We start from the raw sequence: 111411 nt of genomic DNA on the forward strand, positions 1-111411 counted from the left end.
GGAGCGACGAGACCATCGGCGCCTTCACCGTCAAGTACTCCAGCACCGTCTCCAAGGACTACTTCGGCTTCGCCAGCAACCGCACCACCGGCTGGAAGGGCCGCGGCACCGGCTACCTGAACATCGCGTACAGCAAGGAAATCCTCCCCAAGGTGACGCTGAAGGCCTCGGTGGGCTACACCGCCCTGTCCAGCGACATCCGCCGCTTCACGCCCTACAAGAGCTACGTGGACTACAACGTGGGCGCCACCTACGACTTCGGCGGCGGCCTGAGCCTGACCGGCGCCATCGTCGGTGCCAACAAGAAGGACGCCTACCAGGCCACCACCGGCCAGCTCGTGCTGCCCGCCGGCACCTTCACGTACAGCGAGTCGCCCAACAAGGCACGCTTCATCGCCACGCTGACCAAGACCTTCTGAGGTCGGCCAGCCAGCCGAAAGGTGGGTTCGGCGGCGGCCGCCGCCCGGCCCGGTTCATCCAACAGGAGAGAAATCATGAAGCTGATCACAGCCATCATCAAACCCTTCAAGCTCGACGAAGTGCGCGAAGCCCTTTCCGCGATCGGCGTGCAGGGCATCACCGTAACCGAGGTGAAGGGCTTCGGCCGCCAGAAGGGCCACACCGAGCTCTACCGCGGTGCCGAGTACGTCGTCGACTTCCTGCCCAAGGTCAAGATCGAGGCAGCGGTCGCCGACGAGCTGGTCGACCGCGTCATCGAGGCCGTGGAAAGCGCCGCGCGCACCGGCAAGATCGGCGACGGCAAGATCTTCGTGTTCAACCTGGAGCAGGTCGTCCGCATCCGCACGGGTGAGACCGGCCGCGAGGCGCTCTAAACCGACGCAGCAGAAGAAGGCACAAGAAAGACCAAGATGAAGAAGTTCCTTGTATCCCTGGCGCTCGGCCTGAGCGTCCTCACGGCTGGCGTGTCCAGCTTCGCGCAGGCGCCCGCCGCCAGCACCGAGGCACCGGCGGCGTCCGCGCCGGCCGCCGCTGCCCCTGCAGCGGCCGCACCGGCCGCTCCCGCTGCCGCGGCGCCCGCCGCGGCCCCGGCCGACGCTGCTGCCGCCGCGCCCGCCCCCAAGATCGACAAGGGCGACGTGGCCTGGATGCTGGTGTCCACGCTGCTCGTGATCCTGATGACCGTCCCCGGCTTGGCCCTGTTCTACGGCGGCCTGGTGCGCAGCAAGAACATGCTCAGCGTGCTGATGCAGGTGTTCGTCACCTTCTCGCTGATCGTCGTGCTCTGGTGCATCTATGGCTACAGCCTGGCGTTCACCGAGGGCAATGCCTTCATCGGCGGCTTCGACCGGCTGTTCATGAAGGGCATCTTCGATCCGGCCACCGGCGCCTTCGCGCCCGGCGCGACCTTCAGCAAGGGCGTCTACATCCCCGAGCTGCTGTTCGCCGCGTTCCAGGCCACCTTCGCCGGCATCACCTGCTGCCTGATCGTGGGTGCCTTCGCCGAGCGTGCCAAGTTCTCCGGCGTGCTGGTGTTCATGGTGATCTGGTTCACCTTCAGCTACACCCCGCTGGCCCACATGGTCTGGTTCTGGATGGGTCCGGACGCCTACACCGCCGCCGACGTGGTGGATGCCACCAACGCCAAGGCCGGTCTGATCTGGCAATGGGGCGCGCTGGACTTCGCAGGCGGCACCGTGGTGCACATCAACGCCGCCGTCGCCGGCCTGGTGGGTGCCTATGTGATCGGCAAGCGCATCGGCTTCGGCAAGGAAGCCTTCACGCCGCACTCGCTGACGCTGACCATGGTCGGTGCCTCGCTGCTGTGGGTGGGCTGGTTCGGCTTCAACGCCGGCTCGGCCCTGGAAGCCGGCAACAGCGCCGTGCTCGCCTTCATCAACACCTTCTCCGCCACCGCCGCCGCCGTGCTGGCCTGGTCGCTGGGTGAGGCGCTGCACAAGGGCAAGGCCTCGATGCTGGGCGCCGCCTCCGGCGCCGTCGCCGGCCTGGTGGCCATCACCCCGGCCGCCGGCAACGTGGGCCTGATGGGCGCCATCGTCATGGGCTTCATCGCCGGCTTCGCCTGCCTGTGGGGCGTGTCGGGCCTCAAGCGGCTGCTCGGCGCCGACGACTCGCTGGACGTGTTCGGCGTCCACGGCGTGGGCGGCATCGTGGGTGCCCTGCTGACCGGTGTGTTCAACACCCAGGCGCTCGGCGGCCCCGGCCTCGTGACCGACTGGGTCACGGCCACCGTCGGCTCCAACGGCATCGGCGCCCAGGTCTGGATCCAGCTCAAGGGTGTGCTGCTGACCGTCGTGTGGTCGGCCGTGGTCTCCTTCATCGCCTACAAGATCGCCGACCTGACCGTGGGTCTGCGTGTGAGCGAAGAGGAAGAGCGCGAAGGCCTCGACATCACCGCCCACGGCGAGACGGCCTACAACCGCTGATCGACCGCCGCCGTCACGGTGCCCCACCGAGGGCGGCGTGACGGACCAAAGAATGTTTTAGCGAGAGTCTCCTTTGGATGTTCGGCCCGCAAGTGCTTCGGCATGAGCGGGCCATTTTTTTTGGGGCCGGCGCCTGCAGTGCCCCGTGCCTCGCCCCCCAATAATCCCGGGCATGCCTGACCTCATCCTCCCCACCGACACGCAGGGCTGGACGGCCCTGCCGGACAGCGACTGCGCCCTGGGCGAGTCGCCCTTCTGGCATCCGGACGAACGCGCGCTGTACTGGCTGGACATCCCGGGGCGCCAAGCGCTGCGCACGCGCGGCGACATCGCCAGCGGCGCGTCCGTGGTCGAGCGCTGGGCCTTGCCGCAGGAGCCGGGCTGCATGGCGCCCGCCCGCCGTGGCGGCTTGGTGATCGCACTGCGCGACGGCATCTACCGCGCCCGCGAATGGGGCGGCGCGCTGCAGTGCATCGCCGCCTTCGACCACGACACGGCCACCATGCGCTTCAACGACGGCAAGTGCGATCCGCAGGGGCGCCTGTGGGCCGGCACGCTGCAGGAGCCCAAGGACCGGCCGATCGCTGCGCTCTATTGCATCGATGCCCGCGGCGGCGGCGCGCCCCGCGTGCAGCGCATGGCCGGCGAGGCCATCACCGCCAACGGCCTGGTGCTGGTGCCCGAGCTGTCGCGGGTGTACTGGGCAGACACCAACGCTCATGCCGTGCGGCAGTACGACTGGGTGGCCGAGCCGCACGGGCTGGCGGGCGAGCGCCTGTTCCGCCAGTTCGATCCCAAGCCGGCCGGGTGGACACCCGGCTCGGATCAGCCCTACGACGGCCGTCCGGACGGCGCGACGATGGACGCCGATGGCCGCTACTGGGTGGCCATGTTCGAGGGCGGCCAGTTGCAGGCGCTGGACGCGCAGGGCCGCACCACCGACGTGCTGCCGGTGCCCGCGCGCTGCCCCACCATGCCCTGCTTCGGGGGCGACGACCTGTGCACGCTCTTCGTCACCACCGCCCGCAAGGGCCGCTCGGCCGACGAGCTGGCACGGCAGCCAATGGCCGGGCAGGTGCTCTGGCGGCGCATGGACGCACCCGGCCGGCCCGTCGCCTTTTTCGAGGACTGACAGGTCAGGAGACGGTGCGAATCAAGACGTCCAAGAGAGACCCTGACGTACCATCCCGCGGATGACCCCCGCCCAGTCCCAGATCGCCGAGCGCGTGCGCGCCGCGGCGGCCCAGAAGCGTCCTTTGCGCCTGCGCGGCGCGGGCACCAAGGATTTCCACGGCGGGCCGCTCGATGGCGAAGTGCTGGCGCTCGACGCGCTGACCGGCATCACCAGCTACGAGCCCAGTGAACTCGTGGTGACCGTGCAGGCCGGCACGCCGCTGGCCGAGCTGGAGGCGCTGCTGCAGGCCCACGGCCAGTGCCTGCCCTTCGAGCCGCCGCACTTCAGCGAAGGTGGCACCGTGGGCGGCATGGTGTCGGCCGGACTGGCCGGGCCGGCCCGCGCCAGCGTCGGCTCGGTGCGCGACTATGTGCTGGGGGCCAGCCTGGTCAACGGCCGGGGCGAACTGTTGACCTTCGGCGGCCAGGTGATGAAGAACGTGGCGGGCTATGACGTCTCGCGCGTGCTGGCCGGCGCCTGGGGCACGTTGGGTGTGATCTCCGAACTCAGCCTCAAGGTGCTGCCCGTGGCCCCTGCGGAGGTCACGCGCGTCTTCGATTGCAGCCAGGCCGAAGCCCTGCGCCTGCTCAATGCCTGGGGCGGACAACCGCTGCCGCTGAATGCCAGCGTCTGGCAGGCCGGGCCAGGCGCGACGGTCGGCCGGCTGCACCTGCGGCTGCGCGGTGCGGTCGCCGCCGTGCAGGCCGCGGGACGTCAGCTCGGTGGCGAGGTGCTGCCGCCCGATGCGGCCGACGCCCTCTGGGGCAGCCTGCGCGACCAGCGCAATGCCTTCTTTGCCGAGACCGCGGCGCAGGGCCTGGACCTCTGGCGCACCAGCGTGCCGCAGACCGCGCCCATGCTGACGGCCGCCGGCCTGGCCGCGCCGTTGATCGAATGGCATGGCGCACAGCGCTGGTACGCCGTGCCGCCGGGCGGTGCCGCGGAGCTGGCCGAGGCGGTGCGCGCCGCCGGTGGCTGGGCGGCCGCCTTCCGCCCCGCGGCGGGCCGACGGGCTGACCCCGCACCGCTGGCGCCCGCGCTGATGGACATCCACCGCGCGCTCAAGGCCGCCTTCGATCCCGTCGGCATCTTCAATCCGGGCCGGCTGGTGGCCGGGCTCTGAGCCCCGCCACTTCTTCATGCGCCGCCTGCGCCACCTGACCGGCCGCCACCGCGCCCCGTCGACCAACCGGGCGCTGGGCCTGCTGCTGGCCTTCAATGCCGGCGCCATCAACGCCGGGGGCTTCCTGGTGCTGCACCGCTACACCTCGCACATGACCGGCTTCACCTCGCAGGTGGCCGATTCGCTGGTGATGGGGGACATGACGCTGCTGCTGGGCGCGCTGGGCGCCATCCTGGCCTTCCTGGCCGGGGCGGCGACCGCGGCCATCCAGATCAACTGGGGCCGCCACTACCGGCTGGCCCATGTCTACGCGCTGCCGCTGCTGCTGGAGGCCGCGCTCATGCTGCCCTTCGGCCTCATGGGTGCGCTCACGCTGGGCTGGCACACGCCCTTCGCCGTGCCGCTGACGGTGCTGCTGCTGTCCTTCATCATGGGGCTGCAGAACGCGCTGGCGTCCAAGATCTCCGGCGGAAAGATCCGCACCACGCACATGACCGGCAACTTCACCGACCTGGGCATCGAGCTGGGCAAGGCGCTGTACTGGAACCGCCGGCGCACCGATGCCACGCGGGTGCGGCCCAACCTGGAGCGGGTGCGCATCTTCGGCGGCCTGATCCTGGCCTTCGTGACGGGTGGGCTGGCCGGGGCCACCGGCTTCAAGTACCTGGGCTTCATCTGCGTGCTGCCGCTGGCCGCGCTGCTGCTGTGGCTCTCGCTGCCGCCGTACCTGGACGACCTGCGCCACAACCAGGCCCTGCGGGCGTGGACCTTCGGCTGGCTGCACCGGCTGCGACTGCGCAGGCACCACGCCTCCGCCGCCGCAGAGCCACCGCAGCAGCAGCGGCCCCCTTCCTGAGCGCAGCGCCGCGCGGTCCCACGACAGACACCCACGACGAGACACGATGCAGACCGAACTCTCCCCCCAGTACCAGGGCACGCCCGAGGGCCGCGAGGCCGAGGCCATCCTGCGCAAGTGCGTGCACTGCGGCTTCTGCACCGCCACCTGCCCCACCTACCAGCTGCTGGGCGACGAGCTCGACGGACCGCGCGGGCGCATCTACCTCATCAAGCAGGTGCTCGAAGGCCGCACGCCCACGCGCGCCACGCAGCAGCACCTGGACCGCTGCCTCACCTGCCGCAACTGCGAAAGCACCTGCCCCAGTGGCGTGCAGTATGGCCATCTGGTGGACATCGGCCGCAAGATCGTGGACGAGCAGGTGGCGCGCCCGGCCGGCGAACGCGCGACGCGCTGGCTGCTCAAGGAGGGCCTGAACTCACCGCTGTTCGGGCCCGCCATGAAGCTCGGCCAGGCCGTGCGCGGCCTGCTGCCCCCGGCGCTCAAGGCCAAGGTACCCGCCCCCCGCCCCGCCGGCGCCTGGCCGCGCACCAGCCACGCGCGCAAGGTGCTGCTGCCCCTGGGTTGCGTGCAGCCGGCGATGGCCCCGTCCATCGATGCGGCCACCGCCCGCGTGCTCGACGCGGCCGGCATCGAGGCCGTGGTGCCGCAGGCGGGCGGCTGCTGCGGCGCCATCCGCTTCCACCTCGACGACCAGACCGGCGCGCTGGACCAGATGCGCGCCAACATCGATGCGTGGTGGCCGCTGCTGCAGACGGGCGGCGTGGAGGCCATCGTCAGCAATGCCTCGGGCTGCGGCGCCGCGCTGAAGGACTACGGCCATGCGCTGGCGCACGACGCGGCCTATGCCGACAAGGCACGCGAGGTCTCGCGCCTCACCCGCGACCTGAGCGAGCTTCTGCCGGCCCTCGTGCCGCTGCTGCGAGAGCGCGTGAAGGCGCCGCAGGGCGTCATCGCCTACCACCCGCCCTGCACGCTGCAACATGGCCAGAAGCTGCGCGGCGGCGTCGAATCGGGCCTGCGCGCGCTGGGCTTCGACGTGCGCGTGGCCCAGACCGAAAGCCACCTCTGCTGCGGCTCGGCCGGCACCTACTCAGTGCTGCAGCCCGAACTGTCGACGCAACTGCGCGAACGCAAGCTGGGCCACCTGGAGCGGCTGCAGCCCGAGGCCGTGGCCTCGGCCAATATCGGTTGCATCACCCATCTGCAGGCCGGCACCGAGCTGCCGGTGCGGCACTGGGTGGAGTGGCTGGACGAGGCGCTGCAGTCGCCGGACTGAGCGGGCCGAATTTTTTCCGGCGCCGCCGCACGCTGGCGGGCGCTGCGGTCCGACAGTCGGCCGGCCGGCTTCGACGCCAGCATCTCCTCCATTTTTTCAGGAGACCTTCATGCCTTCACGTCAATTCCTGATGTCCGCCGCCCTCGCTGCCGCCTGCACCGCGGGCCTGGCGCTTGCCCAGATGCCGCCGTGGACCGAGGCCGGCCAGGGCCGCTATGTCTGCGGCGGCATCGGTTCGGACGAATCCACCGCCATGCGTTCGGCGATGAAGTCGCATCCGCTGTCGCTGCTCTTCGCGCGGGCCGATGGGGCCTACCTCGCCTCAGTGGCGGTCGAGATCCGCGGGGCGCAGGGCGCATCCGGCCTCTCGCTGCGTGCCGATGGCCCCGTCTGCCTGGTCGACTTGCCCGCCGGCGCCTACGTGGTGGAAGCCACTTTCGAAGGCCGAACCCAGCGCCGTGAGCTGACCCTGGGCGGCGGACCGAAGACGGCCGACTTCCGCTTCTGAGTGGGGTCGGCGGCCGATCCCTGGCGACGGGCCGCCGATGCCGTGGCGCGCGTCGCCGGTCTGGAGCGTGTCGATCCGCTGACGAGTGGGGTTTCGGCGCGACGCACTCGCGCAGGCCGCTGCAAGGCGTCATGCGGCTCCACTACACTTCGCGCCTCGCTCGGGGACGCGCGCTGCGCGGCCGCCCCGGCGCAGATCGAAGCAACTCTAGGAATCCAATCTTGAACCGTCTCGAATTCATCGAAAAGATCGCCTCTGCCCATGACGTCTCCAAGGCCGAAGCCGGCCGCATCCTGGAGACCATCACCAGCAGCATCGTCACCGCCGTCAAGAAGGGCGACAGCGTGACCCTGGTGGGCTTCGGCACCTTCAAGCAGGTGGCCCGCGCCGCCCGCACCGGTTTCAACCCGCAAGCCGGCGAGAAGATCAAGATCGCCGCCCAGAAGGTGCCGAAGTTCGTGCCGGGCGCCGCCTTCAAGGCCGCCGTGGACCCCAAGGCCGCCAAGCGCAAGGCCGACAAGGCCGAGAAGGCTGCCGCCGCCAAGCCGGCCGCCAAGAAGCCCGCCGCCAAGAAGGCCAAGAAGGCCTGATGGCGCCCCGGCACCTTCGCGGTGCCGGCGAAATGAACAAGAGGCCCTTCGGGCCTCTTTGATTTTGGCGACGCGCCTCGTCCAAGGCCGCCTCCCTTTCTGATTTGCTCCCTCTCCCGCAAGGGGAGAGGGGAGATACGACCACGCTCAGTGCTGATGGCCGCCGCCGCCCGTCGCAGCAGCTGGCGCGGCGCGCACCGGCAGCTGCACCTCGCGCGTCGACTCGTTGCCCTGCGCGTCCTTGAAGCGCAGCGTCAGCGGCAGCGTGCTGCCCACGGGCAGCGGCTGCTTCAGGTCCATCAACATCACATGCAGGCCGCCAGGCTTGAGCTCCACGGTCTGCCGCGCGGGCAGCGTCAGCCCATCGACGGCGCGCATCTGCATGTGGTCGCCCTGCATCGACATTTCGTGCACCTCGGCGATGCCGGCGACCGGCGTGCTGGCGCCCACCAGGCGCGCGCCCGAGGGCGCCTGCAGCTTCATGAAGGCGCCGGTGCCGCTCTGGCCGGCCACGGCCATGCGGGCCCAGCCGTCACGCACGTCCACGGCGGCCACACCACGCGGGAGTACGTCGAGCTTCGCGGCGGGCAGGGGCAGCTTCTCGTCGGCCGCGCCCGTGGGCAGCTGGGCCCAGTCGCTGCTGCCCACGTCGCAGCCCTGCAGCACCTTGAAGTACAGCGGGCCCGGCTTGTCGGGCAGACGCCCGCGCAGGATGAATTCGGTCTTCTGGTCGGCGGGCACGGCGGTGGCCGCGCTGGTGGCGGTCCAGCGCACCACGGCTTCGCTGCCGCTGCGCGTCTGCTCGATGGTCCAGCCGGGGCGCGCGGGCACGTCCTTCAGCGCAAAGCCCTGCGGCAGGCGCACGGTGAGGGCGTTGGTGAGCTTGGCGTCCTGGCAGGCATGGCCGACGCGGAAGGCGGCCTCGTAGTCGGTGCCGACGGTGGCGCCGCCGGGCGGTAGCGTGACGTGGGCGAAGGCGCTGCTGCCGGTGCCGGCCAGCAGGGCGAGCGCGAGAAGAGGGCGATTGAAGCGGCTCATGGTTCGGGTCTTCGGAGGATGGGGTGGATCACAGGTCCCACTGCAGCGACGCGGTGTAGGTGCGCTGCGGGTAGGGGTGGAAGTTCCAGTACTGGGCGTTGTTGAGGTTGTCGATGCCGAAGGCGGCCGAGAAGTGCCGGTCGATCTGCCAGCGCACGCGGGTGTCGACGGTGAAGTACTTGCTGGCGCCGAAGTAGGCATCGGCGTTGACGTCGCTGTTGTCCAGGTTGGAGTACTGGCGCCCGCTGTAGCGCGCCGCCACGGTGAAGGACCATCGGTCGGTGGGACGGTAGGTGGCGTACACAGTGGAGCGCCAGCGCGGCACGCGCGGCTGCCACTTGCCCACGCTTGCCGGATTGGCCGCATTGGCCACGGTGCGCGAGTCGGCGAAGGTCAGGCTGCCGCCCAGGTCCAGCCCGCGCATCAGCACATCGGTGCCGGTGTAGGCCAGCTCCACGCCGGTGGTGCGCACCTTGTCGACGTTCTGCACGCGCGAGGTGGTGGTGCCGGGCACCAGCTGGCTGAAGAGCGCGTCGCGCGTGGTCTCGTGGAACAGGGTGGCACGCAGCAGGCCGTCGCCCAGGTCCTTCTCGGCGCTGAGCTCGCCGGTCCACGACTTCTCGGGCTTGAGCGTGGGATCGTTGACGAAGGACAGCGTGCCACTGGTGGCGCCGTACAGCTCGCCCACCGTCGGAAAGCGCACCGCGCGGCCCACGGATGCCTTGATCACCGTGTCGTCGGTCGCCTGGAAGGCGAGGGCGGCCTTGGGCGAGAGGTGCGACTCGCTGCGGCGGGCATAGCGCAGGGTGCTGGTGGCGCTGGCGCTCAGGCCGTCGTCGGCCTGCCAGTCCTCCCAGCGCAGGCCGAGCACGGCCTTCCAGCGCGGCGCGAAGCGCCAGGCGTCCTGCACCCAGGCGCTCACGGTCTGCGTGCGGCCGCCCACGTTGCTGACCAGCGAGAGCGGGTTGATGGGCCCGTCGATCCAGCTGCCGGCGACGTTGTTCTTGGCGATGGCCAGCTTGTAGGCATCGCGGCCGATGCCGAAGTCCACGATGTGCGCGCCCTGCAGGCCCTGGGGGTGCCAGGTGCCCTTGGCGGCCAGCGTGTTCCAGCCGGTGCCGTCCTGGTCCTGCAGCGTGCCGGCACCGCCATAGGCGGCCAGCGGCAGCGCGACGGTAGGCGCACGCTGCTGGTCCTTGCGGTAGTCGTACAGGCTGGCGGCGAGCTCCCAGTCGAACACGCCCTCGGTGCGGCTCTTGAGCGACAGACCGTGCATCAGGTGTGTCTGGTCGTCGTTCGTCAAGGGGAAGGCGGTGGGCGCGAGCGCGTAGCTGCGCCCGAGGATGTTGACCGTGCCGCTGTACACCGGCAGGCCGTTGGGTCCCGTCAGGTAACTGGCCGGACGGCCTTCCGAACTGTTCTGCCACCAGCCCAGCGTGTAGCTGGCGCGCAGCGTGGGCGTGATGTCGTAGGCCAGCTTCAGCTTGGCCTGGTCCTGCACCGTCTGGTAGGCCGTGCCCGTGCCCAGGATGTACCAGGGCGTGTTGGTGGTGTTGAGCCCGCCCACCCAGCCCGTGACCGGCGTGCCGGCACGACCGGGCGTGCCCGACGCGACGGTGGCCGTGGTGAAGGTCAGCGGCTGGCCTTCGCTGCGGGTGCGGTTGAGGTGGATCCACCACGACCAGTCGCCCGCGCGGCTGCCGATGGAGGCGCTGGTCTGCCAGCTGTTGAAGCTCTGGTCGGTGTTGTAGAGCTGGTTGGGCTGCGACGCGTAGCCCGCGCTCACATGCGCTTCGAGCGTCGTCGGCATGCGTGTCACGTAGTCGACCACTGCACCGGCCGAGTTGCCGGGATAGGCGGCGGAGAAGGGGCCGTACATCACGTCCACCCGCTCGATCTCCTCCGGCGACACCAGGCCCCAGCGCGGTGCGAAGTTGGTGCCGTTGGCGATGCCGTTGCCCAGGTAGTTGGACAGCAGGATGCCGTCCGCATACACCGCCGAGCGCGCGCTGTTGCCCGTGCCCGAGGCGCGGGTGGAGAGGATCGCGTGGTTGTAGTCGCCGATGTAGCGCTTGCGCACCAGCAGGCTGGGCAGGTACTTGAGCGCGTCCTCGCTGTCGGTGGCATTGATGCGCGTGGCGATCTCCTCGCGCGTGACGCCTTCGATGGTGGTGGGGATCTGCGTCGGCAGCGAGGTGGGCTGGCCGCCCGTGACGGTCACGACGCCGAGCGACTTGACGCGCTCTGGCGCGGCGGTGTCGGACTGCTGGGCCATCGCGGCAAGCGGCAGTGAAAGGCCGGCGTGCAGGGCCAGCCGCGAAATGCGGGCGCGCCGGGCGGCGCGCGGTGACGGGATGAGTTTCATGAAGGGCTTGGCAGCCGCGCCGCCGATGCCGGAATCGATCCGGAGCGAACGGCGCGGCGATCTGTCGATCGGGTTCGCGCCGGGCGTGCAGCGGTCGGACGGCCGGCCCGCAGGGCCAGGGCCGTCGCGCCGCCGGTCAACACCGCGGGCGAACGGGAAGGGGACAGGTCAGCGCAGTGCCGGAGGCCCGCGCGCCGGCAGGGGCGCGGCGGTGGCCGCCGCCAGGCGGGCGGCCTCGATGGGCTGCACGGCCACGCCCAGGGGCTGGGCCTGGGGCAGTTGCAGCAGGGGTGCCTGCGGCGGCGGGGCGCCGGTCGAGACGCACAGGGGACAGTCCATGTGCGTGGCGCCCATCTCCTTCACGCCGTCGTCAGTCTTCACGACCACCTTGACGGCGCCCATGGCCGAGCAGACCAGCTCCATCGCCTGCGGATGCACCAGCGGCGAGGCGATGGCCGCACCCATCGACAGCGCGAACCACAGCAACACCACGCGGCCGAGCAGGCCACGGGCGAGACGATGGAAGGTGCGCGCGAAAAAGGGCATGGGGGAGCCGTCGATTCTAGGATCCGGCCTTGCACGGGACGATGGACTTTTTGTCCGGGGGTAAGCGGACCTCACCTCATGCGCCCCGAAGTCTCAACTCATTCGCCCTGAGCCCTCGACCCGTCCGCCCCGAGCCCTCAACCCCGTTCGCCCCGAGCTCTCAACCCCGTTCGCCCTGAGCCTGTCGAAGGGCAGAACGGCGCGCGCGTCCAGCCTGCCAGCTCAGCCCGCAGCCAGCGCCGCCTCGATGTCCGCCGCGATGGACTCGGGCTTGTCCAGCGGCGCGTAGCGGCGGATCACCTGCCCGTCGCGCCCCACCAGGAACTTGGTGAAGTTCCACTTGATGGCCTGCGTGCCCAGCAGGCCCGGCTTCTCGCTGGTGAGCCACCGGTACAGCGGTGCGGCGTTCGCGCCGTTGACGTCGATCTTCTCCATCATCGGAAAGCTCACGCCATAGTTGCGCTGGCAGAAGCTGCCGATCTCCTCGGCCGAGCCCGGCTCCTGACCGCCGAACTGGTTGCAGGGAAAGCCCAGCACCGCGAAGCCGCGGTCCTTGAAGCGGGCCTGCAGTTGCTCCAGCCCGCCCAACTGCGGCGTGAAGCCGCATTGGCTGGCTGTGTTGACCACCAGCACCACCTGGCCGCTGAACTCGCCCAGCGAGACCGCCGTGCCGTCCAGGCGGCGAACCTCGAAATCATGAAGCGTCGTCATTCAGGTCTCCTCAATCGGTGCGTGTCGTCCGTCTGTTCAGTGGGCCGCGGAGCAGGCCATGCGCGTGCACCCGCGGAACCGGCTTCGCCGGGCCGCCGGGTGCGCCCCCTTGAGGGGGGAGGCGGCTACACGAAGTGAGCAAGCAACGGGGGTGGTCAATGATGTTTATCGCTGCGGGCGATCTCGAGCAGGCGCTGCACCTCTTCGCCATGCACCTTCAGGTTGCGCCGGTGCCAGCGGCGGATGAGCTCCATGAAGCCCGCCACCACGATGCCGAAGGCGGTGATCGCGCCGAAGGCCGACAGGCCCAGCCCGGTGCAGGCGCTGTAGAAGGCGCCCAGCAGCAGGATGCAGGCCTGTTCGTTGAAGTTCTGCACGGCGATGGAGCGGCCCGCGCCCATCAGGTTGTGGCCACGGTGCTGCAGCAGCGCGTTCATCGGCACCACCAGGAAGCCGCCCAACCCGCCCAGCAGGATCAGGAAGGGCACCGCCACCCACACGTTCGAGATGAAGTTCATCGCGATCACCAGGAGGCCCATGCCGATGCCCAGCGGGATCACGCGCGTCGCCATGTCGAGCCGCATGCGCACCGAGGCCACCACGGCGCCCACGGCCGTACCGACCGCCACCACGCCCGTCAGCGCGGAGGCCTGCGGCATGCTGTAGCCCAGCGCCAGCGAGGCCCAGGCCAGCACGATGTACTTGAGGTTGCCGCCCGCGCCCCAGAAGAGCGTGGTGGTGGCCAGGGAGATCTGGCCCAGCTTGTCGCGCCACAGCCGGGCGTTGCATTGCCAGAAGTCGGGCAGCAGCGCGACCAGGTTGCCCACGAAGCTGCGATGCGGATCGGCGCGCAGCGGACGCATCGCCACGCCCGTGTGCGGGATGCGCGTGTTGAACCAGGCCGCCAGTGCATACACCCCGATCAGCACGGCGATGGCCGCTTCGGGCGGCGTGTCGATGCCGGTATCGATGAGCGGCAGATCGATGGCCAGCAGCTTGCTGGAGACGGGTCCGCCCACCAGCAAGCCGCCCAGCACGATGCCCAGGATGATCGAGGCGATGGTCAGGCCTTCGATCCAGCCATTGGCCTTGACGAGCTGCGAGGCAGGCAGCAGTTCGGTCAGGATCCCATACTTGGCCGGCGAGTAGGCCGCCGCGCCGAGGCCCACGACCGCATAGGCCGCCAGCGGGTGGCTGCCGAACAGCATCATCAGGCAGCCCACCACCTTGATGGCATTGCTGATGAACATCACCTTGCCTTTGGGCAAGGCGTCGGCGAAGGCGCCCACCAACGGCGCCAGCGCCACATAGAAGATGGCGAAGATCGGCACCAGCGCCGCCCGTTGCCACTCCGGTGCGCCCGCGGTCCGCAGCAGTTCGACGGCAGCCACGAAGAGCGCTTGGTCGGCCAGCGACGAGAAGAACTGGGCCGACATGATGGTGTAGAAGCCGCGCTTCATCGATGGGGCTGGCTGGCCATGTGCAGGCTCTAGGCTGTATACAAAAAATCCCCGGGGTCGGGGGCCCGTGGTTATAGCACGCAGGTGCAATGCCAAAATGACCCAAGACCCTGCCGCAGGCGGCCCGTCCGCGTCCGACATGGGCGTCATCCCGCTTCGAATTCTGGCTGCTCCATGCCCCGCCCGATCCTCTGCACCATCCACCCCGCCGCACTGCGCCACAACCTCGAACGGGCCCGCCGCGGCGCGGCACCGGCGAGCGTTTGGGCCGTGGTCAAGGCCAATGCCTATGGCCATGGCATCGAGCGTGTGTTCGACGCCTTCCGGGCAGCGGACGGCTTCGCGCTGCTGGATCTGGCCGAGGCGGAGCGGGTCCGCGCCCTGGGCTGGCGTGGCCCGATCCTGCTGCTCGAAGGCGTGTTCGACGCGCGCGACCTGGAGCTGTGCTCGCGCCTGGGCCTGTGGCACACGGTGCACTGCGACGAGCAGATCGACTGGCTGGCCGCGCACAAGACGCAGGCGCCGCACCGCGTCTTTCTCAAGATGAACTCCGGCATGAACCGTCTGGGCTTCGCACCCGGCCGCATGCGCGCCGCCTGGACGCGCCTGACGGCACTGCCGCAGGTGGACGAGGTCTCGCTGATGATGCATTTCAGCGATGCCGACGGCCCGCGCGGCATCGACTCGGCCATGACCGCCTTCGATGACGCCACGGCCGATCTGCCCGGCGAGCGCTGCATCGCCAACAGCGCCGCGGTACTGCGCCATGCGACCCGTACCCGGGCCGACTGGGTGCGGCCGGGCATCGTGCTCTACGGCAGCGCGCCCGACTTTCCCGAGCACGACGCCGCCCACTGGCAACTGCAGCCCGGCATGACGCTGGCCACGCGGCTCATCGGCGTGCAGTCGCTGCAGCCGGGCGACACCGTGGGCTATGGCTCCAGCTTCGTGGCCGAGCAGCCCATGCGCATCGGCGTCGCGGCCGTGGGCTATGCCGACGGCTATCCGCGCCATGCGCCCACCGGCACGCCGGTGCTGGTCGACTGCGTGCGCACCCGGGTGGTGGGCCGGGTCAGCATGGACATGGTCACCGTCGACCTCACACCCGTGCCCGAAGCCGCCTTCGGCAGCGAGGTGGTGCTGTGGGGCCGCAGCGCCCGGCGCGGCACCCTGCTGCCCATTGACGACGTGGCCCGCGCCAGCGGCACCGTGGGCTACGAACTGATGTGCGCGGTGGCGCCGCGCGTGCCCGTGACCGTGGATGCGCTGGAATGAACCGACTCGCCCCCTGCATCGTTCCGAGCCCCTCTCGCGCCGCGGAAGAGGGGTTGGCGAGTAGGGGCGCGCTGGCATGCAGCGCCTTGACCCACTGAAATGAAGGTCCGCTCGACCTGGCGCTCCGTGCGCCTGGAGGAATCGGCGCTGGAGCAGGCGCTGCACCGCCGGCACAGCCTGCGCATGCACGGCTGGTTGATCGGCAGCCTGGTGTTGCTGACGATGTGGACCTGCTCGGCCCTTTTGCGGCACGGCGCCGAGATCGATTCGCTGGCCCTGCGCTATCTGCTCACCCTGGGAGTTGGCTATCTGGTGTACCTGGGGCTGCTTCGTCTGTGGGCGCGGCGTCTGCTGGGCGAGCGGCGCCACAGCGAAGGCGAGCACTGGAGCGATGGGCTCGATCTGCCGTGGCCCGACTCGCCTGCTTGTGGCGGCGGCGGTGGCAGTGGTGGCGGCGCTGCTGGTGGCAGTACTGGCGCATCGATGCCCGAGCCGGGCGGCGGCGATTTCTCCGGCGCGGGCGCCGGCGGCGATTTCGCGGTCCCGGCCTCCACCGATGGCAGCGCCCTGGGCGACCTCGCCTCCGGTGCGCTCGAGGCCGCAGGTTCTGCGGACGAGGGCGCCGTCGTGGTGGTGCCCGTCGTGGCCGTGTTTCTGATCGGCGTCGCACTGCTGCTTGGTGCCGGCTCGCTGCTCTGGCTGTACTTCGGCTCCGAGGCGCTGCTGACCGTGGCGGTCGAGTTGGCCTTCTCCTATGCGGCCGCACGCACCACGCGGCGCCTGGCCCGTGAGGGCTGGCTGATGGCGGCCGTGCGCCTGACGTGGAAGCCGCTGCTCGGCGCCCTGTTCTGCGCCGTGCTGCTGGGCGCCGCCGTCGACCGCTTCGTGCCGCAGGCCCCAACGCTGCCCGAGGCGCTGCGCATCATTGCGGGCCGGCGTTAGGCGCCGCACCCGGCGTTCGCAAGAAGGCGACGATGCCTTCCAACAAGCCCTTGGCGAGCGGCTGGTCGTCGCGGCCATAGCTCGCCAGGTTGGCCGCCGGATCGTCGGCGGGCACATCGCTCAGCACGTGGTTGGCACGGGGCAGGTCGAGCACACGCGCCCAGGGCGCCGCTTCATGAAGGCGCCTGGCCTCGTCGGGTGCCACCTGCAGGTCGTGTCCGCCCTGTGCGATCAGAAGCGGCAGCCGCACCCGCGCCGCCAGCCCAGCAGGGTCGTGTCTGAACAGGTCGATGAGAAAGGGCTGCACGGGCGCCGCGAAGAGCGGCTGCAGGGCAGGGTGAAGGAGCATGGGGTCCACCCTGCGACCGGCCTCCAGCGTGGCGATGGCCTGCATGGCCTGCGGCAGGAGCGGCGCGTTGGCCGGGTTGGCATGCAACTGGTCGCGCAGCACCTGTCCCACGGGCTGGCCGGGCGCGGCGAGCAGCAGCACGCCGCACAAGCCCTCCGGCTGCTGGGCCGCTGCCAGAGCCACCACGCCGCCTTCGCTGTGACCCAGCAGCCAGACGCAGGGCCTGTCCGTTTCCTCGCGCAAGCGGGACGCCCAGGCTCGCACGTCGTGCACGTAGTCGGCCACGGTCACCGCATTGGGATCCGGAACCGCGCCCGCACTGCCGAAGAGCCCCCGCTTGTCGATTCTGAGCGTGGCGATGTTCTGCGCGCCGAGGGCATGTGCCAGACGGCGATAGGGGCCCGCCTTGACGCCCAGGGGATTGTTGCCGTCCCGGTCGGTGGGGCCGGAGCCAGGCACGATCAGCACGGCGGCCTCTGGCCGTAGACCTTCACCGGGCCGCGTCAGCGTGCCTCGCAGCGGCCCCTGCGGACCGGAAACTTCCAGCGACTGTTCGGTCCAGTTGACGGTGGCCATGGCCAGGGTGGTGGCGCTGCCCATCATGGCGAGCGCCGCAGCGGTCCGACGAGCGCTTCGGCGGCCATCGGCCACGTGCCTCCGCCGCGCCGGTGGCGTCAATAAAGCCCCAGCTCGCGCGTCTTGACCCGCGCCAGACCCAGCAACGCATCGGTGAAGGGCGTGGCCAGCCCGACGCCCTCGGCCAGTTCGCGCACGGCGCTGACCAGCGCATCGAGTTCCACCGGCCGGCCGGCCTCCACGTCCTGCAGCATCGAGGTCTTGAAGGCGCCCAGCTTGCGGGTGACGGCATGGCGGTCCTCGGGCATCTCGGCGATGGGCACACCGATGCGTTCGCCGACGGTGCGGGCCTCCAGCATGACGGCCGAGATGAAGCCGCGCAGCAGGTCGTCGGCCAGGATGCGATCGGTGGTCGCGCCCGTCAGCGCGCTTATGGGGTTGACCGTCATGTTGCCCCAGAGCTTGTACCAGACGTCCTTCTGGATCTGCGGCGACACGCGGGCGTCGATGCCGCCGCGTTGTAGCAGGTCGGCCAGGCGCTGCACCCGCTCGGTCGGCTCGCCGGAGGGCTCGCCGATGATCAGGCCGTTGCCGAAGTGGTGGCGCACCACGCCGGGCCCGTCCAGCGCGCAGCTGGCATGCACGACGCCGCCGATCACGTGATGGCCGGGAATGGCCGCCGCGATGCGCCCGTCCGGATCGACGGCCGACAGGCGCCGGCCCGCCAGCGGGCCACCGAAGCCGCCATCGAGGAACCACCAGGGCACGCCGTTCATGGCGGTGAGCACGACGGTGTCCGGCCCCAGCAGCGGGCCGATGCGCTCGGCCACGGCCGCGAGCGCGGGCGCCTTGACGGCGACGATCACCACGTCCTGCGGGCCGAGGACGGCGGGATCCTCCACCGCATTCACCGGCACGCGTGTGGCGACGCCGCCCGGGCGCACCAGCTGCAGGCCGTTCGCCTGCAGCGCCTGAAGCGTGGCGCCGCGCGCCACCACGTTCAGCCGCTCGCCCGCCTGGGCCAGGGCCACGCCCAGCCAGCCGCCGATGGCGCCGGCACCGTAGATGCAGATCTTCATGGGATGGGTCCGAAAGTCGCAAAGCCGCGATGGGCGACGATGCTAGTCGCCCGGGCGGCTCCGTGCGCGTAACGCGGCGGGCGGTGGCCGCGGACGCTTAGGCGCGGTAGCCCGGATCGAGCCGGTCCACCTGTCGCACCAGCGCGTCGAAGACGTCCTGGCCGGCACCCTGCTTGGGGTGGAACTGCAGCGCGTCGCGCTTGCACTGCTCGGCGATGGCCTCGGCCACCGGGATCGGCGTGCCCATGCTCATCGTCGCCAGTTGCACCTCGCAGGCGCGCTGCAGCGTCCACAGCGTGACGAAGGCCTGCGGCAGCGTCTGCCCCCAGACCAGCAGACCGTGGTTGCGCAGAATGACGGCCGGCTTGTCGCCGATGCTGGCCAGCAGGCGCGGGCCCTCGTCGGCATGCACCGTCACGCCCTCGAAGTCGTGGTAGGCCACGCGCCCATGCAGCTGCGCGCTGTAGAAGTTGGACAGCGACAGCCCGCCCTGCACGCAGGCCACGGCCATGCCGGCGGTGGTGTGGGTGTGCATCACGCAATGCGCACCGGGCAGCCCGTCGTGGATGGCGGCATGCACGGTGAAGCCCGCGGGATTCACCGGGTGCGGCGAGCCATCGAGGACCCGGCCCGCCAGGTCGATCTTGACCAGGTTGCTGGCCGTGACCTCGCTGTAGTGCAGGCCGAAGGGGTTGATCAGGAACTGCTTGTCGCCGCCCGTGACGCTGCCGGGCAGGCGGACGGTGATGTGGTTGTAGACCATCTCCGTCCAGCCCAGCATCGCGAAGACGCGGTAGCAGGCGGCCAGCTCCACGCGGGCCGCCCGCTCGTCGGGATGCAGGTTGGGATGGATCAGCGACGAGGCCGGCAAGGTCATGGCGATCCGTCCCCCTGCGCGCTCAACCCTCGGCCGTGAAGCCGACTTCCTTGACGATGGGCGCCCACTTGGCCGTGTCCTTCTTGGTCAGCTCGGCCAGTTCGGCAGGGCTCGAGGACATGGCTTCCAGGCCGAAGGTGCCCAGGCCGTCGATCACGTCCTTCTGCGCCAGGGCATTCTTCATGCCGGTGTTCAGGCGGGCGACCAGGTCGGGGTTGGCCTTGGGCGGCAGGAAGAAGGCGAACCACTCGCTGTGCGCCATGTTGATGCCCTGCTCCATCAGCGTGGGCACGTCGGGCGCGAAGCGGCTGCGCTTGGTGCCCGACACCGACAGGATGCGCACCTTGCCCGTGGTCAGGTGCTGGGTGATGTCACCGATCGGGCCCGACACGGCCGAGATGTTGCCGCCAAGCAGGTCCAGCATGGCCGGCTGCGTGCCGCGGTAGGCGGCGTGCTTGAGCTCGACGCCCGCGCTCTTGCCGATGAGCGCACCCACGAAGTGCGGCGTGGAACCGGCGGCCGGCGAACCGAAGTTGGCGCCGGTCGGGTTGGCCTTGGCCCAGGCCAGGAAGTCGGCCACCGTCTTGACGTTGGCCGGCACGGCGGGGCCGACGGCGAAGCCGAAGTCGAACACGCAGCCCAGGCTTACCGGGGTGAGGTCGGTCTGCGGGTCGTACGACAGCTTCTTGTAGATGTGGGGATAGATCGTCAGCATCGACGTGGGCGTCTGCAGGATCGTCGTGCCGTCGGCCGGGCGGGCCTTGATGTAGTTGATGGCGATCTGGCCGCCGGCACCGGTGCGGTTGTCCACCACCACGGCCTTGGCGTAGTCGGGCTGCAGCTTCTGCGCCACGCGGCGGCAGATGGTGTCGGAGGTGCCCCCGGCCGCGAAGCCGGTGACGATGGTGGCGTTCTCCAGCGTGGCCTGGGCGAAGGCCTGCTGGCCGATGCCGGCGAGCAGCGCCGAGGCGCCGGTGGTCTGCAGCAGGTGGCGGCGGGTGATCTGCATGGGAGGTCTCCGGAACAGGAAGGAAAAAAACGGGCGCGACGCGCCCGATGGATGGCAGGCATTGTTCCAGCGCGTCCGGCTGTCGGGCCTTCTGGTTTACGCGAGCCCGGCGCCCTGTCCGGAGGCGTGCGGGCGGGTCCCTACACTCGGCCGATGGCCAAGGACAAGACCCAGTACGTGTGCAGCGAATGCGGAGGCACCAGCCCCAAATGGCTGGGCAAGTGCCCGTCGTGCGGCGCCTGGAACACGCTGGTCGAGCAGGCACCCGCGGCGGCTGGCGTACCGGCGCAGAACCGCTTCGGCAACACCTTCGCGGCGCTGGGAGGCGCCTCCGAACTGGCGGTGCTGGCCGAGATCGAGGCCACCGACGTGGCTCGCACGGCCACCGGCCTGGAAGAGCTGGACCGCGTGCTCGGTGGCGGGATCGTGCCGGGCGGCGTGACGCTGATCGGCGGCGACCCGGGCATCGGCAAGTCGACCCTGCTGCTGCAGGCGGCCGACGCGTTGCAGAACGCCGGCCAGATCGCGCTGTACGTGACCGGCGAGGAAAGCGGCGCCCAGGTCGCGCTGCGCGCCCACCGGCTGGGGCTGGAGCGCTCGCAGGTGCAGCTGATGGCCGAGATCCAGCTGGAGAAGATCCTGGCCACGCTGGACACGCACCGGCCGGCCATCGCCGTCATCGACTCGATCCAGACCGTGTATTCGGACCAGCTCACCTCGGCCCCGGGCTCGGTGGCGCAGGTGCGCGAATGTGCCGCGCACCTCACCCGCTTTGCCAAGGCCAGTGGCACGGCGGTGGTGCTGGTGGGCCACGTCACCAAGGAAGGCGCGCTAGCCGGCCCGCGCGTGCTGGAGCACATGGTCGACACGGTGCTGTACTTCGAGGGCGACACGCATTCCAGCTTCCGCCTGGTGCGCGCCATCAAGAACCGCTTCGGCGCCGTCAACGAGATCGGCGTCTTCGCCATGACCGAGCGCGGCCTGCGCGGCGTGGCCAACCCGAGCGCCATCTTCCTGAGCCAGCATGCGCAGCCGGTGCCCGGCAGCGTGGTGCTGGTGACGCTGGAAGGCACGCGGCCCATGCTGGTCGAGATCCAGGCGCTGGTGGACGACGGCGGCCCCAGCCCGCGCCGCCTGTCGGTGGGCCTGGAGCGCGACCGCCTGGCCATGCTGCTGGCGGTGCTGCACCGCCATGCGGGCGTGGCCAGCATGGACCAGGACGTGTTCGTCAACGCCGTGGGCGGCGTGCGCATAACCGAGCCGGCGGCCGATCTGGCGGTGATGCTGGCCATCAGCTCCAGCCTGCGCGGCAAGGCGCTGCCCAAGGGTTTCGTCGCCTTCGGCGAGGTGGGCCTGGCCGGCGAAGTGCGCCCGGCGCCGCGCGGGCAGGAGCGGCTGCGCGAGGCGGCCAAGCTGGGCTTCTCGGTGGCGCTGGTGCCCAAGGCCAATGCGCCCAAGAAGCCCATCGAGGGGCTAACCATCCATGCCATCGACCGCGTGGACGAGGCCATGGCGGTGGTGCGACAGCTGGACTGAGCTCCTGCGTTAGTTCCAGCACCGCGCGTCGGCGAGTGCCGAGGTGCTGCGCCACTGCGTCCCGCCTGCTCAGAGCGCGGCCTGTGCCTACAGACACACCCGGTGCCCGCCGCCTAGAATCCGCGCCTTCGTTTCGCCCTATCCGGCCATCCGCGCCGGTAGTCTGGTCCTCGGGGCGGCCCTGCAGCCGCCCGCCCCTCGTCCGTGGATAGGTTCGCGCATCGCCCGATGCGCGACGTCGTCCGCGGGTGTGTCATCCATCAGCGCCAAGGTCACGATGCAGCACGCGTGGTGACCGCATGGACGGCTCTTCCCATGGAAGGCGCTCGACCGTGCAGGCGCACCGATCGAGGAGGAGTGCGCCATGCAACTCATCGTTTCCGCGGCCATCATCGGGGCCGTGGTGCTCTGGGGCCTGATGTCGCCCCGCACGCTCGACAGCGTTTTCAGCACGCTGCTCGCCGACATCACCCGCACCTTCGGCTGGTTCTACCTGTGGGTGGTGCTGGGCCTGGTGCTGTTGGCCTTCTTCCTGGCCGTGAGCCGCTATGGCGACCTCAAGCTCGGCGACGAGGACGACGAGCCCGAGTTCTCCCTGGGCGCCTGGTTCTCGATGCTGTTCGCGGCCGGCATGGGCATCGGCCTGGTGTTCTGGGGCGTGGCCGAGCCGGTGTCGCACTACGTCACGCCGCCGCCGGGCATCGCGCCCAACACGGCGGACGCTGCGGGCGCGGCCATGCGCTATTCCTTCTTCCACTGGGGCTTCCATCCCTGGGCCATCTACGGCATCGTGGGCCTGGCCATCAGCTTCTTCACCTTCCGGCGCAAGGCCTTGCCGCTGGTGAGCTCCGCCACCGAGGCGCTGCCCTGGGCCTGGGTGCGTCGGCTGTCGCCGGTGGTCAACGTGCTGGCCGTGGTCGCCACGGCCTTCGGCGTCGCCGCGTCGCTGGGCATGGGCGCCACGCAGATCGGCGCCGGTCTGGAGCAGGCCTTCGGCCTGCCCGACAGCCGATGGACGGAGTCGGCCATCATCGTGGTGACCACCGTGCTGTTCATCACCTCGGCCGTGAGCGGCGTGGAGCGGGGCGTGAAGTGGCTGTCCATCGGCAACCTGATCGTGGCCGGCCTGCTGGCGCTGGTGGTGATGTGCCTGGGGCCGACCATCGCCATCATCGACACCTTTACCGCCACCCTGGGTTCCTACCTCAGCGACTTCGTGCGAATGAGCCTGCGCATGACGCCCTTCCGCCAGAGCTCGTGGATCGGCGACTGGACCATCTTCTACTGGGCCTGGTGGCTGGCCTGGTCGCCCTTCGTGGGCCTGTTCATCGCACGCGTGTCGCGCGGGCGCACGGTGCGCCAGTTCCTGGTGGGCACCGTGCTGGCGCCCAGCCTGGTGGGCTTCGCCTGGTTCGCGGTGTTCGGCGGCACGGCGCTCAACTACGAGATCTTCCGCGGCGTGCCGCTGGCCGAGGCCGTCGCGTCCAATGTGTCGAGCGCGATGTTCGTGATGTTCGACGCGATGCCCGGCGGCGCCATCCTGTCCGTCGTGGCCACCATCCTGGTGTTCGTCTTTTTCGTCACCTCGGGCGACTCGGCCACGCTGGTGCTTGGGACCATGAGCACGCAGGGCAACCCCAACCCGCCCAACCGCGTCAAGATCATGTGGGGCGTGCTCGTGGCGGCCATCGCGCTGAGCCTGCTGCTGGCGGGCGGCTTGAACGCGGTGCAGACGGCCACCATCGTGTTCGCACTGCCCTTCGCGCTGGTGCTGGTGCTGATGGCGATCTCCGTCACCTGGGCGATCCGCCACGACTGGGATGAGGAGCAGAAGCGTGATCGCGCCCTGCGCCGCCGGATGCGCGAGATGGTCAAGTGATCCGGGTTGACCCGCAGCGCGGCCTGCGGATGTCCGCAATGCGGGCCAGCGGCGCGAGCAGGGACAATCCGCCGCCATGACTCTCTCGAAAATCCTCGTCCCGGTCGCGGGACTGGCCCTGCTGGTGATCGGCTGGCGCAGCTATGGCCTGGCTGGCGTCGTCGGCGTGGCCGGCGGCATCATGATGTTCCTGCTGCTGCACTTCACCCGCACGATGACCGTGCTTCGCCGCGCCGGCAACCGGCCGATGGGCTATGTGGACAGCGCCGTGATGTTCAATGCCAAGCTCAAGCCGCGCATGACGCTGCTGCACGTGATCGCCATGACCCGCTCGATCGGTGCCGCGCAGACGCCCGAAGGCATCCAGCCCGAGGTGTTCCGCTGGACGGACAACGGCGACTCCTATGTGGACGCGACCTTCCTTGAAGGCAAGCTCCAGGAATGGAAGCTGACCCGGCCGGCGCAGGTGGAGGATGACGTGGCCGTGGCGCCCGTGCCTGCCGAGGCAACGGTTGCCGTGACGGGGGTAGCGCCCGACCCGCGTTGAGCGCGCTGTTCGTCAGCGAACCCGTTCGCCCTGAGCTTGTCGAAGGGCTTTGATCCGCACCTGACCGGTTTCGACAGGCTCAGCCCGAACGGCCCAGGTTCACTGACTGGCGTTGCGCGTGGAGGGGCTATTCCGCGGCCCGGAGGGGCGTGCCCCCACTATCAGGCGCGCCTTCCTTCGAAGCAGAGGTGCGAAATCCTCAGAACGGCGGCCCGTCGTCGTCGGCCGTGGCCGTCGTTGCCGTGATTCCAGCCGCAGCCTTCGCCGCAGTCATCGCGGCCTCCGTCCCCTTGGCCGCCCCCACCTGCGACTCGGTCCGGGGCGCTGGCGCGGCAGCCGCCGCCATCCCCGGCTCCATCTCCCCGCCCAGCGCCTCCAGCAGCGCGGGCAGCAACTGCCCCAGCTCGCCGGTCACGATGGCGGCATCGGTGTCGAAGCCCTCGTCCTTGGCCTGCGCATCGCTGCCGGCGCCGTCGAACACGCCTTCCAGGAACTGCAGCTTGCGCAGCTGCATGCCCTCGGTCAGCTCGAAGGAGACGCGGTCTTCCCAGGTCAGCGCCAGGCGCGTCGGCCGTTTGCCCTGGGCGATGTGTTCGCGCACCTCCTCGATGTCCAGCGGATGCTTGGCATAGCGCACCACGGCCTTGGAATCGTCCGTGGCCTTGAGCTCGCAGTCGCGGTCGATGGAGAAGCCCGCCGGCGGCTCCTGCGTGGCCAGCCAGCCGGCCATGGCGCTGCCGGGCTCCACTTGCGTGTGGAAGGCCGACACGCCGAAGCCGTCCAGCGCCTTCACCAGGGCCGTCACCACGCCGTCGGCGCGGGCTTGGTTGGAGGTGTCGAGCGTCAGCCGGCGGGCCGTGGGGTCGATCCACACGGCGATGCGCGCATGGCGGGTGAAGGCCATGGGCAGCAGCTCCTGGGTGATGTCTTCCTTGAGTTGCTTCTTCTCCTTCTTGCCGGGCTGGCGGCCGGTCTGCTGCTCGATCTGGGCGCAGCGCTCGTCCAGCTTGCGGCGCACCACCGAGGCGGGCAGCGTCTTGCTCTCGACCATGTATTCCAGCAGCCACTGGCCGCCGATGGATTCGAGCAAGGGCCCTTGCGCCTGGCCGCGGGGTTCGATCCAGCCGGCGGACGATTCCTGCGTCGCGCCGCAGGGCACGAAGCGCTCCTTCTCCAGCTGCTGCTGGGCGGCGTCGAAGTCGGGCGCCCAGGCGGGCTCGATGCGGAAGCTGATGACGTTCTTGAAACGGGGCACGGCGGGTCGGCGGGAAAAACGCGAAGCGGGCGATTGTGCGTGCGCCGTGTGCCCGGCACCGCCCGCGGCGCCTGTAAGTCCGAGTAAAAGCCGGGGCAGGCCGGCGCCTTAAAATCGCCGGCTCCCCGCATTTCTCCCTGCAAGGACAAGCAAGACATGAGCGCGATCCCCTCGCTGGCCGACCGTGACGGCAAGATCTGGATGGACGGTGAACTCGTCGACTGGCGCGACGCGAAGATCCATGTGCTGACCCACACGCTGCACTACGGCTGCGGCGCCTTCGAAGGGGTGCGGGCCTACAACACCGTGAATGGCACCGCCATCTTCCGCCTTGAAGAGCACACCGAGCGCCTCTACAACAGCGCCAAGATCCTGCGCATGAACATTCCGTTCAGCAAGGAGCAGCTCAACGAGGCGCAGAAGGAAGTGGTGCGGGCCAACCAGCTCGAAAGCTGCTACCTGCGCCCGCTGGTCTGGATCGGCTCCGAGAAGCTGGGCGTGAGCCCCAAGGGCAACACCATCCACGCCATGGTCGCGGCCTGGGCCTGGGGCGCCTACCTGGGCGAAGAAGGCCTCAAGCGCGGCATCCGCGTCAAGACCAGCAGCTACACCCGCCACCACGTCAACATCACCATGACGCAGGCCAAGGCGGTCTCCAACTACAGCAACTCCATCCTGGCCAACATGGAGGCCACGGAAGACGGCTACGACGAGGCCCTGCTGCTCGACGCCGCCGGCTTCGTCAGCGAAGGCGCGGGCGAGAACATCTTCGTGGTCAAGGGTGGCACGATCTACACGCCCGACCTGTCGGCCGGCGCGCTCAACGGCATCACGCGCAACACCATCCTGCACATCGCCAAGGACCTCGGAATCGAGGTGGTGCAGAAGCGCATTACGCGCGACGAGGTCTACATCGCCGACGAGGCCTTCTTCACCGGCACCGCCGCCGAGGTCACGCCCATCCGCGAGCTGGACCGGGTGGAGATCGGCATCGGCAGCCGCGGCCCCGTGACCGAGAAGGTGCAGAACGCCTTCTTCGACATCGTCAACGGCCGCAATCCCAAGTACGCCCACTGGCTCACCAAGGTCTGATCGCCATGTCCACTTCCGCCGTCGTCGAACTCGCCGCCAAGGACCTGAATCATCAGGGCGGCGTCTTCTGTCCCAGCCCCAAGGCCGACATGAAGCTGTGGAACACCCATCCCAAGGTGTACCTGGATGTCGCCCGCACGGGCGAGGCCAAGTGCCCGTATTGCGGCACGCTGTACCGCCTGAAGGCGGGCGAGGTGGTGGCCGGCGGCCACTGAGGCCGGCGCCACCCGGGGCCCTCGATTGGCGGGCCCTGCGCCAGAATGAAGCAAGGCCGCCGGGTCATCCCCGGCGGCCTTGTCGTTTCTGGCGGCAGTGCTAGACCGAGGCGCCTCGCCAGCGCCGTGGCAGCACCTCCAGCCATGCCCCCGCCGCTTCGCGTGACAGCCGCAAAAACACCATCCCCACCCACAGCAGCGACAGCCCGATCTGCGCGTCGCGCAGGGCCGAGTTGACGCAGCTGGCCAGCAGCATGATCAGCGTGGCGGCGAAGGCCACGCGCCCGGACAGGTCGGGCCGCTTCCAGGCCTGCCACACCGCGCAAAGCATCACCGCCAGCAGTGCAGCCACGCCCGGCAGGCCGGTCTGCGAGCCCATCCACAGGAAGTCGTTGTGCGGCATGTTGTAGTTGGCCAGCAGCGCCGGGCCGCGCTCGCGCCATATCTGGTTCCAGGCGCCGATGCCCCAGCCGGCCAGCGGCCGGTCGGCGATCATGCGCCCGGTGACCGTGTACATGTGGTAGCGCACCACCCAGCTGCCCTCGGAGACGGCGCCGGCGCGCGCAGCCTCGATCTCCGACACACCCTGGGCCAGCTTCTGCTCCACCACCGGCGGCGCCTCGCGCAGGGCGAAGCCCAGCACCACCACCACGGCCGCCAGCGCCACGGCCATGCCGCGCCAGTGGCTGCGCCACTGGTGCACGCACAGCAGGGGCAGCACGATCAGCATGGCCAGCAGCGAGGTGCGCGAAGGGAGGTTCCAGTTGACGATGAAGACCGTCACCGCCGTCAGCGCGAAGCCGGCCACGGCGCGGTAGGGCCGGTGCTCCATCAGCCGCTGCAGGGCCCAGGCGGCCGAGGCGGCGCCCAGCACCGTGTAGAGCAGCGCATCGTTGATCGACTTGTTGCCCACCAGCATGATCATCGGCTTGAACACGCTCATCGGCGGCATGACGCCGAACTTCAGCAGGATGAAATAGAACACCGCCGTGTAGGCGATGTTGAAGAAGGCGATGCCCAGGAAGCCCCGCATGGCCCACACCGCCTCTTCGCGGCTGAGCATCAGGGCCAGCAGGATGGTCAGCGGGATTCGGACGCCATGCCACAGGTTGACGCCGGTCTCGGCATAGTGCGGCCCGATGGCGAGCACGACCAGTTGCCACAGCACCAGCGCCGCGAGTGGCCAGCGCAGCGGATGGGCGGTCAGGCGCTGCACGCGCTGGCGCCAGTCGCCCGCCACCAGCATCGCCGCCAGCAGCAGCAGGAAGGCCATGTAGTTCAGGCCCACCGGCATGAACACCACCGCGCCCCACAGGCAGGCGGCGGCGCGGGGAAGAAGGGGAAGGCGCATCGGAATGATTGGTTGGTCGCGGCGTCGGCCCGCGCAGGCTGTCAGGCAGCGCCGGGACGCGGGGGCCGGAAAAAGGCTGCCGATTCTAGGAAGCGACGGTGGCAGGATCGTGCAGACCCTGCCGGCGGCCCGTCGGGCGGTTGTCAGGCCGGCCGTGGCAGCCGGAGGGTGAACCGGGCCCCGCCCTCGGGACTGCGGGTGCACTGCACGCCACCGCCATGCCGCTCGGCGATCGACTTGACCAGCGCCAACCCCAGGCCCACGCCCCCGTCGCGCTCGCTGGCGCCTGGGAGGCGGTAGAAGGGCTCGAAGATGCGCTCGCGCAGGGCCTCGGGCACGCCGGAGCCTTGGTCGTCCACATGCACCAGCGCCCAGCCTGGCTCGGCGCCCAGTTCCACGCTCACCGGCCCCGCGCCGCCGTGACGGCGCGCGTTCTCCAGCAGGTTGCGCAGCGCCCGCCGCAGCAGGCGCGACACGCCCTGCACGGTCACTGCATCCAGCGCCGTGCCTTCGGCCAGCCCCAGGTCGGCGTCGACGCGGGCGCATTCCTCGGCCGCCAGGCCCATCAGGTCCACCGTCTCGATGGTGCCGACGTCGGCCTCGCGGGCGTCGAGGCGGCTGGCGAGCAGGATCTCGTCGATCAGCTGGTCGAGCTCGCCGATGTTGCGCGAGATCTCGGTGCGGGCCGCGCTGTTGGCCTGCGGGCCCATCAGCTCCAGCCCCATGCGGATGCGCGCCAGCGGCGAGCGCAGCTCATGCGAGGCATTGGCCAGCAGCGACTTGTGCGAGCGCACCAGCTGCTCCACGCGGGTGGCGGCATGGTTGAAGCGGCGGGCCAGGTCGGCCACCTCGTCCTCGCCGCGGTCATCCACCCGCACCGAAAGATCGCCTTCGCCGAAGCGCTGCACGCTGCGCTGCAGACCCTCCAGCCGCTGCGTGAGCCGCCGCACGATGGGATAGAGGCCCAGGCCCGTGGCCAGGCCCACCATGCCCAGCAGCCAGAAGATGCCGGTGTGCGGGTTGAGCCACGGCGGCAGCGAGGGACGGCGTTCGATGCGCGGGCCCAGCTCCAGGGTGAACTGCTGGCCGTTGTCCAGTGAAATGGCGAACTCCAGCGGCTCGCCCGGCCGGCTGGTGCGCACCGACTTGCCATTGGCAAAGGCGTTGTTCTGCGTGTCGCGCAGGGTCACATCGCGCGGCAGCGGGGCGCTGCGCTGGTCGTCCGCCACCTTCCAGGCCCAGCCCGCCGCCATCACGACCACGGCCACGCCGACCAGCACGGCCAGCCAGATGCGCACGTAGAGATGGCGGGTGAACAGGCCGACCATGGAATCCCGGCTAGTCCTGTTGTTTCGCAAATACGTAGCCCACGCCGCGCACGGTCAGGATGCGCTTGGGGTTCTTCGCGTCGGTCTCGATGGCGGCGCGGATACGGCCCATGTGCACGTCGATGGAACGGTCGAAGGCTTCCAGTTCACGACCCCGCACGGCCTCCATGATCTGGTCGCGCGTGAGCACCCGGCCGGCGCGTTCGGCCATCGCCACCAGCAGGTCGAACTGGTAGGAGGTGAGTTCGGCCGTCTGGCCGGCGACGGTCACGGTGCGCGCATCGCGGTCGATTTCCAGTGAGCCGAAGCGCATGCCGCGCGCCGGCTCGGGTCCTGCCGCCAGACCGCCTTCGCCGCGGCGGCGCAGCACGGCGCGGATGCGCGCCAGCAACTCGCGCGGCTCGAAGGGCTTGGGCAGATAGTCGTCGGCGCCCAGCTCCAGGCCGATGATGCGGTCCATCGGGTCGCCCTTGGCCGTGAGCATCAGCACGGGCACCTTGCCGGCTGCGCCGGGCAGGGCGCGGATGCGGCGGCACAGGTCCAGGCCGTCGGCGTCCGGCAGCATCAGGTCGAGGATGACGAGGTCGGGCAGTTGCTGTTCAAGCGCTGCCATGCCGCGCGCGCCGTCGCCGGCATGGCTGACGGCGAAGCCGGACTGGGCCAGGTACTCGACGACCATCTGCGCCAGGCGCTGGTCGTCCTCGATCATGAGCAGCTGTGGGGTCGTCATGGTGAAGGCAATGCTCGCAGCCCGCCGGCAAGGGCGGTTGAAGTCTTCGTAAAGTTGGGTAAACCGCGATGGCCGCACGCCGGAGCCGGCGGCGCATGGACCGCCACACGCTTCGCGGCCGTGGCGACCGGCAGCGCCGTGCAGGCGCTCCCGGGTCAGGAAGTCGCGGGCACGCGGGTCAACTGCTCGAACAGCATCGGCGCTGCGTCGTGGTCGATGGGCGTGCGCGGCATCGGCTGGGCCAGCAGCGCCGCCAGCGCCGCATCGTCCAGGCGGGGATGCTGCGTGAGCGCCTGCGTGTGGATCTGGTGGGCCAGCGTGCGCAACTGCGCTACGCAGGCCCGCAGGCGGGTCTGGAAGGCGGCCGCATCGGGCAGGCAATCGCGCAGGCTGGCGTTGAGTTCGGCAAACCAGGGCAGGGCCGCCTGGTCGAGCATGCGGGCCGGATTGCGCCGCTCGCTCACCAACGACCAGGCGCGCAGAAAGCCCTGCATGGCGATGTTCAGCTGCTGGCAGTGCTGCAGTTCCTCGCGCAGGTTGCCCAGCGTGGCGACGTCGGTGAGCCGCTCGTGGAAAAACAGCTGCGACAGCACGCCCCAGTAGTAGGTGTAGTCCCAGACCACCTTCACCGGCAGCACCTCGGGGTCGCCGAACAGCCCGTATTGCCCCTGGTAGAGCGCGAGCGTGCTGTCGTAGAAGGAGTGGTAGATGTGGTCGTACAGCTGCGCGCGCGCCTGCACCGAACGTCCAGCCCGGTCGTGCGCGATGAGGTCGCAGATGAAGGTGTTGCTCATCGCGATGAAGTCGCTGCCCGGCGAGTAGAAGGGGTCGAGGAACAGCCCCGCCTCGCCGGTGAGCGCCCAGCGCTCGCCGCTGAAGACCTGCTTGCAGCCATAGGAGAACTTGCGCATGAAGGCGAAGTCCTGCAGCTTGTCCCGCTGGCTGTCGAGCACGTCGAAGAGCACTGGCTGGTGCTCGGCCAGCCAGTCCATGGCCTTGTCGAAGCTGTCCATGCGCTCCAGCGGATGGAATGCGGGGTCGGCCACGATGCCCACCGAGTGCGAGCCCGAGGCCAGCGGGATCAGCCACACCCAGTAGCCCGCGCCCACCAGGTGGTTGGTCGACAGCCAGCGCGCGGCCGGCGTGCAGCGGGCGCGCCACGCCGGGTCCTGCCCCCAGTCGTCGAGCGTGAGCCGGTTGCCGATGCGGAACCACACGGCATGGGCCTGGTGGTCGTTGGGCTGCACCAGCCCGAGCTGGCGCTTGAGCAGGCCGGCGCGGCCGCAGGCATCCACCACCCAGCGGCATTGCGCGGCATGCGGCTCGCCCGCTTCGGTCCATTCGATGTGGTGCTGGCCCTGCGGCGATGGATCCAGCGCCATGCGCCGGACCATGGCGTTGTCCACGAAGCGCACGCCCTGGGTCGCGGCCACTTCGGCCAGGTGGTTCTCGAAGATGCCGCGGTCGATCTGGTAGCTGGGAATGGCCAGCGGGCGGCTGGCGCCCACCTCGGTCACGGCATCGAGGTCGCGCCGGCCTTCGGAGAAGAAGAAGCGGAAGCCGAACTTGCGCAGCTGGGCCTCGTCCAGGTGCTGCTTGAGGCCCAGCACCGTGTCGAAGTAATGGGCGCCAATCTCCACCGACGACTCGCCCACCTTGTGCGTGGCATGCGGCACCGGGTGGCTGCGGCGTTCGAGCACCAGCACGTCGATGTCGCCGAAGCGCCGCTTGAGCTGCAGCGCCAGCGTGAGTCCTGCCAGGCCGCCCCCCATGATGATGACGTCGTGGGTGGCGGGCGTGGGGTGCATGGACTCTCCTAAAAGGGGCGCTCAGCCTAGCGTGATGTGCAGGGCCAGCGTGTCGGACAGCGCGAGGACCAGTGGCTGGCCGCCCGGGTCAGGACCGCGCGCCAGGGCCTCGAAGAAGGGGAGCGCGTCGGCCATGGCGTTGGGCGGCAGGGCGCGGGCCGCCTCGGACCGCAGTGCCGTCGGAGCGGCGGCGCCACTGTGCAGCGCGATAGACAGCGTGGCGACGGTGCGCTCGCTGGCCTCAGGCGCGAGCACCAGGGCGCCCGCGAGCAGGCCGTGCGTGTCGTGCACCTGCGCCAGCGGGCCGGCCGCCTCGGCGTCGAAGCCCACCAGCAGCACGGCCTGGTGGTCGGCGGCGCATTGCGTGGCGGCTTCCAGCAGGCCAGCGGCGAAGCTGTGCGACGACGCGCTGATCGCGTTGCTGGCCTGCTGGCAGCCGGTGCCGATGGTCCAGTAGCCCACGGCCGCGTTGTGCACCGAGTTGTGGAACTTGATCGGCGACAGCTGGGTCGGCGCCTGCGCGAGCGTGGCGCACATGTAGTCGCTGATGGCCAGGTCGCCCTGGGCCGAGGTGAAGACGCAGGGCAGGTCGACCGCCGCGCGGCCGGCGCCGGCCACGGCCGCGCTCGCCACTTCGAGCGCCAGGGCCACGGTGTCGGGCGCGCGGCGACGCTCGGCCGGTGCCAGGATCTGCGGGGCCGGCCGGCGGGCGGGCGCCTCCGCCAGACCTGCTTCACCGCGGAAGGCGGCGCGTGCGGCCTCCCAGCCGGGCAGCAGCGGATGCCAGAAGGCCGGGCCTTCGAGGTAGAGCGTGGGCAACCGGCTCATTGCACGGCCCTTCCGAAGATCAGCGCGCAGTTGTTGCCGCCGAAGCCGAAGGAGTTGGACAGCACATGCCGCACCTCGCCCTGCGCCGGTTCGCGCCGGACCTGCGGGCCGCAGACGGCATCGAGCGTGCGGGCGTTGATGTTGCCCGGCATCAGGCCCGTCTCCAGCGCCAGCAGGCTGACGGCCGCCTCGACGATGCCGGCGGCGCCCAGCGTGTGGCCGGTAAAGCCCTTGGTGCTGCTGGCATGGGTGCGGGCCGGAAAGCGGCGCGCCACCAGCGCGGCCTCGACCTCATCGTTCTTGCTGCTGGCCGTGCCGTGCAGGTTGATGTAGTCGATGTCGTCGGTGGCCAGGCCGGCGCGGGCCAGCGCGTCGTCCAGCGCGCGCTCGGCACCGGCGCCTTCGGGGTGGGGCGTGGACATGTGGTGCGCATCGCTGGCTTCGCCATGGCCCAGCAGGCGCGGGCCGGTGCCGCTGCGCTCCAGCAGCGCGAAGCCGGCCGCCTCGCCCAGGCTGATGCCACGGCGCTCGGCGTCGAAGGGGCGGCAGGGTTCGGGCGACACCAGCTCCAGCGAGTTGAAGCCGAAGAGCACGCTGCCGCACAGCGAATCGGCGCCGCCCACCACGGCGGCGTCGGCCAGGCCCAGGCGGATCAGCCGCTCGGCCGAGGCGAAGACCTTGGCGCTGGAGGAGCAGGCGGTGGAGATCGTCTCGCACGGCCCCGTCAGGCCCAGCGCCCGCTGCACGAACAGGCCGGGCGCATGCGGCGTGTGCACCTCGGCATTGCGCATGGCTTCGGGAAAGCGACCGTCGGCGTCGAGCCGGGTGTAGGCGAGCTCGGTCTCGCCGATGCTGGAGGTCGAGGTGCCGATGATCACGGCCACGCGATCCGCGCCGTGCCGCTCGCGCGCGGCCAGCGCTGCGGCGATGAAGCCGTCAGCATTCAGGCCCATCCAGGCCAGGCGGTTGTTGCGGCAGTCCCAGGGCGCGAGTTCGGGCGGCAGGGCGACGTCCTCGACGCCGGGCACGCGGCCGATCCAGGTGGGCAGGCGCTGTTCGGCCGGCTCGCCAAAATCGTTGGGGCGCAGGCCGCTGCGCGAGGCGGCCAGCGCGCTGCGCAGCGCCTCCAGGCCGGTGCCCAGGGCGGTGGTGGCCGTGTAGGCCGTGATGACGAGTGGCGGGATCTTCTGCGGCACGGTGCGGCGGGCAGGTTTCAGGAACGAGGCGGGAGCGTAACAGCCGCCGGACCCGCCGTGCTGAAGACCTCCTGCTACACGGGCCGGCGGGCGGCCCGCATCGCCAGCGCCACCAGCACCAGCACCGGCAGGCCCAGCAGCGCCGTTCCGGTGAAGAAGGTGGCGTAGCCGTAGGCCTCGACGAAGGCGCCCGAGAAGCCGGCCACGAACTTGGGCAGCAGCAGCATCAGCGAGCTGAACAGCGCGTACTGCGTGGCCGAATAGCTCACGTTGGTCAGGCTGGAGAGGTAGGCGATGAAGGCGGCGGACGCGATGCCCCCGGCCAGGTTGTCGGCCGACACCACGGCCACCAGGGCCGTCACGTCGTGGCCGCGGGTGGTCATCCAGGCGAACAGCAGGTTGCTTGCGGCGCTGAGCACCGCGCCCAGCATCAGCACCCGCATCACGCCCAGGCGCATCGCCAGCACGCCGCCGACGAAGGCGCCGACCAGCGTCATGATCACGCCGTAGACCTTGCTCACCGTGGCCACCTCGTCCTTGGTGAAGCCCATGTCCACATAGAAGGGGTTGGCCATGATGCCCATCACCACGTCGCTGATGCGGTAGATGGCGATCAGCGACAGGATCAGCACCGCCTGCCAGCGGTAGCGGCGCAGGAAGTCGGCAAAGGGTTCCACCAGCGTGTTGCGCAGCCATTCGCCGGCCGAACGCGCGGGCGGCAGCGGCACCCGCGCCGGCTCGGCCGAGAGCAGCACCGTCAGCACGCCCACCACCATCGAGCCTGCCATCACCAGGTAGGCCGTGCGCCAGCCGCCGTTCTGGTAGGCGCCGGTGGCGCTGCCCTCGGCCCAGGCGGCCACCCACAGCACGCCGGCACCGGCCCAGATCATGGCCAGGCGGTAGCCCGTCTGGTAGGCCGCGGCCAGGGCGGCCTGCTTGCGCGCCTCGGCCGATTCAATGCGGAAGGCGTCCAGCGCGATGTCCTGCGTGGCCGAGCCGAAGGCCACTAGCACGGCGCACAGCACCAGCGGCTCCAGCCCCGCGCGCGGATCGTTCAGCGCCATGCCCACCAGGCCGGCAATGACCATGGCCTGCGACAGCAGCAGCCAGCCGCGCCGCCGGCCCAGCAGCGTGGTCAGCGGCGGCAGTGGCAGCCGGTCGACCAGCGGCGCCCACACCCACTTGAAGCCATAGGCCAGGCCCACCCAGCTCAGGTAGCCGATGGTGGCCCGGTCGATGCCGGCCTCACGCAGCCGGAAGCTCAGCGTGCCCAGCACCAGCAGCAGCGGCAGGCCGGCCGCGAAGCCCAGGGCGAACATGCGCAGCGAGGCCGGTTCCAGGTAGACGCGCAGGGTCTCGCGCCAGGGCTGCCTGGGCAATTCGGGTGTGTCGGCGGGGGAATTGGGCATGAGAGGGAAGACGTGCCACCTTATTATTCCGCCCACCATGTGCCTGCTCTGCGACCTGCGTACCGCCGACGCTGCCCCTGCCGATGACCAAGGCACTGCCCGGCCCCGCTGGCAGCCTCGACGGGCGTTCCTGCTGGCCGGTGCGGCCGCCGCTGCTGGCGCCGCTTTGCCGGCATCCGGCCAGGTCGATGTGGGCCCACTGTCGGCCGCGCGCAACCTGGTGCCGGCCGACCAGATCGAGGGCGCGGCCGTCCAGCAGTACGGCGATCTGATCGCCAAGGCCCGCAGCCAGCGCGCGCTGGCCGGCCCCGAGCATCCGCAACTGGTGCGTCTGCGCGGCATTGCGCAGCGCCTCATCCCCTACACGCGCCAATGGAACGACCGGGCCGCCGGCTGGAAGTGGGAGGTCAACCTGATCGGCAGCAAGCAGGTCAACGCCTTCTGCATGCCGGGCGGCAAGATCGCCTTCTTCACCGGCATCCTGGACCAGCTCAAGCTCAGCGACGACGAGACGGCAATGGTGATGGGCCACGAGATGGCCCATGCCCTGCGCGAGCATGCGCGCGAGCGCATGGCCAAGACGGCCGGCACCGGCATGGCGCTGCAGCTGGGCGCCCAGTTGCTGGGGCTGGGCCAACTGGGCGACATGGGCGCACGCGCCGGCACGCAGTTGATCTCCCTCAAGTTCAGCCGCGACGACGAGACCGAGGCGGACCTCGTCGGCCTGGAACTCGCCGCCCGCGGCGGCTTCCAACCCCAGGCCGCCGTTAGCCTCTGGACCAAGATGGCCCAGGTCTCCAAGAGCCAGGGCGGCCTGAGCTTCCTGTCCACCCATCCGACCGGGCCCGACCGCATCCGCATCCTGGAGCAGAACGTGCCGAAGGTGGAGGGCCTCTACCGCGCCGCGCGCCGCAGCTGATGCCGTGGCGCGGCCCGGCCCTTGCTTGAACTGCCTCCATGTCCCTTCTCAGCGAACTGCGCGACCAGACCCTCGGCGAAGAGATCGCCAACGCCCTGAGCCATGGACTGGGCGCCCTGCTCGCCATGGCCTCGCTGCCGATCCTGGTGCACCACGCTGCCGCACGGGGCCACGTCGCCGAGGTGGTGGGCGCGAGCCTTTTCGCCGGCACGGCCATCGTGCTTTATCTGGTCTCCACGCTGTACCACGCGCTGCCCGCAGGGCGGGCCAAGCTGTGGTTCAACCGGCTGGATCATGCCTCCATCTACCTCTTCATCGCCGGCAGCTACATGCCCTTCGTGCTGGGGGTGTTGCGCGGCACCTGGGGCTGGACGCTGTTCGGCATCGTCTGGGCCGCAGCGGTGGTGGGCGTGGCGGCCAAGCTCTTCGACCGGCTGAAGCACCCGCTGTGGTCCACCGGGCTGTACGTGGCCATGGGCTGGGTGGCCATCGTGGCGGCGGTGCCGCTGGTCGAGCGCATGTCCGGCGCCGGCCTGGCCTGGCTGGTGGCGGGGGGCATTTCGTACACCGCGGGCGCAGTCGTGTTCCTCTTCGACTCGAAGCTGCGCTATGCGCACTTCGTCTGGCACCTGTTCGTGCTGGGCGGCAGTGTGTGCCATTTCTTTGCCGTGCTGTGGCACTCGGGCGCGCCGGCGGCGTTGCCGGCCTGAGCCAGGGGCAGCACCGGTCAGCGCGATGTCCGAGCGCCGCGGGCAGGCAGGGGTCACGGGATGACTGCGCCCCGTACCGCGGCGGCAGGCGCTGCGTGGCAGGTAGGATGCCGCCGCATCCATTGATGCTGAAAGGACGATCCGCCCATGCCCGCCGCTGCACGCCGACACCTCCTCCTGGCCCTGGCACTGCCGGCCGCCCTGTCGCTGGCGGCCTGCGGCAGCGGCGTCAGCCTGGACGAGCCGATCGAAGGCCCGACGTGGCGCCTGGTCCAGTTGCAGGGCGACATGATGGAGGACGCCGGCGATCCGCAGGGCGCGCCTTCGGTCCAGTTCGGCAGTGACGGCCGCGCCGTGGGCAGCGGTGGCTGCAACCGCTTCTCGGGCACCTACAGCCGCACGGCCAGCCAGCTGCGCATCGGCCAGCTGGCAGCGACGCGCATGGCCTGCGCGGCGCCGGAGCGCGGGCAGCGCGAGATGCAGTTCTTCCAGGCGCTGCAGTCCACGGCGAGTTACCGCCTGCAGGCGCCGGCGCGCCTCGTTCTGCTCGATGGCAATGGGCGCACGGTGGCGATGCTGCAGCGCTGAGGCTGCACCATCGCTCGGGCTCAGCCGGTCAGGCGCTCCAGCGCCTCGCGGTACTTCTCGGCGGTGCGCTCCGTCACCTCGTTGGGCAGGCGCGGCGCGGGCGGCGTCTTGTCCCAGGGCTTGCCGTTGATGCGCACCGACTCCAGCCAGTCGCGCACGAACTGCTTGTCGTAGCTCGGCGGGTTGGTGCCGGCGGCCAGCGCGGCCTCGTAGCCTTCCACCGGCCAGTAGCGCGAGCTGTCGGGCGTGAGCACCTCGTCCATCAGCACCAGCTGGCCGGTCTCGTCCAGGCCGAACTCGAACTTGGTGTCGGCAATGATCATGCCGCGTTGCAGCGCGATCTCGGCGGCGGTCTCATACAGCGCGAGGCTGGTCTCGCGGATCTGCTGGGCCAACTGCGGGCCGATCATCTCGACCACGCGTTCGTAGCTGATGTTCTCGTCGTGCTCGCCCACGGCGGCCTTGGCGGCGGGCGTGAAGATGGCGCGCGGCAGCTTGGCCGAATTGATCAGCCCTACGGGCAGCGGCACGCCGCAGACCTCCCGGTTCTCCTGGTATTCCTTCCAGCCGCTGCCGGCCAGGTAGCCGCGCACCACGGCCTCGACCGGAATGGGCTTGAGGCGCTTGACCAGCATCGAGCGGCCGGTGACCTGCGCCACTTCTTCCGGGCGCACCACGCTCTCGGGCGCCTCGCCCGTCAGGTGGTTGGGGCAGATGCCGCCCAGACGGTCGAACCACCACAGCGCCATCCTGGTCAGGATCTCGCCCTTGCCCGGAATCGGCTCGCCCATGATGACGTCGAAGGCCGACAGCCGGTCGCTGGCGATCATGAGGATGCGGTCCTCGCCGACGGCGTAGTTATCGCGCACCTTGCCGCGTGCAAGCAGGGGCAGGCTCTGGATGGAGGAGGTATGGACGGTCGTGGCCATGGAGTTGCCGGACGGCAGGGTGAAGGAGGAAAGCAGCGCGCGATTATCCGCGGGTGATGACAGGCCGGTGTCACCGCCTGTATGCGCGTCGCGCGCGAAAAAAAGCCACCGCGCCGGGCGGTGGCCTGTTCGAGGGCGCCGGGCGCCTGCCCGGTGCTTTACTGGACGACCTGCGCCAGCTCGCCCTGGGCGTACTTGGCGGCCATGACCTGCAGGCCAGCACCCTTGATCTTGCCGGCCTGGCCTTCGCAGCCGAACTCCAGGTAGCGCTGCTTGCACACGGCCTTGGCAGCCTCGCGGGCCGGCTTCATCCACTCGCGCATGTCGAACTTCTCGGGGTTCTCGGCCATGAACTTGCGCACGGCACCGGTCATCGCCATGCGGATGTCGGTGTCGATGTTGATCTTGCGCACGCCGTACTTGATGGCTTCCTGGATCTCGGCCACCGGCACACCGTAGGTTTCCTTCATCTGGCCGCCGTACTGGTTGATGATGGCGCGCAGATCCTGCGGCACCGACGACGAGCCGTGCATCACCAGGTGGGTGTTGGGGATGCGGGCGTGGATTTCCTTCACGCGGCTGATCGCCAGGATGTCACCCGTGGGCGGGCGGCTGAACTTGTAGGCGCCATGACTGGTGCCGATGGCGATGGCCAGGGCGTCCAGCTGGGTGGCCTTGACGAACTGGGCGGCCTCTTCGGGGTCGGTCAGCATCTGGCTGTGGTCCAGCTTGCCTTCGGCGCCGATGCCGTCTTCCTCGCCGGCGTCGCCGGTTTCCAGGTTGCCCAGGCAGCCCAGCTCGCCTTCGACGGTCACGCCGACCTTGTGGGCCATCTCGACGACCTTGCGCGTCACTTCCACGTTGTAGGCGAAGTCGGCCGGCGTCTTGCCGTCTTCACGCAGCGAGCCGTCCATCATGACCGAGCCGAAGCCCAGGTCGATGGCGCCGGCACAGATCTTGGGGCTGGTGCCGTGGTCCTGGTGCATCACCAGCGGGATGTGCGGATAGGCTTCGGTCGCCGCCTGGATCAGGTGCTTGATGAAGTGCTCGCCAGCGTACTTGCGGGCGCCGGCACTGGCCTGCAGGATCACCGGGGCGCCGACTTCGTCGGCAGCGGCCATCACGGCCTGCACTTGCTCCAGGTTGTTGACGTTGAAAGCCGGAATGCCGTAGCCGTTGGCGGCGGCGTGGTCCAGCAACTCGCGCATCGAGACAAGTGCCATGGTTGTGTCCTTTGAAGTAATCGTGGAAAAGTGCGAAAAAATTCCAACGATTCTAATGAGGACCCCTGTGGGACTCATCCGACGGCGGCAGTCCCAGAAAGCGCAGGAGGGGCGGCATCACCGGACCGCCGATCCATTGGATGCGCGTGGCAACGGCCCCGATCATGGTGATGTGACTGAGGTTGTCGAAGGTGTGGACCTCCACGGGCACGCCCGCCGCTTCCAGCTTGCGTGCCAACTGCGCGGTGTTGCGTTGCGGGTCGACCAGGTTGTCCCGGCTGGCCGCCATAAGCAGCGTGCGCGGTGCGGCGGCCGAAACATGGTTGATGGGCTGCGACTCGGGCATGGTGCGTGGCCAATTGAAGGCGCGCTTCACGTCCGGATCGCCGATCGGCAGGAAGTCGTACGGCCCTGCCAGTCCGATCCAGCCGGCCAGTTGCCGTGGGCTGGCGCCCAAGGCCCTGAGCCAGCGCGGGTCGAGCGCCACCATGGCGGCGTTGTAGGCGCCGGAGCTGTGGCCCATCACATACACCTGCGCCGGATCGGCCCCCAGCGCGGCCGCATGGTCCAGGCCCCACTTCACCGCGAGCGCACTGTCCTGCACGAAGGCCGGATAGCTCACCTCGTGCGACAGCCGGTAGTCGGCCACGGCCACGATGGCGCCGCGCGAGGCCAGCGCCTCGCCGACGAAGCGGTACTGGGCACGTTCGCCCGTGGTCCAGGTGCCGCCATAGAAGAAGACCACGAGAGGCCGCCGGCCGGCCGCAGGCGCCGTGCGTGCGAGCGGCTGGTAGACGTCCAGCCGCTGCCGAGGCTCCGCGCCATAGGCGATGTCGTTGTGGACGGTGTAGGTGTCGCTGGGCGTGAGCCGGTCGACCAGCTTGATGGGGGAGCAGGCGCCCAGCGAGAGCGCGCCGGCCACGACGGCAAGCACGGCCGCCATGGTGCGCAGCAGGGGGAGGTGGGAAGGCATGCCTTCCCATACGCAGGCGCGGACGCTTTGGTTTCAGACGCGCGCCGCTGTCCTACGCAGCGGGCGCATGGCGCGTTTGGCCTGCGCTCAGGACGCCGTGCAGATCCTCAGCATGTTGGTGCCGCCGGGCGCCCCCATCGGCTCGCCGCAGGTGATGGCGTAGACGTCGCCGCTCTGGACGATGCCGCGCTTCTTGAGATGTTCCTCGGCCTGGTGCAGGGCGGCATCGCGGTCGTTCTGCGTCTCCGTCAGCAGCGGGCGCACGTTGCGGTAGAGCGCCATGCGCCGCTGCGTCGTCAGCCGCGCGGTCAGGGCATAGACCGGGATGTGCGCCGCATGCCGGCTCATCCACAGGGCGGTGGAGCCCGACTCGGTCAGCGCCACGATGGCCTTGGCGCCCAGGTGGTGCGCGGTGAACAGGGCCCCCATCGCGATGGACTGGTCGATGCGGGTGTAGTGCTGGCCGCTGAAGTCCAGGTCGCGCGAGGTGTCCTCGGCCTGTTCGGCCGCTTCGCAGATGCGGCTCATCTCCTTGACCGTTTCCAGCGGGTAGCGGCCGGAGGCCGTCTCGGCCGAGAGCATCACGGCATCGGTGCCGTCCAGCACGGCGTTGGCCACGTCGCTCACCTCGGCGCGGGTGGGCACCGGGTTGGCGATCATCGATTCCATCATCTGCGTGGCGGTGATGACCACGCGGTCCATCTCGCGCGCCATGCGGATCATCTTCTTCTGCAGGGCAGGGACGGCCGCGTTGCCCACCTCGACCGCCAGATCGCCGCGGGCGACCATGATGCCGTCGCTGGCACGCAGGATCTCCTCCAGGCGCGGAATGGCCTCGGCGCGCTCGATCTTGGCGATCAGGCCCGGCTTGTGGCCCCATTCGGCGCCGGCCACGTTGCACAGCTGGCGGGCCATCTCCATGTCGGTCGCGTTCTTGGGAAAGCTCACCGCCACGTAGTCGGCCTGGAAGCTCATGGCGGTCTTGATGTCCTCCATGTCCTTGGCCGTGAGCGCGGGGGCCGTCAGGCCGCCACCTTCCTTGTTGATGCCCTTGTTGTTGGAGAGCTCGCCGCCCACCAGCACGGTGGTGTGCACCGCATCGCCGCGCACGCCGTCGACCAGCAGCACGATCAGGCCGTCGTTGAGCAGCAGCCGGTCGCCGGCCTTCACGTCGCGGGGCAGGTCCTTGTAGTCCAGGCCCACGGCCTGAACGTCGCCCGGCTCCAGCCGGGCGGCGTCCAGCACGAAGGAGGCGCCGGGCTCCAGCCAGACCTTGCCGTCGGCGAACTTCCCGACGCGGATCTTGGGACCCTGCAGGTCGGCCATGATGGCCACCTCGCGGCCGGCGCGGCGTGCGGCCTCGCGCACCATGGCGGCGCGGTCGATGTGGTCCTGGGCCTGGCCGTGGCTGAAGTTCAGGCGCACCACGCTGACCTTGTGGACGATCATCTGCTCGATGAGCGCTGGCGTGCTGGACGCCGGGCCGAGCGTGGCGACGATCTTGGTGGCGTGGCGGGGGATGCGGGGGGGCATGGGAGGTCTCCGAAAGTATGGCCGGCCCCGGCTGACGGGGCGGGAAGGGGGTAGCGGTGGGGCGCGGGAAATTCTCCCCCATGCCGTCGGCGCTTCCCGCCCGCGTCGTGATGCGGCCGAGGAATAGTGCATATCTTGCGCAGCATCTCGGGTCAATTTGACGGCCGTCATCGACGCGAAGGGCGCATCGGTTATCGTCGGCGGTTGTCCAGAACCTGAAAACCCGCCTATTTTTCAATGGCTTACAGACCCGAACTCTCGCTGCCCGAGCCGCTTGAGCCCAGCGCGCCGCTGCCGCACCGCAAGATCATCCGCAGCTGGCTGACGCCCCTGGCGCAGCGCAGCACCTGGCGCGCCTTCGCGCTTCTCACGCTCGACTACCTCCTCTTCTTCGGCCTGATGGCCGCGGTGGTGCTGGTCGATTCCGTCTGGCTCAAGCTGCTGGCCGCCCTGGCCGCCGGCTTCGTCATCGGCCGCCTGTTCATCATTGGGCATGACGGCTGCCACCAGAGCCTGACCGAGAACCGTCGCCTGAACAAGTGGCTGGGCCGCATCGCCTTCCTGCCCTCGCTCACCGCCTACAGCCTCTGGGACATGGGCCACAACGTGGTGCACCACGGCTTCACCAACCTCAAGGGCGTGGATTTCGTCTGGGCCCCCATGACTCAGGACGAGTACCGCGCCATGTCGCCGATGCGCCGCGTGGCCGAGCGCATCTACCGCAGCGGCTGGGGCCCGGGCCTGTACTACGCCGTCGAGATCTGGTGGGCCAAGATGATGTTCCCCAGCAAGAAGATCATGGGCAACACCTACCGCCCGGTCTTCACCCGCGACTGCCTGCTGGTCAGCGGCTTCGCGCTGGTGTGGATCGCCGCCCTGGTCGGGGCCGCCTTCGCCACCGGCCAGTCGGCCTGGCTGCTGGTGCTGCTGGGCTTCGTGGTGCCGATGGTGTTCTGGTTCAACATGATGGGCTTCGTCATCTACGGCCACCACACCCACGTCAAGGTGCAGTGGCACAACGAGAAGGCGGCGTGGCAGCGCGCCCAGCCCTTCGTCTCCACCACCGTGCACCTGACCTTCCCCTTCCGCATCGGCGCGCTAATGCACCACATCATGGAGCACACCGCCCACCACGTGGACATGAGCATCCCGCTCTACAAGCTCAAGGAAACGCAGAAGGTGCTGGAGCAGATGCTGCCCGGCCGCATCATCATCCAGCGCTTCTCCTGGACGTGGTACTTCGACACCGCGCGCGCCTGCAAGCTGTACGACTTCACGCGCCAGTGCTGGACCGACTTCAAGGGCCGCGCCACGAGCGAGCTGCGCGCGCTGGTGCCACCGCAGGCGGCCGACGCTGCCGCCCGTCCGGCCTGACGCCGCCCGAGCCCTCGCGGCGGCCTGGCGCCGCATGCGACGGGACAACAAAAAACCCGGCCCCGCAGCGATGCGGGCCGGGTTTTTTGTTGGGCGAGCCGGGCGTGGAAGGCGCCAGCCCTGCGTCGCGGCCGCGGCCGCAACGTGAGCAGCGCCCGGTCGGGCGCCGCGCAGGCCGCGGGCGCTCGACTCAGCCTGCCGCGCGCTTCTCCAGGATCTCGAAAGCCGGCAGCTTCTTGCCTTCCAGCACCTCCAGGAAGGCGCCACCGCCGGTGGAGATGTAGCCCACGTCCTTCTCGATGCCGTACTTGGCGATGGCCGCCAGCGTGTCGCCGCCACCGGCGATGGAGAAGGCGCTGCTGGCCGCGATGGCGCGGGCGATCGCTTCGGTGCCCTTGGCGAAGGCGTCGAACTCGAACACGCCGACCGGGCCGTTCCAGACGATGGTGCCGGCCTCGCGCAACTGGGCGGCGAGCTGCTCGGCGGTCTGCGGGCCGATGTCCAGGATCAGGTCGTCCTCGGCCACTTCGGTGGCGGGCTTGACGGTGGCGGGGGCATCCGCCGAGAAGCTCTTGGCCGTCACCACGTCCACCGGGATCGGCACCGCGGCGCCGCGGGCGCGCATGGCCTCGATCACGGCCTTGGCCTCGCCGACCAGGTCGGCCTCGGCCAGCGACTTGCCAATGGGCAGGCCGGCGGCCAGCATGAAGGTGTTGGCGATGCCCCCGCCCACGATCAGCTGGTCCACGTTGGCCGACAGGCTCTTGAGGATGGTCAGCTTGGTGCTCACCTTGGAGCCGGCCACGATGGCGACGAGCGGTCGCTTGGGCGCGGCCAGGGCCTTGGTGATGGCGTCGATCTCGGCCGCCAGTAGAGGACCGGCGCAGGCGACGGGCGCGAACTGGGCGATGCCGTAGGTGGTGGCCTCGGCGCGGTGGGCGGTGCCGAAGGCGTCGTTGACGTAGATGTCGGTCAGCGCGGCCATCTTGCGGGACAGCGCCTCGTCGTTCTTCTTCTCGCCCTTGTTCAGGCGGCAGTTCTCCAGCAGCACGACCTCGCCGGGCGCGACGTTCACGCCGTCGGTCCAGTCGGCGGCCAGGCGCACCTCGCGGCCCAGCAGCTCGCCCAGGCGCTGGGCGACGGGGGCCAGCGAATCCTCGGGCTTGAAGGCGCCCTCGGTTGGGCGGCCCAGGTGCGAGGTGACCATCACCGCCGCGCCGGCGTCCAGCGCCATCTGGATGCAGGGCACCGAGGCCCGGATGCGCGTGTCTTCGGTGATGCGGCCGGCGTCGTCCTGCGGGACGTTCAGGTCGGCACGGATGAAGACGCGGCGGCCCTGGGCCTTGCCTTGTTCACACAGGTCGGAGAAGCGGATGACGTTCATGGTTGCGGCTTGGGAGGAAGTTGTCTCGACGCCGTCCGGGGGCCGGACGGGCAACAGGGCATTGTAGGGAGCGGTAGTGGCGCTACCAGCCCAGTCCCAGGTGCAGCGGCAGGTACACCGCCATGCCGCCGGCCATCGTGATGATCGTGCTGCGCCGCCAGAAGTAGAGCGCCGCGCCCGCTGCGGCGGCGAACAGGCGCGCGTCCTGCCAGCTGGGGATGAGGTGCCCGCCGCTCATCACCACCTCGGGCGCCACCACGGCGGCCAGCGCCGCCACCGGCGCGTAGCGCAGCGCCCGGTGCACCCAGGCGGGCAGGGGCAGGGCGCGCTCGGTGATGAAGAAGAAGCAGCGCGTGACCACGGTCACCACGGCCATGCCCACGATGACGGCGACGGTCCAGGAATCGGTCTGCATCAGCCCGCCTCCCCTGTACGGCGCCGGGCGAAGCGGCCGAACTGCTGTTCGAGCCAGAAGCAGGCCAGCACCGCCAGACCGATGGACACCACGATGTTCAGCCGCAGCGGCAACGCATAGGCGGCCACCGCGGTGGCGCTGGCGATCAGCAGCGCCAGTACCTGCAGGCGGGTGGTGACCATCGAAGCCAGGATGCCCACCAGCGCCAGCACGCCGGCGAAGCCCAGGCCCCAGTGCTGGGGAATCAGCTCCGCCAGCGCGATTCCGGCCAGGCTCAGCAGTATCCAGCAGCTCCAGTTGACCGAATAGCCGCCCACGAGGTACGCCTCCTGCTCGTCACGCTCGGCCTGGGTGGCCGGTGGCTGTGGAAAGCGGGCGGTGAACACGGCGTAGCTCAGGTCGCCGGTCAGGTAGCCGTGCACCAGCCGACGCCAGCGTGGCATGTGCATCAGGTAGTGGCGCAGGTGCAGGCTGAAGACGACGAAGCGCAGGTTCACGCAGAAGGCCGTGGCCAGGATCACCCAGGCGGGTGCGCCGGCCACCAGAAGCGGCACGGCGGCCAGCTGGGCGCTGCCGGCATAGACCAGCAGTGTCATCAACACGGCTTCCAGCGGCGACAGGCCGGTCTTCACCATGGCCACGCCGGTCATCAGACCCCAGGCCCCAATGCCCAGTGCCACCGGTGTCATCAGCGCGGCACCTTCCCGGAAGGCCGGGCGCCGGTGGATGGCAGACGACCAGAACATCAGGCCAGCACGGTGCCGGCGGTCAGCGGCGCTCCGCGCAGGAAGTCTGCCGCAGCCAGGCGCTTGCCGCCTGCGCGCTGCAACTGGGTGGCCACCAGCGTGCCGCTGCCGGCTGCGATGGCCACCCCGTCGGCCTCGGCGCGCAGCACGGTGCCGGGAGCCGGGCTGGCGTCGCCAGCCTGGGGCAGCGCGTGCGCGGCCCAGATCTTGAGCGGCTGACCGTCCAGCTCGGCCACGGCACCGGGAAAGGGGTCGAAGGCGCGCACCCGGCGGGCCAAGGTGTCCGCGTCCAGCGCCCAGTCGATGCGGGCTTCGGCCTTCTCGATCTTGTGGGCGTAGGTCACGCCCTCGGCGGGTTGGGGCGTGCGTGGCAGTGGTCCGGCGTCGGCCTGCCGCAGGGCCTGCACGATCAGCCGCCCGCCCATTGCGGCCAGGCGGTCGTGCAACTGGCCGGTGCCTTCGTCGGAGCCGATGGGCAAGGATTCCCTCAGCAGCATTTCACCGGTGTCCAGACCGGCGTCCATCTGCATGATGGTCACGCCCGTCTCGGCGTCGCCCGCCTCGATGGCGCGGTGGATCGGCGCGGCGCCGCGCCAGCGCGGCAGCAGGCTGGCGTGGATGTTGAGGCAGCCCAGGGCCCGTGTATCGGCCGGGGCGCCCTCGCCCTGACCGGCCATGAGGTCCAGCACCCACTGGGGCAGGATCAGGCCGTAGGCGGCAACCACCATCGCGTCGGCGCGCGCCGCGACCAGCGCTTCGCGGGCCGTGGCGGCGTCCTCGGGGTACTTGCCGTCCAGCCGCAGGCTGCGTGGCTGGGCCACGGGCCAGTTGCGGGCCAGGGCATGGGCCTTGACCGGCGACGCCTGCAGCTTCATGCCGCGGCCTGCGGGCCGGTCGGGCTGGGTCAGCACCAGGGCGATCTCGATGCCGGCGGCATCCAGGGCTTCGAGCGCCACGCGGGCGAATTCGGGCGTGCCCGCGAAGACGATCCTCATCGGTGGGGAAATGCTTTCAAGAACGGGAGTCGGGCGGAACGAAACGCAGGTCGTCGCCCACGTGGTAACGGCGCACCACGCCCTGGGGATCGATGTAGATGTACAGCAGGCGCGGCGTGTTGAGTTGGCGATAGCGCCACTGCCACACCTCGCCCTGGAAGGACCAGACGCGGGACACCTCTTCCGGCCGTCCGAAGGTGCGCAGCACATCCGCGACGCGCCATTGGTCGATGCGAATCTGACCGAAACGGTTTTCGTCGAGCTCCTGCGTCACCGCGACCACACGGCCGCTGGCGTCCAGGTCGACGTTGTTGATCGCGAAGCCGGCAGGCTGGCGCGAGTACTGCAGGCGCTCGCCCGTCGGCAGCGGGTAGATGGCCGTCGGCGCGCCCAGCTGCTGGAGGGCCTCGGCGCGCGAGGCGCCGGCGGGCACCCGCTGCGGCTCGCTGGCGCAGCCCGCCAGCCATGCCGCCGCCGCCAGCGCGGATCCGAGGGCAAAGCGACGTCCGGCGTTCATGCGCTTCGGCCGCCTTCGCGCTGCACGTCGCGTTGTGCCTTGAGCAGCTTGGTCTTGATGCGATTGCGCTTGAGCGTGGACAGGTATTCGACAAACACCTTGCCCAGCAGGTGGTCCAGCTCGTGCTGGATGCAGATGGCCAGCAGGCCCTCGGCTTCGATGGCCTGCGGATTGCCGTCGGCATCGAGCGCCTGCACGCGCACGGCCGTCGAGCGCTCCACGCCGTCGTAGATGCCGGGCACCGACAGGCAGCCCTCTTCGTTCATCACCTTCTCATCGCTGGCCCAGACGATCTCGGGGTTGATCAGCACCAGCGGTTCATTGCGCTCTTCCGACACGTCGATCACCACCAGACGCTCGTGCACGTCGATCTGCGTGGCGGCCAGGCCGATGCCGCTGGCCTCGTACATGGTCTCGAGCATGTCGGCGATCAGGGTACGGATGCGCGCATCGACCGCCTGCACGGGCTTGGCCACGGTGTGCAGGCGCGGGTCGGGATAGCTCAGGATGGTTCGCAGGGCCATGTCTCTCACGGAAAGTTGTGGCTATTTTCGCCATTTCGACCCCTGCCCGGCGCCGCCGCAGCCGGATGACGTTGCTGCCGGCAGGGCTTGCGCGCAAAATCGTTGCAAATTGTGAGTATTCGCTACTCCCGCCCGCGCCGTGGCAGGATGGCGCGCCGACCATGTACCACCTTCGACTGCCAGTCCTTCCCCTCGCCGCCGCAGCCCTTTTGGGGCATTGCGCCGTTCACGCGCAGAACTATCCGGTGACGCCGGCCCAGCGGGCTGTCGCACAGCAGACGGCCCAACAGGGGGTGCCGCTGTCCGAGCTGGCGCCCAATGCGCCGGACGAATACACCGTCAAGCGTGGTGACACGCTCTGGGCCATCTCGCGGATGTATCTGCGCAAGCCCTGGCGCTGGCCCGAGCTGTGGGGCATGAACCTCAGCGAGATCGCCAATCCGCACCGCATCTATCCCGGTCAGGTGCTCTACCTCGACAAGACCGGTGGCCGCGCCCGCTTGAGTCTGCGCCGCGGGGCGGGTGGCAGTGGCGACACGGTCAAGCTGTCGCCGCGCACGCGCTACGACTCGGCGTCCAACCTCGCGCTGCCCACCCTCGACCCCAGCCGCATCGACGCCTTCCTCACCGAGCCCCTGGTGGTCGAGGAGGACACGCTGGCCGGCGCGCCCCGCATCGTGGCGGGCAATGACGAGCGCGTGCTGCTGTCGCGTGGCGATCGCGCCTATGTCCGCGGCCAGCCCGGCGCGCCGCTGGTCGAGCCGCCAGGGCCGCTGCCGCAGTTCCGCGTCTTCCGCAATGCCACGCCGCTCAAGGATCCGGGCACCGGCGAGATACTCGGCTACGAGGCCCAGTACGTGGGCCGGGTGCGGCTGGTGCGTGGTGAATCCCAGACGCCGGCCACCGACTCGGCGCCCGGCGTCGCCGTGCCGGCCACGGTCGACGTGATTGCCGCCCGCGAGGAGATGCGCGCCGGCGACCGGCTGCTGCCGGAGCCGCCCGAGCAGCTGATCAGCTACGTGCCGCGCGCCCCGGCCCAGCCGGTGGAAGGCGGTCGCATCATCTCCGTCTACGGCAACGGCGTGCAGTACGCCGGCCAGAACCAGGTCGTGGCCATCAACAAGGGACTGCGCGACGGCATCGTCAGCGGCAACGTCCTGGCCATCCTCAAGAACGGCCAGACCATCGTCGACCGCACCGGCGGCGACAAGGAGACGCTCAAGCTGCCCGACGAGCGCATCGGCCTGCTGATGGTGTTCCGCCCCTTCGAGCGGGTCTCGTACGCGCTGGTGCTCGACATCACCGACACGCCCCGCGCGGGCGACCGCCTCGCCAATCCCTGAACAACAAGGGCGCGGGGTGGAGAGGGAGGATCTGCCGGGCTGGCTGCGGCTGGCCCTGGCCCCCGGCGTTGGGGCCGGTACCGCAAGAAGGCTGCTGACGGCCTTCGGATGGCCGGACGCGGTGTTCGCGCAGCCGGCCGCCGCCCTGGAGGCGCTGTGCAGCCCGGCCCAGGCCCGGGCGCTCCTGGACGAGCAGGAGGGCTTCGCGGCCATGCTCGACCGCACCCGCGAATGGCTCGACGCCACCGGCCCGGACGGCGCCGTGCACCGCATCCTGGCTTTGGGCGACGCTGCCTACCCGGCGGGCCTGCTGGAGATCGCCGACCCGCCGCTGCTGTTGTATGGGCTCGGCCCCGCAGAACTGCTGGACGCGCCGCTGCCCTGCGACGGCCTGGCCATCGTGGGCAGCCGCAATCCGACGCCCCAGGGGGCCATCGACGCGCGCCTGTTCGCCCGCACGCTGGCCGAGTCCGGGCTGCCCATCGTCTCGGGCCTGGCGCTCGGCGTGGACGGGGCCGCGCACGAAGGGGCGCTGGAGGCGGCCAGCGCGAAGGATGGGCGGCTCGCCACCATCGCTGTCGTCGGCACGGGGCTGGACCGGGTCTATCCGGCCCGGCATCGCGCGCTGGCCCATCGCATCGCGGCCCGCGGCGTGATCCTGAGCGAGCAGCCGCTGGGCACGCCGCCGCTCACGGCCAACTTCCCCCGCCGCAACCGGCTGATCTCCGGACTGTCGCAAGGCACGCTGGTGGTGGAGGCGGCGCTGGCGTCCGGCTCCCTGATCACCGCCCGCTGTGCGGTCGAGCAGGGCAAGGAGGTCTTCGCCATCCCCGGCTCCATCCACTCGCCGCAGTCGCGGGGCTGCCATGCCTTGATCCGCCAGGGCGCCAAGCTGGTGGAAACCGCCGCAGATGTGCTGGAGGAACTGCGCCGGCCCGCCGCGGCATCCGCCCCAGGCACTGCCTCGCTCTTCGAGAACGACGGCGAGGGCGAGGTCGAAGATGCGGCCACGCCCGGACCGGAGGACGACGACGTGCTGCTGGAGCACCTCGGCCATGCGCCCGCCACCCTGGACGCGCTCTGCGCCCGCACCGGCCTGCCCACACCGCTACTGCAGGCCCGGCTTCTGGAGCTGGAACTGGACGGCCGCGTCGGCCGACTCCCCGGCGGCCTGTTCCAGCGCATCGAACTCGGCTGAACACGCCCGGTTGGCGGCGTTTTGGCGATTCTTCCGCACCCGTCGGAAGAGCATCGCCCACGCCGCGCAGAAACCCGGCTTCGGCCTAAAGCTCAAGCGCAGGCAAGGATCGGATGGCCGCGGAGCAGGCCATGCCAGAGCACCCGCGGAACTGGCTTCGCCAGGCCTCTGGGTGCGCCCCCCTCCGAGCCGAAGGCGACAGAGGGGGGAGCCGCGCAGCGGCATGGGGGGTGCCCCCTTTTTCTTAGCTCAGCAGCCGCTCCGGATTGGCATCGATCTTGGCCAGCGCCTCGCGGGTGGCGCGCACGGTCAGCGTCTCCTCTTCCGCCGGCACGAGCAGGCCGCCGTGCAGGTAGGCGGCCAGACGCTGCGCCTGGATCAGGAACTGCCGGCCATCGGGCGAGCCGAACAGGTGCAGCTGCCGGTGCTTGCTGCGCCACACGAACTGCACCTGGCTGGGTCGCCCGTTGTGGTCGAGCAGGAACCAGGCGCCCACCTGCAACGAATGGGCCCATGCCAGGGCTTCGGCCGGGGCCTCGGCCTCGTTGTTGGGCAGCACCTCCATCGACGACACATCGATGCCCAGCAGCAGCTCCAGGTTCGTCGAGTCCAGGGCCAGCGGTTCGGCGCTTTCGTCGGCGATGACCGCCTCCAGGTTCGCCAGCCGGCCCGCCAGGTTCTCGATCTGCGCCACGGGAATGCTCTCGGTCTTGGCCGTGAAGGCGTCCGAGAGCGTGCGGCCCAGCGTGCGGATGTGGTCTTCCTGGGGCTGCCCGGTCAGGCCCATCAGGTCCATGCCCTGGCGCAGGCGCTGCAGCAGCGAGGGCAGGGCCTGGATCATGCGGGCGCGTTCGCTGCGGCTGGGCTTGGCGCTCGCGGCCCAGACCAGTTCGGACGCCACCCGGCGCAGCTGCGCCGTCTGCTCGTCCTGCACGCCGTACTTGAGCGCGCCGATGGCCAGGACCTCTGCCCAGACCTTGAAGAGGAACTCGCGGATCTCCTCGCGCACCGGCATGTCGTTGAGCATCTTGCGAAGCTCGATGGTGTACTGGATGGCGAGCGTCTCCTTCTGCTCCACCTGCTGGGCGACGCTCATCACCTTCTGGGTCGCGTCGTTCTGGGTCAGGTACTTGGAGAGGAAAGCCACGAACTCGTCGTAGACCAGCTTGAACACCCGCTGGCCTGTCTCGGGGTACTGCTCGATCACCTGCACCACGCGGCGGATCTCGCCTTCGAGCGCACTGCCCGAGATGGCGGCTGCGTCGAAGCCCATCACCACCGAGCCCATGCGGTCGATCAGCATGCGCGCGGGATGCTGCAGCGTGGCAAAGAACTCCGCGTCGGCCACCGCCACCCGCAGCACCGGCATCTGCAGCCGGGCGAACCAGACGCGCACGGAAAAAGGAATGCGCTCCTCGGCCAGGATGGACTGGAACATCAGCGCCACGACTTCGACCGTCGCCTTGTCGGCCGACGTCGGCGCCCGCCGTTTGAGCTCGCCGCTCTGGCGCCGCAGGTCGCTCTGCGCGCGCTGCATGAGGGCGGGATCGGCCACGTTCACGTAAACCCCGACGTTGAAGGGATAGGCCGCCTCGACGTCGGCGATGGCGGCCGTGAACGCCTGCGCACCGGTGTTGGTGGCCCAGCCGCGCCGGTCGATGCCCATGCCGCCCGGCGCCAGTTGCCCGGCCGGTTGGTCATAGGCGCCTGCACCTGCGGGACCGCCGCCGCCCATGCCACCTGCCGGAGCCCTGCCGGGATACGAGCCCGGCCCACCCTGCGCCATCGATGAGCCGCCGCCGTCGGACATGAAACCGCTGGGGCTGCCCGCCGCCGGGTAATTCGCGCCGCCACCGATCGCGTTGCCGCCACCGGCGACCACGCCGCCAATGATGCGACGCAGCCGTCCCAGCACCGCGCCGGCCTGCTGACGGGCCGACGCCATGGCACCCGACGCCGGCGTCCCGACCAGGTTCGGGCCCGCCTGGGGCCGCGTGCGATCCCAAGGCCCGGTGGCGGAACCACGGTCCGTGGGCGCGCCGCCGGCCGGCGTCAATGCAGCCGGCGCGCTGTCGGGGCCGCGACGGACCAGGCTGCGTAACTCGATCTCCGGCATCACGCCGCGCGCAATCAAAAAGGCATTCAGGTCCTCGTAGCCCTTCATGGCGGCGTCGCCCAGATGGCCCGAGATGACGTCCTGCACCTGCGTCCAGAGCGTGCGGGGCAGTCCGGTCGAGGTCCATTCCTCGACCAGGATGGTCGCCAGGGTCTCGGGGCGCAGCACATCGCCACTGGGCCAGTCGCTGCCGCTGCTGCCTTCCAGGTGCTGGATGCGCAGCTTCAGCTCATTCAATGCGAAGGGCGAGCGGTCCTGCAGCGCCATCGCCAGCCGGGAGACGAGGATGCTGTTCTCCACCACGTCGTCACCCACCAGTTCCAGGCGCAGTGCGCCCGTATTCGACGTGCCGGGCGTGCGCGTCTGGGCCATGGCTTCGGACCAGCGCTGGCGCACGGCCTCCAGCCAGCGCGCGTGGTCGGCCTCCCAGGCCAGCAGGTGATCGCGGTGCTCCTGCATCTTTCTGGCCGTGCCCACTTCACCGGCCAGGGCGAGCAGACGGTCGCGCACGGCCTGCGCGGTGCGGTGCATGGCGCCGTCCATGGCGTGTACGAAGCGCTCGCGCGACTCTTGAGCGAGCAGCAGGGCGGGTTCGCGGGGGAGCGAGGGGCTCATTGCGAAAGAGGGCGCATCAGCGCTGGCGGCACACGGGGCGTTCACGCGTCAGGCAGGCGAGGCGGAACGAGAGATAGTGAATTGTTGTTAATTTCAGCACGTCAAATGTAAATGAGCCCGCGCGCCCGCCGTATGCGGGACACCCCATGCCCGGCAGACGCACTCAGAAAACGTGAACAGTCCGACAGAACGGTTGCGAATGCACGACGTCGGGCGCGGCCCACCCGCTCGAAAACGAAAAAAAACCCGGCCGGAGCCGGGTCGCATGAGCGCGTCGCAAGGGGGTCAGACCGTCGCGCCGGCGTTGGGATCGTTCGGGTCCTCGTCGCGCTTGGCCGGGCCGCCCTTGATCAGGTCCTCGCGCTTCACGCCCAGCCACATGGCGATGGACGCCGCCACGAAGCAGGACGAGTAGATGCCGAAGCAGATGCCGATGGTCAGCGCCAGCGCGAAGTAGTGCAGCGTCGGGCCGCCGAAGAAGAACATCGACAGAACCACCAGCTGGGTGGAGCCGTGGGTGATGATCGTGCGGCTGATGGTGCCCGTGATGGCGCTGTCGATGATCTCGACCGTGTCCATCTTGCGGTAGCGCCGGAAGTTCTCGCGGATGCGGTCGAAGATCACCACCGACTCGTTCACCGAATAGCCCAGCACCGCCAGCACCGCCGCCAGCACCGCCAGCGAGAACTCCCACTGGAAGAAGGCGAAGAAGCCCAGGATGATCACGACGTCGTGCAGGTTGGCCAGCACGGTGGACAGCGCGAACTTCCATTCGAAGCGGAAGGCCAGGTAGATCATGATGCCCACCACCACCATGCCCAGCGCCTTCAGGCCGTTGGTGGTGAGCTCGTCGCCCACCTGCGGACCGACGAACTCGTTGCGGCGCAGCTGCACCGACGGGTCGACCGTCTTGAGGGCGGTCAGCACGCGATTGCTCTGCTCCTGCGAGCTCACGCCCTTCTGGGCGGGCAGGCGGATCATCACGTCGCGCGAGCTGCCGAAGTTCTGCACCTGCACGTCCTGGTAGCCCAGGCCGCTGACGGCGCTGCGCACCTTGTCGAGCTCGGCCGCCTGCGGGTAGTTGACTTCCATCACCGTGCCGCCGGTGAATTCCACCGACAGGTGCAGCCCGCGGTGGAACAGGAAGAAGACCGCCAGGATGAAGGTGATGATCGAGATCGCGTTCAGCACCTTCGCGTAGCGCATGAACGGGATGGTGCGGTGGATGCGGAAGAATTCCATGGTCGTTGTGCTCCGTGCCGCGGTTTACTTGGCCTTGGCCAGGGCCGTCTCGTCGGCCTGGCCCGGACGCCAGACGGTGCCGATGGACACGGTCTTGAGCTTCTTCTTGCGGCCGTACCAGAGGTTGACCAGGCCGCGCGAGAAGAACACGGCCGAGAACATCGAAGTGACGATGCCGATGCAGTGCACCACCGCGAAGCCGCGCACGGGGCCCGAGCCGAAGGCCAGCAGGGCCAGGCCCGCGATCAGCGTGGTCACGTTGGAGTCGAGGATGGTGCCCCACGCCCGGTCATAGCCGGCGTGGATGGCGGCCTGCGGCGAAGCGCCGTTACGCAGCTCCTCCCGCACGCGCTCGTTGATCAGCACGTTGGAGTCGATCGCCACACCGATGGCCAGCGCCATGGCGGCGATGCCCGGCAGCGTGAGCGTGGCCTGCAGCATCGACAGGATGGCCACCAGCAGCAGCAGGTTCACGCCCAGCGCGATGGACGAGAACACGCCGAACAGCGCGTAGTACACGCACATGAACACCATGATCGCCAGGAAGCCGTAGGCCACGCTCTTGAAGCCCATGGCGATGTTGTCGGCGCCCAGGCTCGGGCCGATGGTGCGCTCCTCGATGATCTCCATCGGCGCGGCCAGCGAGCCGGCGCGCAGCAGCAGGGCCAAATCGTTGGCCTCGACCACGTTCATCGAGCCGGAGATCTGGAAGCGCGTGCCCAGCTCGCCGTTGATCGACGGCGCCGTCAGCACCTCGCCCTTGCCCTTCTCGAACAGCAGGATGGCCAGGCGCTTGCGGTAGTTGTCGCGGCTGACGTCGCGCATGATGCGGCCGCCCTTGGCGTCGACGGTGAGGTCGACCTTGGGCTGCTGCGTCTGCGAGTCGAAGCCGGGCTGCGCGTCGGTGAGGTTCTCGCCGGTGATGACCACCTGCTTCTTGACGATCACCGGACGGCCTTCGCGGTCCATGAAGCGCTCGGAGCCGAAGGGCACCGGGCCGGTGCCCAGCTCGGCGGCGCGGCCTTCGGCGCTTTCGTCCACCAGACGCAGTTCCAGCGTGGCGGTGCGGCCCAGGATGTCCTTGGCCTTGGCCGTGTCCTGCACGCCGGGCAGCTGCACGATGATGCGGTCCAGGCCCTGCTGCTGGATCACCGGCTCGGCCACGCCCAGCTCGTTGATCCGGTTGTGCAGCGTGGTGATGTTCTGCTTGAGCGCGTTGTCCTGCAGGCGGCGGGCCGCCTCGGGCTTGATGGTCACGGCCAGCTTGTAGTCGCTGCCGTCCTGGCTGGCGGTGGCCGCGAGGTCGGTGAACTGGTCCTGGATGATGTTCTGCGTGGCCTCCTGGGCGGCCGCGTCGCGCAGGCGGACCTCGATGGCCTGGCCGTTGCGCGTGACGGCGGCGCCGCGGATGTTCTTGTCGCGCAGCGCGGTGCGCAGGTCGCTGGCGAAGGTTTCGGCGCGCTTGTCCAGGGCGCCCTGCATGTCCACCTGCAGCATGAAGTGCACGCCGCCGCGCAGGTCCAGGCCCAGGTACATCGGGAAGGCATGCAGTGCCGACAGCCAGGTGGGCGAGCGCGACACCAGGTTCAGCGCCACCACGTAGGGCGGGTCGTTGGCATCGGGCACCAGCGCATGCTGCAGGACGTCGCGGGCCTTCAGTTGCTCGTCGGTGCTGCCGAAGCGGGCGCGGATGGAATTGGCATCCAGCGTCAGCATGTCGGGCGCGAGGTTGGCGGCCTTGAGCGCCGCCTCCACGCGCTGCTGCGTCGAGGCATCCACCTTGACGGTGGACTTGGCGGGCGAGACCTGCACGGCCGGCGCTTCGCCGAAGAGATTGGGCAGGGTGTAGATCAGCCCCACCAGCAGCACGATCACCATGATCGCGTACTTCCAGACCGGATAGCGGTTCATCGCTGGATACCTAAGGAATCGAGACGCCGGATGCGCTCAAAAAAGCAAGGCTGCCTCAGGGGCAGCCATTGCGCAGCTTACTTGTAGGAGCCTTTGGGCAGGACCTGGACCACGGCGCTACGCTGCACCTTGATCTCCACGCCGCTCGAGATTTCGATCGTCAGGAACTGGTCGCCGAGCGCGCTGATGCGGCCGACGATGCCACCGGCGGTGGCCACGTCGTCGCCCTTGGCCAGGGCGTCCAGCATGGCGCGCGTTTCCTTCTGGCGCTTCATCTGGGGCCGGATCATCACGAAGTACAGCACCACGAACATCAGCACCAGCGGCAGCATGCTGGTGAGCGAAGACATCATGTCGCCGCCACCGGCGGCAGGTGCGGTCTGGGCGAAAGCGGAGGAAATGAACAAGGGAGGTCTCCAGGAGAGCGGATGGGGTCTGACCGCAGGCGGTGCCCGCGGTTCCGGGGCGGCCGGATCGCTGGAAGCGGGGCCGCCGGTGCGCGAAGAGGCCCACGAGGGGCGGGCTTCGCACAACCGGCGGATTGTATGCGGGGGGTCTTGACGGGCCGGCGTCAAGCCGGCACGCGGCGCGGGATATTGCACGCCGCGTCAATGCCGTCGGACAGGGCGCTTCCGCCCTGCGTTCTGGAGATGCGACCTGCGCGGGCGGGCGACCGCGCGCGCCGATCAGGCCGCGGCGCGTGTGACCGGCTCGCCCGTGCGCCAGCGCGCCACCAGTGCCTGCCAGCGTGTGCGCACGGCCGCGAGGTTGCGCTCCTTCACGTGGCCGTAGCCGCGGATGCCGTCCGGCAGCGCCGCGATCTCCAGCGCCAGGGCGTGGCGCTCGACGTCCAGGCCCTGCAGCACCTCCTCGATGGCCGCGCGGTACTCGCCGATCAGCGCGCGCTCGGTGCGGCGCTCCTCGGTGCGGCCGAAGGGGTCGAAGGCCGTGCCGCGCAGGCCCTTGAGCCGCGCCAGCACGCCGAAGGCGCGATGCATCCACGGGCCGAAGCGTTGCTTGACCAGCTCGCCCTTGGCATTGCGCTTGGCAATGGCCGGCGGCGCCAGGTGGTAGTGCACGGTGTAGTCGCCCTCGAACATCTGGTCGATGCGCTCGCGGAAGCCCGTCTGCGTGTGCAGGCGCGCCACCTCGTACTCGTCCTTGTAGGCCATCAGCTTGAAGAGCTGGCGGGCGACCGTCTCGGCCAGCGCGGTCTTGCCCAGCGGCGCTTCGGCCTCACGCACGCGTTCGACGAAGGCGCGGTAGTCCTCGGCATAGGTGGCGTTCTGGTAGTCGGTGAGGAAGTCCACGCGCCGCGCCACCAGCGAGGCCAGCGTCTCGCGCTTCTTGAACTCGATCACCTGGCCCGGGTTCAGGCGCTGGGCCATCTCGGCCGGCCGGTGCGCGGCCTGGCGGCCCCATTCGAAGGCGGCCTTGTTGGCCTCGATGGCGACGTTGTTGAGCTCGATGGCGCGCATCAGCGACTCGTGCGCCAGCGGGATCCAGCCCTTCTGCCACGCATAGCCCAGCATCATCGGGTTGACGAAGAGCGTGTCGCCCATCAGCTGGGTGGCGGCCGCATCGGCGTCGAAGGCGCCCACGCCGGCCTCGCCCACGGCCTTGCCGATCTGCACGGCGCAGGCGTCCTGCGGGTTCTGCCACTGGGCGTTCTTGACGAAGCTGGCGGTGGGCGTGCTGTGGGTGTTCAGGGCCACGTGCGTGCGGCCCTCGCGCATGCGCGCCAGCGTCTCGCCGTTGACGGTGACGATGGGGTCGCAGGCCAGCACCAGGTCGGCGGCGGCGGTGCCGACGCGGGTGGTGCGGATGTCGTCCTGCCGCGCGCCGATCAGCACATGGCTCCAGGTGGCGCCGCCCTTCTGGGCCAGGCCGGCGGCGTCCTGCGTGACGATGCCCTTGCCCTCGATGTGCGCGGCGACGCCCAGCAGCTGGCCGATGGTGATCACGCCCGTGCCGCCCACGCCGGCGACGACGATGCCCCACACCTGGTTGGCCGCCAGCGTCGGCAGTGCGGGCTCGGGCAGGGCACCAAGCTCGGCCGGCGTACCGGCCTTGCCCTTTGCCTTCTTCTTGAGCTGGCCGCCTTCGACGGTGACGAAGCTCGGGCAGAAGCCCTTCAGGCAGCTCATGTCCTTGTTGCAGGTGCTCTGGTTGATGGTGCGTTTGCGGCCGAACTCGGTCTCCAGCGGCTCCACCGACAGGCAGTTGCTCTGCACGCTGCAGTCGCCGCAGCCTTCGCAGACCAGGTCGTTGATGACCACGCGCTTGGCCGGATCGACCATCGTGCCGCGCTTGCGGCGGCGGCGCTTCTCGGTGGCGCAGGTCTGGTCGTAGATGATGGCCGTGGTGCCGGCGATCTCGCGGAACTCGCGCTGCACCGCGTCCAGCTCGTCGCGGTGGCGCACCTTGACCGGCTCGCCAGCGTAGCTGCCGGGAATGGCCACGCCCTGATACTTGGCCGGCTCGTCCGTGACGATCACGACCTTCGTCGCGCCTTCGGCATGCAGGCTCTCGGCGATCTGCAACACCGAATGGCCCTCGGGCCGCTCGCCCACCTGCTGGCCGCCGGTCATGGCCACTGCGTCGTTGTAGAGGATCTTGTAGGTGATGTTGACGCCCGCCGCGATGCTCTGGCGGATGGCCAGCAGCCCGCTGTGGAAGTAGGTGCCGTCGCCCAGGTTGGCGAACAGGTGCTTCTCGTGCGTGAAGGGCGCCTGGCCCACCCAGGGGACGCCTTCGCCGCCCATCTGCGTGAAGCCGTAGGTGGACCGGTCCATCCAGTTCGCCATGTAGTGGCAGCCGATGCCGGCCATGGCGCGCGAGCCTTCGGGCACCACGGTGCTGGTGTTGTGCGGGCAGCCCGAGCAGAACCATGGCACGCGGTCCGCGCCCTGCACGCCGCCGGCATTGAGCACCTGCATCGAGCGCTCCTTGGCCTCCAGCAGCGCCATCTGCGCCTCCACGCGGGCCACCAGGTCGGCGCCGCCCGAGGCCAGGATGCCGGTCTTCTTCAGCCGCTTGACCAGCGCCCGCGCGATCAGCGCCGGGTTGAGGTCGGCATTGGCGCGCAGCAGCGTGTTCGCCGTCGGATTGGGCATGGCCCATTCGCCGCCGGAGAAGTCGCCTTCCAGCTCGTCGAACTTGCCCAGCACGTTGGGCCGCACATCGGGGCGCCAGTTGTAGAGCTCTTCCTTGAGCTGGTACTCGATGACCTGGCGCTTCTCCTCGACCACCAGGATTTCCTGAAGGCCGGTAGCGAAGTCGCGGGTGAGCTGCGCCTCCAGCGGCCAGACCACGCCCACCTTGTGCAGCCGGATGCCCAACTGGCGGCAGGCCGCGTCGTCCAGGCCCAGGTCGGCCAGCGCCTGCCGGGTGTCGTTGTAAGCCTTGCCGCTGGCCATGATGCCGTAGCGGTCGTGCGGCCCTTCGATGACGTTGTGGTTGAGCCGGTTGGCGCGGATGTAGGCCAGCGCGGCGTACCACTTGTAGTGCATGAGGCGCGCCTCCTGCTCCAGCGGCGCGTCGGGCCAGCGCATGTGCAGACCGCCGGGCGGCATGTCGAAGTCGGTGGGCAGCACGATCTCGACCCGGTCGGGGTCGATCATGGCGGTGGCGCTGGATTCGACGATCTCCTGGATCGTCTTCATGCCCGACCAGATGCCGGCGAAGCGGCTCATGGCGAAGGCATGCAGGCCCAGGTCCAGGATCTCCTGCACATTGGCCGGGAAGAACACCGGCGTGCCGCAGGCCTTGAAGATGTGGTCGCTCTGGTGCGCCGCCGTGCTGCTCTTGGAGATGTGGTCGTCGCCAGCGATGGCAATTACGCCGCCCAGCGGCGCGGTGCCGGCCATGTTGGCATGCTTGAACACGTCGGAGCAGCGGTCCACGCCCGGCCCCTTGCCGTACCAGATGCCGAAGACGCCATCGAACTTCTGCTGGTCCTTGGGCGAGAAGCCCAGCATCTGCGTGCCCCATAGCGCCGTGGCCGCCAGCTCTTCATTCACGCCGGGCTGGAAGACGATGTTCTGCGCCTTGAGGTATTTGTTGGCCTTCCACAGCGCCTGGTCATAGCCGCCGAGCGGGGAGCCGCGGTAGCCGCTGATGAAGCCGGCGGTGTTGTAGCCCTGCTGCGCATCGCGCAGGCGCTGCAGCATGGGCAGCTTGACCAGCGCCTGGACGCCGCTCATGAAGGCGCGTCCGTAGTCCAGGCTGTATTTGTCATCGAGCGTGACCGTCTCGAGGGCCTTGCGGATGTGTTCGGGCAAGGGAGCGTTCATCGTTGTCTCTCTCCGTCGGCTGGGGCCTTTTGGGCCGTGGCGGGTGGGTCTGGCTCCGGGTGGACGTCCCCCGAGGCATCATGTGCGCAAAGTGTATGCCCGGCCCTCGGATAGGTGTTTGCTTTCCATGCGCTGAAATTGGATGATCGGGAAAGGATCTTGCGCGGAGGCCGCCTCTTTGGAAAGCATTGACAAATATGACCTCGCGATCCTGCGTGAACTGCAGGACGACGCCCGACTGACCAACGCCGAGCTGGCGCAGCGCGTCGGCCTGTCGGCCGCGCCCTGCTGGCGCCGGGTGCGCGCCCTGGAGGCGCAGGGATACATCAAGGGCTACCACGCCGAACTCGACCGCAGAAAGATCGGCCTGGGCGTGCTGGCCTTCGTGCGGGTGGACACCGACCGCGCCACCAGCGACGCCACCCGCGTGCTGGAGGAGGCCATCCGCCGCCTACCGGAGGTGGTGGCCTGCCACTACATCAGCGGCAACGGCATGTTCGAGCTGCAGGTGGTGGCGCAGGACCTGGATGCCTTCTCCCGCTTCGCGCTCAACAGCCTGATGACGCTGCCCAACGTGAAGGACCTGCACACCAGTTTCTCGCTGGGCGAGGTGAAGGCGAATTCGGCGCTGCCGCTGGGGCACCTGGGCGGCTGAAGCGCCCTTTCAGCCCGCGCCGACCAGCGTGAAATGCTCCACCACCGGCGGCTGCGCAAAGAAGGGCCCGACGATGGCGCGCCATTCGGCGAAGGCGGGCGATTCGCGGAAGTCCACCGTGTGGTTCTCCAGCGTCTCCCATTCGATCTGCAGCAGGTAGCGCTCGGGCGATTCGATGCCTTTCACGACACGCCAGCCGCGGAAGCCCTTCGCCTTGGCGATGACGGTCTGCAGCCCGCGCACGATGGCGGCGTCGAAGTCGGCCTGGCGGCCGGGCTGGATGCGGATGTCTGCGGTTTCGAGGATCACGGGAAAGTCTCCTGAGGATGGGAAGAAGGGGTGTGGTGCATCGCCAGGCTCGGCGTGCGCGCGTCACGCAGGGTGCCCGGCGCGCTGCGGCGCGTCATTCAGGCGCGGGCCAGTTCGACCAGCGCCAGCGCCATCGCGCCTTGCGGATCGGCATAGGTGTCGAGCTCGTCGAAGTGGTGCAAGCCCGCGAGCGGGAGCCGGCGCGTGGGCAGGCCGGCGGCCTCGCGGGCGGCGGCGTAGTCCAGCGACTGCTGGCGCAGCTCCGGCTGCTCGGCCTCGCCCCAAGCGATGACCATCGGCGGCGAGTTGGCCGGCAGGTGGTGCAGCGGCGAGTGGCGCTGCGCGGTGGCCACGTCCATACCCAACTTGTCGTTCAGCCGGCCCAGGCGGATCGGCTCCAGCTCGTACAGCCCGCTGATCGCCAGGCTGCCGATCACGCCCGCCTCGTTCTGCAGGCAGGCCGTCAGGTGGCCGCCTGCCGACCAGCCCGACAGCACGATCGGCCGGCCAGTCTCGCGGCGCAGGAAGGCCAGCGCCTGCCGGCAATCGCCCACGATGCGGTCCATGCCGGCCTCCGGCCCCAGCGTGTAGCCCACGGCCGCAAAGCCCAGGCTGTGCGCCAGCGGACCTTCGGCGAGGAAGGAGAACTGCTCCCGCCCGCGCATCTGCCAGTAGCCGCCGTGCAAAAAGACCACCAGCGGAGAGGCATCGGCCGGACCGAACAGGTCGATGCGGCAGCGCGGCGGCTCGGCATAGGGAACGTCCAGCCGCGTGTCGGGCCGCGCGCGCCAGGGCGCGCTGCGCTCGGGCCAGCGGCCGGTGATGGCCTTGAAGTCCGCTACGACGGCCGAGCTGTCGTAGGCGGCGTCGAGGGTGGGGCGGTCCATGCCGCGCCAGAGCGCCGGGCCGGAAGGGGCCGAAGCCGTCGTATTCATGGGAGCACGCGGTGGTGAACGAAGCGCGCGAGCTTACGGCCAAGCCTGCTGCTTCACAATCGAGCGGGCATGCCACCCATCGACCCCGAAGAGACAAGCCCCGCCCCGCCACCCCGCCGCGCGCCGCGCTTCGCGGCCCTGGAGCCGTTGCGGCTGCCGGTCTTCCGGTTGCTGTGGGGCACCTGGTTCATCGCCAACACCTGCATGTGGATGAACGACGTGGCGGCCGCCTGGCTGATGACCACGCTCACCACCTCGCCCATGTGGGTGGCGCTGGTGCAGACGGCCTCGACACTGCCCGTCTTCCTGCTTGGGCTGCCCAGCGGGGCGCTGGCCGACATCCTGGACCGTCGCCGCTGGCTGGTGGCCACGCAGTTCTGGCTGGCGGGCTCGGCCACCGTGCTGTGCGTGGCCATCGGGCTGGACAGGATGAACGCGCCGCTGCTGCTGGCGCTGACCTTCGCTAACGGCATCGGCCTGGCGCTGCGCTGGCCGGTGTTCTCGGCCATCGTGCCCGAGCTGGTCACGCGGCCGCTGCTGCCGGCGGCCATGGGGCTCAACGGCATCGCGATGAATGCCTCGCGCATCGTCGGGCCGCTGGTGGCGGGCGTGCTGATCGCCAGCGCGGGCAGCGTGTGGGTCTTCGTGCTCAATGCGGTGCTGAGCATTGCCTCGGGCTTCGTGATCCTGCGCTGGCGGCGCGAGCACAAGGTCGACCCGCTGGGCCGTGAACGGCTGGTGAGCGCCATGCGCGTGGGCGTGCAGTTCGTGCGGCAGTCGCAGCGCATGCGCGCCGTGCTGTCGCGGGTGGCCGTCTCCTTCTTTCATTCCAGCGCGGTGCTGGCGTTGCTGCCGCTGCTGGCGCGCGGCTTCCACGAGGGGCCGAAGGGCGGCGCCGGCACCTTCACGCTGCTGCTCGCCTCGATGGGCGCGGGCTCGATCATCGCGGTGCTGCTGCTGCCGCGGCTGCGGGAGATGTTCGACCGCGACCACCGCGTGCTCTATGGCTCGATGCTGCTGTCGACGGGCACGGCCGTGCTGGCGCTGTCGCCCGCGCTCTGGCTGGCCGCCTTCGCCGTGTTCTTCTGTGGTGCGGCCTGGATCACGGTGGCCAACTCGCTGTCGGTGTCGGCCCAGCTGGCGCTGCCCGATTGGGTGCGAGCGCGCGGCATGTCCACCTACCAGATGGCCATCATGGGGGCTGGCGCGCTGGGTGCGGCCGTGTGGGGCCAGATCGCGGAACTGAGCACGCTGCGCGCCAGCCTGCTGGTGGCCGCCGTGACGGGCACGCTGGTGATGCTGGCCGTGTTGCGCTGGGTACCCGACGGCCCGGGCGAGGACGACATGAGCCCCGCCGGCACCGACTGGGCCTTCAACCCGCCGCCCGCCAGTGCGGGCGAGGACGGCCGAGTGGTCATCACGGTCGAATACCTGATCGACCCGGCCCGCGCCGCCGCCTTCCACGCCGTGATGCAGGAGACACGCCGTGCCCGCCTCAGTCAGGGCGCCATCGCGTGGGAGCTGCTGCACGATCTTTCCGCGCCCGAGCGCTATGTGGAGCAGGTGGTGGACGAGTCGTGGACGGAGCACCTCCGCCGCTTCCACCGCGCCACCGCGGCCGACCTGGCGCTGCGCGAGCGCCGGCTGGCCTTCCACCGGGGCGAGACGATGCCCGTGGTCGACCGTTACATCGTGCAGCGGGGTTGACGCGGCGCCTCAGCCGCGCGGCAGGTACATCGTCGCCTCGACCTCGATCAGCACCTCGTCGCCGGGCAGGAAGCGGTTGACCTCGACCACGGTGGAGACCGGCGGCTCGCCCGGATAGAACAGCCCGCGCACTCGGTTGAACAAGGCGTAGTCGGGCAGGCGGCGGAAGTACTGCACCAGCTTGACCACGTCTTCCATGGTGCCGCCATGCTCGGCCGCCAGATCGCGGATGCGGGCCAGCACGAACCAGCTCTGCGCAACGACGGGCGCCTCGAACACGTCCACCGACATCTGGCCGGTGGCATAGCCCAGGCCGCGCAGCTCGGCCTGGGCGGCCTCGGGCAGGTCCTCGTAGCGCGAGACCGCGCGGCGCGTGGCCGGATCGACCGCGACCACGCCGCTCATGAAGACGAAATCGCCGACTCGGCGGGCGGCGGCATAACGGGCCATGGGGGTGCCCATGCTCATGGAAAGACTCCTTTGCGACGGCAGGCTGCGTCGGACAGCGGGCCATTGTGGCCAAGCCGCCGCGACGCACGCACGGGCCGTGCCGGGGAGTCCGGAAACATGCCATTCCGTTGAGCACAGCCCGTTCGGGCTGAGCCTGTCGAAGCCAGGGCACTGTGGGTCAAGGCCTTTGATCAGCGCAGGGCGAACGGGTCGATCGCCTGCGTTGGGGTGATCCTTGGCCGCGGCGGTTCTCATTGGCCGCGACCTGGCTCAGCGCCCCGTCAGCGGCTGCTGGCCACGCCCGTGCCGCCGCTCCAGTCGAACACCGCATGGGCGGTGGTGTAGCGGCCCACCTCGATCTCGCGCGAGACGGTCTGGCCCTCGCGCGTGGCCGTCACCTGGTAGCGCCCAGGGTCCAGCCGCGCCACCATGTACGGACCGCCGGCGGTCACGTCGTTGAGCACCACGGCGCCGCTGCCCGCGTCGCGCACCGTCACCTTGACGGGCGTGCCGGTGGGCAAGGGTCCCTGGCCCTTGGCGTCGAACTCGAAGCTGGCGGGCCAGCGCGGTTCCACGACCTTCATCAGCTTCGCCTCGTCGGGCGTGGTGCCACCGCTCATGTATTCGATGCCGGCCTTCGTCATCTCGATGGGCGGGTTGTAAGTGGTCGAGGCATGGGCCGCCCCGGCGACCACGGCCAGCAGGCTGGCGGCCATGAGGTTGCCCACGGCGACCATCGGGTTGGAGATGGGGCGGGCGAGAGAGCGGTCGAGTGTGCGGGTATTCATGATGGACGGAGGTGTGACAGGTTTGTTTTCTCGAAAGGACCGCCGCGCGGTGGCGACGGGTGCGGCAGACCGCGTGTTTGATCAGGAGGCCGCGGAGCAGGCCACGCCAGCAACATCCGCGGAACCGGCTTTGGCCCTCCTGAGCTTGTCGAAGGGCCGGGCCGCAGGATGTGCCCCCTACAGGGGGGAGGCGGAGCGCGAAGCGCGCAGCCTGGGGGTCTTGCTCAACCAGCCATGTCCGTGCCGGCCGGCCACATGAAGACGGCATGCGCCGGGCCCCTGGCGCCGACGTCGATCTGCCGCTGCAGCGCCTTGCCGTCCAGCGAGGCCGTCACGCGGTAGACGCCGGGGGCCAGCTTGGCGGCCATGAAGGGGCCGTCCGCCCTCACGTTGTGCAGCACCGTGGCGCCGGTGCGGGCGTCCTGCACCGTCACATGCACGTTGGCCGCGAAGTCGGCCTTGGCGCCATCCTTGACGGCGAACTCGAAGCTCGCGGGCCAGCGGGTCGCCGCCTGCTGCATGGCATGGGCCTCGTCGCTGCCCACGCCGCCGCTGATGTATTCGACGCCCGTCGGCGCGGTGCGCACGGGGGGCAGGGTGTCGGCGTGCGCCACGCCCATGAGCGCGCCCATGCCGAGCAGCAGTGCAACGGCAAGGGGGCGGGCCGTACGGCGAGCGATGGAGGAGGTGAGGGTGGTCATGGCAATGTCCTTCCTTGGCTTTCCGTCCGCTGGATTCGCATCCCCCGGCAGCGGAGCGGACGCCGTGGCGGCCGGGGCTTGGGAAGGACTTTGTGCCTGGAGGCTTAGGGGATGCTTAAGGTGCAGCTTCGGTGCATGGCCACGGTCGGGCCCAAAGAAAAAGCCCGGCATGCCGGGCTCGTTCGATTTTTGGGGCGCCGACGCTCAGCGCAAAAACTCACACGTCGATATTCGCCGCCCGCAACGCATTCGTCTCGATGAACTCCCTCCGCGGCTCCACCTCGTCGCCCATCAGCATGGTGAACACACGGTCGGCTTCGATGGCGTCGTCGATCTGCACGCGCAGCAGGCGGCGCACGGCCGGGTCCATGGTCGTTTCCCAGAGCTGCTCGGGGTTCATCTCGCCCAGGCCCTTGTAGCGCTGGCGGGCGGTGACGCGTTCGGCTTCGGACAGCAGCCATTGCATGGCGCCGCGGAAGTCGCTCACGCGCTCTTCCTTGGCCTTGTCGCCCTCGCCGCGGCGCGCCGTGGCGCCTTCGCCCAGCAGGCCGCGGAAGGTGTCGGCGGCCTCGGCCAGCGCGGCGTAGTCGGCGCCGTGCACGAACTCCTGCGTGAGCACGCTGCTCTTGATGTTGCCGTGGTGCCGCCGGCTGATGCGCAGCAGCGGCTTGTCGGTGCGCACGTCGAACTCGCTGGCCACTTCGGCCGGGATGCCATTGCTGCTGATCTCGCGCAGGCGGGCCTGCAGCGCGACGGCGCTGGCCTCGGCGGCGGCGGGCGTGTCCAGGTCCAGGCGCACGCCGTCGGCGATGGCGCGCAGCGCCTCCGCGTCCATGAAGACGCCCAGGCGGTCGATGACCGATTCGGCCAGCTGGTGCTTGCGTGCCAGCGCGTCCAGCGTCTCGCCGCTGAGCACGGTGGGATTGGCGCCGCCGGTGTGCACGGCCGCGTCCTTCAGGGCCACGCGCAGCAGGAAGGCCTCCAGCGCCGGGCCGTCCTTGAGGTACTGCTCTTCCTTGCCGACCTTGACCTTGTACAGCGGCGGCTGCGCGATGTAGATGTGGCCGCGCTCCACCAGCTCGGGCATCTGGCGGTAGAAGAAGGTCAGCAGCAGCGTGCGGATGTGGGCGCCGTCCACGTCCGCGTCGGTCATGATGATGATGCGGTGGTAGCGCAGCTTGGCGACATCGAAGTCGTCGGCGCCGTTGCCGCCGGTGGCGCCGGCATTGCCGATGCCGGTGCCCAGTGCGGTGATCATGGTCACGATCTCGTTGCTGGTCAGCAGCTTCTCGTAGCGTGCCTTCTCCACGTTCAGGATCTTGCCGCGCAGCGGCAGGATGGCCTGGAACTTCCGGTCGCGGCCCTGCTTGGCGCTGCCACCGGCGGAGTCGCCCTCCACCAGGTAGATCTCGCACAGGGCGGGGTCCTTCTCCTGGCAATCGGCCAGCTTGCCGGGCAGGCCCATGCCGTCGAGCACGCCCTTGCGGCGCGTCATCTCGCGGGCCTTGCGGGCGGCCTCGCGGGCCTTGGCGGCCTCGACGATCTTGCCGCAGATGATCTTGGCGTCCTGCGGGCGCTCTTCCAGGTACTCGGTCAGGGCGCGGGCCACGATGTCCTCGACCGGCGCGCGCACTTCGCTGGAGACCAGCTTGTCCTTGGTCTGGCTGCTGAACTTGGGCTCGGGCACCTTCACGCTCAGCACGCAGCACAGGCCTTCGCGCATGTCGTCGCCGCTGACCTCGACCTTGGCCTTCTTGGCCAGGTCGTTCTGGTCGATGTACTTGCCCACCACGCGCGTCATGGCGGCGCGCAGGCCGGTCAGGTGGGTGCCGCCGTCACGCTGGGGGATGTTGTTGGTGAAGCACAGCACCTGCTCGTTGTAGGCGTCGTTCCACTGCATCGCCACCTCGACCGAGATGCTGGTGCCGGGGATGCCGCCGTAGCTGTCGGCCGGTCGCTCGCCGGTGGCGTAGAAGGCATTGGGGTGCAGCACCTTCTTCGTGCCGTTGATGAATTCCACGAAGCCCTTGACGCCGCCGGCGCCGGAGAAGTCGTCCTCCTTGCCGCTGCGCTCGTCCTTCAGGCGGATGCGCACGCCGTTGTTCAGGAAGGAGAGCTCGCGCAGCCGCTTGCTGAGGATCTCGTAGTGGAAGTCGTGGTTCTCCTTGAAGATGTCGGTGTCCGGCAGGAAGTGCACCTCGGTGCCCCGCTTGTCGGTGTCGCCGATCACCTTCATGGGCGAGACCTCGACGCCGTTCACCTGCTCGATGATGCGGTTCTGCACGAAGCCGCGCGAGAACTCCAGCGCATGCACCTTGCCTTCGCGGCGCACCGTCAGGCGCAGCCACTTCGACAGCGCGTTCACGCAGGACACGCCCACGCCGTGCAGGCCGCCCGACACCTTGTACGAGTTCTGGTTGAACTTGCCGCCCGCGTGCAGCTCGGTCAGCGCGATCTCGGACGCCGAGCGCTTGGGCTCGTGCTTGTCGTCCATCTTCACGCCTGTCGGGATGCCGCGGCCGTTGTCGGTGACGGAGATCGAGTTGTCGGTATGGATGGTGACGACGATGTCGTCGCAGTGCCCGGCGAGCGCCTCGTCGATGGAGTTGTCGACCACCTCGAACACCAGGTGGTGCAGGCCGGTGCCGTCGGAGGTGTCGCCGATGTACATGCCCGGCCGCTTGCGCACGGCCTCCAGGCCTTCCAGGATCTGGATCGCGCCTTCGCCGTAGCCGTTGTCGGGCGTCACCTCGATCGGGATCGCCTTCTCGATCTCGGCTTCGTACACGGGTTCGGTCTTGGGCGTTTCAGGCTGGTCGGGCTGCTTGTTGTCGCTCATCATCTTCCAGGCCGCGAAGCGGCCGTTCCTGTCATCTGGCTAGAACCCCCGCTCGGCGGGGGCAGGGGGTGCGCCACAGATCGCGAAGCGAATCCGAGGAGCGCACGGCGCTCCTCAGATTCGCATCGGCATGACCACGTACTTGAAGTTCGCGTCCTCGGGAATGGTCAGCAGCGCCGAGCTGTTGCCGTCCTGCAGGTCGACGCGCACCATGTCCTGACCCATGTTGGCCAGCGCATCGATCAGGTAGGTGACGTTGAAGCCGATCTCGATGCTGTCGCCGCCGTAGTCGATGTCCAGTTCGTCCACCGCCTCTTCCTGCTCGGCATTGTTGGACGCGATGCGCAGCAGGCCCGGCTCGATGTTCAGCCGCACGCCCTTGAACTTGTCGCTGGTCAGGATGGCGGTGCGCTGCAGGCTGGCCAGCAGCGGCGCGCGGCCCAGCGTCACGCTGTTCTTGTGGTTCTTGGGGATCACGCGGTTGTAGTCGGGAAACTTGCCCTCGACCAGCTTGGTGACGAACTCCATCGTGCCGAAGTTGAACTTGGCCTGGTTGTTGGCGAACTGCAGCTCGATCATGGGCGGCGTGTCGCCGCCATCGGCGTCGGACAGCAGGCGCTGCAGCTCCAGCACGGTCTTGCGCGGAAGGATCACCTCCTGGCGCGGCACCTCGACGTCCAGCGTGGCGCTGGAGAACGCCAGGCGGTGGCCGTCGGTGGCCACCAGCGACAGCTGCTTGCCTTCGGCCACGAACAGGATGCCGTTGAGGTAGTAGCGGATGTCGTGCACCGCCATCGCGAAGGACACCTGCGACAGCAGTGCCTTCAGGGTGCGCTGCGGCACGCTGAAGGCCGGGCCGAAGCTGGCCGATTCCTGCACCAGCGGAAAGTCCTCGGCGGGCAACGTCTGCAGCGTGAAGCGGCTCTTGCCGCCCTTGAGCACCAGCTTGTTCTGGCTCGATTCCAGGCTCACCGTCTGGTCGGCCGGCATGGTGCGCAGGATGTCGATCAGCTTGCGCGCGCCCACGGTGGTGGTGAAGGCGCCGTCGTCGCCGCCGAGCTCGGCGGTGGTGCGGATCTGGATTTCCAGGTCGCTGGTGGTCAGCTGCAGCTGGCCGCCGGCCTTGCGGATCAGCACGTTGGCCAGGATCGGCAGCGTGTGGCGACGCTCGACGATGCCTGCCACCGACTGCAGGGCTGCCAGAACCTGGTCTTGGGGTGCCTTCAGAACAATCATGTACGTCCTCTACTCTTCGTCCTCGATCTTCCCGGGCGCGGGCCCGGATGCCGGCGCATTGTCTGCGCCCCTTCTTGGGTGGGGATGCTCATCCCTTGAGCGTCTGCTCCAGCACGTGCAACTGCTGGTTCAGCTCGGCGAGCTGCTGGCGTTCGCCGGAAATCTTGCGCACGGCGTGCAGCACGGTGGTGTGGTCACGGCCACCAAAAAGCTCGCCGATCTCGGGCAGGCTCTTCTGGGTCAATTCCTTGGCCAGGTACATCGCGATCTGGCGCGGCCGCGCGATGCTGGCCGGGCGCTTCTTGCTGTACATGTCGGCGACCTTGATCTTGTAGTAGTCGGCGACGGTCTTCTGGATGTTCTCCACGCTGATCTGCCGGTTCTGGATCGACAGCAGGTCGCGCAGCGCCTCGCGCGCAAGCTGGATGGAGATCTCCTTCTGGTTGAAGCGCGAGTAGGCCAGGATCTTGCGCAGCGCGCCTTCGAGCTCGCGCACGTTGGAGCGCACGTTCTTGGCGACGAAGAAGGCCACCTCTTCGGGCATCTCGGCGCTCTCGGCCGCGGCCTTGTTGATCAGGATGGCCACGCGCATCTCGAGCTCCGGCGGCTCGATGGCGACCGTGAGGCCCGAATCGAAGCGCGACACCAGGCGCTCGTGGATGTCGGTCAGGCCCTTCGGATAGGTGTCGCTCGTCATCACGATGTGCGACTTCTTTGCCAGCAGGGCCTCGAAGGCGTTGAAGAACTCCTCCTGCGTGCGGTCCTTGTTGGCGAAGAACTGCACGTCGTCGATCAGCAGCAGGTCGAGCGAGTGGTAGCGCTCCTTGAACTCGTCGAAGGTCTTGCGCTGGTAGGCCTTGACCACGTCCGACACGAACTGTTCGGCGTGGATGTAGAGGATCTTGGCGTCGGCCTTGTCGGTGAGCAGCTTGTTGCCCACGGCGTGCATCAGGTGGGTCTTGCCCAGGCCGACGCCGCCATAGATGAACAGCGGGTTGTACAGGTGGCCGGGCGTGCCCGCCACGTGCATCGCCGCCGCGCGCGCCATGCGGTTGGCCGAGCCTTCGACCAGGCTGTCGAAGGTGAGCTGCGGATTCAGGCGATTCTTGAAGGCGCCGGCCGGCTCGTCGGGGGCGGCGCCGCCCATGCCGGACATGCCCATCGGGCCGTCGCCGGGGCGAAGCGGCTCGGCCTCGGAGATGGAAGAGGGAACGGCCTGCACCGTCACCGGCTGGCGCACCGGCACCTCGCGTGGCGCGAGGGCAAGTTCGACGGCCACGGGCTGACCGGACAGCCGCTCGGCCATGTCGGCGATGCGGGCGGCGTACTGGGCGCGGATCCAGTCCAGCTTGAAGCGGTTGGCGACGAAAATCGTCATCCGCGTCAGATCGTCCGCCACCTGCGCGGTCAGCGGCTTGATCCAGGTGTTGAATTGCTGCTCGGACAGCTCTTGGGCGAGCTGGTCGACACAGGCCTGCCAGAGGCTGGCGCCGACCCCTTCACTCGACATGGCGGCTGCGCTGACCGGAGGGCCGCTGAAGGTTCATCGGCGCGTCTGTCTGTTGTGGATAGTTGGGAACGGAAGGCACGCGCGATTCTAACTTGTCAAAAACTTATCCACACCCCTTGACGGGGACGGGCATTGCTGGCTGGCGAGCGTGCACATTGCTGTGCGTGCGGATGTCTGCGATAATTTCGGGTTCCCTTTTGCACCGGGCGGCCTCTGCGCGCGTGGTGCGGGGGCAGCCGGGGCCCGGCCGCGGACCTGATCGCAGCAAATTCGAAGGCGCGTGCCTTCGCGCTGCAATCCAGGGTCCGACTCCACATCACCAGACGGGCCTGTCGATCAGCACTCTTGCAGGAACCCTCGTCATGAAACGCACCTATCAACCGTCCAAGATCCGCCGCGCCCGTACCCACGGCTTCCTGGTCCGCATGAAGACCCGTGGCGGCCGCGCCGTCATCAACGCCCGCCGCGCCAAGGGCCGCAAGCGCCTGGCCGTCTGATCGGTGGCGTGGTGGGCAGGCCCGCCTCTGGCGATGCCGCGGATTCCGCCGGCACGGGCCGGGGTGGGTTTTGGCCGACTGGCGCTGCGGGTCTTTGCCGCCGCCGAAGGCTGTTGCCAACTGCTTGTCCACAGCGCGTGAGCGTCGTTCCTCGCGCTTCGGGGTTATCCCCTACCGAGCCCTCGCCGGCTGCGCATGCGCACGTGCCGGCCGCGGTGCTGCGCCTGCGCAACCGAGACCAGTTTCAGGCGGGCTTGGCGGGTGCCACCATTGCGCGCACGCCGCATTTCGCGTTGCACCGGCGTGCATTGCCATTGGCGGTCGAGCCCGCAGCCGCGGGTGAGGCGCCAGGCGTGCCGCTGTTCCGTCCGACGGGTGTGTGGCTGGGTGCCATGGTGCCCAAGCGCTGGGCGCGTCGCGCCGTCACGCGCAACGCCATCCGCCGGCAGATCTATGCCCTCGGTCTGAGCCTTGAAGGCCAGCCGCCGGCCGCCTATGTGGTGCGCCTGCGCACGGCCTTCGACCGTCGCCAGTTCGTCAGCGCCACGTCCGAACCCCTGCGCCGCGCGGTCCGTGCGGAGCTGGAGCAGCTGTTCGCCCGTGCGCGTCGGACGGCCGCCTGAATACGACCGTCGCCGATGCAGCGTCTTCTGATTGCCATCGTCCGCGCCTACCGTCTGCTGCTCAGCCCCTGGCTGGGTGGCGCCTGCCGCTTTTCGCCCACCTGCTCCGTCTACGCCATCGAGGCGCTGCAGACGCACGGAGCGGCGCAGGGCAGCTACCTCACGCTGAGGCGCCTGGCCCGCTGCCATCCCTGGTGCGTGGGCGGGCACGACCCCGTGCCGCCTGCGCCCGGGGCCGGGCTGTTCACCTCTCTCGACAAGAAGTCCTCTTCATGAACGACATTCGCCGCACCATCCTCTGGGTGATCTTCGGTTTCTCGCTGGTGATGCTGTGGGACCAGTGGCAGGTTCACAACGGCCGCGCGCCGACCTTCCTGCCCTCGACCAAGCCGGCCGTCACCGCCCAGGCACCGACGCCCGCGCCCGGCGCCTCGGCGCCGTCGGCCTCCGCCGCCGGGGTGCCCGCAGCGGCCGGCGGCAGTGCCGCTGCGGCGCCGACGGCGTCGTCCACGTCGGCGCCGGCCGAGCGCGTGCAGATCGAGACCGATGTGTTCAAGGCAGCCATCGATCCGCAAGGTGGCACGCTCGCCCACCTGGAGCTGCTGCAGTACATGCAGGAAACCTCGCACGGCGGCCTGATGCCGATGGTGCGCCGCCTGCTGAACATGCCCGCCCTCCCGGTCGTCGAAGAGCCGGTCGTGCTCATGGACGACGGCCCGGCCAACCGCTACCTCGCCCAGACCGGCCTGCTGAATCCGGCCGGCGGCGGGGCCATGTTCCCCAACCACCTGAGCCTCATGGCGACCAAGCCCGGCCCGTACCGGCTGGCCGATGGTCAGGACACGCTGGAGGTGAGCTTCGAATCGCAGCCCGCCGGCGGCCTCAAGTACGTCAAGACCTACGTCTTCAAGCGCGGCGACTACGCCATCCATGTGCGCCACCAGGTGGTGAACGTCGGCGACCAGCCGCGCGATCCGCAGCTGTACCTGCAGCTGCTGCGTCACGGCGTCGAGGCGCACGGCAGCATGCTGGGCACCAGCACCTTCACCGGCCCCGCTGCCTACACCGAAGAAAAGAAGTTCCACAAGATCGCCTTCGCCGACATCTCCAAGGGCAAGGCCGAGGTGCCGCCTGCGTCCGAGACCGGCTGGGTGGCGATGGTGCAGCACTACTTCGCCTCGGCCTGGCTGGTCGAGCCCACGCACAGCGCCGGTCTCAAGCGCGAGTTCCGCGTGCAGGGCCCCGATGCGCTGGGCCCCAACCTGTATGCCGTGGCCATGGTGGCCAACCTGCCGACGGTGGCGCCCGGCGCCACGCAGACTGTGGACACCGTGCTCTTCGCCGGCCCCGAAGAAGAGAAGAAGCTCGAAGCCCTGGCCCCGGGCCTCGACCTGGTGAAGGACTACGGCATCTTCGCCATCATCTCCAAGCCGCTGTACTGGCTGCTCGACCAGCTGCACAAGCTGCTGGGCAACTGGGGCTGGTCCATCGTGGCGCTGGTGGTGCTGCTCAAGGCCGCCTTCTTCTGGCTCAACGCCAAGGCCTACGGCAGCATGGCCAAGATGAAGGCCATCAACCCGCGCATCATGGAGATGCGCGAGCGCCTCAAGGACAAGCCGCAGGAGATGCAGCAGGAGATGATGCGCATCTACCGCGAGGAGAAGGTCAACCCGCTGGGCGGCTGCTTCCCGATCGTGATCCAGATCCCGGTTTTCATCGCGCTGTACTGGGTGCTGCTGTCGTCGGTGGAAATGCGCCACGCACCCTGGATCCTGTGGATCCGCGACCTGTCGGCACCCGACCCGTGGTTCATCCTGCCGCTGGTCATGACGGGCACCACGCTGCTGCAGACCTGGCTCAACCCCACGCCGCCGGACCCGATGCAGGCCAAGCTGATGTGGATCATGCCGCTGGCCTTCAGCGTGATGTTCTTCTTCTTCCCGGCCGGCCTGGTGCTGTACTGGATCACGAACAACATCCTGTCCATCGCGCAGCAGTACGTGATCAATCGGCGTCTGGGCGTGACGAAATAGGCTCACCGCCGTTCCTTGCTCACTTCGTGTAGCCGACTCTCCCCTCAAGGGGGCAACCCCGACGGCCCGGCCAAGCCGGTTCCGTGGGGTTGTGCGCATGTCCGTGTGCCACTTACCGCGGGGTCGATACCCGGCGCGGTTGGCGTGATGACGGCATGATCGCGCCATGCTCGCCCGCCTGAACGACCCCATCGCTGCCATCGCCACCGCCCCCGGCCGCGGTGCCGTGGGCATCGTGCGTGTGTCCGGCACGGGTCTCGGGTCGCTGGTGCGCGGCCTCTGTGGCCGCGACCTCAAGCCGCGCGAGGCGACCTACCTGCCCTTCCTGGATGCCGATGGCAGCGCGCTGGACCATGGTCTGGCGCTGTTCTTCCCCGGACCGAATTCCTTCACCGGCGAGGACGTGCTCGAACTCCAGGCGCACGGCGGCCCCGTGCTGCTGCAACTGCTGCTGGCCCGCTGTCTTGCGGCCGGCGATGAGGTCGATGCCGCTACGGGCCGGCCGCGCCTGCCCAGCCTGCGCGTGGCGCAGCCGGGTGAGTTCAGCCAGCGCGCCTTCCAGAACGGCAAGATCGACCTGGCCCAGGCCGAGGCGATCGCCGACCTGATCGACGCCAGCACCGAGGCGGCGGCGCGCAGCGCCGGCCGTTCGCTGGGCGGCGCCTTCTCGCGCGAGATCCACGCGCTGCGCGATGCGCTGATCCACCTGCGCATGCTGGTGGAGGCGACGCTGGATTTCCCGGAGGAGGACATCGACTTCCTGCAGCAGGCCGATGCCGCGGGCCAGCTGTCGCGGCTGCAGGCGCAGCTTGCGGCCGTGCAGCAGCGCGCACGCCAGGGGGCCCTGCTGCGCGAGGGCATCAAGGTGGTGATCGCCGGCCAGCCCAATGCCGGCAAGAGCTCGCTGCTCAATGCGCTGGCGGGTGCCGAGCTGGCCATCGTGAGCCCGGTGGCCGGCACCACGCGCGACATCGTCTCGCAGACCATCCAGATCCAGGGCGTGCCGCTGCATGTGGTGGACACGGCCGGCCTGCGCGAATCGGGCGACGAGGTGGAGCGCATCGGCATCGCCCGCGCCTGGGGCCAGATCGAGGATGCCGATGCGGTGCTCTTCCTGCATGACCTGACGCGCGCCGCCCAACCTGACTACCAGGTCGCCGACGCCGAGATCCGCGCGGGCCTGGCCGGCCGCTTGCCGCCGCGCGTGCCGCTGTTGGAGGTCTGGAACAAGTCCGACGCGGTCGAGGCCGCCTCGATGCCGGCGCTGACCGAAGAAGCCCTGCGCCTGTCGGCCAAGGCTGGCGAGGGGATCGAAGCCCTGCGCCAGAAGCTGCTGGCTCTGGCGGGCTGGCAGGCAGTGCCCGAGGGTGTCTACCTGGCCCGCGCCCGCCATGTGCAGGCGCTGCATCGGGTGGCCGGCCATCTCGAGCTGGCATCGGCCCATCTCGAGGCGCCGATGCCCGCGCTGGACCTGCTGGCCGAAGAACTGCGTCTGGCCCAGAACGCGCTCAACGAAATCACTGGAGAGTTCGGCGCGGACGATCTGCTGGGCGTGATCTTCTCGCGCTTCTGCATCGGCAAGTAGCTTCGCATCCTGTCAGGCGCGCAGGTCCGAATGGGCCGCCACCTGCGGAGTCGGCGCGGCGTGCGCCTCTCCGTTGGCCGTCGAGGATTTCAGCCGCGTTGCAGCCGCTCGGTAGCCATCGCCAGCGGCCCCGGCAAGCCTGAAAGGACCAGGGTGTCGCCGGACTCCAGCACGGTGTCTTCCTCCGGCTCCATGGTGCGGCCGTGGCTGCGCCGCAGCCCCACCACGCGAACGCCCGCATCGGCGAGGCCCAGCCGCGCCAGCGCCTGGCCGACCCAGCGGCTGCCGGTCTGCAGGGTAAAGCTGTCCAGCCGCTCCTGCTCCAGGTCTTCCAGCGAGGCGTCGTCGTCCGCGCCGCGGAAGTAGCCGCGCAGCAGGTGGTAGCGGGCATCGCGCGCCTCCTGGGCCAGGCGGATCACCCGCCGCATCGGCACGCCGACCAGCGCCAGTGCATGGCTCGCCAGCATCAATGAGCCCTCCACCGTCTCCGGCACGACGGCGGTGGCGCCGGCGCGCCGCAGTTTCTCCAGCTCGTGGTCGTCCTGTGTGCGCACCACCACGGGCACCGTCGGCGCATGCGCGCGCACCGCCGCCAGCACCTTGAGCGCGCCCGGCACGTCGAGATAGGTGATCGCCACGGCGCTGGCACGCGACAGGCCGGCCGCCATCAGCGCCTGCGGGCGCGCCGCGTCACCGAAGACCACCGAGTCGCCGGCGGCCGCGGCCTGCCGCACCCGGTCGGGGTCCAGGTCCAGTGCCATGTAGGGAATGCCTTCGCGCTCCAGCATGCGGGCCAGGTTCTGGCCGCAACGGCCATACCCGCAGATGATCACGTGCTCGGCCGTGTCGATCATCTTGCGTGCCAGGCTGGTCACCTGCAGCGACTGCTGCATCCAGTCGCTGGCCACCAGCTTGCGCACGATGGCCTCGCTGTACATCACGATGAAGGGCGTGGCCAGCATCGAGACGATCATCGAGGCCAGCACCGGATCGCCGAGCCAGGATGGCATCAGCCCACGTGCGCTGGCCAGTGACAGCAGCACGAAGCCGAATTCGCCCGCCTGTGCCAGGTACAGCCCGGTGCGCAGCGAGACGCCAGCGGTTGCGCCCAGCAGCCGCGCCAGCACCGTGACCAGCAGCAGCTTGAAGCCCAGCGGCACCATCAGCAGCACGAGCACCAGCGACCAGCGCTCGACCACCACATGCCAGTCCAGCGACATGCCGATGGTGATGAAGAACAGGCCCAGCAGCACGTCGTGGAAGGCGCGGATGTCGCTCTCCACCTGGTGCTTGTATTCGGTCTCGGACACCAGCATGCCGGCGATGAAGGCGCCCAGCGCCAGCGACAGGCCAGCCATCTCGGTCAGCCAGGCCAGGCCCAGCGTCACCAGCAGCAGGTTGAGCATGAACAGCTCCTCGCTGCGGCGGCGGGCCACCAGCGTGAGCCACCAGCGCATCACCCGCGGCCCGCCGTAGAGCAGCAGGCCGATCAGGGCGGTGGCCTTGATCAGGGCCAGGCCCAGGCCGCGCAGCAGCGCCTCTGGCGGCGCGCCCAGGGCGGGAATCAGCACCAGCAGCGGGACCACCGCCAGATCCTGGAAGAGCAGCACGCCCATCACACGGCGGCCGTGCTCGCTCTCCAGTTCCAGCCGCTCGGCCATCAACTTGACCACGATGGCGGTGCTGCTCATCGCGAGTGCGCCGGACAGGGCGAGGGCCGTCTGCCAGCTCATGCGCCAAGGGTCGGGCAGCAGGCGCGCCAGGACCAGGGCGCCCGCCGTGGCCAGTAGCATCGTCAGCGCCACCTGCAGCAGGCCCAGGCCGAACACATGCTGGCGCATGGCTCGCAGCTTGGGCAGGCTGAACTCGAGCCCGATCACGAACATCAGGAACACCACGCCGAACTCGCCCAGGTGGCGCACGCCTTCCGAATCCTGCGCCAGCGCGAAGGCATGCGGACCGATCAGCACGCCGGCCACCAGGTAGCCGAGCATCGGCGGCAGCTTGAGCGAGCGGCAGCCCACCACGCCCAGCACGGCGGCCAGCAGGTAGAGCAGCGTCAGCTCGAAGGTGTTCATCTGCTGGATGCTAGCAAGGGCCATGCACTGTCCCGGGGCGGGGGCAAGGCGCGCCGATAAAATCGCCCGATGAGCTTTCCGGCCCCGGACCCCGACGCGTTGCTGGCCCGCGCACGCGCCACTTTCGACATCGAGGCTGCGGCCGTGCAGGGCCTCAAGGCACGCGTCGGCCAGAGCTTCATCGACGCCGTCCGGCGCATCCTTGCCTTGCAGGGCCGCGTGGTGGTCATGGGCATGGGCAAGAGCGGCCATGTGGGCCGCAAGATCGCCGCCACGCTCGCCTCCACCGGCACGCCGGCCATGTTCGTGCATCCCGCCGAGGCCAGCCACGGCGACCTGGGCATGGTCACGGCGGCCGATGTGGTGCTGGCCATCTCCAACAGCGGCGAGAGCAACGAGCTCGACGCCATCCTGCCGGTCCTCAAACGCCAGGGCGTGCCCTTGATCGCCATGACCGGCGGTCCCAGTTCGTCGCTTGCCCGCCACGCCGACCTCGTGCTGGACAGTGGCGTCGACAAGGAGGCCTGCCCGCTCAACCTGGCGCCGACCGCCAGCACGACGGCGCAGATGGCGCTGGGCGACGCGCTGGCCGTGGCGCTGCTCGATGCGCGTGGCTTCGGCGCGGAAGACTTCGCCCGCTCGCATCCGGGCGGCGCGCTGGGGCGAAAGCTGCTCACCCATGTGGCCGACGTCATGCGCCAAGGCGGTGCGGTGCCGCAGGTGTCGCCCCAGGCTGGCATCACCGAGTTGATGCGCGCCATGAGCGTGCAGGGCTTCGGCGCTGCGGCGGTGATGGATGCCCAGGGCCGCGCCGAAGGCATCTTCACCGACGGCGATCTGCGTCGGCTGATCGAGGCGGGCGCCGACCTGCGCGGCATCCGTGCGGCTGACGTCATGCACCGCGGCCCGCGCACCATCCGCCAGGACGCCCTGGCCGTCGAGGCTGCCGAACTCATGGAGCAGCATGGCATCACCCGGCTGTTCGTCGTCGATGCAGAAGGCCGGCTGGCCGGCGCGCTCAACACCACCGACCTGATGCGGGCGAAGGTCATCTGATGGCGCCGCAACCGCAGGGCGTCCCACCCGTGCTCGCCTTCGACCCCGAGCTGCTGCTGGCTGCGCAGGATGTCCGCGTCGCCTTCTTCGATGTGGACGGCGTGCTTACCGACGGCGGCATCTACTTCACCGAAGCGGGCGAAACGCTCAAGCGCTTCAGCGTGCTCGATGGCTACGGTCTGCAGATGCTGCGCAAAGCCGGCATCGAGCCCGTCGTGGTCACCGGCCGCGATTCGGCGCCGCTGCGTGCCCGGTTGCAGGCGCTCGGCGTGCGACACGCGCGCTACGGCGTGATGGACAAGATCGCCGCCTCCACCGAGATCCTGGCTGCCCTGGGCCTGGACTGGGGCCAGGCGGCGGCCATCGGCGACGACTGGCCCGACCTGCCCGTACTGCGTCGGGTGGCCTTCGCGGCCGCGCCCGCCAATGCGCATCCGGAGGTGGCGGCCATCGTGCGCTACGTCACGCGCCAGCGTGGCGGCGAGGGCGCGGCCCGCGAGTTCTGCGACCTGCTGCTGTGCGCCACCGGGCGGTATCGCGACCTGCTGGACGCCGCCAGCGGGGTGCCCCACGCATGAGGCGCGTTGCTTCCGTCTTCGGCGTGGCGTTCGACCGGCTGAGCCTGTATCTGCCGATCATCCTGACCGGTCTGTTGGCGCTGGGCACCTACTGGCTGGTGCGCAACGCGCCCGAGTTGATCAGGCCGCGCGCCGTCGCGCCCGTCTCGCACGACCCGGACTTCTTCATGCGCAACTTCACCGTGCGCAGTTTTCTGCCCGACGGCACGCTGCGCACCGAGATCAGTGGCCGCGAAGGACGCCATTACCCCGACACCGACACGATGGAAGTCGACGATGTGCGCGTGCGCTCCGTGTCCCCGCAAGGCCTGGTCACGCGGGCCACGGCGAATCGCGGGCTGTCCAACGGAGATGGCAGCGAGATCCAGCTGTTCGACAACGCGGTCGTGATTCGGGACGAGGGCAGGCTCCCGGATGGCAAGCCAGCGCCGCGGCTGGAGTTCCGGGGCGACTTTCTGCACCTCTTCACCAACGAGGATCGCGTACGTTCCCACTTGCCGGTCACCCTGATCCGGGGGGGCGACAGGTTCACGGCCGAGTCCATGGACTACGACCACCGGACGGGCGTCGCGAACCTTCGAGGCCGTGTGCGGGGCCAGATCATGCCGCCAGCATCTACCGGCCGGCGATAGCCCTATCGGCCGCCACACCCGCCATGCCCGCTGCCATTACTGCTCCCCTGGTCTTCATCACTGGCGCTTCCAGCGGCATCGGGCAGGCACTGGCCGCCCGTTACGCGCAGGCGGGGTGGCGTCTGGCCTTGGTGGCGCGGCGCACCGCGCAGATGCAGGAATGGGCAGACGCGCAGGGCCTGGGCCCGGATCGCTGCGGCATCTACGGTGCCGATGTGGCCAAAGTCGACAGCATCGTCGCGGCGGGGCAGGCCTGCCTGGCCGCGCAGGGAGTGCCCGATGTGGTCATTGCCAATGCGGGCATCAGCGTCGGCGTGGACACGGCCGAGCGCGCCGATCTGGACGTGATGGCTGAGACCTTCGCGCTCAACAACGTGGGCTTGGCCGCCACCTTCCATCCCTTCCTTGCCGCAATGCTGCGCAGGGGGAGCGGGCGGCTGGTGGGCATCGGCAGCGTTGCTGCCATACGGGGGTTGCCGGGGCATGGCGCCTACTGCGCCAGCAAGGCGGCCGTCGTGGCGTATTGCGAAAGCGTGCGCACCGAGTTGCGCGGTAGCGGCGTCCAGGTGGTGACGGTCTGTCCGGGTTATGTGGACACGCCGCTCACCCGTGGCAATCGCTATGGCATGCCATTCCTCATCTCGGCGGAGGCCTTTGCCGATCGGGCTTTCCGCACGATCGAGGCCGGAATCAGCTACCGCGTCATTCCCTGGCAGATGGGGGGCGTCGCCAAGCTGATGAGGCTGCTACCCAACGCCCTCTACGACAGGGTGGTTCAAGGTCGCGGGCGAAAGCGTCGACGGGACGGAGCCGAGGCCGAGCGCTGAGCGCAGGGGCGTCGGCTTCGCCGCCGCAGCCTGTCTGCCGAAGAGATGGCCTCTGCGGCGGGCGAGGCGGATCGACAAGCGGGCGCGCATGAAAAAAGGCTCCCGAAGGAGCCTTTCAGTGAGTTGTTCTGCAGCGCGGAACGACAGCGTGGGCGCTCAGTAGTTGTTGCCGCCACCGCCGCCGTAGCCGCCGCGACCACCGCCGCCACCGCCACCGCCGCGGGGGCCGGTGCCGTAGGGGCTGCGGAAGCTGCCGTCGTTGCCGCCGCCACCGCCGCCGCCGCGACCACCGTAGCCGCCGCCACCGCTGCGGCCGCCGCCGCCACCGCCGCCGTAACCACCGCCACCACCACCGTAGCCGCCGCCACCGCCGCCGTAACCGCCGCCACCACCACCGTAGCCGCCGCTACGGGGCGGACGCGGCTCCATGGGGCGCGCTTCGTTGACTACGACACTCCGGCCGCCGAGCGGTTGGCCGTTCATGCCCTGAATGGCAGCCTGCGCCTCGGCGTCGCTGCCCATTTCCACGAAACCAAAGCCTTTGGAACGGCCGGTTTCGCGCTCCATCATGACCTTGGCGCTGGTCACTGCGCCGAACTGGCCGAAGGCCTGTTCGAGATCACCGTCGCGCACCGAATAGGGCAGGTTGCCGACGTAGAGTTTGTTGCCCATGAATGGGACTCCTGTAAAACACAAAGAAAAGCAGCGATGGAGTCCCGGGCGCAAGACCCGCAGCATGTTGGCCTGCGGGGCTGACGAAACTGACCGATCACCCAATGGCCTGCGGCTTTCCGGGCCGAAGGTCCAGCCATTATGGGTGATTTGTTTGGGTGGGGGACAGGAATTTCCCTTGAATTGCAACAACCTCCGTGTGCGCAAGAAGCTTGCGCACACTGACATCGGCGGCCCGGTCAAAACACATGTTCCTGGCGCAATTGGGTGGGCGTGATCTCGCCGAAGCAAGCGCGGCGCGGTCATTTTTCTGCTGTGCATTGAGGTCGTCGTCCTGCATCCTCCCCAATAGATTCATGCTGCAGCGCCGCAAGAATCGCTAGAATCCGCCCCGTCTTTGGGGAGTAGCCGCCTTCCGAGTGCGAGAAGGGCATGCGTCAACAGACTTGTACCGCGCCCCACGCGGAACATGGCGCATGCAGTGAAGACCTGGCGAGACCATTGACCACGCAGCTTCGGGAACAAGGCCGAAGGCGCTGCGTGGTCGATTGCGTCCTTCGGCCGAGGAACCCCACATCTCTATGGAAGCCTTTCTGGTGGCCACCGGCATCGTCGCGCTGGCCGAAATGGGTGACAAGACCCAGCTCCTTTCCCTCGTCCTCGCGGCGCGTTTCCGCAAGCCCTGGCCCATCGTGCTGGGGATCTTCGCGGCGACGGTCGTCAACCATGCGCTGGCGGGCGCCGTCGGCGCCTGGGTGACCAGCTTTCTCGGGCCCACGGTCCTGCGCTGGATCCTGGGACTGTCGTTCATCGCGATGGCCGTCTGGATGCTCATTCCCGACAAGCTCGACGAGGACGAGGCGCCGCGCGGTGTCTCCAAGTTCGGCGTCTTCGGCACGACGCTGGTGGCCTTCTTCCTGGCCGAGATGGGCGACAAGACGCAGATCGCCACCGTGATGCTGGCGGCCCGCTTCACGCACGACTACCTGTGGGTCGTGATCGGCACGACGCTGGGCATGATGCTGGCCAATGCACCCGTGGTGTGGCTGGGCGAACGCATCGTGCGCAAGGTGCCGATCAAGCTCGTGCACAGCATCTCGGCCGTGATCTTCCTGATGCTCGGCGTGGCTGCGCTCATCGGCTGGGGCGCCTGAGGCATGCCCCTCGCCGGGCGGCGACGCCGCCGCCGCCCGGCCTATACTTTCGACCAGCGCCGATTTGCTCCAGCTTGCGGGCGCTTGATAAATGCAGCTAAAGACGGATGCCCGCAACCCGGCTCGTTTTTGGCGAGGCCGGGTTTTCTTTTTGTTCCCATGTCCTTCGACGTCACACCCCAGTCCATGTCCTTCGCGACGCCGCTGCCACTGCGCAGCGGCACCGCCATCGCCGACTATGCGCTGGCCTACGAGACCTACGGCACGCTCAATGCCGACCGCAGCAATGCCGTGCTGGTCTGCCATGCGCTCAATGCCTCGCACCACGTGGCCGGCCAGTACGCCGGCCAGCCGAAGTCGCAGGGTTGGTGGGACAACATGATCGGCCCCGGCAAGTCGGTGGACACCGATCGCTTCTTCGTCATCGGCATCAACAACCTGGGCTCCTGCTTCGGCTCGACCGGGCCGATGCACACCAATCCCGCGACGGGGCGGCCCTGGGGCGCGGACTTTCCGGTGGTGACGGTGGAGGACTGGGTGGATGCCCAGGCGCGGCTGCTCGATGCGCTTGGCATCGACACCCTTGCGGCCGTGATGGGCGGCAGCCTGGGCGGCATGCAGGCGCTGTCGTGGACGCTGCAGTACCCCGAGCGCGTGCGCCACGCCGCGGTGATCGCCAGCGCACCCAACCTGAATGCCGAGAACATCGCCTTCAACGAGGTGGCGCGCCGGGCCATCGTGACCGATCCCGACTTCCACGGCGGCCACTTCTACGACCACGGCGTGGTGCCCAAGCGCGGGCTGACCATCGCCCGCATGATCGGCCACATCACCTACCTCAGCGACGATGTGATGAACGCCAAGTTCGGCCGCCAGCTGCGCGAGGGCATGCAGGTGCGCTACACCACGCACGACGTCGAATTCCAGATCGAGAGCTACCTGCGCCACCAGGGCGACAAGTTCAGCGAGTACTTCGACGCCAACACCTACCTGCTGATCACCCGCGCGCTCGACTATTTCGACCCTGCCGCCGCCTACGGCGGCAGCCTGCGCGCCGCCTTCGAGCGGGCGATGGCCAAGTTCCTGCTCGTGAGCTTCACCACCGACTGGCGCTTCTCGCCGGCGCGCAGCCGCGAGATCGTCAAGGCGCTGCTCGACAACCGCCGCAGCGTCAGCTATGCCGAGATCGACGCGCCGCACGGCCACGACGCCTTCCTGCTGGACGACACCCGTTATCTGGGCATCGTGCGCGCCTGGTTCGACGGCATCGCGAAGGAGCTCCAATGAGCCCGACCCACGACATCAACGACCGCATCGTCCGCTTGGTGCCCGAGGGCGCCCGCGTGCTCGACCTGGGCTGCGGCGACGGAACGCTCCTGGAGCGCCTGCAGCGCGAGCGCGGCTGCACCGGCTACGGCGTGGAGATCGCCGACGGCAACCTGCTGCAGTGCGTGCGTCGCGGCGTCGATGTGATCCAGCTGAACCTCGACGAAGGCCTGTCGATGTTCGAGGACGCCAGCTTCGACGTGGTGCTGCAGATCGACACCCTCCAGCACCTGCGCAATGCCGAGATCATGCTGCGCGAGACGGCGCGTGTGGGCCGCATCGGCATCGTCGCCTTCCCCAACTTCGCGCACTGGCCCAACCGGTTGAGCATCCTGCAGGGCCGCATGCCCGTCACGCGCCGGTTGCCCTACCAGTGGTACGACACGCCCAACATCCGCGTGGGCACCTTCCGCGACTTCGATGCGCTGGCGCGCAAGAACCGGCTGCGTGTGCTGGATTCGTTCGGCCTGCAGCAGGGCAGCGAGGTGCGCTGGCTGCCGAACCTGCGCGCGGCGACGGCCGTGTTCAAGTTCGAGCGGGGCTGAGTTCCCCGGCGGGGTGCGGCAGGGCTGTGCCGCAGCGTCGGCAGAAGCGCGCGTCGTCGGCATGGCCGTCTGCGCCGCAGGCCGGGCAGTGCACATCGGCGGTATCGCGATCGCGCAGGATCTGCAGCCGCCGCTGCGCACCCATCTCTGCCGTCACGATGCCCGTAGGAACGGCCAGCACGCCCCAGCCGGTCAGCATCATGGCCGAGGCGATCAGCCGGCCGAGGTCGGTGCGGGGCACGAGGTCGCCAAAGCCCACGGTGGTCATGGTCGACACCGCCCAGTACATGCTGGTGGGAATGCTGGTGAAGCCATGCACCGGGCCCTCGACCACGTACATCAGCGTGCCTGACACCAGCACCAAGAGCATCACGAAGCCCAGGAAGACGGTGATCTTGCGGCCACTCGCGGTCAGCGCGAGCGCCAGCGTGCGGTACTCATAGGCGTAGCGCGAGAGCTTGAAGATGCGGAACACCCGCAGCAAGCGCAGCACGCGCACGTCGATCAGGGCGCCCAGCGAGGGCTCCATCGCCACCAGATAGGTGGGCAGCAGCGCCAGCAGGTCGATCACGCCGTAGAAGCTGAGCGCATAGCGCAGCGGCCGTTGCACGCTCACCAGCCGCGCGACGTACTCCAGGGTGAAGAGCCCTGTGAAGAACCATTCGAGCGCTTGAAGCGAGGCGCCGTGGCGCGTGCGCATCTGCGCCATGCTCTCCAGCATGACCACGCCCACGCTCACCACGATGGCGGCGATCAGGAGCAGATCGAAGCTGCGACCGGCCCGCGTCTCCGATTCGAAGATCACGGCGAACAGCGATCGCCGCCAGCCGGACGCAGGCCGCCCGAAGCGGGCATCGGCCGCCCGGTCGTCGAACATGCCGGGAATGTCTTCATCGGGGAGATGGGCGGGCGCGGGTTGTTGGGCCATGTGGAAAGGGGAGCGGCGCAGCCGGACGGGGCGGATTCTGACGGCAAGTCGACATGTCGGGCGACATCCAAGTGCCCGCGGGTTGTTACCGATCTTTCGCAAAGAAGTGTCAACATTCAGAATCAGTTGCCTACCATTGATGCTTTCGCAAGGAGATCACCCTTTGGCTTCGCAATCCCCCTTCTTCGGCAAACGTGACCGTGAACCCACCGACAGTCTGACTTCGAGGCCGGCCCCGCTGATGGGTGCCAGCACGCTGTCGGGCCATCCTGTGGGCGGTCCGGCGCTAGGCTCGGCACCTGCCGCCACCTCCGCGGCTGCGCAAGCCCCGGCGCAGGAAACTGGCAGCAAGCTGACCGTCGGCCCCAACATCAAGCTCAAGGGCGTGGAGATCACCGATTGCGACACGCTCGTGGTCGAAGGCACCGTCGAGGCGACGATGGATTCGCGCGTGATCCAGATCGCCGAGCAGGGCGCCTTCAAGGGCTCGGCCGAGATCGACATCGCCGAAATCCGCGGCTCTTTCGACGGCAATCTGACGGTGCGCCAGAAGCTGGTGATCCATGCGACCGGCAAGGTGTCGGGCAAGATCCGCTACGGCAAGATCGTGATCGAGGAGGGCGGCCAGCTCTCCGGCGAGATCAGTGTGGGGACGAGCACCTCCAGCGACGCCAAGCCGGCCCTGGCGGCCTGAGCATCGACAGCGTTCAGCGGCGCGCAGTTGCTGGCGCGTCGGCCAGTCGCTTCAGAAGAGCCTCCGCCGCAGCGGGGGCTTTTTCCTTGTGGCCGTTGATGAAGAAGACATAGGTGGGCCGCTCCTTCACCCAGCCACGCGCCTTTGCCGCGAACCCATCGAGCGCGCTGGGCGCATAGCCATTGGCGAAGCGCGGCTGCGCATTCATGAGCCGTGCATAGACGATGGGCCCTTGCGGGGCATCGAAGGACGGGAACTTCGGGCTGTCGGTGAAGACGGTCGCCACCCCATGGCGCTCGGCCAGGGCCTGGTAGGCGGGATCGATGAAGCTCGGATGCCGCACCTCCATCACATGCTGCAGCGGCAGGCCGTCGACCTTCGGCGGCAGCAGTTCCAGGAAAGCGCCGAAGTCGGCGGCGTCGAACCCATGCGTGGGCATGAACTGCCAGACGATCGGACCCAGCCGGTCGCCCAGCTCGGCCAGGCCGCTGCCGACGAAGCGCTGCACCGCATCGCCCGCCTTGGCCAGTTCGCGCCGGTGCGTGGTCACGCGGTGCGCCTTGAGAGAGAAGACGAAGCCCTCGGGCGTGGCTTCGCGCCACTTGCGGAAGGTGTCGGGCTTGAAGGTGCTGTAGAAGGTGCCGTTGACCTCGATGGCCGTCAGGCGCCGGCTGGCGTGCGCCAGTTCCTGCGCGTGCGGCAGGCCGGGCGGGTAGAAGGTGCCGCGCCAGGGCTCGAAGGTCCAGCCGCCGATGCCCACGCGCACGGGCGTCTGCGGCGGGGCAGGCAGTTCGGCGGCAGGTGGCGCGGATTTCTTGGGCATGGGCGTGCAGGGGTGATGCGGCTCGCGCACTCTACGCCGGGGCCCATCCCGGCGCAAAATGGATCGCTTGCCCGGCCATGTGCCCCACGGAGAACCGCCGATGAACGCCCCCTTGCACAAAGAATTCCCTTCCGGCCTGCTCGACGCCGAGCGCGCCCTGGCCGACGTCACCGCCCGCTGGGACGGCGACATCGTCCGCCAGCTCAGCGACTACATCGCCATTCCGGCCAAGTCGCCGGGCTTCGATCCGGACTGGTCGGCCCACGGTTACCTGGAGACGGTGCTGCGCAATGCCGCCGCCTGGGTCGAGGCGCAGAAGATCGAAGGCCTCAAGCTGGAGATCGTCCGTCTCGAAGGCCGCACGCCGGTGCTGTTCTTCGAGCTGCCCGCCAGCGGCACGTCGATGAACGAGACCGTGCTGATGTACGGCCACCTGGACAAGCAGCCCGAGTTCACCGGCTGGCGCCGCGACCTCGGCCCCTGGACGCCCAAGTACGAGGACGGGCTGCTCTATGGCCGCGGTGGCGCGGACGATGGTTACGCCATCTACGCCAGCATCGCGGCCATCCAGGCGCTGAAGGCCCAGGGCGTGGCCCACCCGCGCATCGTCGGCTTGATCGAGACCTGCGAGGAATCGGGCTCCTATGACCTGCTGCCCTATGTGGACGCGCTTCGCAGCCGCCTGGGCGAGGTGGCGCTGGTGGTCTGCCTGGACTCGGGCGCCGGCAACTACGACCAGCTCTGGCTCACCACCTCGCTGCGCGGCCTGGCCGGCGGCACGCTGAAGGTGGAGATCCTCACCGAGGGCATCCATTCGGGCGATGCCTCGGGCCTGGTGCCGTCGAGCTTTCGCATCATGCGGCAGGTGCTGGACCGGCTGGAGGACAGCAAGACCGGCCGCCTGCTGCCCGCCAGCTTCCATTGCGAGGTGCCCGCCGAGCGGCTGGCGCAGGCGAAGGCCACGGCCGCCATCCTGGGCGACGAGGTCTACAAACGCTTCCCCTGGGCGCACTACGACTGCGGCGGCGCGACTGCCTTCGCGCTGCCGACCACCACCGATCCGGTCGAGGCGCTGCTCAACCGCACCTGGCGGCCGACGCTGTCGGTGACCGGCGCCGAGGGCTTCCCGGCATTGAAGGACGCCGGCAACGTGCTGCGGCCGTACACGGCGTTCAAGCTCTCGCTGCGCCTGCCGCCGCTGGTGGAGGCGGCGCAGGTGGTGCAGGAGCTGAAGGCGCTGCTGGAGGACAACGCGCCCTACCAGGCCAAGGTGACCTTCGAGTCGGGTGGCGGCGCCACCGGCTGGAACGCGCCGGCCATGGTGCCGTGGTTCCAGCAGGCGCTGGACGCTGCCAGCCAGGCCCATTTCGGCGCGCCCTGCGGCTACATCGGCCAGGGCGGCACCATTCCGCTGATGAACATGCTGAGCGCCGGCTTCCCGAAGGCGCAGATGATGGTGTGTGGCGTGCTCGGGCCCAAGAGCAATGCGCACGGGCCGAACGAGTTCCTGCACGTGCCCTATGCCAAGCGGCTGACGGCCGCCGTCGCACAGGTGATGGCCGCGATGCCGGCCAAGCACGCGGCCGAACAGGCGGCCGAACAGGCGGCCTGAAGCAGGTCTGTCGCCGACGCGGCCCGGCGTTCAGCCTATACGGCGCGTGGGCTGGCCGGCTGATCTGGCCCGCCGGCCCGCCGGCCCGCCGGACCGTCGCTCAGCGCCGTCCGAGCAGCGGGCCCAGCGCCCCCAGCAGATCGCCAAGCCCGCCCGCGCCGGCCGACAGCGACGGCTCCTGATCCGTCAATCGGCCCTGCGGCGTCAGCCGGTCGATCAACACCGGCAGCAGCGTCGCCAGCAACGGCAGCAGGGTCTGCACGTTGAGACCCAGCTTCTGGGCCACGGCACCGATCACCTCCTGGCCGAGCGCGCCTTGCACCTGGTCCGGTGACACCGGCTGGTTCTGCCCGGTACCGATCCACGAGCCCACGGCGTCGCCCAGCCCCGCCTGCTGCAGCTTCTGCACCAGGCCTCCCATGCCGCCGCTTTCCTGCAGCAGGCTGCCGAAAATGGCGACCGGATCGCTGCCGGGCGAATGCGGTGCCGGTGCGCCGCTGTTGAGCACCTGGCCGAGGACGGAATCGAGCAAGCCCATGGCTTCTTCCCTGCGAAATGAAAACGAGGCTGCCATTGTTCAGGGCAGCCTCGCGTTCATCGCGAAACGGCGGCGATTTTTCAGCGAAGCCGTGCGGAATTCACTTTTCGGACACTGTGTTTGACGCAATCACGGCGTGCGCGGTGGCCGCTTTTCCAGCAGCGGCTGCGTCACGCCCTGGACGCCCACCAGTCCCAGCACCGTGGCCAGCGAGTTCTGCGCGCCCTTCCAGCCGTCGGTCAGGTCGATCCATTCGCTCAGGGCGTGGAAGCCGCCCGTCTTGCCGCCGCCGCCCACGATGATCGCCGGAATGCCCAGCGCCATCGGCACATTCGCGTCGGTGCTGGCGCCCGTCAGCAGCGTCTTGTGGCCGAAGGATGCATTGGCGCGTGTGGCCGCTTCCACGATCAGCGAGTCCGACGGCGTGCGGCCGCCCGGACGGTCGCCGATGAGCCTGGTCTGCACGGTGAGCGTCTCGACGTTCCAGCGCTTGTTCTCCTCGGCCACGGCCTCGTCGATGGCGGCGAGGATCTTCTTCTCGGTGGACAGCAGCGAATCCATCTGGTCCGAGCGGATGTCCACGGCCATGCGCGCATCCGGCGCGATGGTGTTGACCGAGGTGCCGCCGCCGACGGTGCCCACGGTGAAGGTGGTCTTGGGAAAGGTGGGCGTGCGCACCTCGGCGATCTTGGCGATGGCGCGGCCCATGCCGTGGATGGCGCTGGGCACCTGGCCGAAGGCGGCGTAGCTGTGGCCGCCCGGGCCCTTGAAGTTGACCTCGTAGCGGTGGCTGGCGGTGCCCAGGATCAGCACGGTGCCGTCCGGCGCCGGCTCCAGGCCGACCATGCCGTCGATGTCGCGGTGCTCGGCAAAGAGGTGCTTCATGCCGCGCAGGTTGCCGAGTTCTTCCTCACCCACGTTGCCCACGAAGAGCAGGTCGCCGACGGTCTGGATCTTCTGATCGTTCAGCACCTTGAGCCAGGACAGCAGCACCGCCAGGCCGCGCGTGTCATCGGAGATGCCGGGCGCATACAGGCGGCCGTCGCGCTCCTTGACCTTGACGTCGGTGCCCGCCGGGAAGACGGTGTCCAGGTGGGCCGAGATCAGCAGCTTGGGCCCTTGGCCCGTGCCCTTGCGCAGGCCGACGACATTGCCTTCGCTGTCGATGCGGGCGTCCGTGAGGCCCAGGGCCTTCATGCGCGCGAGGAAGGCTTCGGCGCGCGGGCGCTCCTTGAAGGGCGGTGCCTCGATCTCGGTGAGCATCTTCAGGTCGTCGATCGAGCGCGCGTGGTCGGCCTTGACGGCTTCCATCAACGCCTGGATCTGCGGCGCCGCCAGCAGTTGGGTGTAGGCCTGGTCCACCGCCGGACGCACCTGCGCAGGGGTTGGCGCGACCGCGCTGAAGGACTGGGCCCAGACCGATGAGGCGCCCGCCAGGGCGAGCGACAGGACCAGCAGCGAGGCGAGCGGACGCGGACTGGTGGAGGAAGGCTGCGGTGCAGAGTGGCGCGTCATGGAGGAAAAGGTGGGGGAGCGATGAGGCCAGCGGAAACGGCATCTGTCATGAGGCTGACTCGATGCCGCAGGTCGACGGAAATTCTGGCGGCGGCACCGCTGCTTGGCTCTGATTTAATCCGTCCCTCCGTCAGTTTTTCTTACATGAGCCGACACCTTCCCAGTACGCGCGCCCTTCTCGTTTTCGACGCCGTCGCCCGCTGCCACGGCGTGGGCAAGGCCGCCGAGGAGCTGTGCCTGACCCACAGTGCGGTCAGCCAGCAGTTGCGTCTGCTGGAGCAGCAACTGGGCGTGCGGCTGGTGCAGCGCAGTGCCCGGGGGACCACGCTCACCGAGGCCGGCCGGCGCTACCACGCGCAGGTGGCCGGCGACCTGCTGCGTCTGGAGAACCACACGCTCGAGGCAATGGCCCAGCGGCCCGACGGCGTGCGCCTGCTGGTGGGCGCCGTGCCCGTGCTGGCCGAGCGCTGGCTGCTGCCGCGGCTGCCCCGCTTTCTGGCGCAGCAGCCAGCCTGCAGCGTGCATCTGCAGGTCTTTCCCACGCAGGTGTACATGGACGAACCCCATTACGACGTCGGTCTGCAGTACGACGACGCCAGTTGGCCCGGCGCCCGGGTGCGCCCGCTGCGCAGCGAGCGCGTGGTCGCCGTGTGCGCACCGCAGTCGCGCTGGCGCTCCGCAGCGGCGCGGGGTGATTTCCGCGAGCTGCCACTGCTGCAGCTCAGCTCGCGCCTGGGCGCCTGGCAGGAATGGCTCGCGCAGGCCGGCATCGAGAGGCATCCGGCCAACGCGATGGTGGGCCACCGCTTCGACCTGTTCTCCATGGTGCTTGAGGCGGTGCGCGCCGACCTGGGCATCGGCCTGCTCCCGCGCTACGGCGTGGCGCGCGAACTGGCCAGCGGCGAGCTGTGTCTGGCCCATCCCTTCGAGGGAGACGGGCCGCGTGGCTACAGCCTGTTCGTGGCGCCGCACCGGGCGGACGACCCGGCGGTGCAGGCCTTCGGCGCGTGGCTGGATGAACAGGTGGCCGAGGAGTCCGAGGGGGCAATATCGCCCGCCTGATCAGGTGGGCTCAGTCCGCAACGGCCAGCAGGTGCACCAGCGCCGCCAGCGGTGCCGTCTCAGCGCGCAGGATGCGCGGGCCCAGGGTGGTCAGCGCGAAGCCACTGGCGCGGGCCCGCGCTTCCTCCTGCGGGTTGAGGCCGCCCTCGGGGCCGCTGAGGAAGAGCGCGCCGCCATCCGCGGGCGCCGAGCGGCCCAAGGGCTGCGCCTCGTCACCGAAGCCGAGCACATGGCGGGCGGCGGGCGCGTCCGGGCCCAGTCCGTCCAGCCACGTGCCCAGGTCGCGCACCGGGTGCACCGCAGGCACCCGGTTGCGGCCGCACTGCTCGCAGGCGGCAACGGCCACGGCCTGCCAGTGGTCCTGCTTCTTCTGCGCGCGCTCACCCGCCAGGCGCAGCACGCCGTGGGCCGTCTGCAGCGGCTGGATGCTGGCCACGCCGAGTTCGGTCGCCTTCTCGACCAGCCAGTCCATGCGGTCATTGGCCGGCATGCCCACAGCCAGGTGCACGGCCACCGAGGCCTCGCGCTCGATGGCGTGGTGCGCGCCCACGCGGACGTCGACATCGCTGCGGCCCATGCGCTCGACCGTGGCCTCGAACTCGCCGCCGCGGCCGTCGAACAGAGTGATGCCGTCGCCCGGCTGCAGGCGCAGCACCTGGACATGGCGCGCCGCGCCGGGTTGCAGGCCCAGCGTCTGCCCGCTGGTCAGGGGCGTGGCGCAATGGATGCGCGGCATCAGTGCGCGCCTTCCGCGGCGTCGATTACGCCGCCGCCCAGGCAGATCTCGCCGTCGTACAGCACCGCCGACTGGCCGGGCGTGACCGCCCACTGCGGCTGCGGAAACACCAGCTGGAAGCGGGCTTCGGGCAGGGCCTGCAGCAGCGCGGGCGAATCGGCCTGGCGGTAGCGTGTCTTGCTGCCGTAGGTGCCGGCCGCGGGCGGCGTGCCGGCCACCCAGCTCGCGTCGGCCGCCAGCAGCGCGCGCGACTGCAGCCAGGGATGGTCGTGGCCCTGCACCACCCACAGCGTGTTGGCCTCGACGTCCTTGCGGGCGACGAACCACGGTGCGTGCTCGCCGCCACCGCGCTGCGCGCCCTTTTCCTTGATGCCGCCGATGCCCAGGCCCTGACGCTGGCCCAGCGTGTAGAAGGACAGGCCGTGGTGCTCGCCCAGCCTGCGGCCGCGGTCGTCCTTGATCGGGCCCGGTGCCTTGCTGATGTAGCGGTTGAGGAACTCCCGGAAAGGCCGCTCACCGATGAAGCAGATGCCGGTCGAATCCTTCTTGGTGGCCACGGGCAGGCCGATGTCGGTGGCGATCTGGCGTACCTGGGTCTTGTGCAGTTCGCCCACCGGGAACAGCGCCTTCGACAGTTGCGCCTGGTTGAGTCGGTGCAGGAAGTAGCTCTGGTCCTTGGCAGGGTCCAGGCCCTTGAGCAGCTCGTAGCGCGCGGAGGCCGGCACCGACTCACCGGCGGCGAAGGGCTGGCCGGTGGCGGCATCGACAGCGCGCACACGGGCATAGTGGCCGGTCGCGATCTTCTCGGCGCCCAGGCGCATGGCGTGGTCGAGGAAGGCCTTGAACTTGATCTCGGCGTTGCACAGAACGTCTGGATTGGGCGTGCGGCCGGCCTGGTACTCGCGCAGGAACTCGGCGAAGACGCGATCCTTGTAGTCGGCGGCGAAGTTGACGTGTTCGATCTCGATGCCCAGCACGTCGGCCACGCTGGCGGCGTCCACGAAATCGACGTTCGACGAGCAGTACTCGCTGTCGTCGTCGTCTTCCCAGTTCTTCATGAAGATGCCGACGACCTCGTGCCCCTGCTGCTTGAGCAGGTGCGCCGTGACGGCCGAGTCCACGCCGCCCGATAGCCCGACGACGATCCGATGTTTGGTCATCCGGCGATTGTCCCTTGGCTGCGGTGGGCGTCGCCCGGGCGGGGGCACGGGCTGTGGGCGCGGGGTCTGAGGCCGATCTGGATGACGGGCCGTCTGGTTTTTGTGACGCCTGACGGCCTGTCGTGCAGCTCCATGCCGCGCGTGCGCGGCTAGGCGGGTGGCTTTCCGGCCAGCCAGCGCGCGTAGGCCTCGGGGTAGACCACGCGCAGGCGCTCCAGGTGGAACTGCGCCTCCTGCTCCAGCCCCAGCAGGCGCGCACTGTCGATCAGCTTGACCACGACTCGCGGCTCCGGCGAGAAGGCCAGCGTGGCCTGGGCCAGTTCATGCACGCGTGCGGCCGTGTCGGGCGTCAGGGGCGTCAGCGCCAGCTGCGCAAAGCGCACCTGCCGGGCAAAGGGCCTGTCGCGGCCGTCCGGGTCCAGTTGCGCGAGCGGATCGTCACGCCAGCCGGCGAGCCGCTCGGCCGCCGGAAGGAAGGGTTGGCTCACGCGCACATAGCTCCAGCCGACGTAGGCCACCATGGCGACAAGGGCCGCTGCCGTCAGGCGGGCGCCAAGTCGGGCCCGTGCCTCGCTGCGCTGTGCGGCGGCCAGCGAGCTCCGCCCGCTCGTCTGCTTGGCGAGGGCCGGCTTTCTGCCCGACCAGATCAGGCCCAGGCACAGACCGAACACGAGCTGGAAGGGCCCGTACCACAGCGGATATTCGACCAGGCTGTGCATCACGATCATGCCCAGCACGCCCCACACCATCAGCCGGGCAGGATCACGCTCCTGCCAGGGTCGGGCCGCCACCACCATCCACAAGAACGCACCGCAGATCAGCACCGCCGCAGGAATGCCCAGTTCCACCGCCAGATGCAGCGGCAGGTTGTGCGCGTTGTCCAGGATTTCGACGAAGCGCGGACCCGGGTACTCGGCCAGGTAGTGCGCCACGCTGAGCTGGCCCCAGCCCCAGCCTGTCCAGGGGCGCTGCCCGATCAGCCAGAGCACGTTGCTCCACAGCAGAACGCGGCTGTGGCCGGGCGGTGCACCTTCGCGCAGGCGGATGAGCATGCCCTGGATGTCGGCGCCCGCGCCGCCGTCGGCCGCGCGCATCGACGCGACCGCGACGGCCGACCACGGCAGCATCCAGGAGAGCAGGGCGTAGAGCCCCAGGGCGACCAGCATCCAGCGTGGGTCCGGCAGCAGGCGCGGCCGTGCATGCGGCGGCACCCCGCCGCCGCGCCCGGCCGGACGACGCTCGCGCCAGCCCAACCCGCCGGCCGCCATGACGATCACGAGCAACTGCAGCAGCCCGGTGCGTGAGGTGGATACGGCAAGACCCGCGACGAGCAAGGCGCCGGCCCCCAGCAACAGGCGCCGACCTCGCACGCCTGCCTGGCCATGGCACCAGAGCAGCGCCACCAGGGCCATGCTCAGCAGCGTGGCGAACTGGTTGCGCTGGCGCAGATTGCCATAGGCCATGCCGATGGGCTCCATGGGGACGGCGACCCAGGGGCGCAGGGGGGCGGCAAGGCCGTGGTATTGGATGAGGCCGAGCAGGGCGCTGAACAGGCCGGCGGCGAGCAGGCCTTGTGCGAACGCAAGCGAGCAGGCAGGACGTCTATGTGCCGATGCTGCGCTCGCGCCGATGTCTGCGGCCAAGCCCATCAGCGCAAGGCTGGCGACGGTCGGCGCCCAAATGCTGACCTCGCTGAGGTCCGATGGCACGAAGGCCAACATAGTTGTACCAAGCAGGGCCGCGAGGGTGCGGCTGATCGGCAGGGGCCGGCCCAGAGCGAGAAGTGCGCTGAGGCAGAGGTACGTTGCCAGCAGTTGCCAGACGGCGCTCAACGGGCCGAAAACGAGCGAGAACAGAAAAGGTAGCGCCAGCGCTACGCTACAGAGAAGGTGCGCGCTCCGCGCATCCGCCGCCCGCCCGCGGCCCGTATTCAGAAGCAAGGAGGTGGAAGCCGTAGGCATCTCCCGTGGCATGCATGCTGGCGGACTCATTCCGCCCCGCCGTTTCACGGCCGTGGCTGTTCCGGGTCGCCAGACAGAACCAGCTGCTGGATTGCCTCTTCCAATTCGGCAGTCATGCGCTTGATCTGCTGTTGGCTAACCTGATCGACTGTGGCGCGCAGCGACTGCCGGACGGAAGCAAGGGCTCGCGGATGCTGGAAATAGTGCACTGCTACGTCCACATATGCATCTGGCGTCGGGGCGCAGAAGGCGTCGAGACCCATTCCGCGAAGGATGGATGTGCCGGCCCGCGATATGGGTGTGTTGCCCTCCAACGCCACGACTGGTACACCCATCCACAGTGAGTGGAAGGTGGTCGTACCGCCGTTGTAGGGGAAGGTGTCCAGGGCCAGATCGATGTCGTGGTGAAGCGCCAAGTAGTCGTCGAGGCCCACCTTAGGATGGAAACGCAGGCGCTCGGCACTCACGCCCCGCTCACCGAAGTAGGCCGTCAATCGCTCGGTCAGGCTGGGTGTGGCGTTGCCGATCAGCAGGCGGGACTCGGGGCAACGTAGAAGAACTAGAGCCCAAAGGTCCAATGCTTCGTCGGTGATCTTGGACGGATTGTTCAAGCACGCGAAGGTGAAGCTTTGTCCTTGCAGTGCGGGAAGTGGGTTGACCGGCGGGCTCGATGCATGTGGGCTGAAGACGCCGCTGGTCGAGAGCCGCAACAACTTTTCCGTGTGAAAGCCCTCCGTCGTCCCTGGAGGGTCAAGGCTGGCGTCGGTGATGCGGTAATCCATGGCCGCCAGGCCAGTGGTAGCCAAATAACCCAGCCACGTCATTTGGATCGGGGCTGGCCTCCGGGCAAAGGCCAGCAAACGGTTGTAGCCCGTGTGTCCCGACAGATCGATGAGAACATCGATCTCGTCAGCTCGGATACGGGCAGCAAGTTCATCGTCGGACAAATCATGGCAAGGCAGCCAGGTGTCGAACTGTGCGCGAATTATTTCAGTCTGGGCATCGACCGCCGGATGAGCGTAATAGCCGAACAACTCAAACTTGGATCTGTCGTGTGCAATCAGTACCGGCGTGATGAAGAAGGCCACAGCATGATTGCGAAAATCGCCCGACACATAACCAACTTTTACCTTATTTTTTCTCCCGCTTGCCGATGCCGCGTGTGGAACGATTTTAACCGACCCTGATTCTTCGAATCGCTTGGAAAATTCTAGAGCGGCTTCAAAACGCTCTTCCGGCGTACGATCCTGCACATACTGAAGGCAGAGAAGGTAGTTGCTGAATGTGGCGGGAGAACGCGCATCCAGCATCAATGCTTGTTGCAATACGGCGAGCGCACGCTTCGTTTCACCGGTTTGCATAAGCGAGTTGCCAAAACTGGCAAGCAGTCCCGCGGAACCCGGCTCAAGAGCAACAGCTTTTTCATAGCTTATATTCGCTGAATCGAAGTGTGCTTGCTCGGCTTGTAGGTTACCCAGATAGAACCAAATATTCCCATTATTGGGAAAATGCGCAACAGCTGTACGCATAAGTTCCTCTGCGCGGTCGAGCTTTCCCGTCCTGAAGAGAAGGAAGCACAGCTCGAGATAAACGGGTTCGAATTCTGGAGAAAGACGATGGACAGCCTCGAATTCGGTGATTGCTTCATCCGTGTTTCCAACTGCCAAGAGCGACTGCCCTAGCAAAAAATGGCCATCAGGACTAAGCGCCTGTATCGATTGGGCGTGTCTCAATGCGCTTTCGGCGCCCCTGGCATCCCCTAGGTTAAGCAGTGCACACCCTAGGCCGATATGGGCAGAATACTCCTCTGGCTTATGTGTAAGGTATTTCGTGTAGTTGCTCGCTGCAGCGGAAAATCGACCTTCCGCAATTTCACCATGAGCGCGGATCAATAAACTTCGGATATCTTCTTCTGTCGCATGAGCGCGAGAAAGGGGGGCATCCTTTCGAAATAATTTTTTGATCGTATTGAGCATGCTAACGCAGTTTCAATAGTATCCAGGCAGTCAGATCTTCTGCAACGGATTTATCCAAACCCTTGTCTATCAACGAAAATTTGAAGGCCGATCCCAGTCGTGCCTTAGAATAAATGTTGAGCTTATTGTCTCTGAGGAATTCGCGAATTTTCTGATCGATAAGTGGCTCGTTAGAAAATGATTTTGTTTTATTTTTGGAGTTTCTTTTGCCTCCTTTTTTTTCAGCATGTTCCAGCCCTTTTTCCACAATGGCGGCCAAAGCAAGGCCTAAGTCACGCGCGGCAGCACCACCGAAAAAATTCAACATGACAGCGCTATTCATAGAAGGAAAAAAGCCGCCCGCAGGCGGCTCTCGAATGAAACGCAAATGTTAGGTGCGGCATTCGGCGGGCACAAACTTGTCTTCGATCGTGCCCTTGACAACATTGCTATTGCTTGCAGTCGAGCCCTTAGAAGCGCAGACCCAGCTAATGGACCCGGCAGTCGGGATAGTAGACGCACTGGAAGTGCCAGACAGAGCCGTACCGGTATCCCGGGCGCCGTCCAGAGGAGTAATCTTTAGCGTGGCGCCACTAGCAACGCCAGATTGATACGTGATTGTGATGATGCCCTTACTCTGGTCGATCTCAACCTTTTGAACGTTCTTGGTAGCGGCAGGAGCAATCCAACCAGAATCGAACGGAGCGCCGTTCGCTGCATTGGTGGCCACAGCCGTCTTGGCACTAGAGGCCAAGCTCAAACCTTCCGTGACCTTGGCACGGGTCGTATAGTCCTGATACGCCGGCAGCGCCACCGCCGCCAGAATGCCGATGATCGCCACGACGATCATCAGTTCGATAAGGGTGAAGCCCTGCTGGGCGGCTCGGGCGATGCTGCGACGGTTCATGGTCAGACTCCAGGTTTGAGAAGCGGTCCGGGGACTGCCCCGGTCGTGGCTTCTCTTTGCAGACCGCATGCCATCGCAGATTTGCGCTGAAAGGTGTCCAAAAGTTCACATTCCACGCATCAGTTCTGACACTTCTTGTTTGTAAATAAGTGTGACGTCGTGACAAAAAAGTCAGACGGGTCAGGGGTGACACGTTTGGTCGTTGCGCCGCGCTGGGCGCCTGAGCGCATTTCAGCCGCGGTCGAGCGCGACGGCGGGCACTTCGAGGATCTGGCCAGCTTCGAGCCAGCGCAGTTCCATGCGGTCCCACAACCGCAGCTGACCCACCAGCGCATTCACCTCGGCCATGATTTCCGCAGCGGCCGCCGGCTTGGTGTGGGTCACGTACACGGGATAGCGCGCGATGGGAGACATCTGCGCCAGCTCCTCGGCCAGCGTCGGTGGAGACAGGTGCAGACTGCGCTCGGCCAGCTGGCGCTCGCGGGTGCTGAACGCGGTTTCGATCACCAGGGCGCCCACGTCCAGCTGATTGACGCGGCGCCAGAAGGGCTTGTTGCGCTCGGTGTCGCCGCTGTAGACCCAATGCGAATGTCCGTCCGCCCGCCGTACGGCAAAGCCGCAGGCAGGGACGGTGTGGACGGCTGGAAGCACCTCCACGACCTTGGGGACACGACGGCCGAGCATCAGGCTCTGGCCGATGTCGAATTCGACGAAGTGGACCAGCGGCGCGTCCGTGGTGGGCAAGGCCGTGAAGTCGGGCCAGACCAGGTTGTTGAAGACATGCGCGCGCAGCACCTGCAGGGTGGCGCGCAGTCCATGCACGCGCAGGGGCCGGCGGCGCAGGCTGGCCACGGCGTCCACCATCAGCGGGAGGGCGGCGATGTGGTCAAGGTGCGAGTGCGTCAGCACCACGTCGTCGATCTGGGCCATCTCTTCCAGCGTGAGGTCGCCGACGCCCGTGCCGGCGTCGACGAGCAGGTCGCCATCGACCAGGAAGGAGGTGGTCCGGGCGCCCCGGGCAATGGCGCCGGAGCAGCCCAGCACGCGCACCTGCAGGCTGTTCATGAAGGGATCAGAGTCAAGAAAGGCAGTCCGGCCGTGCCGAAGGGCTGCAACCGACAAGCGCGCAGGCTAGGCGCTGGTCGCGCTTGCACCAAGGACATTCTTCACGCCCGGCCGGGCCGCGAGTATGCCTGTTCGCCAAGGCGCGGCAGGATCGAGTGTCACAAATTTGCAGTTCGACGAGGGCCGGCAGGCTGGAGCACCGGCGCTGGCGAAGGTCAGCGATCCGTCTCGGCGCCGGGCGGAGCGGGCGCCTCCGGCGTGTAGATGCGCTCGCCTTGCTGCCGACCACGGACCTGCACCTCGCCCAGCGCTCGCCAATGCCGGTGCGGTACCCGGGCGACGGTGCTTTCCCCAACGACGATGGGCACGCCGTGGGCCACGCACAGGCCCTCCAGCCGCGCCGCCAGATTCACGGCATCACCGATGGCGGTGTAGCTGCGACGCAGCGCGGAACCCATGTTGCCCACGACGACGGTTCCCGAATTGAGGCCGATGCCGATGGCCACGGCCGGCAGCCCGGCGGCCGCGTGTCGCACGTTCATGGCGGGCAGGGCGGCGACGATCTCCTGCGCGGCGCGCACGGCCCTGTCGGCATGGTCGATCTGCACGACGGGCGCGCCCCAGAAGGCCATGAGGCAATCGCCCATGTACTTGTCCACCGTACCGCCGTGGCGATTGACGATCTCGCTGAAGCGCGTGAAGACCTCGTGCAGCAGCGTCTGGAGCGTCACGGGCGGCATGTGCTCGGCCAGATGACTGAAGCCGCGCATGTCGCAGAACATGATCGTGAGCTCGCGGCTCTCGGCCCGCATGCTGTAGCGGTGCGGCTCACGGGCCATCTCGTCCACCAGCTGTGGCGGCACGTAGGCGCCGAACAAGCGCATCAGCCCGCGCCGATCACGACTTTCCACGAAGTAGCCCCAGCTCATGCTGAGGAGCAGCCCGGCGATGCCGGCCAGCAGCGCGGCGGCCTGCGGCAGCACGAGGCCGCCGTGCTGGTAGAGCAGGTCGTTGAGCAGCAGCAGTGCGCCGCATGCGCCCAGTCCGATGGCGAAGCCGGCCGCCACCGAGCGCAGGGCCGTGCCCAGGATCAGCAGCAGCCCGATCAGGACCAGGCTGGTCCAGGCATAGCCGGGCGCGTAGTCGGGCACATGGGGCACGCGGCCATCGAGCAGGCCCGAAAGCACGTGGGCATGGACCTCCACGCCGGGCAGCGCTGCGGCGATGGGGGTGGCGCGCAGATCCTGCAGGCCCGCGGCGCTGGCGCCCACGAGGACGATGCGGCCCTGTAGGGCACCAGCGGGCAGGCGACCTTCCAGCACGTCGCGCGCCGAGATGTAGGGAAAGCGATGCGTGTCATCGGCGCGGCCGCGCCGATAGGGCACCACGATGCTCCCATCCATGCCTACGGGCACAGTCATCCCCGGGCCCTCGGGCGCGCGCAGCGACAGTGCGGTCAACCGGGGTGTCGCGCCCGGTGCCTGCGCCAATCGGAGCAAGGGCGGGGCGCTCCCCGTCGCGGCGCGGAAGGTGGCCAGTGCCAGCGATTCGTAATAGCCGCCCGACGCCCCATCGAGCCGTGCGAGCAGCGGCACGGTCCGCACGATGCCGTCCTGGCCGGGCCGGAACACCACATTGATGAAGCCGACCCGCGCGCCGGTGGAGCGCCCAGGCAGGCTGGCGACCAGTGCGGGCCAGTCCGGAATGCGGTCGGCACCGGGCGGAACGGCGTTGGCGGGCAGCACGGGCGTCGGCAGGGCCGCGACGGGCGACGCTGCGGCGCTGGATGGCGTCACCGCCTCGCCATCGAAATGCACGCCCAGCACCACGCGGCCCGGGGCGGCGGCCAGCGTGCGTGCGAAATCGCCGTCCGGATCGAAGGCTGCGGCCCGGCGCGTGAGTTCGGCATCGAAGGCCGGCTGCGCGGGCCAGCGACCTTGGCCCAGCGCCTGCAGCAGCGCCGGCCCGCTGGCGCGGTCTGCCTCCGCGAACACCATGTCGAAGGCGAGCACACGCGCCTGCTGGCGCTGGGTCACTTCGGCCGCGAGGCGGGACAGGCGTTCGCGGCTCCAGGGCCACTGCCCGAACGCCCTCAGGCTGCTTTCGTCGATGTCGACGATGACGATGCGCGGATCGGTGCCACGCGGGGCATGCAGGCGCAGCCGGGCATCCTGGATCTGCGCATCGAGCCGCTCGACGCCCGGAAGGTGCAGCAGTCCGGCTGCGTGGGCCAGCGCGGCAAGGACGGGCAGCAGGGTGATTGCGATGCGCCAGCCATGGCCTCGAAGGCCCCGCCACAGGCCCATGTGCCGCATGACGTGCGTTGCTGCGCCGGCGGCGGCCTCAGCCCAGCACGAACTGCATACGGGTGCCGCCGAGTTCCAGGATGTCGCCGTCCTGCAGGGTCACGGCCCGCGGCTGCAGCGTCTCGCCGTTGAGTGTGGCGAGGCCATCGACCGGCGCCACCACATACCCCTGCAGGCGGCGGGTCACGGCGGCGACTGCGACGCCGGGCTTGCCGATGGTCGTCACCACCTTGCGCAGCATGATCTCGTGGCCCACCGCCGAGCCGCTGAGGATGCGGATGCAGGCCTGCGCGCCGGTACTGCCTTCGAGCGCGGCCGGGACGGTCTCGCCTTCGGTCAGCGGCATGGGGCGGGAGTCCAGCAACGGCGATCCCGCGCTCAGACTCATGCTGATGCCCGGAGTCATGCCGTCGGCAGCGTCATGGGTCTGCAGGTAGCGGATCTTGTACTTGCCGACCTCGATCAGGTCGTTGTGCTCGAGCACCTGCTTGCGGATGGCGCGGGAGTTGATGTAGGTGCCGTTGGTGCTGTCCAGGTCTTCGAGATACACGCTGCTGCCGATCTTGTGCAGCACCGCGTGCTCGCCGCTGATGGCGAGGTTGTCGATGACGATGTCGTTGTAGGGGCGCCGGCCGAGCGTCGTGCGTTCCTTGAGCAGGGGCACTTCCTTCAGCACGACGCCATCGATGGCAACTACCAATTTCGGCATGGCCGACACTCCTCAGACCGGACGGGCGCGCAGGCGCAAGACAGCAAGTTGTAACCGCGAGCGGCCGGGCCCGCAACCTTTTGACTGACACATGGGATCAATGATCGCCGTAGCGCGCCAGGATGACCGACACGTTGTCTTTGCCGCCATTGTCGTTGGCCACCGTGATCAGCAAGGCCACCTTGTCGGCCAGCGGAATGTCGTGGCTCAGCAGTGAGACGAGTTGCTCGTCGGCGACCATGTCGGTCAGGCCGTCCGAGCACAGCAGATACAGGTCGCCGCGTTGTGCCGGCTCGTGGAACAGGTCGACCTCGACCTCGGCGCCGATGCCCAGGGCCCGGGTCACCAGGTTGCGGTGCGGAGAGGCCTGGGCTTCCTGGGCCGTCATCAGCCCCGCGTCGATCTGGGCCTGCAGGAAGGAGTGATCGCGGGTCAGCGCCATCAGGCGCCCGCCGCGCAGGCGGTAGCAACGCGAGTCGCCAATGTGGCCCACCACGGTGCCGCCGGGGCCGAACACGGCGCTGACCAGCGTGGTGCCCATCCCGCGCAGGGCGGGATTGACCGTGCTGGCGTTGAAGACGGCGCGGTTGGCTTGCGTGATGCCCTGGTGCAGGGCCTTCATCACCGCCTTCCCGCCGGGCGCGGCCCCGGACTGCGCCAGCCACCGGCCCATGAAGGCCTGCACCAGCGCGACGGCCATCTCGCTGGCCACCTCGCCGCCCGCGTAGCCGCCCATGCCGTCCGCGAGAACGGCCAGACCCAGGCGGGGGTCGAAAGCGATCGAATCTTCGTTGTTGCGACGCAGCCGGCCGGTGTCGGTCTGCGCGGCGAACTCCCAGGGCGGCCCGGCGAGGTCCTGAGGGATGACGGCCGGACGCACCATGGGGCTCAGTGCTGCGCCGCCTGCTGGCGGGCGCGGCTCGCCAGCAGCTTGCCGATCGCCACCACCACCACGGCGCCGACGGCGGCCGCCACGTAGTGCAGCGAGGGATTGGCGGCCACGGCGTCATGCAGCGACACGTCGCTCGCCATCGTCTCGCCACCGACCCAGCCGATCAGGGCGGCGCCCAGAACGATGATGATCGGGAAACGGTTCATGAGCTTGATCATGAGCGAACTGCCGAAGATCACCAAGGGGATGCTGATGGCCAGGCCCAACACCAGCAGCACCATGCTGCCGTTGGCGGCCGCGGCGACGGCGATCACGTTGTCCAGGCTCATCACCAGATCGGCGATCAGGATGGTGCGCACGGCGCTGGCGAGCGTGGAATGCTGCTTGCCGCCGCCTTCCTCGCCCTCGTCCTCGCCACCCAGCAACTGCACGCCGATCCAAAGCAGCAGCAGGCCGCCGATGATCTGCAGATAGGGCAGGGACAGGAGCTTGACCGCCACGATGGTCAGCAAGATCCGAAGCACGACGGCGGCGGCCGAGCCGAGCATGACGGCCTTCTTCTGCTGCTCGGGTGGCAAGGCGCGCGCCGCCAGGGCGATCACCACGGCGTTGTCGCCCGAAAGAATGATGTTGATCCAGATGATCTTGAGCAGACCGATCCACAGATCAGGGTTGGAAAGAATCTCCACGGCTTGCTACCTCCACGGTGTAGTGAATTGATGAAGGGCGCCTGCGGTCTCCGACAACCACGGGCGCCCTCCGGCTTTTTTATGGAGTGGCTGAAGGCACGGCGTTCGTTCGACGCCTCCGGCTCCGCCTGGATGCCGGCGCCTCCCCCTCAAGAGGGTAGGCGCTCGGTCACCCGATCAGATCAGCGACTTCAGGATGCGACCCATCTCCGACGGGTTGCGCGTGACCTTGAAGCCGCACTCTTCCATGATGGCGAGCTTGGCATCGGCCGTGTCGGCGCCGCCCGAGATCAGCGCGCCGGCATGGCCCATGCGCTTGCCGGGAGGGGCGGTGACGCCGGCGATGAAGCCGACCACCGGCTTCTTCATGTTGGCCTTGCACCATTGGGCCGCTTCGGCCTCGTCGGGGCCGCCGATCTCGCCGATCATGATGACCGCGTCGGTGTCCGGATCGTCGTTGAAGGCCTGCATCACGTCGATGTGCTTGAGGCCGTTGATCGGGTCGCCGCCGATGCCCACGGCCGACGACTGGCCGATGCCCAGCTCGGACAGCTGTGCCACGGCTTCATAGGTCAGCGTGCCGGAGCGCGAGACCACGCCGATGCGGCCCTTCTTGTGGATGTGGCCGGGCATGATGCCGATCTTGATCTCGTCGGGCGTGATCAGGCCGGGGCAGTTGGGGCCCAGCAGCAGCGTCTTCTTGCCGCCCTTGGCTTCCTTGGCCTTCATCTTGTTGCGCACCTCGAGCATGTCGCGGACGGGGATGCCTTCCGTGATGCAGATCGCCAGGTCCAGGTCGGCCTCGACGGCTTCCCAGATGGCGGCAGCGGCGCCTGCCGGCGGCACGTAGATCACCGACACGGTCGCGCCCGTCTGCTGGGCGGCTTCCTTGACCGAGGCGTAGATCGGGATGTTGAAGATCGACTCGCCGGCCTTCTTCGGGTTCACGCCGGCCACGAAGGCATTCTTGCCGTTCGCGTATTCCTGGCACTTCTCGGTGTGGAACTGACCGGTCTTGCCCGTGATGCCCTGGGTGATGACCTTGGTGTCCTTGTTGATGTAGATCGACATGGCTGGTGATTCCTTACTTGACGGCCGCCACGACCTTCTGGGCCGCTTCTGCCATGGTGTCTGCGCTGATGATGGGCAGGCCGGATTCGGCCAGCATCTTCTTGCCCAGCTCTTCGTTCGTGCCCTTCATGCGCACGACCAGCGGCACGGACAGGTTCACGGCCTTGCAGGCGGTGATCACGCCGGTGGCGATGGTGTCGCACTTCATGATGCCGCCGAAGATGTTGACCAGGATGGCCTTCACGTTCTTGTTCTTCAGCATGATCTTGAAGGCCTCGGTGACCTTCTCGGGGGTGGCGCCGCCGCCCACGTCCAGGAAGTTGGCCGGCTCGCCGCCGAACAGCTTGATGGTGTCCATGGTGGCCATGGCCAGGCCGGCACCGTTGACCAGACAGCCGATGTTGCCGTCCAGGCTGATGTAGGCCAGATCGAACTTGGAGGCTTCGATTTCCGCGGGGTCTTCCTCGTCGAGGTCGCGCAGGGCGACGATCTCGGGGTGGCGGAACAGGGCGTTGGCGTCGAAGTTGAACTTGGCGTCCAGGGCGATGATGTTGCCCTTGCTGTCACGGTTGAGCGGGTTGATCTCGACCAGCGAGGCGTCCGTCTCCATGTAGCAGGTGTAGAGCTTCTTGCAGACGTCGATGAACTGCGCTTCGGAGTCGGCGGGCAGCTGGATGCCCTTGGCCAGTTCCTTGGCGAGTTCGTCGGTCATACCGGTGAGGGGATCGACGAAGACCTTGACGATCTTCTCGGGCGTGCTGTGCGCCACTTCCTCGATGTCCATGCCGCCTTCGCTGGAGGCGATGAAGGCCACCTTCTGCGTGCCGCGGTCGGTCACGGCGGAGAGGTAGTACTCCTTCTGGATGTCGGCGCCGTCTTCTATGTACAGGCGGCGGACCTTCTGGCCTTCGGCGCCGGTCTGGTGCGTGACCAGCTGCATGCCCAGGATGTCGGTCGCACGGGCCTTCACGTCCTCGATCGACTTGGCGACCTTCACGCCGCCGCCCTTGCCGCGGCCGCCGGCGTGGATCTGGGCCTTGACCACCCAGACCGGACCGCCCAGCTTCTGTGCGGCTTCGACCGCTTCTTGCACGGTGAACGCCGGAATGCCGCGCGGCACAGGCACGCCGAACTTGGCAAGGAGTTCCTTGCCTTGGTACTCGTGAATCTTCATGGAAAGAGTCTCTCGGAACGGAGGATGGGAGGTGCTGTTGTCCGCAGGCCACGCCAGCCGGCCGGCCGGGAGCGGCGGAGCAGCCCGCGAATGTATCATGGTGCGCCGCGTCATGGCGGCCTCGCGCCGTTGTGGCGATCACGTAGTCTTCCCACTGTCCATGGGGAGAACACCCCATCGAGGATCCCGCCATGACCACAGTTTTCATCGACGGCGAGGCCGGCACCACGGGCCTCCAGATCCGCGAACGGCTCACCGGCATGCCCGGCATCGAGCTCGTCAGCATCGCCCCCGAACTGCGCAAGGACGCCTCCGCCAAGCGGGACCTGATGGCGGGCGTCGACCTGGTCATCCTCTGTCTGCACGACGACGCGGCGCGCGAATCCGTGGCGCTAATCGACGGCCTGGGCGGGCGCAAGCCGCGCATCATCGACGCCTCCACCGCGCACCGCGTGGCCCCGGGCTGGGTCTACGGCTTCCCCGAACTCGCCGAAGGCCATGCCGCCGCGGTCAAGGCCGCCGAGCGCGTCGCCAATCCCGGCTGCTACGCCACCGGCGCCATCGCCATCGTGCGCCCGCTGGTCGACGCCGGCCTGCTGCCCAGGGACCATCCCATCGCGCTGCCTTCGGTCAGTGGCTATTCGGGCGGCGGTCGCAGCATGATCGAGGCCTACGAGGCAGGCACCGCCCCGGCCTTCGAGACCTACGCGCTGGGCCTCAAGCACAAGCACATCCCCGAGATCATGGCCTGCACGGGCCTCACGGCGCGGCCGGTGTTCATTCCCTCGGTGGGCAACTTTCGCCAGGGCATGCTGGTCAACCTGCCGCTGCACCTGGACGCGCTGCCCGGCAAGCCCACGGCGGCCGACCTGCACGACGCCCTGGCCGCCCACTACGCGAAGAGCAACACGCCCGAGCAGTACGTGAAGGTGCTGCCGCCGACGGGAGACGGCAAGCTGGAGCCGCAGGCCCTGAACGACACCAACGACCTGGAGATCCGCGTCTTCCCCAATGAAGACCATCGGCATGCCGTCGTCATCGCCCGCCTGGACAACCTGGGCAAGGGCGCGAGCGGTGCCGCGGTGCAGAACATGCGGCTGATGCTGGGGGTCTGAGGCCCTCAGCGCAGCATCATCGCCATCGCCGAGCAGCAGTTGAGCATGCGCACCGCCGCCTCCATGGTGGGTGCGTCGAAGCGCAGCACGGTGCCGTCCACGCGTTCGAAGCTGGGCCATTGGCAGAACAGGTCGGCATGGGCTGGCGTCTGGGTGTGCAGTTCCACCTTCAACGGCCCTTCCACACGCAACGGGACTGGACGCAGGCTGGCCGGCGCTGAGACCGCCCGCGCCACGCCTTCGCGGACGGCCGTGCAGGCGGCCTCGGGCGACAGCGAGACGCCGCTGTTCATGCCGGTCGCCTCCTTGGTCTGCACGAAGACCGTCCCGGGCAGGCGCGGTGTCGTCTCCGAGATGAAGGCGTCATCGCCGCTGGCCATGAGCACGGGCACGCCGTACTCGCCCGCCAGTGCGCCATAGAGCGTGGCCTCGCTCTGCCACTCGCCGTTGATCCGGATGCCGGCGAAGGCGCCGCTGTTGATGGTGTGGGCTAGGATGCCGGGCGCATGCGCGCGGGCGTGGTAGCCGACCATGCACACGCCCGCGGTGCCGGGCCGCTCCACGCCGGCCACCATGCTCAGGTAGCGCGGCTTGCCTTGCACGATGCGGGCGCGCGGGTCCAGCCGCGCCGCCGGCATGTTGCGGAAGCTGCCGTGCGAGTCGTTGACCACCACGGCCTCGGCTCCGCCGTCGAAGGCGCCGGCGATGGCGGCGTTGGCCTCGTCGGTCATCCACAGCCGGGCGCGTTCGTACTCGCCGTTGCCCGGGCGCGTCTGCTCGGGATGGAAGACGCCCGCGACGCCTTCGATGTCGACGGAGATGAGGATGGTGTGGGTCATGAATTCGGGCGCTTCGCGCAAGGAGTCGGCCCCCGCCCGAGGCGGCGTCGGCACGAGGAAAGGGCGGATGCGTGCGTCATGCCGAGACCGGCAGCAGCGAGCGCGCGAACGCATCCACCGGCCAGTCGCCGAGCAGCTCGCACAGGCCGTGGCGCACGTGGCCCGCGCGGCCACGCAGCGTGGGCGCATGCCAAAGCGCGGACAGGATGGCCTGCTCCACGCTGTCGGCCGCGGCCTGGAAGAAGGGGTCGAGCCGCGCATCGTGCAGCAGCGCGACGGCCGGCATGGGTTCAGCGGCAAGCTGCGGCAGCGCGTAGGCGGTCGAGAAGGCCAGCGCGATGTCCCCGCTGCCGTGGCCGAACACCGAGCCGGTGCGCGCCAGGCCGGCCCCGGCGCGCAGGGCCAGGCGGCGAAGCTGGCGCGCGTCCAGTGGCGCATCGGTGGCCAGCAGCATGATGATCGATCCGCGCTCCGGGCCCGTCGCAGGCGCCAGCCCGCCCGCCTGCTGAAGCCAGGCACCCACCGGCCGGCCCGCCACCTGCAGCTGCTCCGGCCGTCCCTGGTTGCTCAGCACCAGCGCGCCGACCGTCCAGCGCAGCGCGCCGGTCTCGTCGGCGATGCGCCGCGAGGCGCTGCCGATGCCCCCCTTGAGCCCATAGCACGACATGCCGCGGCCCGCGCCGACCGCACCCTGCGCGAAGTCGGCATCGGCGGATCGCCAGGCGGCCAGATAGTCGTCTTCGCAGACGGCAAAGCGCTGCATGTCGTTGAGGAAGCCGTCGTTGCACTCCAGCACCAGCGGATTCAGCGAGGGCCAGCTTCGGCCGCATTCGGGATGCGCCGCGATGCACTGGCGCATCTGTGCCTGCGCCACCGCCAGCACGGCGAAGGTGTTGGTCAGCGCGATGGGCGACTCCAGCACGCCCAGCTCTTCTACCTGCATCAGGCCCAGGCTCTTGCCGAAGCCGTTGAGCACCGCCACGCCGGCCGGCACGCGCTGCAGGTAGGGGCTGCCGGCGTGCGGGCGCATGACCGTGACGCCGGTGTGCACGTCCTCGTCCGGGCGGTCCAGCGTGGCATGGCCGACGGTGACGCCCGCGACATCGGTGATGGCGTTGCGCGGACCCGCGGGCAGATGCCCGATGTGCGGCAAGTTCGGGCCGCGCGCCATGGGGCTTCCGGCACCGCCGCATCGGCCGGTGCCTGCATCCTCGGTCACGGCCGGACGGTCGCTCACAGCCGGTCGATCTTCGGGTCCAGCGCGTCGCGCAGGCCGTCGCCGAGCATGTTGAAGGCCAGCACGGTGAAGAAGATGGCCAGCGACGGGAACAGTGCCACATGCGGCGCGTTGACCATGTCGGCCCTCGCTTCGTTGAGCATCGCGCCCCACTCCGGCGTGGGCGGCTGCGCGCCCATGCCCAGGAAGGACAGGCTGGCCGCCGTGATGATCGAGGTGCCCATGCGCATGGTGAAGTACACGACGATGGCCGACAGCGTCCCGGGCAGGATGTGGCGCAGCAGGATGGTGAGATCGCCCGCGCCGATGCTGCGCGTGGCCTCGATGTAGGTCAGGTTCTTCAGCGCCAGCGTGTTGCCGCGCACCAGCCGCGCGAAGGCCGGCACGCTGAACACCGACACCGCGACCACCACGTTGGTCATGCTGCTGCCCAGGATGGCCACCACCGCGATGGCCAGCAGGATGCCGGGGAAGGCGAACAGCACGTCGCACATGCGCATGATCAGCCGGTCCCACCAGCCGCCATAGAAGCCGGCCACCAGGCCGAGGGCGGTGCCCACCACCGCGCCCAGCGCGACGGAGACGAAGCCCGTGGCCAGCGAGATGCGCGCGCCCATCAGGATGCGGCTGAAGATGTCGCGGCCCAGCGGATCGACGCCGAACCAGTGCGCGGCCGAGGGTGGCGTGTTGAGCCGGTCGTAGTCGAAGAAGTTCTCGGCATCGTAGGGCGAGATCCAGGGCGCCAGCACGGCCACCACCACCAGCAGCACGATGAAGGCGAGGGCGGCCAGCGCCATCGGC

General features: G+C 68.9%; 103 protein-coding genes and 1 riboswitch (1 of these 104 only partly in view). Of the genes, 41 read left to right on the forward strand and 62 right to left on the reverse strand.

The window, feature by feature from the left end; genetic code table 11:
* From QZ772_RS12060 to QZ772_RS12100, 9 genes are all read left to right on the forward strand, one after another.
* Positions 1–419: TorF family putative porin (locus QZ772_RS12060; protein WP_366510586.1), on the forward strand; the 419-nt coding region annotated here is incomplete at its 5' end.
* Between the two features lie 75 nt (positions 420–494).
* Positions 495–833, forward strand: a complete 339-nt coding sequence (gene glnK, locus QZ772_RS12065; RefSeq protein WP_017762018.1) for a P-II family nitrogen regulator — start codon at positions 495–497, stop codon at positions 831–833.
* Positions 834–869: 36 nt separating this feature from the next.
* A complete protein-coding gene (gene amt / locus QZ772_RS12070) occupies positions 870–2405 on the forward strand; it encodes an ammonium transporter (RefSeq protein WP_295526424.1) in 1536 nt (511 codons plus the stop codon).
* Positions 2406–2577: 172 nt separating this feature from the next.
* Positions 2578–3537 carry an SMP-30/gluconolactonase/LRE family protein gene (locus QZ772_RS12075; RefSeq protein ID WP_295526426.1) on the forward strand — a complete coding sequence of 320 codons (960 nt, stop codon included), beginning with the start codon at positions 2578–2580 and terminating at the stop codon, positions 3535–3537.
* 61 nt (positions 3538–3598) lie between these two features.
* Positions 3599–4702 (forward strand): glycolate oxidase subunit GlcE, encoded by a 1104-nt coding sequence (glcE, locus tag QZ772_RS12080; protein ID WP_295526429.1) that lies wholly within the window; start codon positions 3599–3601, stop codon positions 4700–4702.
* 16 nt (positions 4703–4718) lie between these two features.
* Positions 4719–5558 carry a YoaK family protein gene (locus QZ772_RS12085; protein ID WP_295526432.1) on the forward strand — a complete coding sequence of 280 codons (840 nt, stop codon included), beginning with the start codon at positions 4719–4721 and terminating at the stop codon, positions 5556–5558.
* Positions 5559–5604: 46 nt separating this feature from the next.
* Positions 5605–6837 (forward strand): glycolate oxidase subunit GlcF, encoded by a 1233-nt coding sequence (glcF, locus tag QZ772_RS12090; RefSeq protein WP_295526435.1) that lies wholly within the window; start codon positions 5605–5607, stop codon positions 6835–6837.
* A 109-nt stretch (positions 6838–6946) separates the two neighbouring features.
* Positions 6947–7345 carry a carboxypeptidase regulatory-like domain-containing protein gene (locus QZ772_RS12095; protein ID WP_295526438.1) on the forward strand — a complete coding sequence of 133 codons (399 nt, stop codon included), beginning with the start codon at positions 6947–6949 and terminating at the stop codon, positions 7343–7345.
* A 221-nt stretch (positions 7346–7566) separates the two neighbouring features.
* Complete coding sequence (locus QZ772_RS12100) at positions 7567–7935, forward strand: HU family DNA-binding protein (protein WP_017757950.1); 369 nt, start codon at positions 7567–7569, stop codon at positions 7933–7935.
* 147 nt (positions 7936–8082) lie between these two features.
* Here QZ772_RS12100 and QZ772_RS12105 read toward each other — a convergent pair whose 3' ends face one another.
* From QZ772_RS12105 to lplT, 5 genes are all read right to left on the reverse strand, one after another.
* On the reverse strand, positions 8083–8973 hold the full coding sequence (locus tag QZ772_RS12105; RefSeq protein ID WP_295526440.1) for a copper chaperone PCu(A)C: 891 nt from the start codon (positions 8971–8973) through the stop codon (positions 8083–8085).
* Between the two features lie 28 nt (positions 8974–9001).
* Positions 9002–11248, reverse strand: a complete 2247-nt coding sequence (locus tag QZ772_RS12110; RefSeq protein WP_295526639.1) for a TonB-dependent receptor — start codon at positions 11246–11248, stop codon at positions 9002–9004.
* Positions 11249–11506: 258 nt separating this feature from the next.
* Positions 11507–11884 carry a DUF2946 family protein gene (locus QZ772_RS12115; RefSeq protein WP_295526442.1) on the reverse strand — a complete coding sequence of 126 codons (378 nt, stop codon included), beginning with the start codon at positions 11882–11884 and terminating at the stop codon, positions 11507–11509.
* A gap of 222 nt (positions 11885–12106) precedes the next feature.
* Positions 12107–12595, reverse strand: a complete 489-nt coding sequence (locus QZ772_RS12120) for a glutathione peroxidase (RefSeq protein ID WP_295526446.1) — start codon at positions 12593–12595, stop codon at positions 12107–12109.
* Between the two features lie 155 nt (positions 12596–12750).
* Entirely contained in the window at positions 12751–14055 is a 1305-nt protein-coding gene (gene lplT / locus QZ772_RS12125; protein WP_295526449.1) for a lysophospholipid transporter LplT, read from the reverse strand.
* Between the two features lie 174 nt (positions 14056–14229).
* Between lplT and alr the strand changes: the two genes are divergently transcribed.
* Together alr and QZ772_RS12135 are read left to right on the forward strand one after the other, a co-directional pair.
* On the forward strand, positions 14230–15330 hold the full coding sequence (gene alr, locus QZ772_RS12130; protein WP_295526452.1) for an alanine racemase: 1101 nt from the start codon (positions 14230–14232) through the stop codon (positions 15328–15330).
* A 99-nt stretch (positions 15331–15429) separates the two neighbouring features.
* Complete coding sequence (locus tag QZ772_RS12135; RefSeq protein ID WP_295526454.1) at positions 15430–16272, forward strand: hypothetical protein; 843 nt, start codon at positions 15430–15432, stop codon at positions 16270–16272.
* Here the strand turns inward: QZ772_RS12135 and QZ772_RS12140 are convergent.
* From QZ772_RS12140 to QZ772_RS12155, 4 genes are all read right to left on the reverse strand, one after another.
* Positions 16253–17224 carry an alpha/beta hydrolase gene (locus QZ772_RS12140; RefSeq protein ID WP_295526457.1) on the reverse strand — a complete coding sequence of 324 codons (972 nt, stop codon included), beginning with the start codon at positions 17222–17224 and terminating at the stop codon, positions 16253–16255. The genes QZ772_RS12135 and QZ772_RS12140 overlap by 20 nt on opposite strands.
* Positions 17225–17295: 71 nt before the next feature.
* A complete protein-coding gene (locus tag QZ772_RS12145; RefSeq protein WP_295526459.1) occupies positions 17296–18276 on the reverse strand; it encodes a 2-dehydropantoate 2-reductase in 981 nt (326 codons plus the stop codon).
* A gap of 97 nt (positions 18277–18373) precedes the next feature.
* Positions 18374–19153: a class II aldolase/adducin family protein gene (locus tag QZ772_RS12150; protein ID WP_295526461.1), complete on the reverse strand. Its 780-nt coding sequence runs from the start codon at positions 19151–19153 to the stop codon at positions 18374–18376.
* Between the two features lie 22 nt (positions 19154–19175).
* Positions 19176–20162, reverse strand: a complete 987-nt coding sequence (locus QZ772_RS12155) for a Bug family tripartite tricarboxylate transporter substrate binding protein (protein ID WP_295526463.1) — start codon at positions 20160–20162, stop codon at positions 19176–19178.
* A gap of 153 nt (positions 20163–20315) precedes the next feature.
* Here QZ772_RS12155 and radA point away from each other — a divergent pair, with 153 nt between their 5' ends.
* From radA to QZ772_RS12170, 3 genes are all read left to right on the forward strand, one after another.
* Complete coding sequence (radA, locus tag QZ772_RS12160; RefSeq protein WP_295526465.1) at positions 20316–21698, forward strand: DNA repair protein RadA; 1383 nt, start codon at positions 20316–20318, stop codon at positions 21696–21698.
* A gap of 364 nt (positions 21699–22062) precedes the next feature.
* On the forward strand, positions 22063–23577 hold the full coding sequence (locus QZ772_RS12165; RefSeq protein WP_295526467.1) for a BCCT family transporter: 1515 nt from the start codon (positions 22063–22065) through the stop codon (positions 23575–23577).
* Between the two features lie 76 nt (positions 23578–23653).
* Positions 23654–24124, forward strand: a complete 471-nt coding sequence (locus QZ772_RS12170; RefSeq protein WP_295526470.1) for a glycerate kinase — start codon at positions 23654–23656, stop codon at positions 24122–24124.
* 199 nt (positions 24125–24323) lie between these two features.
* Here QZ772_RS12170 and QZ772_RS12175 read toward each other — a convergent pair whose 3' ends face one another.
* Positions 24324–25379, reverse strand: a complete 1056-nt coding sequence (locus QZ772_RS12175; protein ID WP_295526471.1) for a recombination-associated protein RdgC — start codon at positions 25377–25379, stop codon at positions 24324–24326.
* A gap of 156 nt (positions 25380–25535) precedes the next feature.
* Here QZ772_RS12175 and QZ772_RS12180 point away from each other — a divergent pair, with 156 nt between their 5' ends.
* Positions 25536–26471: a branched-chain amino acid transaminase gene (locus tag QZ772_RS12180; RefSeq protein WP_295526473.1), complete on the forward strand. Its 936-nt coding sequence runs from the start codon at positions 25536–25538 to the stop codon at positions 26469–26471.
* Between the two features lie 5 nt (positions 26472–26476).
* Positions 26477–26686 (forward strand): zinc-finger domain-containing protein, encoded by a 210-nt coding sequence (locus QZ772_RS12185; RefSeq protein ID WP_017758891.1) that lies wholly within the window; start codon positions 26477–26479, stop codon positions 26684–26686.
* A 100-nt stretch (positions 26687–26786) separates the two neighbouring features.
* Here QZ772_RS12185 and QZ772_RS12190 read toward each other — a convergent pair whose 3' ends face one another.
* The 7 genes from QZ772_RS12190 to QZ772_RS12220 form a co-directional block, all read right to left on the reverse strand.
* Complete coding sequence (locus QZ772_RS12190; protein ID WP_295526475.1) at positions 26787–28037, reverse strand: O-antigen ligase family protein; 1251 nt, start codon at positions 28035–28037, stop codon at positions 26787–26789.
* A gap of 143 nt (positions 28038–28180) precedes the next feature.
* Complete coding sequence (locus QZ772_RS12195) at positions 28181–29365, reverse strand: ATP-binding protein (RefSeq protein ID WP_295526476.1); 1185 nt, start codon at positions 29363–29365, stop codon at positions 28181–28183.
* Positions 29366–29375: 10 nt separating this feature from the next.
* Complete coding sequence (locus tag QZ772_RS12200; RefSeq protein ID WP_295526477.1) at positions 29376–30095, reverse strand: response regulator transcription factor; 720 nt, start codon at positions 30093–30095, stop codon at positions 29376–29378.
* A gap of 155 nt (positions 30096–30250) precedes the next feature.
* Positions 30251–31903 carry an NAD(P)/FAD-dependent oxidoreductase gene (locus QZ772_RS12205; RefSeq protein WP_295526478.1) on the reverse strand — a complete coding sequence of 551 codons (1653 nt, stop codon included), beginning with the start codon at positions 31901–31903 and terminating at the stop codon, positions 30251–30253.
* A gap of 21 nt (positions 31904–31924) precedes the next feature.
* Positions 31925–32731, reverse strand: a complete 807-nt coding sequence (locus QZ772_RS12210; RefSeq protein ID WP_295526479.1) for a beta-ketoacyl synthase chain length factor — start codon at positions 32729–32731, stop codon at positions 31925–31927.
* The gene (locus QZ772_RS12215) at positions 32728–33927 is read right to left on the reverse strand and encodes a beta-ketoacyl-[acyl-carrier-protein] synthase family protein (RefSeq protein WP_295526480.1); all 1200 of its coding nucleotides are present in this window, start codon (positions 33925–33927) and stop codon (positions 32728–32730) included. Before QZ772_RS12215 ends, QZ772_RS12210 begins: the two co-directional genes overlap by 4 nt.
* A gap of 74 nt (positions 33928–34001) precedes the next feature.
* Entirely contained in the window at positions 34002–35336 is a 1335-nt protein-coding gene (locus tag QZ772_RS12220; protein ID WP_295526481.1) for an AmpG family muropeptide MFS transporter, read from the reverse strand.
* 37 nt (positions 35337–35373) lie between these two features.
* On the opposite strand from QZ772_RS12220, the gene QZ772_RS12225 reads away from it, so the two are divergent.
* From QZ772_RS12225 to QZ772_RS12235, 3 genes are all read left to right on the forward strand, one after another.
* Entirely contained in the window at positions 35374–36255 is an 882-nt protein-coding gene (locus tag QZ772_RS12225; RefSeq protein WP_295526482.1) for a M48 family metallopeptidase, read from the forward strand.
* A gap of 38 nt (positions 36256–36293) precedes the next feature.
* On the forward strand, positions 36294–36965 hold the full coding sequence (locus QZ772_RS12230; RefSeq protein WP_295526483.1) for a hemolysin III family protein: 672 nt from the start codon (positions 36294–36296) through the stop codon (positions 36963–36965).
* 147 nt (positions 36966–37112) lie between these two features.
* Positions 37113–37553, forward strand: a complete 441-nt coding sequence (locus tag QZ772_RS12235) for an META domain-containing protein (RefSeq protein WP_295526484.1) — start codon at positions 37113–37115, stop codon at positions 37551–37553.
* A 20-nt stretch (positions 37554–37573) separates the two neighbouring features.
* Here the strand turns inward: QZ772_RS12235 and QZ772_RS12240 are convergent, their stop codons facing one another.
* The 4 genes from QZ772_RS12240 to pyk all read right to left on the reverse strand — a co-directional run bounded on the left by QZ772_RS12240 (position 37574) and on the right by pyk (position 42211).
* A complete protein-coding gene (locus tag QZ772_RS12240) occupies positions 37574–38482 on the reverse strand; it encodes a phosphoribosylaminoimidazolesuccinocarboxamide synthase (RefSeq protein ID WP_295526486.1) in 909 nt (302 codons plus the stop codon).
* 158 nt (positions 38483–38640) lie between these two features.
* Complete coding sequence (fba, locus tag QZ772_RS12245; protein WP_076506904.1) at positions 38641–39705, reverse strand: class II fructose-bisphosphate aldolase; 1065 nt, start codon at positions 39703–39705, stop codon at positions 38641–38643.
* A gap of 52 nt (positions 39706–39757) precedes the next feature.
* The gene (locus tag QZ772_RS12250) at positions 39758–40678 is read right to left on the reverse strand and encodes an alpha/beta hydrolase (RefSeq protein ID WP_295526488.1); all 921 of its coding nucleotides are present in this window, start codon (positions 40676–40678) and stop codon (positions 39758–39760) included.
* 87 nt (positions 40679–40765) lie between these two features.
* Positions 40766–42211, reverse strand: coding sequence for a pyruvate kinase (pyk, locus tag QZ772_RS12255; RefSeq protein WP_295526490.1), 1446 nt, complete (start codon positions 42209–42211; stop codon positions 40766–40768).
* A gap of 237 nt (positions 42212–42448) precedes the next feature.
* Here pyk and QZ772_RS12260 point away from each other — a divergent pair, with 237 nt between their 5' ends.
* Positions 42449–43585 carry a fatty acid desaturase gene (locus QZ772_RS12260; protein WP_295526491.1) on the forward strand — a complete coding sequence of 379 codons (1137 nt, stop codon included), beginning with the start codon at positions 42449–42451 and terminating at the stop codon, positions 43583–43585.
* Positions 43586–43775: 190 nt separating this feature from the next.
* On the opposite strand, the gene QZ772_RS12265 is transcribed toward QZ772_RS12260, so the two are convergent.
* The 6 genes from QZ772_RS12265 to def all read right to left on the reverse strand — a co-directional run bounded on the left by QZ772_RS12265 (position 43776) and on the right by def (position 48166).
* On the reverse strand, positions 43776–44969 hold the full coding sequence (locus tag QZ772_RS12265) for a phosphoglycerate kinase (protein ID WP_295526493.1): 1194 nt from the start codon (positions 44967–44969) through the stop codon (positions 43776–43778).
* An 82-nt stretch (positions 44970–45051) separates the two neighbouring features.
* Entirely contained in the window at positions 45052–45387 is a 336-nt protein-coding gene (locus QZ772_RS12270; RefSeq protein ID WP_295526642.1) for an AzlD domain-containing protein, read from the reverse strand.
* Positions 45384–46130: an AzlC family ABC transporter permease gene (locus tag QZ772_RS12275; RefSeq protein ID WP_295526495.1), complete on the reverse strand. Its 747-nt coding sequence runs from the start codon at positions 46128–46130 to the stop codon at positions 45384–45386. Before QZ772_RS12275 ends, QZ772_RS12270 begins: the two co-directional genes overlap by 4 nt.
* Positions 46130–47125, reverse strand: coding sequence for a methionyl-tRNA formyltransferase (fmt, locus tag QZ772_RS12280; protein ID WP_295526498.1), 996 nt, complete (start codon positions 47123–47125; stop codon positions 46130–46132). Before fmt ends, QZ772_RS12275 begins: the two co-directional genes overlap by 1 nt.
* Positions 47126–47141: 16 nt before the next feature.
* A complete protein-coding gene (locus QZ772_RS12285; protein ID WP_295526499.1) occupies positions 47142–47642 on the reverse strand; it encodes a hypothetical protein in 501 nt (166 codons plus the stop codon).
* Positions 47639–48166 (reverse strand): peptide deformylase, encoded by a 528-nt coding sequence (gene def / locus QZ772_RS12290; protein WP_295526500.1) that lies wholly within the window; start codon positions 48164–48166, stop codon positions 47639–47641. Before def ends, QZ772_RS12285 begins: the two co-directional genes overlap by 4 nt.
* Positions 48167–48327: 161 nt before the next feature.
* On the opposite strand from def, the gene QZ772_RS12295 reads away from it, so the two are divergent.
* Both QZ772_RS12295 and dprA read left to right on the forward strand, forming a co-directional pair.
* Entirely contained in the window at positions 48328–49509 is a 1182-nt protein-coding gene (locus tag QZ772_RS12295; protein ID WP_295526501.1) for a LysM peptidoglycan-binding domain-containing protein, read from the forward strand.
* A 16-nt stretch (positions 49510–49525) separates the two neighbouring features.
* Positions 49526–50707 carry a DNA-processing protein DprA gene (gene dprA, locus QZ772_RS12300; protein WP_295526502.1) on the forward strand — a complete coding sequence of 394 codons (1182 nt, stop codon included), beginning with the start codon at positions 49526–49528 and terminating at the stop codon, positions 50705–50707.
* Between the two features lie 244 nt (positions 50708–50951).
* Here the strand turns inward: dprA and QZ772_RS12305 are convergent, their stop codons facing one another.
* From QZ772_RS12305 to QZ772_RS12325, 5 genes are all read right to left on the reverse strand, one after another.
* Complete coding sequence (locus QZ772_RS12305) at positions 50952–53438, reverse strand: DUF1631 family protein (RefSeq protein WP_295526503.1); 2487 nt, start codon at positions 53436–53438, stop codon at positions 50952–50954.
* A 285-nt stretch (positions 53439–53723) separates the two neighbouring features.
* Positions 53724–54680: a protein translocase subunit SecF gene (secF, locus tag QZ772_RS12310; protein ID WP_295526504.1), complete on the reverse strand. Its 957-nt coding sequence runs from the start codon at positions 54678–54680 to the stop codon at positions 53724–53726.
* 24 nt (positions 54681–54704) lie between these two features.
* The gene (gene secD, locus QZ772_RS12315) at positions 54705–56591 is read right to left on the reverse strand and encodes a protein translocase subunit SecD (protein ID WP_295526505.1); all 1887 of its coding nucleotides are present in this window, start codon (positions 56589–56591) and stop codon (positions 54705–54707) included.
* A 77-nt stretch (positions 56592–56668) separates the two neighbouring features.
* The gene (gene yajC, locus QZ772_RS12320) at positions 56669–56998 is read right to left on the reverse strand and encodes a preprotein translocase subunit YajC (RefSeq protein ID WP_295526506.1); all 330 of its coding nucleotides are present in this window, start codon (positions 56996–56998) and stop codon (positions 56669–56671) included.
* Positions 56999–57277: 279 nt separating this feature from the next.
* Complete coding sequence (locus QZ772_RS12325) at positions 57278–60886, reverse strand: indolepyruvate ferredoxin oxidoreductase family protein (RefSeq protein WP_295526508.1); 3609 nt, start codon at positions 60884–60886, stop codon at positions 57278–57280.
* A 178-nt stretch (positions 60887–61064) separates the two neighbouring features.
* Here QZ772_RS12325 and QZ772_RS12330 point away from each other — a divergent pair, with 178 nt between their 5' ends.
* Positions 61065–61541: an Lrp/AsnC family transcriptional regulator gene (locus QZ772_RS12330; protein WP_294376605.1), complete on the forward strand. Its 477-nt coding sequence runs from the start codon at positions 61065–61067 to the stop codon at positions 61539–61541.
* A gap of 9 nt (positions 61542–61550) precedes the next feature.
* Here QZ772_RS12330 and QZ772_RS12335 read toward each other — a convergent pair whose 3' ends face one another.
* Together QZ772_RS12335 and QZ772_RS12340 are read right to left on the reverse strand one after the other, a co-directional pair.
* A complete protein-coding gene (locus QZ772_RS12335) occupies positions 61551–61850 on the reverse strand; it encodes an antibiotic biosynthesis monooxygenase (RefSeq protein ID WP_295526510.1) in 300 nt (99 codons plus the stop codon).
* Between the two features lie 98 nt (positions 61851–61948).
* Positions 61949–62785 (reverse strand): alpha/beta hydrolase, encoded by an 837-nt coding sequence (locus QZ772_RS12340; protein WP_295526512.1) that lies wholly within the window; start codon positions 62783–62785, stop codon positions 61949–61951.
* 69 nt (positions 62786–62854) lie between these two features.
* Here QZ772_RS12340 and QZ772_RS12345 point away from each other — a divergent pair, with 69 nt between their 5' ends.
* On the forward strand, positions 62855–64492 hold the full coding sequence (locus QZ772_RS12345) for an MFS transporter (RefSeq protein WP_295526513.1): 1638 nt from the start codon (positions 62855–62857) through the stop codon (positions 64490–64492).
* 9 nt (positions 64493–64501) lie between these two features.
* On the opposite strand, the gene QZ772_RS12350 is transcribed toward QZ772_RS12345, so the two are convergent.
* The 6 genes from QZ772_RS12350 to dnaA all read right to left on the reverse strand — a co-directional run bounded on the left by QZ772_RS12350 (position 64502) and on the right by dnaA (position 72016).
* The gene (locus QZ772_RS12350) at positions 64502–64960 is read right to left on the reverse strand and encodes a RidA family protein (protein ID WP_295526515.1); all 459 of its coding nucleotides are present in this window, start codon (positions 64958–64960) and stop codon (positions 64502–64504) included.
* Between the two features lie 263 nt (positions 64961–65223).
* Entirely contained in the window at positions 65224–65730 is a 507-nt protein-coding gene (locus QZ772_RS12355; protein ID WP_295526516.1) for a hypothetical protein, read from the reverse strand.
* Positions 65731–65954: 224 nt separating this feature from the next.
* Positions 65955–66431, reverse strand: a complete 477-nt coding sequence (locus tag QZ772_RS12360; RefSeq protein WP_295526517.1) for a carboxypeptidase-like regulatory domain-containing protein — start codon at positions 66429–66431, stop codon at positions 65955–65957.
* Between the two features lie 217 nt (positions 66432–66648).
* On the reverse strand, positions 66649–69273 hold the full coding sequence (gene gyrB, locus QZ772_RS12365) for a DNA topoisomerase (ATP-hydrolyzing) subunit B (RefSeq protein ID WP_295526519.1): 2625 nt from the start codon (positions 69271–69273) through the stop codon (positions 66649–66651).
* 111 nt (positions 69274–69384) lie between these two features.
* Entirely contained in the window at positions 69385–70506 is a 1122-nt protein-coding gene (dnaN, locus tag QZ772_RS12370; RefSeq protein WP_295526522.1) for a DNA polymerase III subunit beta, read from the reverse strand.
* Between the two features lie 88 nt (positions 70507–70594).
* A complete protein-coding gene (dnaA, locus tag QZ772_RS12375) occupies positions 70595–72016 on the reverse strand; it encodes a chromosomal replication initiator protein DnaA (protein WP_295526525.1) in 1422 nt (473 codons plus the stop codon).
* 362 nt (positions 72017–72378) lie between these two features.
* On the opposite strand from dnaA, the gene rpmH reads away from it, so the two are divergent.
* From rpmH to mnmE, 5 genes are all read left to right on the forward strand, one after another.
* Positions 72379–72513: a 50S ribosomal protein L34 gene (gene rpmH / locus QZ772_RS12380; RefSeq protein ID WP_006299042.1), complete on the forward strand. Its 135-nt coding sequence runs from the start codon at positions 72379–72381 to the stop codon at positions 72511–72513.
* A 215-nt stretch (positions 72514–72728) separates the two neighbouring features.
* Entirely contained in the window at positions 72729–73136 is a 408-nt protein-coding gene (locus tag QZ772_RS12385; RefSeq protein ID WP_295526645.1) for a ribonuclease P protein component, read from the forward strand.
* Positions 73137–73151: 15 nt separating this feature from the next.
* Complete coding sequence (yidD, locus tag QZ772_RS12390) at positions 73152–73412, forward strand: membrane protein insertion efficiency factor YidD (RefSeq protein WP_295526528.1); 261 nt, start codon at positions 73152–73154, stop codon at positions 73410–73412.
* Positions 73409–75169, forward strand: a complete 1761-nt coding sequence (yidC, locus tag QZ772_RS12395; protein ID WP_295526530.1) for a membrane protein insertase YidC — start codon at positions 73409–73411, stop codon at positions 75167–75169. The genes yidD and yidC overlap by 4 nt, the downstream gene beginning before the upstream one ends.
* A gap of 166 nt (positions 75170–75335) precedes the next feature.
* Positions 75336–76754: a tRNA uridine-5-carboxymethylaminomethyl(34) synthesis GTPase MnmE gene (mnmE, locus tag QZ772_RS12400; RefSeq protein ID WP_295526532.1), complete on the forward strand. Its 1419-nt coding sequence runs from the start codon at positions 75336–75338 to the stop codon at positions 76752–76754.
* An 89-nt stretch (positions 76755–76843) separates the two neighbouring features.
* On the opposite strand, the gene QZ772_RS12405 is transcribed toward mnmE, so the two are convergent.
* Positions 76844–78832: a monovalent cation:proton antiporter family protein gene (locus tag QZ772_RS12405; protein WP_295526648.1), complete on the reverse strand. Its 1989-nt coding sequence runs from the start codon at positions 78830–78832 to the stop codon at positions 76844–76846.
* Between the two features lie 69 nt (positions 78833–78901).
* On the opposite strand from QZ772_RS12405, the gene QZ772_RS12410 reads away from it, so the two are divergent.
* Genes QZ772_RS12410 through QZ772_RS12425 form a run of 4 tightly spaced genes read left to right on the forward strand, consistent with a single transcriptional unit; the run spans position 78902 to position 81925 of the window.
* Entirely contained in the window at positions 78902–79888 is a 987-nt protein-coding gene (locus QZ772_RS12410; protein ID WP_295526534.1) for a KpsF/GutQ family sugar-phosphate isomerase, read from the forward strand.
* Positions 79888–80466 (forward strand): HAD hydrolase family protein, encoded by a 579-nt coding sequence (locus tag QZ772_RS12415; RefSeq protein ID WP_295526536.1) that lies wholly within the window; start codon positions 79888–79890, stop codon positions 80464–80466. Before QZ772_RS12410 ends, QZ772_RS12415 begins: the two co-directional genes overlap by 1 nt.
* Entirely contained in the window at positions 80463–81098 is a 636-nt protein-coding gene (gene lptC / locus QZ772_RS12420) for an LPS export ABC transporter periplasmic protein LptC (protein ID WP_295526537.1), read from the forward strand. The genes QZ772_RS12415 and lptC overlap by 4 nt, the downstream gene beginning before the upstream one ends.
* Positions 81099–81121: 23 nt before the next feature.
* Positions 81122–81925, forward strand: coding sequence for an SDR family oxidoreductase (locus tag QZ772_RS12425; RefSeq protein ID WP_295526539.1), 804 nt, complete (start codon positions 81122–81124; stop codon positions 81923–81925).
* A 156-nt stretch (positions 81926–82081) separates the two neighbouring features.
* Here the strand turns inward: QZ772_RS12425 and QZ772_RS12430 are convergent, their stop codons facing one another.
* Positions 82082–82597: an RNA-binding protein gene (locus QZ772_RS12430; RefSeq protein WP_295526541.1), complete on the reverse strand. Its 516-nt coding sequence runs from the start codon at positions 82595–82597 to the stop codon at positions 82082–82084.
* Positions 82598–82984: 387 nt separating this feature from the next.
* Positions 82985–83162, forward strand: a riboswitch (yybP-ykoY riboswitch).
* A 16-nt stretch (positions 83163–83178) separates the two neighbouring features.
* On the opposite strand from QZ772_RS12430, the gene QZ772_RS12435 reads away from it, so the two are divergent.
* The 3 genes from QZ772_RS12435 to metW all read left to right on the forward strand — a co-directional run bounded on the left by QZ772_RS12435 (position 83179) and on the right by metW (position 85622).
* The gene (locus QZ772_RS12435; protein WP_295526544.1) at positions 83179–83751 is read left to right on the forward strand and encodes a TMEM165/GDT1 family protein; all 573 of its coding nucleotides are present in this window, start codon (positions 83179–83181) and stop codon (positions 83749–83751) included.
* 159 nt (positions 83752–83910) lie between these two features.
* Complete coding sequence (locus QZ772_RS12440) at positions 83911–85038, forward strand: homoserine O-acetyltransferase (protein ID WP_295526547.1); 1128 nt, start codon at positions 83911–83913, stop codon at positions 85036–85038.
* Positions 85035–85622: a methionine biosynthesis protein MetW gene (gene metW / locus QZ772_RS12445; protein ID WP_295526549.1), complete on the forward strand. Its 588-nt coding sequence runs from the start codon at positions 85035–85037 to the stop codon at positions 85620–85622. Before QZ772_RS12440 ends, metW begins: the two co-directional genes overlap by 4 nt.
* Here metW and QZ772_RS12450 read toward each other — a convergent pair.
* Positions 85603–86499, reverse strand: a complete 897-nt coding sequence (locus tag QZ772_RS12450; protein WP_295526651.1) for an ion transporter — start codon at positions 86497–86499, stop codon at positions 85603–85605. The genes metW and QZ772_RS12450 overlap by 20 nt on opposite strands.
* 214 nt (positions 86500–86713) lie before the next feature.
* Here QZ772_RS12450 and QZ772_RS12455 point away from each other — a divergent pair, with 214 nt between their 5' ends.
* Complete coding sequence (locus tag QZ772_RS12455) at positions 86714–87244, forward strand: polymer-forming cytoskeletal protein (protein WP_295526552.1); 531 nt, start codon at positions 86714–86716, stop codon at positions 87242–87244.
* Between the two features lie 13 nt (positions 87245–87257).
* Here the strand turns inward: QZ772_RS12455 and QZ772_RS12460 are convergent, their stop codons facing one another.
* Entirely contained in the window at positions 87258–88067 is an 810-nt protein-coding gene (locus QZ772_RS12460; RefSeq protein WP_295526555.1) for a DUF72 domain-containing protein, read from the reverse strand.
* Between the two features lie 100 nt (positions 88068–88167).
* Between QZ772_RS12460 and QZ772_RS12465 the strand changes: the two genes are divergently transcribed.
* Positions 88168–89679 (forward strand): M20 family metallopeptidase, encoded by a 1512-nt coding sequence (locus QZ772_RS12465; RefSeq protein WP_295526558.1) that lies wholly within the window; start codon positions 88168–88170, stop codon positions 89677–89679.
* A 100-nt stretch (positions 89680–89779) separates the two neighbouring features.
* On the opposite strand, the gene QZ772_RS12470 is transcribed toward QZ772_RS12465, so the two are convergent.
* Positions 89780–90217, reverse strand: coding sequence for a YidB family protein (locus tag QZ772_RS12470; protein WP_295526561.1), 438 nt, complete (start codon positions 90215–90217; stop codon positions 89780–89782).
* Here QZ772_RS12470 and QZ772_RS12475 point away from each other — a divergent pair.
* A complete protein-coding gene (locus QZ772_RS12475; protein WP_295526564.1) occupies positions 90216–90341 on the forward strand; it encodes a hypothetical protein in 126 nt (41 codons plus the stop codon). The two genes, QZ772_RS12470 and QZ772_RS12475, sit on opposite strands and share 2 nt — an antisense overlap.
* Before the next feature lie 5 nt (positions 90342–90346).
* On the opposite strand, the gene QZ772_RS12480 is transcribed toward QZ772_RS12475, so the two are convergent.
* Positions 90347–91732: a M20/M25/M40 family metallo-hydrolase gene (locus QZ772_RS12480; protein WP_295526568.1), complete on the reverse strand. Its 1386-nt coding sequence runs from the start codon at positions 91730–91732 to the stop codon at positions 90347–90349.
* 144 nt (positions 91733–91876) lie between these two features.
* On the opposite strand from QZ772_RS12480, the gene QZ772_RS12485 reads away from it, so the two are divergent.
* The gene (locus QZ772_RS12485; RefSeq protein ID WP_295526572.1) at positions 91877–92794 is read left to right on the forward strand and encodes a LysR substrate-binding domain-containing protein; all 918 of its coding nucleotides are present in this window, start codon (positions 91877–91879) and stop codon (positions 92792–92794) included.
* A gap of 10 nt (positions 92795–92804) precedes the next feature.
* Here QZ772_RS12485 and QZ772_RS12490 read toward each other — a convergent pair whose 3' ends face one another.
* The 13 genes from QZ772_RS12490 to sucC all read right to left on the reverse strand — a co-directional run bounded on the left by QZ772_RS12490 (position 92805) and on the right by sucC (position 107419).
* A complete protein-coding gene (locus tag QZ772_RS12490; RefSeq protein ID WP_295526574.1) occupies positions 92805–93530 on the reverse strand; it encodes a 16S rRNA (uracil(1498)-N(3))-methyltransferase in 726 nt (241 codons plus the stop codon).
* Positions 93530–94690, reverse strand: a complete 1161-nt coding sequence (gene mnmA / locus QZ772_RS12495; protein ID WP_295526576.1) for a tRNA 2-thiouridine(34) synthase MnmA — start codon at positions 94688–94690, stop codon at positions 93530–93532. Before mnmA ends, QZ772_RS12490 begins: the two co-directional genes overlap by 1 nt.
* A gap of 149 nt (positions 94691–94839) precedes the next feature.
* A complete protein-coding gene (locus QZ772_RS12500) occupies positions 94840–96399 on the reverse strand; it encodes a Wzy polymerase domain-containing protein (protein WP_295526578.1) in 1560 nt (519 codons plus the stop codon).
* 296 nt (positions 96400–96695) lie between these two features.
* Positions 96696–98627 (reverse strand): tetratricopeptide repeat protein, encoded by a 1932-nt coding sequence (locus QZ772_RS12505; protein WP_295526580.1) that lies wholly within the window; start codon positions 98625–98627, stop codon positions 96696–96698.
* 1 nt (position 98628) lies between these two features.
* Positions 98629–98934, reverse strand: coding sequence for a hypothetical protein (locus QZ772_RS12510; RefSeq protein ID WP_295526582.1), 306 nt, complete (start codon positions 98932–98934; stop codon positions 98629–98631).
* A gap of 63 nt (positions 98935–98997) precedes the next feature.
* A complete protein-coding gene (locus tag QZ772_RS12515) occupies positions 98998–99513 on the reverse strand; it encodes a pilin (RefSeq protein ID WP_295526585.1) in 516 nt (171 codons plus the stop codon).
* A gap of 231 nt (positions 99514–99744) precedes the next feature.
* Positions 99745–100569, reverse strand: a complete 825-nt coding sequence (locus QZ772_RS12520) for a 3',5'-cyclic-nucleotide phosphodiesterase (protein ID WP_295526654.1) — start codon at positions 100567–100569, stop codon at positions 99745–99747.
* A 224-nt stretch (positions 100570–100793) separates the two neighbouring features.
* Positions 100794–102893: a CHASE2 domain-containing protein gene (locus QZ772_RS12525; protein ID WP_295526588.1), complete on the reverse strand. Its 2100-nt coding sequence runs from the start codon at positions 102891–102893 to the stop codon at positions 100794–100796.
* A 28-nt stretch (positions 102894–102921) separates the two neighbouring features.
* Positions 102922–103593, reverse strand: a complete 672-nt coding sequence (locus QZ772_RS12530) for an FHA domain-containing protein (RefSeq protein ID WP_295526590.1) — start codon at positions 103591–103593, stop codon at positions 102922–102924.
* Positions 103594–103690: 97 nt separating this feature from the next.
* The gene (locus QZ772_RS12535) at positions 103691–104476 is read right to left on the reverse strand and encodes a Stp1/IreP family PP2C-type Ser/Thr phosphatase (protein WP_295526592.1); all 786 of its coding nucleotides are present in this window, start codon (positions 104474–104476) and stop codon (positions 103691–103693) included.
* A gap of 5 nt (positions 104477–104481) precedes the next feature.
* A complete protein-coding gene (locus QZ772_RS12540; protein ID WP_295526594.1) occupies positions 104482–105174 on the reverse strand; it encodes a TerC family protein in 693 nt (230 codons plus the stop codon).
* Positions 105175–105351: 177 nt separating this feature from the next.
* Positions 105352–106245, reverse strand: coding sequence for a succinate--CoA ligase subunit alpha (sucD, locus tag QZ772_RS12545; protein WP_076507033.1), 894 nt, complete (start codon positions 106243–106245; stop codon positions 105352–105354).
* Positions 106246–106258: 13 nt separating this feature from the next.
* Positions 106259–107419 carry an ADP-forming succinate--CoA ligase subunit beta gene (sucC, locus tag QZ772_RS12550; protein ID WP_295526597.1) on the reverse strand — a complete coding sequence of 387 codons (1161 nt, stop codon included), beginning with the start codon at positions 107417–107419 and terminating at the stop codon, positions 106259–106261.
* 191 nt (positions 107420–107610) lie between these two features.
* Here sucC and argC point away from each other — a divergent pair, with 191 nt between their 5' ends.
* Positions 107611–108534: an N-acetyl-gamma-glutamyl-phosphate reductase gene (gene argC, locus QZ772_RS12555; RefSeq protein ID WP_295526599.1), complete on the forward strand. Its 924-nt coding sequence runs from the start codon at positions 107611–107613 to the stop codon at positions 108532–108534.
* Positions 108535–108539: 5 nt separating this feature from the next.
* On the opposite strand, the gene QZ772_RS12560 is transcribed toward argC, so the two are convergent.
* The 3 genes from QZ772_RS12560 to gsiD form a co-directional block, all read right to left on the reverse strand.
* Positions 108540–109373 carry a M55 family metallopeptidase gene (locus QZ772_RS12560; RefSeq protein ID WP_295526602.1) on the reverse strand — a complete coding sequence of 278 codons (834 nt, stop codon included), beginning with the start codon at positions 109371–109373 and terminating at the stop codon, positions 108540–108542.
* A gap of 76 nt (positions 109374–109449) precedes the next feature.
* Positions 109450–110544: a P1 family peptidase gene (locus QZ772_RS12565; RefSeq protein WP_295526657.1), complete on the reverse strand. Its 1095-nt coding sequence runs from the start codon at positions 110542–110544 to the stop codon at positions 109450–109452.
* A 62-nt stretch (positions 110545–110606) separates the two neighbouring features.
* A protein-coding gene (gene gsiD / locus QZ772_RS12570) for a glutathione ABC transporter permease GsiD (protein WP_295526604.1) crosses the window boundary here: on the reverse strand, positions 110607–111411 show its 3' portion. It continues 119 nt past the right edge of the window; 805 of the gene's 924 nt are visible here — the last part of the coding sequence; its start codon lies beyond the right edge, outside the window — the gene reads right to left on this strand; it ends in the stop codon at positions 110607–110609.

This window comes from uncultured Pseudacidovorax sp. (assembly GCF_913773995.1).
In the GTDB taxonomy this organism is placed as follows: Bacteria; Pseudomonadota; Gammaproteobacteria; order Burkholderiales; family Burkholderiaceae_C; genus Xenophilus.

Excerpts from the sequence above, each read along its gene's own strand:
- lplT (WP_295526449.1), bottom strand. The coding sequence starts at position 14,055 with ATGAAGCGCGGCTTCTACACCATCATGTCGGCCCAGTTCTTCTCGTCG.
- QZ772_RS12510 (WP_295526582.1), bottom strand. The coding sequence starts at position 98,934 with ATGTTGAATTTTTTCGGTGGTGCTGCCGCGCGTGACTTAGGCCTTGCT.
- fmt (WP_295526498.1), bottom strand. The coding sequence starts at position 47,125 with ATGAGGATCGTCTTCGCGGGCACGCCCGAATTCGCCCGCGTGGCGCTC.
- QZ772_RS12155 (WP_295526463.1), bottom strand. The coding sequence starts at position 20,162 with ATGCAGATCACCCGCCGCCACCTGCTGCAGACCACCGGCGCCTCGGCG.
- fba (WP_076506904.1), bottom strand. The coding sequence starts at position 39,705 with ATGGCACTTGTCTCGATGCGCGAGTTGCTGGACCACGCCGCCGCCAAC.
- sucD (WP_076507033.1), bottom strand. The coding sequence starts at position 106,245 with ATGTCGATCTACATCAACAAGGACACCAAGGTCATCACCCAGGGCATC.
- QZ772_RS12530 (WP_295526590.1), bottom strand. The coding sequence starts at position 103,593 with ATGCCGAAATTGGTAGTTGCCATCGATGGCGTCGTGCTGAAGGAAGTG.
- sucC (WP_295526597.1), bottom strand. The coding sequence starts at position 107,419 with ATGAAGATTCACGAGTACCAAGGCAAGGAACTCCTTGCCAAGTTCGGC.
- QZ772_RS12110 (WP_295526639.1), bottom strand. The coding sequence starts at position 11,248 with ATGGCCCAGCAGTCCGACACCGCCGCGCCAGAGCGCGTCAAGTCGCTC.
- QZ772_RS12150 (WP_295526461.1), bottom strand. The coding sequence starts at position 19,153 with ATGACCTTGCCGGCCTCGTCGCTGATCCATCCCAACCTGCATCCCGAC.
- QZ772_RS12360 (WP_295526517.1), bottom strand. The coding sequence starts at position 66,431 with ATGACCACCCTCACCTCCTCCATCGCTCGCCGTACGGCCCGCCCCCTT.
- mnmA (WP_295526576.1), bottom strand. The coding sequence starts at position 94,690 with ATGACCAAACATCGGATCGTCGTCGGGCTATCGGGCGGCGTGGACTCG.
- dnaN (WP_295526522.1), bottom strand. The coding sequence starts at position 70,506 with ATGATTGTTCTGAAGGCACCCCAAGACCAGGTTCTGGCAGCCCTGCAG.
- QZ772_RS12425 (WP_295526539.1), top strand. The coding sequence starts at position 81,122 with ATGCCCGCTGCCATTACTGCTCCCCTGGTCTTCATCACTGGCGCTTCC.
- QZ772_RS12295 (WP_295526501.1), top strand. The coding sequence starts at position 48,328 with ATGTACCACCTTCGACTGCCAGTCCTTCCCCTCGCCGCCGCAGCCCTT.
- radA (WP_295526465.1), top strand. The coding sequence starts at position 20,316 with ATGGCCAAGGACAAGACCCAGTACGTGTGCAGCGAATGCGGAGGCACC.
- QZ772_RS12460 (WP_295526555.1), bottom strand. The coding sequence starts at position 88,067 with ATGCCCAAGAAATCCGCGCCACCTGCCGCCGAACTGCCTGCCCCGCCG.
- def (WP_295526500.1), bottom strand. The coding sequence starts at position 48,166 with ATGGCCCTGCGAACCATCCTGAGCTATCCCGACCCGCGCCTGCACACC.
- QZ772_RS12165 (WP_295526467.1), top strand. The coding sequence starts at position 22,063 with ATGCAACTCATCGTTTCCGCGGCCATCATCGGGGCCGTGGTGCTCTGG.
- QZ772_RS12220 (WP_295526481.1), bottom strand. The coding sequence starts at position 35,336 with ATGCCCAATTCCCCCGCCGACACACCCGAATTGCCCAGGCAGCCCTGG.
- glcF (WP_295526435.1), top strand. The coding sequence starts at position 5,605 with ATGCAGACCGAACTCTCCCCCCAGTACCAGGGCACGCCCGAGGGCCGC.
- QZ772_RS12565 (WP_295526657.1), bottom strand. The coding sequence starts at position 110,544 with ATGGCGCGCGGCCCGAACTTGCCGCACATCGGGCATCTGCCCGCGGGT.
- QZ772_RS12305 (WP_295526503.1), bottom strand. The coding sequence starts at position 53,438 with ATGAGCCCCTCGCTCCCCCGCGAACCCGCCCTGCTGCTCGCTCAAGAG.
- QZ772_RS12440 (WP_295526547.1), top strand. The coding sequence starts at position 83,911 with ATGTCCTTCGACGTCACACCCCAGTCCATGTCCTTCGCGACGCCGCTG.
- QZ772_RS12485 (WP_295526572.1), top strand. The coding sequence starts at position 91,877 with ATGAGCCGACACCTTCCCAGTACGCGCGCCCTTCTCGTTTTCGACGCC.
- yidC (WP_295526530.1), top strand. The coding sequence starts at position 73,409 with ATGAACGACATTCGCCGCACCATCCTCTGGGTGATCTTCGGTTTCTCG.
- QZ772_RS12105 (WP_295526440.1), bottom strand. The coding sequence starts at position 8,973 with ATGAGCCGCTTCAATCGCCCTCTTCTCGCGCTCGCCCTGCTGGCCGGC.
- QZ772_RS12285 (WP_295526499.1), bottom strand. The coding sequence starts at position 47,642 with ATGAACGCCGGACGTCGCTTTGCCCTCGGATCCGCGCTGGCGGCGGCG.
- dnaA (WP_295526525.1), bottom strand. The coding sequence starts at position 72,016 with ATGTCGAGTGAAGGGGTCGGCGCCAGCCTCTGGCAGGCCTGTGTCGAC.
- QZ772_RS12505 (WP_295526580.1), bottom strand. The coding sequence starts at position 98,627 with ATGCTCAATACGATCAAAAAATTATTTCGAAAGGATGCCCCCCTTTCT.
- QZ772_RS12200 (WP_295526477.1), bottom strand. The coding sequence starts at position 30,095 with ATGACGACCCCACAGCTGCTCATGATCGAGGACGACCAGCGCCTGGCG.
- QZ772_RS12430 (WP_295526541.1), bottom strand. The coding sequence starts at position 82,597 with ATGGGCAACAAACTCTACGTCGGCAACCTGCCCTATTCGGTGCGCGAC.
- metW (WP_295526549.1), top strand. The coding sequence starts at position 85,035 with ATGAGCCCGACCCACGACATCAACGACCGCATCGTCCGCTTGGTGCCC.
- amt (WP_295526424.1), top strand. The coding sequence starts at position 870 with ATGAAGAAGTTCCTTGTATCCCTGGCGCTCGGCCTGAGCGTCCTCACG.
- QZ772_RS12075 (WP_295526426.1), top strand. The coding sequence starts at position 2,578 with ATGCCTGACCTCATCCTCCCCACCGACACGCAGGGCTGGACGGCCCTG.
- QZ772_RS12345 (WP_295526513.1), top strand. The coding sequence starts at position 62,855 with ATGCCACCCATCGACCCCGAAGAGACAAGCCCCGCCCCGCCACCCCGC.
- QZ772_RS12190 (WP_295526475.1), bottom strand. The coding sequence starts at position 28,037 with ATGCGCCTTCCCCTTCTTCCCCGCGCCGCCGCCTGCCTGTGGGGCGCG.
- QZ772_RS12350 (WP_295526515.1), bottom strand. The coding sequence starts at position 64,960 with ATGAGCATGGGCACCCCCATGGCCCGTTATGCCGCCGCCCGCCGAGTC.
- QZ772_RS12230 (WP_295526483.1), top strand. The coding sequence starts at position 36,294 with ATGTCCCTTCTCAGCGAACTGCGCGACCAGACCCTCGGCGAAGAGATC.
- QZ772_RS12475 (WP_295526564.1), top strand. The coding sequence starts at position 90,216 with ATGGCTTCTTCCCTGCGAAATGAAAACGAGGCTGCCATTGTTCAGGGC.
- glnK (WP_017762018.1), top strand. The coding sequence starts at position 495 with ATGAAGCTGATCACAGCCATCATCAAACCCTTCAAGCTCGACGAAGTG.
- glcE (WP_295526429.1), top strand. The coding sequence starts at position 3,599 with ATGACCCCCGCCCAGTCCCAGATCGCCGAGCGCGTGCGCGCCGCGGCG.
- QZ772_RS12140 (WP_295526457.1), bottom strand. The coding sequence starts at position 17,224 with ATGATGGGCAGCGCCACCACCCTGGCCATGGCCACCGTCAACTGGACC.
- rpmH (WP_006299042.1), top strand. The coding sequence starts at position 72,379 with ATGAAACGCACCTATCAACCGTCCAAGATCCGCCGCGCCCGTACCCAC.
- QZ772_RS12120 (WP_295526446.1), bottom strand. The coding sequence starts at position 12,595 with ATGACGACGCTTCATGATTTCGAGGTTCGCCGCCTGGACGGCACGGCG.
- QZ772_RS12465 (WP_295526558.1), top strand. The coding sequence starts at position 88,168 with ATGAACGCCCCCTTGCACAAAGAATTCCCTTCCGGCCTGCTCGACGCC.
- QZ772_RS12355 (WP_295526516.1), bottom strand. The coding sequence starts at position 65,730 with ATGAATACCCGCACACTCGACCGCTCTCTCGCCCGCCCCATCTCCAAC.
- gyrB (WP_295526519.1), bottom strand. The coding sequence starts at position 69,273 with ATGATGAGCGACAACAAGCAGCCCGACCAGCCTGAAACGCCCAAGACC.
- QZ772_RS12535 (WP_295526592.1), bottom strand. The coding sequence starts at position 104,476 with ATGGTGCGTCCGGCCGTCATCCCTCAGGACCTCGCCGGGCCGCCCTGG.
- QZ772_RS12525 (WP_295526588.1), bottom strand. The coding sequence starts at position 102,893 with ATGCGGCACATGGGCCTGTGGCGGGGCCTTCGAGGCCATGGCTGGCGC.
- QZ772_RS12225 (WP_295526482.1), top strand. The coding sequence starts at position 35,374 with ATGTGCCTGCTCTGCGACCTGCGTACCGCCGACGCTGCCCCTGCCGAT.
- QZ772_RS12275 (WP_295526495.1), bottom strand. The coding sequence starts at position 46,130 with ATGTTCTGGTCGTCTGCCATCCACCGGCGCCCGGCCTTCCGGGAAGGT.
- QZ772_RS12405 (WP_295526648.1), bottom strand. The coding sequence starts at position 78,832 with ATGAACACCTTCGAGCTGACGCTGCTCTACCTGCTGGCCGCCGTGCTG.
- QZ772_RS12250 (WP_295526488.1), bottom strand. The coding sequence starts at position 40,678 with ATGCCTTCCCACCTCCCCCTGCTGCGCACCATGGCGGCCGTGCTTGCC.
- QZ772_RS12235 (WP_295526484.1), top strand. The coding sequence starts at position 37,113 with ATGCCCGCCGCTGCACGCCGACACCTCCTCCTGGCCCTGGCACTGCCG.
- QZ772_RS12410 (WP_295526534.1), top strand. The coding sequence starts at position 78,902 with ATGAGCTTTCCGGCCCCGGACCCCGACGCGTTGCTGGCCCGCGCACGC.
- QZ772_RS12095 (WP_295526438.1), top strand. The coding sequence starts at position 6,947 with ATGCCTTCACGTCAATTCCTGATGTCCGCCGCCCTCGCTGCCGCCTGC.
- yidD (WP_295526528.1), top strand. The coding sequence starts at position 73,152 with ATGCAGCGTCTTCTGATTGCCATCGTCCGCGCCTACCGTCTGCTGCTC.
- argC (WP_295526599.1), top strand. The coding sequence starts at position 107,611 with ATGACCACAGTTTTCATCGACGGCGAGGCCGGCACCACGGGCCTCCAG.
- QZ772_RS12325 (WP_295526508.1), bottom strand. The coding sequence starts at position 60,886 with ATGAACGCTCCCTTGCCCGAACACATCCGCAAGGCCCTCGAGACGGTC.
- QZ772_RS12260 (WP_295526491.1), top strand. The coding sequence starts at position 42,449 with ATGGCTTACAGACCCGAACTCTCGCTGCCCGAGCCGCTTGAGCCCAGC.
- QZ772_RS12415 (WP_295526536.1), top strand. The coding sequence starts at position 79,888 with ATGGCGCCGCAACCGCAGGGCGTCCCACCCGTGCTCGCCTTCGACCCC.
- QZ772_RS12185 (WP_017758891.1), top strand. The coding sequence starts at position 26,477 with ATGTCCACTTCCGCCGTCGTCGAACTCGCCGCCAAGGACCTGAATCAT.
- mnmE (WP_295526532.1), top strand. The coding sequence starts at position 75,336 with ATGCTCGCCCGCCTGAACGACCCCATCGCTGCCATCGCCACCGCCCCC.
- secF (WP_295526504.1), bottom strand. The coding sequence starts at position 54,680 with ATGGAATTCTTCCGCATCCACCGCACCATCCCGTTCATGCGCTACGCG.
- QZ772_RS12145 (WP_295526459.1), bottom strand. The coding sequence starts at position 18,276 with ATGAAGATCTGCATCTACGGTGCCGGCGCCATCGGCGGCTGGCTGGGC.
- QZ772_RS12180 (WP_295526473.1), top strand. The coding sequence starts at position 25,536 with ATGAGCGCGATCCCCTCGCTGGCCGACCGTGACGGCAAGATCTGGATG.
- QZ772_RS12480 (WP_295526568.1), bottom strand. The coding sequence starts at position 91,732 with ATGACGCGCCACTCTGCACCGCAGCCTTCCTCCACCAGTCCGCGTCCG.
- QZ772_RS12115 (WP_295526442.1), bottom strand. The coding sequence starts at position 11,884 with ATGCCCTTTTTCGCGCGCACCTTCCATCGTCTCGCCCGTGGCCTGCTC.
- QZ772_RS12515 (WP_295526585.1), bottom strand. The coding sequence starts at position 99,513 with ATGAACCGTCGCAGCATCGCCCGAGCCGCCCAGCAGGGCTTCACCCTT.
- lptC (WP_295526537.1), top strand. The coding sequence starts at position 80,463 with ATGAGGCGCGTTGCTTCCGTCTTCGGCGTGGCGTTCGACCGGCTGAGC.
- QZ772_RS12340 (WP_295526512.1), bottom strand. The coding sequence starts at position 62,785 with ATGAATACGACGGCTTCGGCCCCTTCCGGCCCGGCGCTCTGGCGCGGC.
- QZ772_RS12240 (WP_295526486.1), bottom strand. The coding sequence starts at position 38,482 with ATGGCCACGACCGTCCATACCTCCTCCATCCAGAGCCTGCCCCTGCTT.
- alr (WP_295526452.1), top strand. The coding sequence starts at position 14,230 with ATGCCCCGCCCGATCCTCTGCACCATCCACCCCGCCGCACTGCGCCAC.
- QZ772_RS12450 (WP_295526651.1), bottom strand. The coding sequence starts at position 86,499 with ATGTTCGACGACCGGGCGGCCGATGCCCGCTTCGGGCGGCCTGCGTCC.
- QZ772_RS12470 (WP_295526561.1), bottom strand. The coding sequence starts at position 90,217 with ATGGGCTTGCTCGATTCCGTCCTCGGCCAGGTGCTCAACAGCGGCGCA.
- QZ772_RS12195 (WP_295526476.1), bottom strand. The coding sequence starts at position 29,365 with ATGGTCGGCCTGTTCACCCGCCATCTCTACGTGCGCATCTGGCTGGCC.
- pyk (WP_295526490.1), bottom strand. The coding sequence starts at position 42,211 with ATGCCCCCCCGCATCCCCCGCCACGCCACCAAGATCGTCGCCACGCTC.
- QZ772_RS12205 (WP_295526478.1), bottom strand. The coding sequence starts at position 31,903 with ATGCACCCCACGCCCGCCACCCACGACGTCATCATCATGGGGGGCGGC.
- QZ772_RS12560 (WP_295526602.1), bottom strand. The coding sequence starts at position 109,373 with ATGACCCACACCATCCTCATCTCCGTCGACATCGAAGGCGTCGCGGGC.
- QZ772_RS12210 (WP_295526479.1), bottom strand. The coding sequence starts at position 32,731 with ATGAGCCGGTTGCCCACGCTCTACCTCGAAGGCCCGGCCTTCTGGCAT.
- QZ772_RS12490 (WP_295526574.1), bottom strand. The coding sequence starts at position 93,530 with ATGCCGCGCATCCATTGCGCCACGCCCCTGACCAGCGGGCAGACGCTG.
- QZ772_RS12085 (WP_295526432.1), top strand. The coding sequence starts at position 4,719 with ATGCGCCGCCTGCGCCACCTGACCGGCCGCCACCGCGCCCCGTCGACC.
- secD (WP_295526505.1), bottom strand. The coding sequence starts at position 56,591 with ATGAACCGCTATCCGGTCTGGAAGTACGCGATCATGGTGATCGTGCTG.
- QZ772_RS12435 (WP_295526544.1), top strand. The coding sequence starts at position 83,179 with ATGGAAGCCTTTCTGGTGGCCACCGGCATCGTCGCGCTGGCCGAAATG.
- QZ772_RS12265 (WP_295526493.1), bottom strand. The coding sequence starts at position 44,969 with ATGAACGTCATCCGCTTCTCCGACCTGTGTGAACAAGGCAAGGCCCAG.
- QZ772_RS12170 (WP_295526470.1), top strand. The coding sequence starts at position 23,654 with ATGACTCTCTCGAAAATCCTCGTCCCGGTCGCGGGACTGGCCCTGCTG.
- QZ772_RS12135 (WP_295526454.1), top strand. The coding sequence starts at position 15,430 with ATGAAGGTCCGCTCGACCTGGCGCTCCGTGCGCCTGGAGGAATCGGCG.